107 protein-coding genes, 2 tRNA genes, 1 other RNA gene and 1 pseudogene are annotated in these 106928 nt (G+C 58.6%); 51 read left to right on the plus strand and 60 right to left on the minus strand.

Annotated features, from left to right (window positions below):
- Positions 1–369: 369 nt before the first annotated feature.
- Entirely contained in the window at positions 370–1104 is a 735-nt protein-coding gene (locus SKA53_RS03315; protein ID WP_007204633.1) for a 16S rRNA pseudouridine(516) synthase, read from the plus strand.
- A 228-nt stretch (positions 1105–1332) separates the two neighbouring features.
- Here SKA53_RS03315 and SKA53_RS03320 read toward each other — a convergent pair.
- Positions 1333–1409, minus strand: a tRNA-Ile gene (locus SKA53_RS03320).
- A gap of 178 nt (positions 1410–1587) precedes the next feature.
- Here SKA53_RS03320 and purM point away from each other — a divergent pair.
- The 4 genes from purM to SKA53_RS03340 are packed head-to-tail and all read left to right on the plus strand — an operon-like array spanning position 1588 to position 4879.
- Complete coding sequence (gene purM, locus SKA53_RS03325; protein WP_007204634.1) at positions 1588–2628, plus strand: phosphoribosylformylglycinamidine cyclo-ligase; 1041 nt, start codon at positions 1588–1590, stop codon at positions 2626–2628.
- Positions 2625–3221 (plus strand): phosphoribosylglycinamide formyltransferase, encoded by a 597-nt coding sequence (purN, locus tag SKA53_RS03330; protein WP_040482776.1) that lies wholly within the window; start codon positions 2625–2627, stop codon positions 3219–3221. Before purM ends, purN begins: the two co-directional genes overlap by 4 nt.
- A gap of 57 nt (positions 3222–3278) precedes the next feature.
- On the plus strand, positions 3279–4436 hold the full coding sequence (gene rnd / locus SKA53_RS03335; protein WP_007204636.1) for a ribonuclease D: 1158 nt from the start codon (positions 3279–3281) through the stop codon (positions 4434–4436).
- A gap of 32 nt (positions 4437–4468) precedes the next feature.
- Positions 4469–4879 (plus strand): SufE family protein, encoded by a 411-nt coding sequence (locus SKA53_RS03340; RefSeq protein ID WP_007204637.1) that lies wholly within the window; start codon positions 4469–4471, stop codon positions 4877–4879.
- Here SKA53_RS03340 and SKA53_RS03345 read toward each other — a convergent pair.
- The 5 genes from SKA53_RS03345 to SKA53_RS03365 form a co-directional block, all read right to left on the minus strand.
- Positions 4851–5498, minus strand: coding sequence for a DUF1638 domain-containing protein (locus SKA53_RS03345; protein ID WP_007204638.1), 648 nt, complete (start codon positions 5496–5498; stop codon positions 4851–4853). The two genes, SKA53_RS03340 and SKA53_RS03345, sit on opposite strands and share 29 nt — an antisense overlap.
- Complete coding sequence (locus tag SKA53_RS03350) at positions 5488–5667, minus strand: hypothetical protein (protein ID WP_007204639.1); 180 nt, start codon at positions 5665–5667, stop codon at positions 5488–5490. Before SKA53_RS03350 ends, SKA53_RS03345 begins: the two co-directional genes overlap by 11 nt.
- A gap of 52 nt (positions 5668–5719) precedes the next feature.
- Positions 5720–6427: a corrinoid protein gene (locus tag SKA53_RS03355; protein ID WP_007204640.1), complete on the minus strand. Its 708-nt coding sequence runs from the start codon at positions 6425–6427 to the stop codon at positions 5720–5722.
- 270 nt (positions 6428–6697) lie between these two features.
- Positions 6698–7717, minus strand: a complete 1020-nt coding sequence (gene bmt, locus SKA53_RS03360; RefSeq protein WP_007204641.1) for a betaine--homocysteine S-methyltransferase — start codon at positions 7715–7717, stop codon at positions 6698–6700.
- Between the two features lie 17 nt (positions 7718–7734).
- Positions 7735–8049: a DUF1476 domain-containing protein gene (locus SKA53_RS03365; RefSeq protein ID WP_007204642.1), complete on the minus strand. Its 315-nt coding sequence runs from the start codon at positions 8047–8049 to the stop codon at positions 7735–7737.
- A gap of 132 nt (positions 8050–8181) precedes the next feature.
- Between SKA53_RS03365 and purC the strand changes: the two genes are divergently transcribed.
- From purC to SKA53_RS03395, 6 genes are all read left to right on the plus strand, one after another.
- Positions 8182–8943, plus strand: a complete 762-nt coding sequence (purC, locus tag SKA53_RS03370) for a phosphoribosylaminoimidazolesuccinocarboxamide synthase (RefSeq protein WP_007204643.1) — start codon at positions 8182–8184, stop codon at positions 8941–8943.
- A 40-nt stretch (positions 8944–8983) separates the two neighbouring features.
- Complete coding sequence (gene purS, locus SKA53_RS03375; protein WP_007204644.1) at positions 8984–9214, plus strand: phosphoribosylformylglycinamidine synthase subunit PurS; 231 nt, start codon at positions 8984–8986, stop codon at positions 9212–9214.
- Complete coding sequence (purQ, locus tag SKA53_RS03380) at positions 9215–9883, plus strand: phosphoribosylformylglycinamidine synthase subunit PurQ (protein ID WP_007204645.1); 669 nt, start codon at positions 9215–9217, stop codon at positions 9881–9883.
- Between the two features lie 45 nt (positions 9884–9928).
- Positions 9929–11683, plus strand: a complete 1755-nt coding sequence (locus tag SKA53_RS03385) for a sensor histidine kinase (protein WP_007204646.1) — start codon at positions 9929–9931, stop codon at positions 11681–11683.
- A gap of 9 nt (positions 11684–11692) precedes the next feature.
- Complete coding sequence (locus tag SKA53_RS03390; RefSeq protein WP_007204647.1) at positions 11693–13024, plus strand: sigma-54-dependent transcriptional regulator; 1332 nt, start codon at positions 11693–11695, stop codon at positions 13022–13024.
- Between the two features lie 430 nt (positions 13025–13454).
- A complete protein-coding gene (locus tag SKA53_RS03395) occupies positions 13455–16043 on the plus strand; it encodes an Rne/Rng family ribonuclease (protein ID WP_040483098.1) in 2589 nt (862 codons plus the stop codon).
- A gap of 131 nt (positions 16044–16174) precedes the next feature.
- Here the strand turns inward: SKA53_RS03395 and SKA53_RS03400 are convergent, their stop codons facing one another.
- Entirely contained in the window at positions 16175–16402 is a 228-nt protein-coding gene (locus SKA53_RS03400) for a sulfurtransferase TusA family protein (RefSeq protein WP_007204649.1), read from the minus strand.
- A gap of 93 nt (positions 16403–16495) precedes the next feature.
- Between SKA53_RS03400 and SKA53_RS03405 the strand changes: the two genes are divergently transcribed.
- Genes SKA53_RS03405 through SKA53_RS15770 form a run of 4 tightly spaced genes read left to right on the plus strand, consistent with a single transcriptional unit; the run spans position 16496 to position 20081 of the window.
- Positions 16496–17251 (plus strand): cytochrome c biogenesis CcdA family protein, encoded by a 756-nt coding sequence (locus SKA53_RS03405; RefSeq protein ID WP_040483099.1) that lies wholly within the window; start codon positions 16496–16498, stop codon positions 17249–17251.
- 29 nt (positions 17252–17280) lie between these two features.
- Positions 17281–18549: a hypothetical protein gene (locus SKA53_RS03410; RefSeq protein WP_007204651.1), complete on the plus strand. Its 1269-nt coding sequence runs from the start codon at positions 17281–17283 to the stop codon at positions 18547–18549.
- Entirely contained in the window at positions 18546–19901 is a 1356-nt protein-coding gene (locus SKA53_RS03415) for a cytochrome P450 (protein ID WP_007204652.1), read from the plus strand. Before SKA53_RS03410 ends, SKA53_RS03415 begins: the two co-directional genes overlap by 4 nt.
- A 57-nt stretch (positions 19902–19958) precedes the next feature.
- On the plus strand, positions 19959–20081 hold the full coding sequence (locus SKA53_RS15770) for a hypothetical protein (RefSeq protein WP_007204653.1): 123 nt from the start codon (positions 19959–19961) through the stop codon (positions 20079–20081).
- Here the strand turns inward: SKA53_RS15770 and SKA53_RS03420 are convergent.
- From SKA53_RS03420 to SKA53_RS03470, 13 genes are all read right to left on the minus strand, one after another.
- Positions 20066–20299: a ribbon-helix-helix domain-containing protein gene (locus SKA53_RS03420; protein ID WP_007204654.1), complete on the minus strand. Its 234-nt coding sequence runs from the start codon at positions 20297–20299 to the stop codon at positions 20066–20068. The two genes, SKA53_RS15770 and SKA53_RS03420, sit on opposite strands and share 16 nt — an antisense overlap.
- Positions 20300–20476: a DUF4169 family protein gene (locus SKA53_RS15115; protein WP_007204655.1), complete on the minus strand. Its 177-nt coding sequence runs from the start codon at positions 20474–20476 to the stop codon at positions 20300–20302.
- The gene (gene fumC, locus SKA53_RS03425) at positions 20473–21864 is read right to left on the minus strand and encodes a class II fumarate hydratase (RefSeq protein WP_007204656.1); all 1392 of its coding nucleotides are present in this window, start codon (positions 21862–21864) and stop codon (positions 20473–20475) included. The genes SKA53_RS15115 and fumC overlap by 4 nt, the downstream gene beginning before the upstream one ends.
- A gap of 65 nt (positions 21865–21929) precedes the next feature.
- Positions 21930–22397: an SspB family protein gene (locus tag SKA53_RS03430; protein WP_110549002.1), complete on the minus strand. Its 468-nt coding sequence runs from the start codon at positions 22395–22397 to the stop codon at positions 21930–21932.
- A 60-nt stretch (positions 22398–22457) separates the two neighbouring features.
- Complete coding sequence (gene chrA, locus SKA53_RS03435; protein ID WP_007204658.1) at positions 22458–23708, minus strand: chromate efflux transporter; 1251 nt, start codon at positions 23706–23708, stop codon at positions 22458–22460.
- A gap of 11 nt (positions 23709–23719) precedes the next feature.
- Positions 23720–24367, minus strand: a complete 648-nt coding sequence (locus tag SKA53_RS03440) for a DUF1194 domain-containing protein (RefSeq protein WP_007204659.1) — start codon at positions 24365–24367, stop codon at positions 23720–23722.
- Positions 24368–24463: 96 nt separating this feature from the next.
- Positions 24464–24813: a transfer-messenger RNA gene (gene ssrA / locus SKA53_RS15120) on the minus strand.
- A complete protein-coding gene (locus SKA53_RS03445) occupies positions 24799–25155 on the minus strand; it encodes a DUF4345 family protein (RefSeq protein ID WP_007204660.1) in 357 nt (118 codons plus the stop codon). The genes ssrA and SKA53_RS03445 overlap by 15 nt, the downstream gene beginning before the upstream one ends.
- A 48-nt stretch (positions 25156–25203) precedes the next feature.
- Entirely contained in the window at positions 25204–26553 is a 1350-nt protein-coding gene (gene hemN / locus SKA53_RS03450; protein ID WP_007204661.1) for an oxygen-independent coproporphyrinogen III oxidase, read from the minus strand.
- Between the two features lie 60 nt (positions 26554–26613).
- Positions 26614–27219 (minus strand): SCO family protein, encoded by a 606-nt coding sequence (locus SKA53_RS03455; RefSeq protein WP_007204662.1) that lies wholly within the window; start codon positions 27217–27219, stop codon positions 26614–26616.
- A 60-nt stretch (positions 27220–27279) separates the two neighbouring features.
- Positions 27280–27732 carry a copper chaperone PCu(A)C gene (locus SKA53_RS03460; protein ID WP_007204663.1) on the minus strand — a complete coding sequence of 151 codons (453 nt, stop codon included), beginning with the start codon at positions 27730–27732 and terminating at the stop codon, positions 27280–27282.
- Between the two features lie 49 nt (positions 27733–27781).
- Positions 27782–28180 (minus strand): hypothetical protein, encoded by a 399-nt coding sequence (locus tag SKA53_RS03465; protein WP_007204664.1) that lies wholly within the window; start codon positions 28178–28180, stop codon positions 27782–27784.
- Positions 28181–28296: 116 nt separating this feature from the next.
- Positions 28297–29337, minus strand: a complete 1041-nt coding sequence (locus SKA53_RS03470) for an ABC transporter substrate-binding protein (protein ID WP_242601238.1) — start codon at positions 29335–29337, stop codon at positions 28297–28299.
- 149 nt (positions 29338–29486) lie between these two features.
- On the opposite strand from SKA53_RS03470, the gene SKA53_RS03475 reads away from it, so the two are divergent.
- From SKA53_RS03475 to SKA53_RS03525, 11 genes are all read left to right on the plus strand, one after another.
- The gene (locus SKA53_RS03475; protein ID WP_007204666.1) at positions 29487–30221 is read left to right on the plus strand and encodes a DUF2182 domain-containing protein; all 735 of its coding nucleotides are present in this window, start codon (positions 29487–29489) and stop codon (positions 30219–30221) included.
- 13 nt (positions 30222–30234) lie between these two features.
- Positions 30235–30876 carry a DUF1326 domain-containing protein gene (locus SKA53_RS03480; protein WP_007204667.1) on the plus strand — a complete coding sequence of 214 codons (642 nt, stop codon included), beginning with the start codon at positions 30235–30237 and terminating at the stop codon, positions 30874–30876.
- Positions 30877–30939: 63 nt separating this feature from the next.
- Positions 30940–31923 (plus strand): acryloyl-CoA reductase, encoded by a 984-nt coding sequence (gene acuI, locus SKA53_RS03485; protein ID WP_007204668.1) that lies wholly within the window; start codon positions 30940–30942, stop codon positions 31921–31923.
- Positions 31916–33130, plus strand: a complete 1215-nt coding sequence (locus tag SKA53_RS03490) for an aminotransferase class V-fold PLP-dependent enzyme (protein WP_007204669.1) — start codon at positions 31916–31918, stop codon at positions 33128–33130. The genes acuI and SKA53_RS03490 overlap by 8 nt, the downstream gene beginning before the upstream one ends.
- Positions 33127–34542, plus strand: a complete 1416-nt coding sequence (locus SKA53_RS03495; protein WP_007204670.1) for a cryptochrome/photolyase family protein — start codon at positions 33127–33129, stop codon at positions 34540–34542. Before SKA53_RS03490 ends, SKA53_RS03495 begins: the two co-directional genes overlap by 4 nt.
- 101 nt (positions 34543–34643) lie before the next feature.
- On the plus strand, positions 34644–35852 hold the full coding sequence (locus SKA53_RS03500) for an SAM-dependent methyltransferase (RefSeq protein ID WP_007204671.1): 1209 nt from the start codon (positions 34644–34646) through the stop codon (positions 35850–35852).
- Positions 35853–35932: 80 nt separating this feature from the next.
- Positions 35933–36373, plus strand: coding sequence for a TrgA family protein (locus tag SKA53_RS03505; RefSeq protein WP_007204672.1), 441 nt, complete (start codon positions 35933–35935; stop codon positions 36371–36373).
- A gap of 126 nt (positions 36374–36499) precedes the next feature.
- Complete coding sequence (locus tag SKA53_RS03510) at positions 36500–37531, plus strand: cysteine synthase A (RefSeq protein WP_040483101.1); 1032 nt, start codon at positions 36500–36502, stop codon at positions 37529–37531.
- Positions 37528–39840, plus strand: coding sequence for a DUF3772 domain-containing protein (locus SKA53_RS03515; RefSeq protein ID WP_007204674.1), 2313 nt, complete (start codon positions 37528–37530; stop codon positions 39838–39840). Before SKA53_RS03510 ends, SKA53_RS03515 begins: the two co-directional genes overlap by 4 nt.
- A complete protein-coding gene (locus SKA53_RS03520) occupies positions 39837–40553 on the plus strand; it encodes an alanyl-tRNA editing protein (RefSeq protein ID WP_007204675.1) in 717 nt (238 codons plus the stop codon). Before SKA53_RS03515 ends, SKA53_RS03520 begins: the two co-directional genes overlap by 4 nt.
- A gap of 3 nt (positions 40554–40556) precedes the next feature.
- The gene (locus SKA53_RS03525; protein ID WP_007204676.1) at positions 40557–41183 is read left to right on the plus strand and encodes a M35 family metallo-endopeptidase; all 627 of its coding nucleotides are present in this window, start codon (positions 40557–40559) and stop codon (positions 41181–41183) included.
- On the opposite strand, the gene SKA53_RS03530 is transcribed toward SKA53_RS03525, so the two are convergent.
- Positions 41180–42334, minus strand: a complete 1155-nt coding sequence (locus SKA53_RS03530) for an AI-2E family transporter (protein WP_007204677.1) — start codon at positions 42332–42334, stop codon at positions 41180–41182. The two genes, SKA53_RS03525 and SKA53_RS03530, sit on opposite strands and share 4 nt — an antisense overlap.
- A 126-nt stretch (positions 42335–42460) precedes the next feature.
- Here SKA53_RS03530 and SKA53_RS03535 point away from each other — a divergent pair.
- Positions 42461–42550: transfer RNA gene (locus SKA53_RS03535), tRNA-Ser, on the plus strand.
- Between the two features lie 562 nt (positions 42551–43112).
- Here the strand turns inward: SKA53_RS03535 and SKA53_RS03540 are convergent.
- From SKA53_RS03540 to SKA53_RS03565, 5 genes are all read right to left on the minus strand, one after another.
- Positions 43113–43583, minus strand: coding sequence for a UPF0149 family protein (locus SKA53_RS03540; RefSeq protein ID WP_278007859.1), 471 nt, complete (start codon positions 43581–43583; stop codon positions 43113–43115).
- Between the two features lie 218 nt (positions 43584–43801).
- Positions 43802–45553, minus strand: coding sequence for a SulP family inorganic anion transporter (locus tag SKA53_RS03545; RefSeq protein ID WP_007204679.1), 1752 nt, complete (start codon positions 45551–45553; stop codon positions 43802–43804).
- 1 nt (position 45554) lies between these two features.
- On the minus strand, positions 45555–47219 hold the full coding sequence (locus SKA53_RS03550; protein WP_007204680.1) for a sulfatase-like hydrolase/transferase: 1665 nt from the start codon (positions 47217–47219) through the stop codon (positions 45555–45557).
- Positions 47219–49405, minus strand: coding sequence for a cytochrome P450/oxidoreductase (locus SKA53_RS15125; protein ID WP_007204681.1), 2187 nt, complete (start codon positions 49403–49405; stop codon positions 47219–47221). The genes SKA53_RS03550 and SKA53_RS15125 overlap by 1 nt, the downstream gene beginning before the upstream one ends.
- Positions 49402–50214 carry a coniferyl-alcohol dehydrogenase gene (locus SKA53_RS03565; RefSeq protein ID WP_007204682.1) on the minus strand — a complete coding sequence of 271 codons (813 nt, stop codon included), beginning with the start codon at positions 50212–50214 and terminating at the stop codon, positions 49402–49404. The genes SKA53_RS15125 and SKA53_RS03565 overlap by 4 nt, the downstream gene beginning before the upstream one ends.
- Positions 50215–50307: 93 nt before the next feature.
- Here SKA53_RS03565 and SKA53_RS03570 point away from each other — a divergent pair, with 93 nt between their 5' ends.
- The 6 genes from SKA53_RS03570 (at position 50308) to SKA53_RS03595 (ending at position 56885) form a co-directional block, all read left to right on the plus strand.
- Positions 50308–51207: a LysR family transcriptional regulator gene (locus tag SKA53_RS03570; protein WP_165474481.1), complete on the plus strand. Its 900-nt coding sequence runs from the start codon at positions 50308–50310 to the stop codon at positions 51205–51207.
- 117 nt (positions 51208–51324) lie between these two features.
- Positions 51325–52359 (plus strand): TRAP transporter substrate-binding protein DctP, encoded by a 1035-nt coding sequence (dctP, locus tag SKA53_RS03575; RefSeq protein ID WP_007204684.1) that lies wholly within the window; start codon positions 51325–51327, stop codon positions 52357–52359.
- Positions 52360–52470: 111 nt separating this feature from the next.
- The gene (locus tag SKA53_RS03580) at positions 52471–52902 is read left to right on the plus strand and encodes a TRAP transporter small permease (RefSeq protein ID WP_007204685.1); all 432 of its coding nucleotides are present in this window, start codon (positions 52471–52473) and stop codon (positions 52900–52902) included.
- A gap of 11 nt (positions 52903–52913) precedes the next feature.
- Positions 52914–54209, plus strand: a complete 1296-nt coding sequence (locus SKA53_RS03585) for a TRAP transporter large permease (protein ID WP_007204686.1) — start codon at positions 52914–52916, stop codon at positions 54207–54209.
- A gap of 13 nt (positions 54210–54222) precedes the next feature.
- Entirely contained in the window at positions 54223–55698 is a 1476-nt protein-coding gene (locus tag SKA53_RS03590; protein WP_007204687.1) for an aldehyde dehydrogenase family protein, read from the plus strand.
- A 131-nt stretch (positions 55699–55829) separates the two neighbouring features.
- Positions 55830–56885: a 3-carboxy-cis,cis-muconate cycloisomerase gene (locus SKA53_RS03595; RefSeq protein ID WP_007204688.1), complete on the plus strand. Its 1056-nt coding sequence runs from the start codon at positions 55830–55832 to the stop codon at positions 56883–56885.
- A gap of 24 nt (positions 56886–56909) precedes the next feature.
- On the opposite strand, the gene SKA53_RS03600 is transcribed toward SKA53_RS03595, so the two are convergent.
- The 8 genes and pseudogenes from SKA53_RS03600 to pobA form a co-directional block, all read right to left on the minus strand.
- On the minus strand, positions 56910–57536 hold the full coding sequence (locus SKA53_RS03600) for a 3-oxoacid CoA-transferase subunit B (protein WP_007204689.1): 627 nt from the start codon (positions 57534–57536) through the stop codon (positions 56910–56912).
- Positions 57536–58230: pseudogene (locus SKA53_RS03605) on the minus strand (CoA transferase subunit A). The gene SKA53_RS03600 and the pseudogene SKA53_RS03605 overlap by 1 nt, the downstream one beginning before the upstream one ends.
- Complete coding sequence (locus tag SKA53_RS03610) at positions 58227–59063, minus strand: 3-keto-5-aminohexanoate cleavage protein (protein WP_007204692.1); 837 nt, start codon at positions 59061–59063, stop codon at positions 58227–58229. The pseudogene SKA53_RS03605 and the gene SKA53_RS03610 overlap by 4 nt, the downstream one beginning before the upstream one ends.
- A 7-nt stretch (positions 59064–59070) precedes the next feature.
- The gene (gene pcaG, locus SKA53_RS03615; RefSeq protein ID WP_007204693.1) at positions 59071–59688 is read right to left on the minus strand and encodes a protocatechuate 3,4-dioxygenase subunit alpha; all 618 of its coding nucleotides are present in this window, start codon (positions 59686–59688) and stop codon (positions 59071–59073) included.
- Between the two features lie 2 nt (positions 59689–59690).
- Positions 59691–60437 carry a protocatechuate 3,4-dioxygenase subunit beta gene (gene pcaH / locus SKA53_RS03620; protein WP_007204694.1) on the minus strand — a complete coding sequence of 249 codons (747 nt, stop codon included), beginning with the start codon at positions 60435–60437 and terminating at the stop codon, positions 59691–59693.
- Positions 60434–60814: a 4-carboxymuconolactone decarboxylase gene (pcaC, locus tag SKA53_RS03625; RefSeq protein ID WP_007204695.1), complete on the minus strand. Its 381-nt coding sequence runs from the start codon at positions 60812–60814 to the stop codon at positions 60434–60436. The genes pcaH and pcaC overlap by 4 nt, the downstream gene beginning before the upstream one ends.
- A complete protein-coding gene (gene pcaD / locus SKA53_RS03630; protein WP_007204696.1) occupies positions 60807–61595 on the minus strand; it encodes a 3-oxoadipate enol-lactonase in 789 nt (262 codons plus the stop codon). The genes pcaC and pcaD overlap by 8 nt, the downstream gene beginning before the upstream one ends.
- On the minus strand, positions 61595–62764 hold the full coding sequence (pobA, locus tag SKA53_RS03635; RefSeq protein WP_007204697.1) for a 4-hydroxybenzoate 3-monooxygenase: 1170 nt from the start codon (positions 62762–62764) through the stop codon (positions 61595–61597). The genes pcaD and pobA overlap by 1 nt, the downstream gene beginning before the upstream one ends.
- 94 nt (positions 62765–62858) lie before the next feature.
- On the opposite strand from pobA, the gene pcaQ reads away from it, so the two are divergent.
- From pcaQ to SKA53_RS15640, 12 genes are all read left to right on the plus strand, one after another.
- The gene (pcaQ, locus tag SKA53_RS03640; RefSeq protein WP_040483106.1) at positions 62859–63779 is read left to right on the plus strand and encodes a pca operon transcription factor PcaQ; all 921 of its coding nucleotides are present in this window, start codon (positions 62859–62861) and stop codon (positions 63777–63779) included.
- On the plus strand, positions 63772–65244 hold the full coding sequence (locus tag SKA53_RS03645) for an AfsR/SARP family transcriptional regulator (RefSeq protein WP_007204699.1): 1473 nt from the start codon (positions 63772–63774) through the stop codon (positions 65242–65244). Before pcaQ ends, SKA53_RS03645 begins: the two co-directional genes overlap by 8 nt.
- Before the next feature lie 86 nt (positions 65245–65330).
- Positions 65331–66569 carry a cytochrome P450 gene (locus SKA53_RS03650; RefSeq protein ID WP_007204700.1) on the plus strand — a complete coding sequence of 413 codons (1239 nt, stop codon included), beginning with the start codon at positions 65331–65333 and terminating at the stop codon, positions 66567–66569.
- Positions 66569–67630, plus strand: coding sequence for a PEP/pyruvate-binding domain-containing protein (locus tag SKA53_RS03655; RefSeq protein WP_007204701.1), 1062 nt, complete (start codon positions 66569–66571; stop codon positions 67628–67630). Before SKA53_RS03650 ends, SKA53_RS03655 begins: the two co-directional genes overlap by 1 nt.
- Positions 67631–67658: 28 nt before the next feature.
- Positions 67659–69470 (plus strand): PEP-utilizing enzyme, encoded by a 1812-nt coding sequence (locus SKA53_RS03660; protein WP_050752656.1) that lies wholly within the window; start codon positions 67659–67661, stop codon positions 69468–69470.
- Positions 69471–69524: 54 nt separating this feature from the next.
- Positions 69525–70130 (plus strand): HD domain-containing protein, encoded by a 606-nt coding sequence (locus SKA53_RS03665; protein WP_007204703.1) that lies wholly within the window; start codon positions 69525–69527, stop codon positions 70128–70130.
- A gap of 10 nt (positions 70131–70140) precedes the next feature.
- Positions 70141–71580 carry an aldehyde dehydrogenase family protein gene (locus tag SKA53_RS03670; protein ID WP_007204704.1) on the plus strand — a complete coding sequence of 480 codons (1440 nt, stop codon included), beginning with the start codon at positions 70141–70143 and terminating at the stop codon, positions 71578–71580.
- Positions 71577–72188 carry an HD domain-containing protein gene (locus tag SKA53_RS03675; RefSeq protein ID WP_007204705.1) on the plus strand — a complete coding sequence of 204 codons (612 nt, stop codon included), beginning with the start codon at positions 71577–71579 and terminating at the stop codon, positions 72186–72188. The genes SKA53_RS03670 and SKA53_RS03675 overlap by 4 nt, the downstream gene beginning before the upstream one ends.
- 1 nt (position 72189) lies before the next feature.
- The gene (locus tag SKA53_RS03680) at positions 72190–72951 is read left to right on the plus strand and encodes an SDR family NAD(P)-dependent oxidoreductase (RefSeq protein ID WP_007204706.1); all 762 of its coding nucleotides are present in this window, start codon (positions 72190–72192) and stop codon (positions 72949–72951) included.
- Between the two features lie 10 nt (positions 72952–72961).
- Positions 72962–73276 (plus strand): 2Fe-2S iron-sulfur cluster-binding protein, encoded by a 315-nt coding sequence (locus SKA53_RS03685; protein WP_007204707.1) that lies wholly within the window; start codon positions 72962–72964, stop codon positions 73274–73276.
- 3 nt (positions 73277–73279) lie between these two features.
- The gene (locus tag SKA53_RS03690) at positions 73280–74509 is read left to right on the plus strand and encodes an NAD(P)/FAD-dependent oxidoreductase (protein WP_007204708.1); all 1230 of its coding nucleotides are present in this window, start codon (positions 73280–73282) and stop codon (positions 74507–74509) included.
- Positions 74510–74672: 163 nt separating this feature from the next.
- Positions 74673–74810 carry a hypothetical protein gene (locus SKA53_RS15640; RefSeq protein ID WP_207327916.1) on the plus strand — a complete coding sequence of 46 codons (138 nt, stop codon included), beginning with the start codon at positions 74673–74675 and terminating at the stop codon, positions 74808–74810.
- A 177-nt stretch (positions 74811–74987) separates the two neighbouring features.
- On the opposite strand, the gene SKA53_RS15380 is transcribed toward SKA53_RS15640, so the two are convergent.
- The 7 genes from SKA53_RS15380 to SKA53_RS03725 all read right to left on the minus strand — a co-directional run bounded on the left by SKA53_RS15380 (position 74988) and on the right by SKA53_RS03725 (position 84156).
- Complete coding sequence (locus SKA53_RS15380) at positions 74988–75419, minus strand: hypothetical protein (protein ID WP_007204709.1); 432 nt, start codon at positions 75417–75419, stop codon at positions 74988–74990.
- A gap of 532 nt (positions 75420–75951) precedes the next feature.
- Positions 75952–78822 carry a hypothetical protein gene (locus tag SKA53_RS03705; RefSeq protein ID WP_007204711.1) on the minus strand — a complete coding sequence of 957 codons (2871 nt, stop codon included), beginning with the start codon at positions 78820–78822 and terminating at the stop codon, positions 75952–75954.
- A gap of 110 nt (positions 78823–78932) precedes the next feature.
- Complete coding sequence (locus SKA53_RS15815; protein ID WP_131494566.1) at positions 78933–79133, minus strand: helix-turn-helix domain-containing protein; 201 nt, start codon at positions 79131–79133, stop codon at positions 78933–78935.
- A gap of 72 nt (positions 79134–79205) precedes the next feature.
- On the minus strand, positions 79206–79580 hold the full coding sequence (locus SKA53_RS03710) for a hypothetical protein (RefSeq protein WP_007204712.1): 375 nt from the start codon (positions 79578–79580) through the stop codon (positions 79206–79208).
- The gene (locus SKA53_RS03715; protein WP_242601240.1) at positions 79577–80827 is read right to left on the minus strand and encodes a tyrosine-type recombinase/integrase; all 1251 of its coding nucleotides are present in this window, start codon (positions 80825–80827) and stop codon (positions 79577–79579) included. Before SKA53_RS03715 ends, SKA53_RS03710 begins: the two co-directional genes overlap by 4 nt.
- Before the next feature lie 623 nt (positions 80828–81450).
- Positions 81451–83694, minus strand: a complete 2244-nt coding sequence (locus SKA53_RS03720) for a xanthine dehydrogenase family protein molybdopterin-binding subunit (RefSeq protein ID WP_040482779.1) — start codon at positions 83692–83694, stop codon at positions 81451–81453.
- Between the two features lie 3 nt (positions 83695–83697).
- On the minus strand, positions 83698–84156 hold the full coding sequence (locus tag SKA53_RS03725) for a (2Fe-2S)-binding protein (RefSeq protein WP_007204715.1): 459 nt from the start codon (positions 84154–84156) through the stop codon (positions 83698–83700).
- A gap of 183 nt (positions 84157–84339) precedes the next feature.
- On the opposite strand from SKA53_RS03725, the gene SKA53_RS03730 reads away from it, so the two are divergent.
- A complete protein-coding gene (locus tag SKA53_RS03730) occupies positions 84340–85362 on the plus strand; it encodes an AraC family transcriptional regulator (RefSeq protein WP_040482780.1) in 1023 nt (340 codons plus the stop codon).
- Between the two features lie 28 nt (positions 85363–85390).
- On the opposite strand, the gene SKA53_RS14975 is transcribed toward SKA53_RS03730, so the two are convergent.
- The 4 genes from SKA53_RS14975 to SKA53_RS03750 form a co-directional block, all read right to left on the minus strand.
- Complete coding sequence (locus SKA53_RS14975; RefSeq protein WP_007204717.1) at positions 85391–85804, minus strand: MAPEG family protein; 414 nt, start codon at positions 85802–85804, stop codon at positions 85391–85393.
- Positions 85805–85925: 121 nt separating this feature from the next.
- A complete protein-coding gene (locus tag SKA53_RS03740) occupies positions 85926–86339 on the minus strand; it encodes a hypothetical protein (protein ID WP_007204718.1) in 414 nt (137 codons plus the stop codon).
- Positions 86340–86429: 90 nt separating this feature from the next.
- Positions 86430–86924, minus strand: coding sequence for a hypothetical protein (locus SKA53_RS03745; protein ID WP_007204719.1), 495 nt, complete (start codon positions 86922–86924; stop codon positions 86430–86432).
- Between the two features lie 43 nt (positions 86925–86967).
- Entirely contained in the window at positions 86968–87717 is a 750-nt protein-coding gene (locus tag SKA53_RS03750) for an SDR family oxidoreductase (protein WP_165474482.1), read from the minus strand.
- A 177-nt stretch (positions 87718–87894) separates the two neighbouring features.
- Between SKA53_RS03750 and SKA53_RS03755 the strand changes: the two genes are divergently transcribed.
- Positions 87895–88908, plus strand: coding sequence for an AraC family transcriptional regulator (locus SKA53_RS03755; protein WP_007204721.1), 1014 nt, complete (start codon positions 87895–87897; stop codon positions 88906–88908).
- Between the two features lie 133 nt (positions 88909–89041).
- On the opposite strand, the gene SKA53_RS03760 is transcribed toward SKA53_RS03755, so the two are convergent.
- Together SKA53_RS03760 and SKA53_RS03765 are read right to left on the minus strand one after the other, a co-directional pair.
- Complete coding sequence (locus tag SKA53_RS03760) at positions 89042–89431, minus strand: hypothetical protein (protein WP_007204722.1); 390 nt, start codon at positions 89429–89431, stop codon at positions 89042–89044.
- Complete coding sequence (locus tag SKA53_RS03765) at positions 89431–90468, minus strand: recombinase family protein (RefSeq protein ID WP_242601241.1); 1038 nt, start codon at positions 90466–90468, stop codon at positions 89431–89433. Before SKA53_RS03765 ends, SKA53_RS03760 begins: the two co-directional genes overlap by 1 nt.
- 275 nt (positions 90469–90743) lie before the next feature.
- On the opposite strand from SKA53_RS03765, the gene SKA53_RS03770 reads away from it, so the two are divergent.
- Positions 90744–91136: a DUF3775 domain-containing protein gene (locus tag SKA53_RS03770; protein WP_007204725.1), complete on the plus strand. Its 393-nt coding sequence runs from the start codon at positions 90744–90746 to the stop codon at positions 91134–91136.
- A 90-nt stretch (positions 91137–91226) separates the two neighbouring features.
- Positions 91227–92465 (plus strand): cation:proton antiporter, encoded by a 1239-nt coding sequence (locus SKA53_RS03775; RefSeq protein ID WP_007204726.1) that lies wholly within the window; start codon positions 91227–91229, stop codon positions 92463–92465.
- Between the two features lie 334 nt (positions 92466–92799).
- Here SKA53_RS03775 and SKA53_RS03780 read toward each other — a convergent pair whose 3' ends face one another.
- From SKA53_RS03780 to SKA53_RS03790, 3 genes are all read right to left on the minus strand, one after another.
- Positions 92800–93711, minus strand: coding sequence for an extracellular catalytic domain type 1 short-chain-length polyhydroxyalkanoate depolymerase (locus SKA53_RS03780; protein WP_007204727.1), 912 nt, complete (start codon positions 93709–93711; stop codon positions 92800–92802).
- 215 nt (positions 93712–93926) lie between these two features.
- The gene (locus SKA53_RS14980; protein ID WP_081440113.1) at positions 93927–94673 is read right to left on the minus strand and encodes a PRC-barrel domain-containing protein; all 747 of its coding nucleotides are present in this window, start codon (positions 94671–94673) and stop codon (positions 93927–93929) included.
- Positions 94674–95275: 602 nt separating this feature from the next.
- Positions 95276–95512 (minus strand): hypothetical protein, encoded by a 237-nt coding sequence (locus SKA53_RS03790; protein WP_007204729.1) that lies wholly within the window; start codon positions 95510–95512, stop codon positions 95276–95278.
- Between the two features lie 115 nt (positions 95513–95627).
- On the opposite strand from SKA53_RS03790, the gene SKA53_RS03795 reads away from it, so the two are divergent.
- A complete protein-coding gene (locus tag SKA53_RS03795; protein ID WP_007204730.1) occupies positions 95628–96389 on the plus strand; it encodes a Crp/Fnr family transcriptional regulator in 762 nt (253 codons plus the stop codon).
- Between the two features lie 437 nt (positions 96390–96826).
- On the opposite strand, the gene SKA53_RS03800 is transcribed toward SKA53_RS03795, so the two are convergent.
- Both SKA53_RS03800 and SKA53_RS15140 read right to left on the minus strand, forming a co-directional pair.
- Positions 96827–97474 carry a DUF5765 domain-containing protein gene (locus SKA53_RS03800; protein ID WP_278007856.1) on the minus strand — a complete coding sequence of 216 codons (648 nt, stop codon included), beginning with the start codon at positions 97472–97474 and terminating at the stop codon, positions 96827–96829.
- 309 nt (positions 97475–97783) lie between these two features.
- The gene (locus tag SKA53_RS15140) at positions 97784–97942 is read right to left on the minus strand and encodes a DUF3309 family protein (RefSeq protein WP_007204732.1); all 159 of its coding nucleotides are present in this window, start codon (positions 97940–97942) and stop codon (positions 97784–97786) included.
- A gap of 477 nt (positions 97943–98419) precedes the next feature.
- Here SKA53_RS15140 and SKA53_RS03805 point away from each other — a divergent pair, with 477 nt between their 5' ends.
- Complete coding sequence (locus SKA53_RS03805) at positions 98420–99199, plus strand: PRC-barrel domain-containing protein (protein WP_007204734.1); 780 nt, start codon at positions 98420–98422, stop codon at positions 99197–99199.
- A 210-nt stretch (positions 99200–99409) separates the two neighbouring features.
- On the opposite strand, the gene SKA53_RS03810 is transcribed toward SKA53_RS03805, so the two are convergent.
- From SKA53_RS03810 to SKA53_RS03845, 8 genes are all read right to left on the minus strand, one after another.
- The gene (locus tag SKA53_RS03810) at positions 99410–99811 is read right to left on the minus strand and encodes a Na+/H+ antiporter subunit G (protein ID WP_007204735.1); all 402 of its coding nucleotides are present in this window, start codon (positions 99809–99811) and stop codon (positions 99410–99412) included.
- An 8-nt stretch (positions 99812–99819) separates the two neighbouring features.
- Positions 99820–100089: a K+/H+ antiporter subunit F gene (locus SKA53_RS03815; RefSeq protein WP_040483113.1), complete on the minus strand. Its 270-nt coding sequence runs from the start codon at positions 100087–100089 to the stop codon at positions 99820–99822.
- A complete protein-coding gene (locus SKA53_RS03820; RefSeq protein ID WP_007204737.1) occupies positions 100089–100580 on the minus strand; it encodes a Na+/H+ antiporter subunit E in 492 nt (163 codons plus the stop codon). Before SKA53_RS03820 ends, SKA53_RS03815 begins: the two co-directional genes overlap by 1 nt.
- A complete protein-coding gene (locus tag SKA53_RS03825) occupies positions 100577–102133 on the minus strand; it encodes a monovalent cation/H+ antiporter subunit D (RefSeq protein ID WP_007204738.1) in 1557 nt (518 codons plus the stop codon). Before SKA53_RS03825 ends, SKA53_RS03820 begins: the two co-directional genes overlap by 4 nt.
- Positions 102130–102483 (minus strand): Na+/H+ antiporter subunit C, encoded by a 354-nt coding sequence (locus SKA53_RS03830; RefSeq protein WP_007204739.1) that lies wholly within the window; start codon positions 102481–102483, stop codon positions 102130–102132. The genes SKA53_RS03825 and SKA53_RS03830 overlap by 4 nt, the downstream gene beginning before the upstream one ends.
- Positions 102483–105341, minus strand: coding sequence for a monovalent cation/H+ antiporter subunit A (locus SKA53_RS03835; protein ID WP_007204740.1), 2859 nt, complete (start codon positions 105339–105341; stop codon positions 102483–102485). The genes SKA53_RS03830 and SKA53_RS03835 overlap by 1 nt, the downstream gene beginning before the upstream one ends.
- A 153-nt stretch (positions 105342–105494) precedes the next feature.
- Positions 105495–105881, minus strand: coding sequence for a hypothetical protein (locus SKA53_RS03840; RefSeq protein ID WP_007204741.1), 387 nt, complete (start codon positions 105879–105881; stop codon positions 105495–105497).
- A 132-nt stretch (positions 105882–106013) separates the two neighbouring features.
- Positions 106014–106571, minus strand: coding sequence for a YcbK family protein (locus SKA53_RS03845; protein WP_081440148.1), 558 nt, complete (start codon positions 106569–106571; stop codon positions 106014–106016).
- Positions 106572–106928: the final 357 nt, after the last annotated feature.

Here is a 106928-nt window from a genome sequence, read left to right on the forward strand (position 1 = left end):
TAGGGCAGGATCAGTTTTTTCTTGATGAAATCCCAGATGATCCGGGTCATTTCATCGCCGTCGAGTTCGACGACAGGGCTTTCTACCTTGATCTTGGTCATGTCTTTGCTCCGCTTTTTTCTGGGATTCTGGCGCTTTCATAGCGCAAAATGACCGTTGCAGAAAGGGCTGTATGCCTTTGTATACCGAAAATATGGCATCCGAGGCGGGGCTTTGCCGATGACGGTGAAATCCGCGCCAGATGCGCCGGCCGCGCGGCCTTGGCGGCTTGTGGCAGCGCGCTGCGGGCGTTAGGTGTCCTGCGCGCCGGTATCTGTGGTCGTGTTACGATCGTCTATGCTTGCGGCGGTTTTTAAGGGTCTGGACATAATGACAAAAACGGCCACGGCACGGATTGACCAATTGCTTGGATCATTGGGCTATGGGTCGCGTGGCGACATCGCGCGTATGGCGAAATCGGGCTGGATCACGCTGGACGATGCACGCATCTGGGATGCCACCACCCGTATCGCCGTTACCCCCGATCTGCCCGCGCGCATGGTTGTCAGCCGCGAACCGTTGGACCCTTTGGCGGGCATGGTCATCTTGTTGCACAAACCGCTGGGCATGACCTGTTCGCATAAAGAAGACGGGCCGCTGGTTTACGACATTCTGCCCGATCGCTGGAAACGCCGGCAACCGGTGATTTCCACCGTGGGACGGCTGGATAAACAGACATCGGGCCTGTTGTTGCTGACTGATGATGGCCCGCTCTTGCACCGGATCATCAGCCCCAAACAGCATATCAAGAAAACCTATCGCGCCACGCTGGCACGGCCGCTGGAGGGCAACGAGGCCGCGATTTTCGCCGCCGGTGATCTGGTGTTGCAGGGCGAGGACAAGCCATTGGCACCTGCCGAGCTGCGGGTGATTTCCCCGACAGAGGCGGTGTTGACCGTGACCGAAGGGCGCTATCATCAGGTGCGCCGGATGTTTGCCGCCACCGGCAATCACGTCACCGCCTTGCACCGCGACGCCTTGGGCGGGCTGGTTCTGCCCGACGACCTGATGCCCGGCCAATGGCGCATCATTGATGGCGCCCAGATTGCCACGATCTTTGCCTAGCACGTGCTGTCAGCGTGAAAAGCCCTGAAAAGCCGGATGCTGAAATCTGCACGGCGCGGCGAGGGGATCGAAAATGCCCCGGCGCCCGGACCCTATGGTGCCAAGTTGTGCAGAGCACGTGCATCGCTATGGGGGTGTAGGGATCACCGCAGCAACTGGCCCTGGCGGAACGGGGGCTGGGTCGGGTCATTTGGGGGTGGCTGCCACGGGGGTCACCCCAAAGCAGATTGGTAGGCCCGGCAGGACTTGAACCCGCAACCAAAGCGTTATGAGCGCTCTGCTCTGACCAATTGAGCTACAGGCCCCCGGTGATCGGGTTAATCGGCGCTGTGCCGATGGTCAAGCGTTTCGCATTCGGCGCGGTCGAAAAGAACTTTTATGCCTCCGGCGGGGATATTTATGCTCGGAAGATGCATGCGAGGGCGTTGCGCGGGGCGCAGGCTTGCGCTAACCGCAGGTCAACCAGACAAAGGGGTACCCCAGATGAGTAAAAACGGCCTGACTTATGCGGATGCGGGGGTCGATATCGACGCGGGCAATTCTTTGGTGGAACGGATCAAGCCGGCGGCCAAGCGCACGGCGCGGTCGGGCGTGATGTCCGGGCTGGGCGGGTTCGGTGCGCTGTTTGATCTGAAAGCGGCGGGGTTTGTCGATCCGGTGCTGGTGGCCGCAACCGATGGTGTCGGCACCAAGCTGCGCATTGCCATTGATACCGGCCATGTGGATACGATCGGGATTGATCTGGTTGCGATGTGCGTCAATGATCTGGTGTGTCAGGGTGCAGAACCTTTGTTCTTTTTGGACTATTTCGCCACCGGCAAGCTGGAACTGGATCAGGCGACGCGGATCATCAACGGGATCGCGGCGGGTTGCGAGGCCTCTGGCTGTGCCTTGATCGGCGGCGAGACGGCGGAAATGCCGGGCATGTATCACAAGGGCGATTTCGATCTGGCCGGTTTTGCCGTGGGCGCGATGGAACGCGGGGCCGATTTGCCGCGCGATGTGGTGGCAGGCGATGTGCTGCTGGGGTTGGCGTCAGATGGCGTGCATTCCAACGGCTATTCGCTGGTGCGCCGCATTGTTGATCTGTCGGGGCTGGGTTGGGCGGATGATGCGCCTTTTGCAGACGGGTCCTTGGGCGAGGTGCTTTTGACCCCCACCCGGCTTTATGTGCAATCCGCGTTGGCCGCCGTGCGGGCAGGGGGCGTGCATGCGCTGGCGCATATCACCGGCGGCGGGCTGACCGAGAACCTGCCGCGCGTTTTGCCCGATGATCTGGGGGCGGATATTGATCTGGGGTCGTGGGCTTTGCCGCCTGTCTTTGGCTGGCTGGTGCAGACCGGCGGGATGGCGCAGGCCGAATTGCTGAAAACCTTCAATGCCGGCATCGGCATGGTACTGGTTGTCGATGCTGGCCGCGCCGAGGCGTTGGCTGCGGTGTTGGCTGCGGCGGGCGAGACGGTGCATCGTATCGGCACTGTCACCGAGGGCGCGGGCATCCGGTACACAGGCGCGCTTGTGTGACCAAACGGGTTGCTATCCTGATTTCTGGCGGCGGGTCCAATATGGTCTCGCTCGTCAATTCCATGACCGCCGATCATGCTGCGCGTCCCGTGCTGGTGTTGGCCAATGATCCGGCGGCAGGCGGGCTTGCCAAGGCGGCAGGGCTTGGCGTGCCGCATGCTGTCGTGGATCACCGCGCCTATGCCAAGGACCGTGCCGCGTTCGAGGCGGCATTGCACGCGGTCTTGCTGGAGGTGCGCCCCGATATCATCTGCCTTGCCGGTTTCATGCGCATTCTGGGGGCGGAGTTTATCCGTCAATGGGAAGGGCGCATCCTGAATATCCATCCGTCACTTTTGCCGAAATATCGCGGCTTGCACACCCATGCCCGCGCGCTGGAAGCAGGCGACACCCATCACGGCTGTAGCGTGCATGAAGTCACCGCTGCACTGGATGACGGGCCGGTGCTGGGGCAGGCGCGGATGCCTGTGTTGCCCGGTGATACGCCCGAGACGCTGGCCGCGCGGCTTTTGCCGCTGGAACATGCGCTTTATCCTGCTGTTCTGCGCCGGTTTGCGGCAGGTGATCTCCGTCCGGTCATGCTGGGTGGCTGATCTTTTCATTGCCGATCCGATGCCCTATCAAGGGTGCAACAAACCGACGGACATTGCATGAAGATTATTTCCACGACCGCCGACCTTGCCGCATTTTGCACCCAAGCCGCCAAGCGCGCCTATGTCACCGTCGACACCGAATTTTTGCGCGAACGAACCTATTATTCCAAGCTTTGCCTTGTGCAGATGGCCTATCGCGATGCGGCAGGCGAAGATGCTGTGCTGGTTGATCCGCTGGCAGAGGGCATATCGCTTGACCCGCTTTATGACCTGTTCCGCGATCCCGGTGTCGTCAAGGTGTTCCATGCCGCCCGTCAGGATCTGGAGATTTTCCACGTCGATGCCGGTGTGATCCCCGCGCCCTTGTTCGACACGCAGGTTGCGGCGATGGTTTGCGGGTTCGGTGAACAGGCCGGGTATGAGACATTGGTGCGCAAGATCGCCAAGGCCGAGGTGGACAAATCGTCCCGCTTTACCGACTGGTCGCGCCGCCCGCTGACCGATGCGCAGGCCGAATATGCGCTGGCCGATGTCACGCATCTGCGCGATGTTTACGAATATCTTGCCAACCGGCTGGCCAAATCGGGCCGCACGAAATGGGTGGCCGAGGAAATGGCGGTGCTGAACGATCCCGCCACCTATCAATCCAACCCTGACGAGGCGTGGATGCGGGTCAAGACGCGCACCACTTCAGGCCGGTTTCTGGCCATCGTGCGCGAATTGGCGCGGTTTCGTGAAACCTATGCGCAGACCCGCGACATCCCGCGCAGCCGTGTGTATAAAGATGATGCTCTGGTTGAACTTGCCTCGACCAAGCCATTGAATGAAAACGATTTGAACCGGTCACGCCTGTTGTTGCGCGAGGCCCGCAAAGGCGAGATTGCCGATGGTATCCTGGCCAGTATCAAGGCCGGGCTGGCTGCCAAACCTGGCGATTTGCCCGAACCGGACCTGAGCCGTGCCAAGTTGCAGGTCAATCCGGCGCTGGCCGATATGCTGCGCGTGCTGCTGAAAGCGGTGACCGATGATGCGGGCGTTGCGCCCAAGCTGATCGCGTCGTCTGCCGATCTGGATGCCATGGCTGCGGGGATGCGTGATGTGTCGGCCCTGAACGGCTGGCGGCGCGAAGTGTTCGGCGACGTGGCCTTGCAGCTGTGCGAAGGCAAGGTCGGGCTGGCGGTCAAAGGCCAAAAGGTGGTCACCGTCCCGCTTTAGGCTAGATCAGGCGAGACTGAAGGAACCCAGATATGACCAATGCCGCCTTTGAAGAGCTTGTCGCGACATTTGAATTCCTTGACGATTGGGAAGACCGCTATCGCCATGTTATCGACATGGGCCGCGCGATGGACCCGTTGGAGGATGCCTTGCGCGTGCCTGCGACCAAGGTAGACGGCTGCGCCAGTCAGGTCTGGCTGGTCCCCCAGATCAAGGATGATGTGTTCACTTTCCGTGGTGAAAGCGATGCGATGATCGTGCGCGGGCTGATCGCGGTGTTGCGCACGCTTTATGACGACCAGCCTGTGTCCGAGGTGGTCAAGATCGACGCATCTGCTGCATTGGGCCGGTTGGGGTTGAACGATCATCTGTCGGCGCAACGGTCCAACGGTTTGCGCGCCATGGTGGACAGGATCAGGCAGACGGCGGCGGCGGCGCTGTAACGCTGGCCAATGTCGTGGCCAGATCGCCGTAGCCGGTAAAACGCCTCTCGAACGCCAGACCCAGCCGCGCGGCGCAATCCTGCGCCTTTTCGGTCAGGGCGGCATCATCGGTTTGCGCCTGATAGACCAGTTTTTCGTAATTTCCGAAATACATGTCGCGCAGGGCAGGGTGCTTGTGCAGGCCCAAAGGTTCCCAGACGAAGGCATCGAATTGCCGGACCAGAAAATCGGTCAGGTAAAAGGCGGTCATCTCGTCGCGGGCGGCAAAGGCATCGACACCTTCAAAGAACGCATAGCAATGCGGCCCCGCAACCATCCGCAGGCCCATGTCGTCGCAGGCGGCCTGCAACAGCCCGCCGGTGCCGCAATCGGCATAGACCACAAAGATATCGTGATAATCCGCGCCATGTTTCGCCACAGCCGCGCGCAGGGCGGGGATGATCCTGTCGGGGTGGTTGTGCAGGATCGCGGGCAGGCAATGCAGGTCCATATGCGCCCAGCTGTTGGCAGCTTTCAGCGCAAGGATTTCACGCGCCAGCGCACCGCAGGCGATCAGCAGGATCTGGCCCTGTCCGGCGGGCGGCAGCCCGTCATGGCTTAGCTCTGCGTCACTGATCACGGTGGCGGCGCAACAGCACGCTGGCCAGCAGCACGGCAATGCTGATGACGGCAAGGCCCAGCATCGGCGCAAGGCCAGCCGCCCCCGCAACCCAAGCCCCCAATGCGATGGTCACACCAGAGGCCGCGATCACGGCGGCAAGGATAATGGCAAGTTTTTCAAGCGGCATAATGGTTCTCCTATAGATCATAGGTAAGACCGGGTGCCGCCCGAATAAAGGGTCACGCGTGAACGGCACCCTGATTGTGCTTGCGCGCGACCAGCGTTTTGGCGGTTTCCACCGCCACGGCTGCATCGCGGCAATAGGCGTCGGCGCCGATGGCGCGGCCGAATTCCTCGTTCAGGGGGGCACCGCCGACCAGCACGATGTAATCGTCGCGCACACCCTTTTCGACCAGCGTGTCGATCACGACCTTCATATAGGGCATGGTCGTGGTCAGCAGGGCGGACATGCCCAGAATATCAGGCTGTTCGGATTCGAGCGCACCCATATAGGATTCGACCGAATTGTTGATGCCAAGGTCGATCACCTCGAAACCGGCCCCTTCCATCATCATCCCGACAAGGTTCTTGCCGATGTCATGGATGTCGCCCTTGACGGTGCCGATCACCATCTTGCCGACGCGCGGTGCGCCTGTCGCGATCAGCAGGGGCTTGAGGATGAACATGCCGCCTTTCATCGCATTGGCAGCCAGCAGCACCTCTGGCACAAACAAGATACCGTCGCGGAAATCATGGCCCACGATGGTCATGCCACCAACCAGCGCCTCTGTCAGCACGCGGTAAGGGGTCCAGCCACGGGCGATGAGGATGTTCACGCCTTCCTCGATCTCTTCTTTCATACCGTCGTACAGATCGTCGTACATCTGCGCGACAAGATCTTCGTCGCTCAGTTCGGACAGGATGATTTCGTCGTCTTGGTCGGACATGGGAACCCTCATGAAAGTCGTTGTCACTGTAGTGCGCCGAATTGCGCGCCGCCACCCGATGAATTGCGACATTCACCGTCGCGGGACCGACGCGGGCGTGTTGGTATTCTGCTTTTGTTAGCGCAAGCGCCATGACCAATGATCTGACGCCCTGTTCGCACGGCCCTGGGGCGGCGCGCTTTGCAATCCGGCGGTGATTGGATACCTTTTATGCCTTTGGCAATGGTCGCGGTGAATTGTGCAACAATTCACCGCGCCCGCAAGATGGGCCTAGTCGCGTTTGGCGCGGCGGCCACGGCGGGGGGCGGCCTCAGGCCCTGCGCCATCGGTGCCGTCAGAGGCAGAGGAGAAGCCGCCCAATGCCGCGGTGATTGCGTCCAATGTTGGCGCTGTGCCTTTTGGGCGGGTCTCCAAGGCGTGACGCATGGCGCGCAGATGATCTGGCGTCGTGCCGCAGCAGCCGCCGATGATCGTGGCCCCGCTGTCGCGCGCCAGCACCGCGTAATCGGCCATCAATTCGGGTGTACCGTCGTAATGGATATGGCCGTCGTGGTATTTGGGAATGCCCGCATTGCCCTTAGCGATCAGCGGCAGGGTCGGGCCAGCGGCGGCAAAGCCCAGCACCGTGCGCAAAAGATCCGACGCGCCAGTGCCGCAATTGGCACCAAAGGCCAGCGGTTGATGCGCAAGTTTGCCGACCTTTTTGACCATGTCGGCGGATGTCAGGCCCATCATCGTGCGACCTGCAGTGTCAAAGCTCATCGTGCCGCACCAGGGCATGCCTGCCAGCGCAAAGGCTTCGGCCGCGGCGGCGAATTCTTCGGCGGCAGAGATGGTTTCGACCCAGAGCACATCCGCGCCGCCTGCCTTCAACCCTTCGGCCTGTTCGTGGAACATTTCCACCGCGCGTTCGTGGGTCAAGGTGCCCATCGGGGACATGATTTCGCCGGTCGGGCCGACCGATCCTGCAACCACGATGGTGCGCCCCGACGCATCGGCAATGTCGCGGCCAAGGGCGGCTGCGACCTTGTTAAGCTCATGCACCTGACCTTCGGCGCCATGCAATTTCATCCGAGAGGCATTGCCACCGAAAGAATTGGTCAGGAAAATATCACTGCCCGCATCGGCTGCGCCTTTATAAAGCGCGCGGATTTTTGCGGGTTCGTCGATGTTCCACATCTCGGGCGCGTCGCCCGACATCAGGCCCATGTTGAACAGGTTGGTGCCGGTTGCGCCATCGGCCATCAGCCAGTCGCGGGTTTCAAGAAGCTTGGACAAGGCATTGGTCATGGCAGGGTCTTTTCGGGTCAAAGTTCGGTCATCAGCTGCGCCTTGGCCTCGGCCATCAGCGCGGCCATTTTGGCGCGGATCGTTGCGGCATCGGCAAGATCGCCCAGATCGCCCGACAATTTGCGAAACACGTCTTCTTCGCCGGTTTCTTCAAGATCGGATTTGACGACGTCGATGGCATAGGCAGCCGCATCCTCGCCGGTCTTGCCCAGCAACGCGGCGGCCCAAAGACCCAAGAGCTTGTTGCGCCGTGCCTCGGCCTTGAACTGCATTTGCGCGTCATGGGCGAATTTGGCCTCGAAGGCCTGCTGGCGATCGTCGAAGGTGGACATGGGGCAAACCTCGTTTTGCTGGAACGGTTGGATCAGATATGGCTGCACAGGTGCTTGCCCGCAAGGGGTGCTTGCACTAAGAGGCGATCATGTCAGCGCCTTGCACGGGCGCGAAAGGGGTAAGGGGTCAGCATGGCGCGCCGCAAGAAAATATACGAAGGCAAAGCAAAGATCCTTTATGAAGGCCCCGAACCGGGAACGTTGGTGCAATATTTCAAGGATGATGCCACCGCATTCAATGCTGAAAAGCGCGCGGTAATCGAAGGCAAGGGTGTGCTGAACAACCGCCTGAGCGAATTTTTCATGACAGGTCTTGGCCAGATCGGGATTCCCACGCATTTCATCCGCCGCCTGAACATGCGCGAACAGCTGATCCGGCAGGTCGAGATTATCCCGCTGGAAATCATCGTGCGCAATGTCGCTGCAGGGTCGATGGCCAAGCGCTTGGGAATCGAAGAAGGCACCCAGCTGCCGCGACCGATTGTCGAGTTTTCCTATAAGGATGACGCGCTGGGTGATCCTTTGGTTCCTGAGGAATATATCATCGCCTTTGGTTGGGCCAGCCAGCAGGACATGGATGATATCGTCAGCCTTGCGTTGCGGGTGAACGACTGGATGTCGGGTGTGATGTATGGCGTCGGGATCAAGCTGGTGGATTTCAAGATCGAGGTTGGCCGCGTCTGGGATAATGAATTTCCCCGTCTGTTGCTGGCTGACGAGATCAGCCCTGACAGCTGCCGGTTGTGGGATATCGAAACCGGCCAGAAGCTGGACAAGGATGTGTTCCGCCGCGATCTGGGCAATCTGACCGATGCCTATACCGAGGTTGCAAAGCGCCTTGGCGTGATGCCGTCCAATGTCACGCATCGGCCCAAGCCGACCCTGATCAACTGACGTTGATTTTTGAGTATTTGAAACAAAGCGAGGCAAGGCCATGAAGGCGCGTGTTTATGTGATGTTAAAGACCGGCGTTCTGGACCCGCAGGGCGAGGCGGTGCGCCATGCGCTCGGCAGTCTTGGCTTTGACGGGGTGCAGGGGGTGCGGCAGGGCAAGCTGATCGAGCTTGATCTGGCCGATGGCACGGATGAGGCTGTGATTGCGCAGATGTGTGACAAGCTGTTGGCCAATACCGTGATCGAAAGCTACCGGATCGAGGTGCTGTAAATGCGCGCCGCTGTTGTCGTTTTCCCCGGATCGAATTGTGACCGCGACATGGCTGTCGCCCTGCGTGCGGCTGGTGCTGATGTGACCATGGTCTGGCACAAGGATGCCAGCCTGCCTGATGGTGTTGATCTGGTCGCTATTCCGGGCGGGTTTTCCTTTGGTGATTACCTGCGCTGCGGGGCGATTGCCGCGCAATCGCCGATTTGTCGCGCCGTGGTGGCCCATGCGGGTCGTGGCGGCTATGTGCTTGGGGTGTGCAACGGGTTTCAAGTGTTGGCCGAAACCGGATTGTTGCCGGGGGCATTGATGCGCAATTCAGGCCTGAAGTTCATCTGCAAGACTGTTGATTTGATTGTACAAACCTCTGACACTGCATTCACCGCCGGCTATCAGGCGGGTCAGGCGATCCGGCTGCCGGTGGCGCATCACGATGGCAATTACACTGTTGATCCTGACATGCTGGCGCGGTTGCAGGGCGATGACAGGATCGCGTTTCGCTATGCGCAGCCGTTGAACGGATCGGTTGAGGGTATCGCGGGGCTGGTGTCTGACAACCGCCGTGTGCTGGGGATGATGCCGCATCCTGAACGTGCGGTGGATGTGGGGCATGGCGGCACAGACGGGCAGGCGCTTTTCCGCGAACTGGTTGCGCAGGTCGTCGCGGCCTGAGCTTTGAGAGTTGCCGCGCCGCAGCGCGCGGCGTAAACTCTGGCGATGAATGACACCGTGCCACAAGGGTCGAAACGGGCTGCGCGCCGCTGGTATCGGCGGATCGCATTGGGCCTGTTCACGCTGTTCGCGGCCAGCGTCATGTATGTCACCAATGAATTGACGACCCAGCGTTATACCGAGACGATCAGCAACCGGTCGGAATTGCGCCTTGCGCTTTACAGCGCAAATCTGATGAGCGAGCTGCAGCGCAATTCGGTCGTGCCGCAGCTTTTGGCGCGTGATCCCGAACTGATCAGCGCGCTGAACAGCCAGGATTATTCACGCTCGACCGCGCGGTTGATGTCCTTTGTTGATGAAATCGGGGCGGCGGCGCTGACCTTGCTGGACAGCGAGGGGCGCGCGGTGGCGGCAACGAACCGCAACGAGCTGGGCGTCAATCACAGCGACAGGCCGTATTTCGTCGATGCCTTGCGCAGTAACCGGACGGTCTATTCGACCTTTCGGATGGATACCGGCGCTTATGCGTTCATCTTTTCGCGCAAGATCGAATCCAACGGGCAGGTGTTGGGCACGATCATGGTCGAGGTTGATGTTGGCCGCATGGAACGTGGCTGGGCCGGTGTGACGGATGCGGTGTTCGTCACCGATGCCCAAGGCAAGATCATCATGTCCACCGAACCTTTGTGGCGCGGTTTGCAGGAACGCGATGCGCTGGCGCGCCAACCGGCATCATCGGCGATCGAGCGCGCGTTGCGTGCCACGCAAAGCTGGGCCATGGCCCCCGCCGAGGCCTATTTGCGCGGCGAGGCGGTGCTGCGCCGCGAAGCCCGTGTGCCGCATCAAGGTTGGCAGATTGTCAATTTCACCACCTACGATTCGGTGCGTGAAAAGGTGAATGGCATCCTTGCGCTGCAGGTGATGGGCTTTGCGATCATTCTGGCGGTCAGTTTCTGGGTCATGTCGCGCCAGACCGCATCGCGGCTGGTGCTGTTCCAGCGGGAATCGGCGGAACTGCGCGCATTGAACCGCCGTTTACAGCGGGAAATCGCCGAACGCGAAAGGGTAGAGAAAACGCTGCAAGTGGCCGAACAGACCATCGCGCAATCATCGAAACTGGCGGCTTTGGGCGAGATGTCGGCGGCGGTCAGCCATGAATTGAACCAGCCACTGGCGGCGATGAAAACCTATCTGGCGGGCGCGCGGCTGTTGCTGCAACGTCAAAGACCGGACGAAGCGCTGTCGTCGTTCCAGCGGATCGACGATCTGCTGGAACGGATGGGCGCGATTACGCGGCAGTTGAAATCCTATGCACGCAAGGGGTCTGACGCGTTCGAGCCGGTGGATACACGCGCTGCCGTTTCAACGGCGCTGGCGATGATGGAGCCGCAGTTGAAAACGCGCTCGGTCAATATCGTCCGCACCCTGCCCACCGAACCTGTGATGATCATGGGCGACAGGCTGCGGCTGGAACAGGTGATCATCAACCTGTTGCGCAATGCGCTGGATGCGACCAAGACATCCGACAACCCCACAATCGAGATCCTTTTGGCGGTCGGCGATACCGTCAGCCTGCAAATCCGCGACAACGGCGAAGGGATCGAAAACCTCGATGAATTGTTTGAACCGTTCTATACCACCAAACAGCCCGGCGACGGGGTGGGCTTGGGGCTTGCCATCTCTTCGGGGATCGTCAACGACCTTGGTGGCCGCTTGACCGCGCGCAATGCAGCGGATGGCGGGGCGATATTTGAAGTCCAGCTGCCGGCCTATATGCTGGGCCAGGCTGCGGCAGAATAGGAAGACAAGATGAGCAAAGCCATGAAGATCGCAATCGTCGACGACGAAAAGGACATGCGCCAGTCGATCAGCCAATGGCTGGCCCTATCGGGCTTTGACACCGAAACCTTTGCCAGCGCCGAAGACGCGCTCAAGGGCCTTGGCAGCGATTACCCCGGTATCGTGGTCAGCGACATCAAGATGCCCGGCATGGACGGGATGCAGTTTCTCAGAAAGCTCAAAGGCGTGGACAGCACCTTGCCGGTGATCATGATCACCGGTCACGGCGATGTGCCGATGGCGGTCGAGGCGATGCGGATCGGGGCCTTCGATTTTCTGGAAAAGCCGTTCAACCCCGACCGGATGACCGAACTGGCCAAAAAGGCCGCCAACGCCCGCCGCCTGACGCTGGACAACCGCGCGCTGCGGCGTGAATTGTCCGACGGCAGCTTGCTGATGAAAAAACTGATCGGCCAGTCGCCCAGCATGGAACGGCTGAAAGAGGATATTCTTGATCTGGGGCAGGCGGACGGCCATGTGCTGATCGAAGGTGAAACCGGCACTGGCAAGACGCTGATTGCCCATGCGCTGCATGCGGTCGGTGCGCGCGCCAACCGTAAATTCGTGCTGCTCAGCTGTTCGGCCTATGATGAGGACACGCTGACGCGGATCATCTTTGGGCCTGGGCATGACGACGAACCGATCCCCGCGATTGAAGAAGCGCGTGGCGGTACGCTGGTGCTGGAAGATATCGAAACTCTCAGCCATGCCTTGCAGTCGCGGCTTTTGACCGCGATCAATGATCAGGGCACGCCTGCAGAAACCCGCATCGTGGCGATCTGCAATCTGCAAGAACAGGACAAGACCTGCGAAAGCGTGCTGCGCCCTGATCTGTTCTATCGGCTGGCCGCGCTACGGATCACCGTGCCGCCGCTGCGCCAGCGTGGCGAGGATATTTTGACCCTGTTCACCCGTCTGGGGGAACAATTCGCCGATGAATATGGCTGTGACGCACCGCAAGTCAGCGCGCAGGAAGCCGCGCAATTGTTGCAGGCCCCATGGCCGGGCAATGTGCGCCAACTGATCAACGTGGCCGAACGTGCCGTGTTGCAAAACCGGCGCGGCAGCGGCTCTATCGCGTCGCTTTTGATGACCGAGACTGAAGATTCCCAATCCGCCATGACGACCGAAGGCAAACCGCTGAAAGAATTTGTCGAAGCCTTCGAACGGATGCTGATCGACAACACGATGCGCCGGCATCGCGGGTCTATCGTTGCGGTGATGGATGAATTGTGTCTGCCACGCCGGACCTTGAACGAAAAGATGGCCAAATACAGCCTGCAACGGTCGGACTATCTCTAGCCCCGCAAGCTGCCTCTCGCCCCGCTAACCGCCATTTGAGCCCCCGTGCAGCAAGCCACTTGTGCAGGGGGGCAAATCTCCATTATGTATTCATTACGGGTGCTCGTGCTTTGGTTGCGCGGTGATGCCCGATCGAGATTCTCTGCCCAAAGCTGGTTTCATCCTCTTTGTGGCGGCTGATTTGATCCCTTGGGGTCAGAAAAACGCCCTGCGCCGCGCGCCCAAAAGCGCCGACCGGGCCTTGAACGGGCCTCGGACCATTTCCGGGGTCGGAGAAGAACCGCGATGCAACGCGCGCAACATACAGGCAAGACCATGACGGCCCCGAGGGGCCCGGCATCTGCCCGCGCGACGCACGCCACAATCAGACACATCACGCGGACGGCCGCACCCCCTGGGGGGCCTGCCGCGCCATGTGCGAATGGACAAAATGCCAAAGAAAATGCTAATCGATGCCACCCATGCGGAGGAAACCCGCGTGGTGGTGGTGGACGGCAACAAGGTCGAAGAATTTGATTTTGAAAGCCAATTCAAACGCCAGCTGGCGGGTAACATCTACCTTGCAAAGGTAACACGCGTCGAACCATCGCTGCAGGCCGCTTTCGTCGATTACGGCGGAAACCGGCATGGCTTTCTTGCGTTCGCGGAAATCCATCCCGATTACTATCAGATCCCGGTCGCCGACCGCGAGGCGCTGATGGCCGAAGAACGCGCCTATGCCGAAAGCCTCAAGGCCGAGGAAGACGAAGAAGACGCGCCCAAACAACCCCGCCGTCGCACGCGCAGCAAATCGCGCGCGGCCCCGGTCGAGGGCAGCGATGCTGTTGTGACCTCTGGCGATGATCCGGTCGGTCTGGAAACGATTGACCTGGACGACGATCTTGAAGGCAGCTCGCCGATGGAACTGGTCGGCGAAACGCCGGTCGAAACCCCTGCTGCCGACGAAGATATCGACGATGCGACGGCTGATGATGCCATCGAAAGCGTCGCTGAAACCGACGATATTGACGACATGCGCCCGGTGCGCAAACCGCGCCCGCGCCGCTACAAGATCCAAGAGGTCATCAAGGTCCGTCAGATCCTGCTGATCCAGGTCGTCAAAGAAGAACGCGGCAACAAGGGTGCGGCGCTGACCACCTATCTGTCGCTGGCGGGTCGTTATTGCGTGCTGATGCCCAATACCGCACGCGGTGGCGGGATCAGCCGCAAGATCACCAATGCGGTGGACCGCAAGAAACTCAAGGAAATCGCCAGCGAAATGACCGTGCCTGATGGCGCGGGTCTGATTATCCGCACCGCCGGGTCACAGCGGACCAAGGCGGAAATCAAGCGCGATTACGAATATCTGCAACGGATGTGGGAACAGATCCGCGAACTGACGCTGAAATCCATCGCGCCTGCGCGAATCTACGAAGAAGGCGATCTGATCAAACGCTCGATCCGCGATCTGTATTCCAAAGATATCGACGAGGTCATCGTCGCGGGCGAGGCGGGCTATCGCTCGGCCAAGGATTTCATGCGGATGATCATGCCGTCGCATGCAAAAAACGTGAAATTCTACGCCGAACCAATGCCGATCTATGCGCGCTATCAGGTCGAAACCTATCTTGCGGGCATGTTCAATCCCACGGTGCAATTACCCTCTGGCGGCTATATCGTGATCGGGATCACCGAGGCGCTGGTCGCCATCGACGTGAACTCTGGCCGCGCGACCAAGGAAGGCTCGATCGAACAGACCGCGCTGAAAACCAACCTTGAAGCCGCCGACGAGGTGGCGCGCCAACTGCGCTTGCGTGACCTTGCCGGTCTGATCGTGATCGATTTCATCGACATGGACGAACGCAAGAACAATGCTGCCGTCGAAAAACGGTTCAAGGACAAGCTGAAAACAGACCGCGCGCGCATTCAGGTCGGCCGGATTTCCGGTTTTGGCCTGATGGAAATGTCGCGCCAGCGCCTGCGCCCCGGCATGCTCGAGGCGACGACGCAAATGTGCAGCCATTGCCATGGCACCGGCCTGTTGCGCTCTGATGACAACGTGGCCCTGTCGATCCTGCGCCAATTGGAAGAAGAGGGCGTGCGCGCGCGCAGCAAAGAAGTGCTGGTTCGTGCTCCCATCGCGATTGCCAATTTCCTGATGAACGGCAAACGCGAAAACATCGCCGAGATCGAGGCCTGTTACGGCATGTCTGTTAGGGTCGAATGTGACCCTGTGCTGATCTCGCCCGATTTCGTGGTGGAAAAGTTCAAGACCGCAACCCGCATTGTCCCCGAAGCAGCACCGATCGTGGCCAGCGCGCTGTTGATGGACGATGACGAAGACGACGATCTGATCATCGAAACCCCCGATGAAGACGAAGAAGACGCAGTCGCACCTACGCCCAAAGCCGCAGCCGCCGTGCTCGACGCCCCCGAGGCCGACGGCGAAGACCGGCCCAAGCGCAAGCGGCGGCGGCGGCGGCGGCGGCGGACCGGCGCGGGCGATGCCCCGCAGGCCGAGGGTGCAGAGCCGTCAGATGCCGAGGACGAGGCTTTGCCCCTGTCCGAACCCGCCACTGCTTCTGCCACCGAGGACAAGCCCAAGCGTCGCCGCACAAGGACCCGCAAATCCGCCGATGCCGCCCCGCAAGAGGTGGTAGAAACTGTTGCCGAAGCTGTCATGGACACGCCCGTCGCAGCCCAAGCGGCACAGGAGCCTGCACAAGACGCGACACCGGCAAAAAGGATCCGCAGTCGCCGTAAACCTGCTGTCGCGCAGGATGCGGCCCCAGAGCCTGTGGCCACGGCCGAAATCGCCGTGACCGAAGATGTGCCGGCCCCTGCCAAGCGCCGCAGCCGTGCAAAGCCGAAACCGACCGAGCCCGCGCCTGCCGCGGTGCCAGACCCTGTCGCCGAGGCCCCCACCGATAGCGCGCCCGCAGCAGAACCGGCCCCCACACCGCAGCCCCTGCCTGACTCTGCGCCGGAACCCGCTGCTGATAAACCGCGCCGCAAAGGCTGGTGGTCACTCGGAAAATAACAGGCCACAAGACAACAAACAAAACGCCGCCCTGTCACGGGGCGGCGTTTTTCTTTGCCGACTTCTTATTTCCAAAAATACTCATCTTGTCCCGGATGAAATCCGGGAGAGGGGCAGCGCCCCTTCAACTCTCAGCCCTTGCGGATCAGATAGACCTGCGCGCCGTCCGTATCCTGACAGTCCAGCATCTTATGCCCCGCCTCGGCGCAGAAATGCGGCACATCGACGATGGCGGCGGGGTCATCGGCGGTCATGCGCAATACCTGGCCAGAGGCCAGCGCGCCAAGGCGCTTGCGTGCCTTCAATACAGGCAGCGGGCACAGCAGCCCGCGCGCATCAAGTTCAGCGTCATATGTCATGGCCGCAATCTGGGGGGGATGTTTCACTTTGTCCACCAAGATGTGACGCAACAGGGCGTGACGCTGCGCGATTGCTGGTCTAGGAACGTCGTGATGTTGGACACCGGATTGATCTTTGACGCAGGTTTGCTGCCTGCCATGATCGTCGCCTTGGCGGCGGGGGTCTTGTCGTTTCTCAGCCCCTGTGTGTTGCCGGTCGTGCCGCCTTATCTGGCCTATATGGGCGGCGTGTCCGTGACTGAAATGGAAAAAGCCAGCACCGCGCGCAGGCGCGTATTCATCGCTGCGCTGTTTTTCGTGATGGGCCTGTCTACGGTGTTCCTGCTGCTCGGGATCGCCTTTTCCACGATGGGGCGGATGCTGATCGGGGTGCAGGAATATTTCGTGATCGGCGCGGGGCTGGTCGTGATGGTGCTGGGCGCGCATTTTGTAGGCGTGTTCCGCATCGGTTTTCTGGACCGCGAAATGCGGCTTGATGCGGGCGACAAGGGCGGGTCGGCTTTTGGGGCCTATCTTTTGGGGCTGGCCTTTGCCTTTGGCTGGACGCCCTGTCTGGGGCCGGTGCTGGGCGCGATCCTCAGCCTTGCCGCGTCAGAGGCGGATGTCGGGCGCGGCACGGTCCTGCTGGGGGCCTATGCGGTGGGTCTGGGTATTCCGTTTCTGCTGGTCGCGGCGTTTTTCCCGCGGCTCAAGGGCGTCATGGGCTGGATGAAACGCCATATGCGCCAGATCGAGGCGACATCGGGCCTTTTATTATGGACCGTGGGGTTGATGATGCTGACCGGCCAGTTCGCGGCGTTCAGCTTTTGGTTGCTGGAACGCTTTCCATTTTTGGCCAGCGTGGGCTAGACTGCTTCTGCAATAATCAGGGCAAGGCGATGACCAGTGACCTAAAACCCGTCAGCCTGCGCCGCGTGTTCCATATTCCGGGCTATGATCCGATCCACCCGCGCCGATACCGCGAACTCTACCGTAGCGAGAGTGCGACGCAGGCGCATATCAGCGGCTACGACATCACCGTGCAAGGCGGCAGTGCCGGTGATATATTCCATTGGTTCGTGCAGGCACGGATCGCTGGACAGGCGGTGCAGGCGCGAATCGACGTGCTGGTCTGGGCCGATATCGTGCGGGCCAGCATGGCGCAGTCGGTGGGCGCGACCTATCTGCAACTGGTGCAGACGGCGTTGATCTATCTTGGCACCGGCACGCTGCGGCGGCTGATGTGGCTGCGCAAGGGGCCGATCATCGCCGCGTTCTACCCCGTGGGCATGCTGCTGGGGCAATTGCTGCTGGCAGTGTTGGCGGGCTGGTGGTTGGGCGGGCTGGTGCAGGCGGGGCTGGGTGCAGCCCTTGGCGCGGCTGGTTGGGGCGGTGGGGCTGTTGCGACAGATGTGATCTGGCTGGTCCGGCTGGGGGTTCTGGCATGTGTCGCCCTGTTCCTGCTGCGCTGGTTCAAGGCGCGCGACAACCGGGTGTTCGCACATTACCTGATGCATGATTACGCCTTCAGCGCGCAGCATCTGGGGGCCACGCCGCCTGCCTTGGACGACCGGCTGGCGCAGTTCACCGGCCAGATCGCTCGCGCGCTCCAAGACCCTGTGGACGAGGTGCTGGTGGTTGGTCATTCCTCTGGTGCGCATCTGGCGATCAGCGTGGTGGCCGATCTGATCCGCGCGGGCCATGTGCCTGCGGGCGGGCCACGTCTCGCCTTGCTGACGCTGGGGCAGGTCGTGCCGATGGTGTCGTTCCTGCCGCAGGCCAGACAGCTGCGCGCCGATCTGGCCTATCTGGCGACGCAGGATGCGCTGACATGGGTTGATGTCACCGCGCCGGGTGACGGCTGTTGCTTCGCGCTTTGCGATCCGGTTGCGGTCAGCGGTGTCACGCCGCCCGGCAAACGCTGGCCTTTGGTGATTTCGGCCGCTTTCACCCAAAGCCTGTCACCGGCGCGCTGGAAAGCCCTGCGCTGGCGTTTTTTCCGGCTGCATTTTCAATATCTTTGCGCTTTTGACCGGCCCAAGGATTATGATTATTTCCAGATCACCGCAGGCCCGCTGACATTGGCGGACAGGTTTCGTGACCGCGCGCCATCGGCCTCGCGCATTGATGTGGCGGCGTCCAAATATACCTCGATGGCGCTGCCATGACCTTGCCGCCCAAACCTGTCGCGCGGCCTGACAAGGTATCCTTGTGGCGCTATATGCGCCTGTTCCGGCGGGACATTCTGTCGGCGCAACCCGCGCGGCTTTACCGTGCATGGATGGCAGAATTCCGCACGCCGTTCTTTCGGTCGTTTCTGATCAATGATCCCGCCTTGCTGCGCGAGGTGCTGAAAGACAATCCCGACAGCTATCCCAAATCCGACCGGATCGGCGCGGGTCTGCGCCCTTTGCTGGGCAAGAGCGTGTTTTTGACCAATGGCGCGCAATGGCGCGCACAGCGGCGCATCATCGACCCCGCGTTCGAAGGCGGGCGGCTGCGCGACACGTTCCCCGGCATCGTCGCCGCGGGGCAGGCGGGCTGCGGCCGGTTTGCCGCCATGGCCGATGACACGCCCCGCGCGATTGACGCGGCGGCCAGCCATATCGCTGCTGACGTGATCTTTCGCACGCTGTTTTCCCTGCCGATCGAGGATGAAACCGCAGGCGAGGTGTATCACCGGTTCCAAGCCTATCAACAGGCACAGCCGATCCTGAATCTGGCCGCTTTTCTGCCCCTTCTGCGCTGGATGCCCGCGTTTTTCCGCCCCGGTGTGCGGGGGCAGGCGCGCGCGATCCGCCGCCTGATCGCGGATCTGACGCAGGCACGGCTGGACCAGATCGCTGCGGGAACTGCGCCCGACGATCTGGCGACCAAGATCATGACGACCCCTGACCCGGAAACTGGCAAGACCTTTAGCAAGGCCGAAATGGTCGATCAGGTGGCGATCTTTTTTCTGGCGGGGCATGAAACCAGCGCCTCTGCACTGGCTTGGGCGCTGTATCTGCTGGCCACCCATCCCGACTGGCAAGACAAAGTCGCCGCAGAGGCTGCCACATTCGATGCAGTGTTCAGCGATCTGTCGCGGCTGTCCGCCACACGCGATGTGTTCCGCGAGGCGCTGCGGCTGTATCCGCCGGTGCCGATGATGGTGCGGCAGGCGTCCAAGGCCACGATATTCCGGTCGCGCCGCGTGCCTGCGGGCGCACAGATCGTGCTGTCGCCGTGGCATTTGCACCGGCATGAACGGATATGGGATGCGCCCGATGCCTTTGATCCCGCCCGCTGGCAGGATGGCGCGACCAAGACCGCGCAGCGCGATGGCTACTTGCCGTTTTCCGCCGGTCCGCGGATGTGCAGCGGCGCGGGTTTCGCGATGATCGAAGGTGTCGTGCTGCTGGCGCAACTGGTGGGCCGGTTCCGCTTTGCGCCGGTCGCGGGGCAGGTGCCGGTGCCTACGGCGCATCTGACGGTGCGCGCGCGCGATGGAATCATGCTGCGGATCACGCCAAGGGATTGATGCATTGTTTCCAATAATGATGATTTAGCGGCATACCGGATGGGTTCAGTGAATATAATGAAACAATCGCGCGATACCTTGCCCGAAAAGCGGATAACACCCGCGACGCTGAATGACAGCGAACACCAAGATATCGCGCGCCTGTCCAGCCTGCGTGGCGCGCTTTATGCCAAGGATTGACCCTGCGCCAAGCTGCGTTCCAGAACATAGATCCTGATCGCCGAGGCCAGCCCGATATCACCCCGTTCTGCGTCGATTTCGGCAGCTAAGCCGTTGATCGTCTTGGCATCACGCCGCGCGATGTCGCAAAAGGCGGTCCAGAAAATATCTTCCAGCGTCACGCTGGTGCGATGCCCCCGCAAGGTCAGCGAATGTTTCGCGGGGCGACGGTGGTTCACCTAGTCTTCCTCGAATTTCAGCTGCGACAGGTGGTCATGCGCCTTTTGCGCGCGGGCCGCATCCAGCAGACGTTCGGCCTTGGTGCGGCCAAAGCGGATGGCGTTTTCATCCGCCTTGGCCTTGGCCGCCGCACGGTCGCGTTCCTTGCGGGCTTGGTTGAGGTTGACCGGCTTCACTTGGGTCCGATCATGTCTTCGGGGCGCACGACGCGGTCGAATGTTGCTTCGTCCACAAAGCCCAGCTTGATCGCCTCTTCTTTCAGGGTAGTGCCATTTTTATGCGCGGTTTTCGCCACGGTGGTCGCGTTGTCATAGCCGATGGTCGGCGCCAATGCCGTGACCAGCATCAGCGATTCGCGCATCAGTTTTTCGATCCGCGTGCGGTCGGCCTGAATACCCACAACGCAATTGTCGGTAAAGGCACCGCAGGCATCCCCGATCAACTGCATGGATTGAAGGACGTTATAGGCCATCATCGGCTTCATCACGTTCAGTTCGAAATGACCCTGCGACCCCGCAAACCCGACAGCGGCGTCATTGCCCATGACATGGGCGCAGACCTGGGTGATCGCCTCGACCTGGGTGGGGTTGACCTTGCCGGGCATGATGGATGATCCGGGTTCATTCTCGGGCAGCATCAATTCGCCAAGGCCACAGCGCGGGCCGGACCCCAGCATGCGGATATCGCAGGCGATCTTGTACAGGCTGGCGGCCACTGTTTTCAGCGACCCCGACATTTCGACCAGCGCGTCATGGGCGGCCAGTGCCTCGAATTTATTGGGCGCGGTGACAAAGGGCAGGCCAGTGATTTGCGCCATATGCGCCGCCACCGTTTCGCCCCAACCCACAGGGCTGTTCAGGCCCGTGCCGACGGCGGTGCCGCCTTGGGCGAGTTCATAGATCGCGGGCAGGGCGCCCTTGATCCGGCGGATGCCCATGGCGACCTGATGGGTATAGCCCGAAAATTCCTGCCCCAAGGTCAGCGGCGTTGCATCCATCGTATGGGTGCGGCCGATCTTGATGATGTCGTTGAAATCTTCTTGCTTGGCGGCCAAGGCGGCATGCAGTTTTTCCAAGCCCGGCAGCAGCACATCGCGCGCGGTGGTCGCGATGGCGATATGCATGGCCGTTGGGAAGGTGTCATTGGACGATTGGCCCATGTTGACGTGGTCATTGGGGTGGACAGGGGTCTTGGACCCGATCACGCCGCCCAGCATTTCGATGGCGCGGTTGCTGATCACCTCGTTGGCGTTCATGTTCGATTGGGTGCCAGAGCCTGTCTGCCAGACGACGAGCGGGAAATGATCGTCCAGCTTGCCTGCGACCACCTCGGCCGCGGCGGCAATGATCGCATCGGCCAGTTTGCTATCCAGCGCGCCACGGTCTTTGTTGGCGATGGCACAGGCCTGTTTGATCACGCCAAGGCCGCGCACGATGGCGACAGGCTGCTTTTCCCAGCCAATGGGAAAGTTCAGGATCGAGCGTTGCGTCTGCGCGCCCCAATAGCGGTCTGCCTGCACCTCTAACGGGCCAAAGCTGTCGGTCTCAATGCGGGTCGCGGTCATGGGTTGATCCTTTGGTTCAATGGTCCAAAGGGTTTTAGCAGCGGACGCGCCCTGCGCAAGTCACCCTATTTGCGGAATTTGTCGAGGCTGACAACCTCGGCCTCTTTCCTTGCGGCGGGTTTGGTATCGTCGGGTTCGGCCATTTCATGCATCGGCGCTTCTGTGATTGCGGTGGGTTCGTCCTGTGTTTCGAACCGCAGGCCGAATTCGACGGATGGATCGACGAAAGTCTTGATCGCGTCATAAGGGATATAGAGCGTTTCGGGATTATCCCCGAAATTCAGCGTGATGGTAAAACCTTCGTCGGTGACATCAAGATTGGCAAACCAATGCTGGATCACGACGGTCATTTCGCCCGGATACCGGTCGGACAACCAATCCGCGATTTCGACATCAGGATGCATCGTGTCAAAGGTGACAAAGAAATGGTGATTGCCGGGCAGACCGGTCTTGGCGACGTTTTCCAGCACCTGCTGGATCAGGCCACGCATGGCGCGGTGCATCAGGTTTCCATAATCAATGGTATTTGGCACGGCGCTACTCCTGTCGTTCTTAACCAGCATACGGGATTCTGCGGCCAAGAAAAGAGGCAGTCAAACTCCGCCCAAGGCAAATGTCAGCCCCAGTGCCGTGATCGCCACCAGCGGCAGGACCAGCGCTAGCGGCCATTTCTGGCGCAACAGCAAGATCGCGGCCAATCCGGCCAGCCCAATCACCAGCGGTTGCAGGCTGGCCGGATCGGGAATGACCATGCTGATCACGCCGCTTTGCAGCCGCGTCACACTGCTGAACATCACATGCAGCGCGAACCACAAAGACAGGTTTGCAATCACCCCCACGACCGCCGCCGTGATCCCCGCAAGGGCTGCGCGCAAGCGCGGGCGCCCATCCAGCCAGTCGATCAGTGGCGCGCCTGCGAAAATCCAGATGAAGCAGGGCACGAATGTCACCCATAGCGTCAACGCCCCCGCCGCCAGCGCCAAGGCCGTCCCACCCTGCGCCAGCCCCGCCACCATAGCCACGAATTGCGTCACAAGGATCAGCGGCCCTGGTGTCGTTTCGGCCAGCCCCAGCGCATCCATCATCTGTGGCGTCGTCAACCAGCCATAGGAAAAGACGACCTCTTGGGTCATATAGGCCAGAACGGCATAGGCCCCGCCGAATGTGACCACCGCCATGAGTGAGAAAAATGACGCCACATCCAGCAGGAACGCGCTGCCCGACAGCGCCACGATCACGACAGGTGCGGCCCATAACGCAGCACCGATCAGCAGCACCCGTCCGGCGGATCGCAGATAGCCGCCCGGTGGCGGTGCTGTCGTGGTCCGGTCATGCGGCATTACCGCCCCCGCAATCCCTGCCATCAGCACGACAACCGGAAACGGCACCGCGAAGAAAAACAGCGCGACAAAAGCTGCACCCGCGATCAGCATATGCGCGCGCGACACCAGCGCGCGGCCCGCGATCTTGATCAGCGCCGCGATGACGATGACAATCACCGTCGCCTTGACGCCCAAAAACAGCGCCTGCACGACGGGCAGATTGCCGTAAGCCCCATAAAGCAGTGCCAGTGCTGCAATTACCATGGCCCCCGGCAGTACGAACAACCCGCCGCCGACCAGCCCGCCGATCACGCCACCGCGTTTCCAGCCGGCATAGGTGGCCAGCTGCATCGCCTCTGGCCCGGGCAGCAACATGCAGAACGACAACGCGCGCAGAAATTGCGCCTCGGTCAGCCAGCTGCGCTTGTCCACCAGTTCGCGATGCATCAGCGCGATCTGTGCGGCCGGTCCGCCGAAAGACAACAGGCCGATCCGGCCAAAGACCGTGAATAGTTCTTTCAACAGGGCATGTCCTAACCAACCACTTTGGAAATTTCGCGCAGGATCTTGGCCCTGATCGCTGCGGGATAATCCTGATGCATGCGGGCCGTCATGACAAACCCGTCCCGCGTGATGACCGCGCTTTGTAAAAAGTTTGTAATGGTGCGCCCCATGCTTTCGATCCCGATCCCGTTGATCGTGACTCCGGCACGTTCGGCGCGGCCCCGCACAAGGCGCACGTCGCCGCCCGCATTGGCGGTGCCGTCGGTGGAAATGTCGATCACCTTGCGTTTGCAATCGGCGACCGCATCGAATTGCGCCAGTGAAAACAGCAGCGCCTCGGCTGTGGCGGTGCCGGACAAAACGAAAGCACGCTCCATCGTGCGGGCGCGGCGCGACAGCTGGTCCAGCTGACCGGCATGGCTGATCCGTTCCCAAGGGATGGCCACGACCTGGTCTGCCACCCCCGACCATTGCACAACGGCGACAGCGACACGGTCGCGCAGCATGATATCCACGATGGCGGGATCACGCAAAGCATCGGCCAAGCCATCGGTTTGCAGGCGGTATTCGGCGGCATCGACGCTGTTGGACACATCGATCGTGAGCAAGAGTGCTGTTTCGCACGCGACCGCAGGCGTGACCGACAGGGCAAAGAAAAACGGGACAAGACAACGCATGGCCCAGCATCCTTGCCCCGCCAAGGCTTGGCAAGTCCTTGCTGGCTGCAGTGATCATCACGAAACCGTCTGTGATCAGCAAAAATGGGGGGGGAAGGTGCAGGTTTCTGTTGCCAGGTACCTGCGGACCCCGCCTATGGTCGCAAAACCATAGGGCTTAAGGTTTCAATAGTTCCGACTGCTTACGCAGCCATCGCCATTGGTGCTTTGTTGTCATTTGCAACTAGCTTTTTTGTACCGATAACGGTGGTAACTCACCGAGCCAAAGCAAACCCCTTTAGACGTTCGTCGATCCTGTTTCGTCCCCATGGCTGCCAAATGAGCAGTGTTTGGTGGAGACGCCGGGTACCGCCCCCGGGTCCGATCCGCGTATTACGAGCGCGTTTATGTCCATAGTCCCGAAGGACACTTCAGAGGTAGGCTTTCATCCGTCACAATGCAAGAGGCAGGTTCAGCGCCAGCGCGCCCAGACCAACGACAGCTTCGATCCCAAAGAACGTCCATTTCTTGCGTGATGTGCCGTCAAGCGCCAGCGACGTCGCGCGCCCCACAGCTGCCCCCAGCCAGCAAAAGCCCAGCATGGCATAGGCTTCTGGCCCGCCAATCATCAGCGCGCCCACACCCATGCCCACGAACAAAGCGCCCGCCGACGCGCGGATTTCGGATGGGCCCATACCAGATGGCCCAGCCTGCAAATCCAGCGTTTCCAGCGTATAGCGCGGGGCGAGCCAGCCAAAGAAACCCAGCCCGATACTGGCCAGCGCAAAGATGATATTGATGATGTCCATGAATTGTTCCCTTTTTCAGTCCTAAAACTGGCGCAACGGCCCGCCAGATCAAGAGGCTTGGGAATAGCGCGCCGCCATCGCACCCGACCCGTCATAGGCATTGGCGATGATCCGCGTCAGCGGCCGGCCTTGTGGCAGGATGCGGATTGTATCGCCGTCGCGTACCACCATGCCTGCGAATTGGTCGAGTACCGCATCATGCACGGGGGCCAGAATTGCAGCCTCTGGGTGTTGGTGCAGCACGGTCAGATCAATCTGAAAATCGCACATCAGCATGCTGATCGCCTGTGCGCGCAGCCGGTCCTGCGGCCCCATCGCATAGCCGCGATGGCCGGCCAGATCGCCCGCTGCGATCTGCGCGATATAGGCGGCGGTGGCGGCGGCGTTCTGGACATAGCCGCCCGCATAATGCGAAATCGACGACGCACCGATCCCGATCAGGCTGGGGCAGGTATCATCGGTATAGCCTTGGAAATTGCGCCGCAGGCGGCCCGCTTGCATCGCTTGCGTCAGGCTGTCGGCGGGTTTGCCGAAATGGTCGATCCCGATGGGCAGATAGCCTGCATCCGTAAACGCGCGCGCGGCCTGTTGGGCCAGCGCGTACCGGTCTTCTTCCTTGGGCAGGGCTGCGTCGGGGATGAGTTTCTGGCGTTTGGAAAAAGTCGGCACATGCGCATAACCGAACAGCGCGATCCGGTCAGGATCAAGGCTGCGCACCTGCGCGATCGTATCGGCCAGTTTCGGCTGGGTTTGATGCGGCAACCCGTAAACCAGATCGGCGTTTAGCGATGTGATCCCCGCCGCGCGCAGGCTGTCCACGCAGGTCTTGGTTGCGGCAAAGCTTTGTTCGCGGCCAATCGCGGCCTGCACATCTGGGGCGAAATCCTGAATCCCGATACTGGCGCGGGTCATGCCCATCTTGGCCAGCATGGCGATTTTGGCATCATCCACCAAGGTGGGGTCAATCTCGACCGAGAAACTGAAATGATCGCTGGGCGGGATCACCGCCTTCACCGCCTGTGCCAGATCGCGGATCATGGCGGGCGGCAGGATCGTGGGTGTGCCGCCGCCCCAATGCATCTGGCCCATGCGGATACCGGCAGGCAGCGCGCGCGCCAGCAACGCCAGTTCCAGTTGCACCACCCGCAGATAGTTTTCGACAGGTTTCAGCGTGCTGGTGCCTTGTGTGGCACAGGCGCAAAACCAGCACAGCCGTTCGCAAAAAGGGATGTGGATATAGACCGACACCGGCACGGCAGGGTCCAGCGCGGCAAGGCTTGCGCGTTGGAAATCAGCCCCCACCCCCGCGGTGAACGCCGTGGCGGGAGGATAGCTGGTGTAGCGGGGCACGCGCGCATCGAACAGACCCATGCGGCGCAGATTTGCAATATGATCCATCAGGCCATCTTGCAGATGATCCGGCGCGGTTTATTGCGCCAGATCAACATATTTGCAAAATCAGCCCAGCTGGCCTGCAAAACAGGCGGTGATTTCGGCCACCTGTTCGGCGGGCGTGTCGCGCCGAAAGAAAGTGGCGAAACCCGTGTCCGGGAACATCAGATAGGTCTGGGTCGAATGATCGACCAGATAATACTCTGGGTCGCCTTCGACCGCGCGGTAATAGGTCTTGTAGGCTTGGGATGCCGCGCGCACCTGGTCGGGGCTGCCGGTCAGCCCGATCATGTCAGCGTGGAAATTATCGGTGAAATCACCCACAACCTGCGGCGTGTCGCGTGCCGGATCGACGGAAATGAACACGGTGCCGATATCAACGCCCTGATCGGCCAGAATATCCGCCGCGATGGCATTGCGCATCGAATCCAGCGGGCAGACATCGGGGCAGAAGGTATAGCCGAAATAGACCAGCGTCGGCTTGGTGATCACATCCGTGTCGGTGACGGTGGCACCGGTTTCCGAGACCAGCTCGAACGGGCCGCCGATAGCCGCACCCGCAACGGTGGTATTGCCGCAAGGGTCAGGTACGGCATTGGTGGTCTGCCAAGTGTAAACCCCCAGCCCGACCGCAACAGCGAGAACGCCTGATCCGATAATAACAGATTTCATATGGTTTCCTTTCGGGATGTGGCACCCCCCGCACGGTGGCAGGGTGGTGCCATGCCAGGATCAGTGGGTTTTGCCGTGGCCTGCCATGTCGCGTTTCACGATGGCAAAGGTAACGGGGATTTCGCCGGCCTGTTCAAAGACCAGCGTGGCGTCAATTGTGGCCCCTGCCATCAGCGGATTGCCTTGCAGGCCCATAAACATCACATGCAGCCCGCCCGGTTCCAGTGTGACGGTTTCGCCCGCAGGCACGGGGATTGTATCGACATGGACCATGCGGGCGATGTCATTTTCAAATTCGGTGGTGTGGAGTTGAACGCGCGGGAAATCGGCCAGTACGGCGATCAGCGTATCATCGCTGGTGCCGGTATTGGTGATGGCAAAAAACCCGCCACCCGCCATTGCACTGGGGGCAGTTTCAAAAGCGCGGGCATCGCTGACGCTGATCGCGCTATCTGCCGTGGCCGTGGTGGCAATGGCAAGCAGGGCCAAGCTGGCCAAAAAGGTCGTTTTCATGAGGATATATCTTTCCGTTATGCGCAGGCAGGCTGCGCCGATGATCGTTTCAAAGAGAAGTTGAATGATCAGCAAACGGGGGCGCACGCGCCGGATAGGCATTGGCGATTTTCAGCTCGGGGCGTGCCGTGGCCTGCATTGTCCAGACCATAGGCTGCGCGGTCACCGTGGCGCGCGGTGTCAGCACGGGGGCAGGCAATGTCATGGCCTTGGCCAGAATACAGGCTGCGCAATGGTCGCCCGCGCGATGCGGCAAATCGTCTTGCGCACAAAGATCGGCCCAATCGCCACCAGCCAGAAGATAGGCAATGGCCTGCGGTTCGGCCTGCGCGGGGCGATGCCCGAAACCCACCAGAACAAGCGCCATCGACAGCACAGACGCCAGCACCATACGCCAGATCAGGCGCGGGTGGCGGGCGGTCGCGGTGGTGTGACGCTGCGGTTGCATGCGCAGTGGTTTACGACCTTTCGCGCGAAGGTCCAGTCACTTTTTTGCGCCAACGGGCCGGCAAAGAAAAAGGGCGGCACCATCGGCACCGCCCCCGTTCTTTGCAAAGGACCAGATCAGAACCCGGCTTTGATCAATTCAAACGTCTCTGCCATCCGTTCGCGGTCGTCATTGCTGGTCGGCAATTGCGCCAGGATCGGCACGTCGATGTCCTCAAGGCCCGAAGCGACCAGATCTTCTTCGGTGACCAGCGCGTTCAATGCTGCGGCATTGGCAGAGCCATAGCCCGCTTCCAGCAACGGCAGGACCGACGATTCCGCCAAAAACGCGTTCAGATAATCATAGGCCTTGTCCACGCTGCCCTGACCTTCGGCCAGTTTCACATAACCACACAGCCACAGCGACGACCCCTCGGTTGCTTGACGCTGGAACGCGATGGGACGGTCTTCTTCGACCATGGTGGGGTAGGTTTCGTTCCACGCCCAGCTGACCAGAATTTCGCCCGAGGACAAAAGTTGCGCCAGTTCGGCCGGATCGGTCCAATAGGTGCGCAGGTTCGGATGGACGGCGCGCAGCCAGTTGGCGGCTGCTTCGAACTGCTCATCCGTCACCTCTTGCCAGTTGGTGACTCCGGTCGCCAGATAGGCCAGCGCGAACGCGTCATCAACGTTGTCAGGCAGCGTCATGCGGCCGGCATAGGCAGGGTTGGTGAACACCTGCAGGCTGGCCACATCTGCGGCAGGGACCTCGTCAGGGTTATAGGCGATGGCGGTGGACCCGAAATCTGTCGGGATAAAATAGGTCTGGCCTGCGCCGATTTCTTCGCCGGTCAGGCTGGCGTTCAGATCGTCATAGGCGGTGATGCGCGCGGTATCCCATGGTTCCAGAATGCCGCTTTCGGTCCAGCGCGTGACCGACGGCGCGCAGACATGCGACACATCGGCCCGGAAACCTGAACGCAGTTTCTGGAACGCCTCGTCTTCGTCGCCAAAGAAGGTGAAGGTCGGGCTGGCCCCGTGCTTTTCGATGTAACCTTGATGGTATTCCGGCATCTCGAAGCCGGAATAATCGAACACCAGTAATTCGGCATCTTGTGCAAAGGCTGTGGTGGCCAGCGCCATGACACAGGTGGCACCCATGAATCTTGTTATCTTCATTTTGGTTCTCCCGGTTGAAGTTGACGTGAAATCTAGGTGCGTGCCTGCCGCACTGCAAGGGTATTTGCGCATTGCCGGGCCGGTGATTGTCTGACAGGCTTTGGTGATACGGGGGGATGCTTAATTTGCTGGCAGACAGGATCAGGGGAATGGGAACGGCGCATTGGCTGCTGGTCTTTGGGCTGATTCTGGTGGCTTGGTCGGCGCTGTTCGTGCTGGCGGTCCCGGCTGATCTGCGCAGCGCCGCGCGGTTTTACGGTGCCGATTTCTGGGACACGCTTTGCATGGTCACGCTCGACGGGGCGGGCTATGCCAATGCCGCGCTGATGTGGGCGCTGATGGCGGCGGCGATGATGCTGCCCAGCGCCTTGCCCGCCTTTGCCACCCATGACGATCTGGGCCGCCAGACCGGCGTGCCGTTTCTGCCACTGGTGCTGGGCTATGGTTGCGTCTGGATCGGGTTTGCATTGACCGCCGCGGCGCTCCAGCTGGGGCTGTACCGTTTCGGGCTGATCAGCGCGATTGGCGACAGCCTGTCGGTCTGGCTGACGGCAGGGCTGCTGCTGGGCGCGGGGCTGTACCAGTTTTCCCCGGTGAAAGAAGCCTGCCTTGCCAAATGCCGCCGCCCGCTGACATTTTTCATGCAGCATTGGGACGAAGGGCCATGGCGCAACGGTGTCAGGCTTGGCCTTGTTTGCCTTGGCTGCTGTTGGGCGCTGATGCTGCTTGCCTTCGTGGGCGGGGTGATGAACCTTGCCTTCATGGGGGTCGCCACGCTGATCATGGTGGGTGAAAAGATGGACATTGTCGGTCGCTATATCACGCGGCCTTTGGGGGTCATCCTGATTTTTGGGGCGTTTCTCGTCCTGCTGCGCACGGTTTAGAAAGGAAAATATTATGGCTTTGGATCAGAACGCACTTGTCGGCACAGTGCCTTGGGCGATCAAAGGGGAATTGATCCTCAACTGCAATTGCACGGTGTTCTGCCCCTGCGTGGTGTCACTGGGCAAACATGCCCCGACCGAGGGCTATTGTCAGGCCTGGGCGGGCATCCGCATCGACGATGGCCATTATGGTGACGAAGACCTTGGCGGGCTGAACGTCGGGCTGGTGCTGGAAATCCCCGGTCTGATGGCCCGCGGCAATTGGAAAGCTGCGGCCTATATCGACGACCGCGCCTCTGCGGCCGCTTATGACGGGTTGCTTAATATTTTTACCGGCAAGGCGCGTGGCACCACGGGCCTGTTCAAGGTGCTGGTCAGCGAATTTCTGGGCGCCGAACGCGCGCCTGTCGTGTTTGAAACCGAAGGCAAGGCCCGCCGCCTGATGGTCGGCAAAGCGATTCAGGGCGAAATTGTGCCTGTTGTGGGCAAAGACCCTGACACCGATATCGTTGTCACTAATACCGGCTATTGGATGGGGCCTGACATTACTGTCGCCACGGCCACCAAGGGCCGCGTGCGCGCTTTTGGCCGCGTGTGGGACTTTGACGGGCGCAGCGCCGAGATTTGCCAGATTGACTGGCATGGCCCGCAATGATCAACGCTTTTTCACACGCGCGTTACCCAATGATTTCTGCTTCGCTTTATAAAGGATAGACCCATGTTCAAGGCCCTGATTGTCGACAAAGATGATACCGGCAAAACCCACGCCGCCGTACAGGACATCACGCTTGACCGGCTGCCCGCGGGCGATGTGACGGTCGCGGTTGATTATTCGACCGTGAATTACAAGGACGGGCTGTGCATCGGGCCGGGTGGCGGGTTGGTGCGTCATTATCCGCATATCCCCGGCATTGATTTTGCCGGCACGGTCGAGGCGTCGGACGATCCGCGCTATGCGCCGGGCGATAAGGTCGTGCTGACTGGGTGGCGCGTGGGCGAGGCGCATTGGGGCGGCTATGCCCAAAAGGCCCGGGTCAAGGCCGATTGGCTGGTGCCTTTGCCCGATGGTTTGACGACACGGGCTGCGATGGCGGTCGGCACTGCCGGATTTACTGCGATGCTGGCGGTGATGGCGCTGGAAGATCACGGCATCAAATCTGGTCCCGTGCTGGTGACGGGTGCTGCCGGCGGCGTGGGCTCCGTCGCGACGGCGATCCTTGCGCATCTGGGGTATCAGGTCGCCGCTGTCACCGGACGGCCAGAGACAGCCGATTACCTGACATCTTTGGGTGCCACCCAGATTGTCGCACGCGAAGACTTGGCCGAAACGGTCAAACGCCCGCTGGAAGGCGAAACATGGGGCGGTTGCGTTGATGCTGTGGGTGGCGCGATGCTGGCGCGCGTATTGGGGCAGATGGAATATGGCGCCTCGGTCGCGGCCGTGGGGCTGGCCGGGGGCGCGAACTTGCCTGCGACGGTCATTCCGTTTTTGTTGCGCGGGGTAAACCTTTTGGGCATCGACAGCGTGATGCAGCCTTACGACAACCGTCTGCGCGCCTGGGCGCGGATCGCGCGCGATCTGCCGATGGACAAGCTTGACGCGATGATCCAGCCCGCGACGCTGGCGGAGCTGCCGCAACTGGGTGCGGATATTCTGGCAGGCCGCGTCAAGGGCCGTGTGGTGGTGGATGTGAATGCTTGATCTGGCATGGGTGCGGGCGCAATTCCCCGCGTTCTCGGAACCCGGCCTGCAAGGACAGGCGTTTTTCGGCAATGCGGGTGGGTCCTATGCCTGCCAGCAGGTCATCGACCGGCTGCACCGGTTTTACACCCAGCGCAAGGTCCAGCCCTATTCGGCTTACGAGGCCTCGCGCCTTGGCGGCGCGGAAATGGACGAGGCTCGCACGCGGCTGGCCGCGATGTTGGGGGTGGCACGGCACGAATTGTCCTTTGGCCCGTCCACCACGCAGAATACCTATGTGCTGGCGCAGGCCGTGCGCCGCTGGATCAAGCCGGGGCAAAAGATCATCGTCACCAGTCAGGACCACGAGGCCAATTCCGGCCCGTGGCGAAGGCTGGCCGAGGATGGCGTGCGCGTGGTCGAATGGCAGCTTGATCCCGCCACGGGGCTGCTGAACCCCGATGATCTGGCGCAGCTTTTGGGTGATGATACAGCTTTGGTCTGTTTTCCGCATTGTTCCAACGTGGTAGGGGCCATAAATGATGTGGCAGCCATCACGCAGGTCGCCAAATCGGCAGGCGCGCGGGTCTGTGTTGACGGGGTCAGCTATGCGCCACATGGCTTTGCCGATGTTGGCGCGCTGGGGTGCGATGTCTATCTGTTCAGCGCCTATAAAACCTATGGCCCGCATCAGGGGATCATGGTGATCCGCGAAGATTTCGGGTTTGAGCTGCCCAATCAGGGGCACCATTTCAACGGTGATGTGCTCTATAAACGCTTCACCCCCGCAGGCCCGGATCATGCGCAGATCGCGGCCAGTGCCGGTATGGCGGATTATTTCGATGCCATGTCTCAGCATCACGGCGGTGGCACCGGTGCCTCTGCCGCGCGGCTGTCACATGACCTGATGCGCGCGCAGGAAATCGCCTTGCTGACGCCGCTGCTGGATTATGTCAGCGCCAAAAACTCGGTTCGGCTGATCGGCCCTGCGGATGCCAAAACCCGCGCGCCGACCGTGGCGATGGCCTTGCAAGGCAATGCTGCCGATGTCGCCGCACGGCTGGTGCCGTTCGGGATCATGGCCGAGGGCGGTGATTTTTATGCCCAGCGTCCCTTGCAGGCGATGGGGGTCGATCTGGACAAAGGCGTGCTGCGGGTCAGTTTCACGCATTACACCAGCATGGCAGAGGTTGACCAGCTGATGGCGGCGCTAGATCAGGTGCTATGACACAAACACCGATCATCGTGTGGGTCCGCCGCGACCTGCGGCTTGCCGACCATCCCGCGCTCACCGCTGCCTGCGAAAGCGGGCAGCCTGTGATTGCTGTGTATATCCACGACGATCAGGTGGCCTCGCTGGGGGGCGCGCAGAAACTGCGGCTGGATCTGGCACTGGCGCAATTTGGCAAGACGTTGGCGGATCGGGGCAGCAGGCTGATCCTGCGCAAGGGTCCGGCGCTTGGCGTGCTGCGCGATCTGATCCGTGAAACGGGGGCAGGGGCTGTTTACTGGTCGCGGCTTTACCATGCGACGGCCAATGACCGCGATGCAGCTGTGAAATCTGCGCTGAAAGCAGACGGGATCGTGGCGCGCAGTTTCACCGGACATCTGCTGTTCGAACCTTGGACAGTCGCCACCAAGACGGGCGGCTTTTACAAGGTCTACACCCCGATGTGGAACGCTGTGCGGGGCAATGAAGTCGCCGAACCCCTGCCTTGCCCTGCGAAAATCACGGCCCCCGCCGTTTGGCCTGCCAGCGACGCGCTGGCCGATTGGCAGCTGCGCCGCGCGATGCAGCGCGGGGGCGATATTCTGGCCCGCCATTGCACCGTGGGCGAAGATGCAGCGCGTGACAGGCTGGGTGCGTTTATTGCCGACCGCGTCGCTAATTACGTCAAGGGCCGCGACTTGCCCGCGATCAAAGGCACGTCGAACCTGTCCGAAAATCTGACTTTCGGCGAAATCAGCCCGCGCATGTGCTGGCATGCGGGCCAGCGCGCCTTGCGCGACGGCAAGGCCGATGCCGAGGTGTTTCTCAAAGAACTGGTCTGGCGCGAATTCGCCTATCACCTGGCGCATCACACGCCGCGTATCCTGACGGATAATTGGAAAGAGGATTGGGATGCTTTCCCGTGGAATACCCAGATCACGCCAGAGGTGGCGGCATGGCAACAAGGGCGCACCGGCATCCCCTTTGTCGATGCCGCCATGCGCGAGATGTATGTCACCGGCACCATGCATAACCGGGGCCGGATGATTGTCGCATCCTACCTGACCAAGCATCTGCTGACGCATTGGAAAGTCGGGCTGGATTGGTTCGCCGATCATCTGATCGACTGGGACCCCGCCAGCAATGCGATGGGCTGGCAATGGTCGGCAGGGTCGGGGCCGGATGCGACGCCCTATTTCCGCGTGTTCAATCCGGTGACGCAGCTGGATAAATTCGACAAAGACCGCGCCTATGTCAAACGCTGGATCGCGGAACGGTACCGCAGCCCGCAAGACAGCGCGCTGACCTATTTCGAAATGATCCCGCAAAGCTGGCAGATGCGCCCTGACGCCGCCTATCCCGACCCCGTGGTCACCCCCGAACAGGGCCGGACCCGCGCGCTTGACGCCTACGGCAACCGCGGATTTTGAACCATGCAGTGACTTTTTGACAAGGATTGCCGTGACTTCGCCGGCGCAAAGGTTAATTAGCTGTCAACGCAGTCACCACAAATCTTACGAACGGAATACGCATGATTCTGACGACCACGCATGGGCAGACCGGACTGCCGCGGTATTTCAGCAATGTCTTTGACACGCTCAAGTCGATGAAACGCGGACGGCTCGATATCATCCTGCCCGATGGCCGCCATTTCCGTGCCGACGGGGCCGAACCCGGCTATGTCGCCGAAGTGCATGTCCACAATACCGATGTCTTTGCGCGCACCGTGCGCGAAGGCGATCTGGGCTTTTGCGAATCCTACATGGACGGCTGGTGGTCCACGCCCGACCTGATGGCTTTCATGGATCTGATGCATGACGACATGGAACATATCTATGACGGCTTTCCAGGCCAGTTTCTGGTGCGGTTTTATGAACGGGTGCGGTTTTGGTTGCAGAACAATTCGAAAAAGCAGGCGCGCAAGAACATCAGCTATCACTATGATCTGGGCAATGAATTCTATGGTCTGTGGCTGGATGACACGATGACCTATTCCTCGGCCAAGTTTGTCACCGGTCAGGAAAGCATGGAAGCAGGCCAGATCGAAAAATACAAAAGCATGGTTGACCAGATGGGCGTGCAACCGGGCGATCATGTGCTGGAAATCGGCTGTGGCTGGGGCGGGTTTGCCGAATATGCCGCCAAGGAACGCGGGCTGCGCGTGACCGGTCTGACAATCAGCCAGGCGCAGCATGATTATGCGGTGGAGCGGATGCAAAAGGCCGGTCTGTCCGACAAGGTCACAATCAAGATGCAGGATTACCGCGACGAAAAAGGCATCTATGACGGCATCGCCAGCATCGAGATGTTCGAGGCGGTGGGCGAAAAATACTGGCCGGTCTATTTTGAAACCCTGCACGACAGGCTCAAGCCCGGCAAGAATGCGACCTTGCAGATCATCACCGTCGAACACCGGCGCTGGCATGTCTACAAACGCGGCGTCGATTTCATCCAGAAATACATCTTTCCTGGTGGCATGTTGCCCAGCCCCGTTGTTCTGCGCCAAGAGATTGAAAAAGCAGGGCTGCAAGTCGCGCAATCGATCGAATTCGGCGAAAGCTATAGCCAGACCTTGCGCCGCTGGCACGACACGTTCAACGCGCGCTGGGATCAGGTGCAGGCGTTGGGGTTCGATGACAGGTTCCGGCGGATGTGGAACTTTTATCTGACCTCTTGCGCGGGGACATTTCATAGTGGAAACTGCGACGTCACGCAGATAACGGTGACCCGCGCGTCCTGATCGGGGCGTGTTGGTGTAAGGTTTCAAGTGTTTGGTAACGAGTATGAGGTTGCAAGATGTCGGTATCGTATCGGTCTTCTATGCCCACAGCCGCGCGTTTGGCTGGGGCGATTTTGTTCGGGCTTTGGGGTTTTTATCATGCAGCGCTGGCTGCGCCGTTTTTCCTTGAAGGCAGACCGCCCAGGTCTTTCCTGCCGGCCAGCGTGATCATCGGTCTTTACCTTGGCTGGCGCTATGTGGGGCGGCGCGCGGGCAACGGATATGGCGCCGCCATCGGGGCCGGTGTGACGGCGGGGTTTGCCTTTGGCTTTTTGTCACTGTTGGTGATCGCCTTTTCGCAGATGATCCGCCACTCGCTGCACAACCGCTATCAAGGTTTGTCAGATGCGATCCTCGATATCTTCGATCTGATGATCTCTGAAAGCAGCCGGTTTACCGATATAAACCTGTTCATAAGCCTCTTTGGTGGTGCCGTTTTATGTGCTTGGGTGACGGAATATGTTGGACAGAAATATCGCTAGGTAGCGGACCTTTTCGTTCACAGGGCCTTGGTGTCACAAGGGCTGATCCGGCCCTGCTGCGCGCGATGGGTTGATGTCGGGCGGGTGCGGTTCTACACATCAAGGGTGTAATGAAAGGCCCTGATGATGCAGATCCGCAATGATTTCGCCGAAGCAATCGGCAATACCCCCCTGATCAAGCTGCGCGCCGCATCGCAGGCGACAGGCTGCACCATTCTGGGCAAGGCCGAATTTCTGAATCCTGGCCAATCGGTCAAGGATCGCGCCGCGCTTTACATGATCAAGGATGCCATCGCGCGCGGCGATCTGCGCCCGGGTGGCACCATCGTCGAAGGCACGGCAGGCAATACAGGGATCGGACTGGCGCTGCTGGGCTCGTCGATGGGGTTCAAGACGGTGATCGTCATTCCTGAAACCCAAAGTCAGGAAAAGAAAGACATGCTGCGCCTTGCGGGCGCCAAGCTGGTCGAGGTGCCTGCCGCCCCCTATAGCAACCCCAACAATTACGTCCGCTATTCCGAACGGTTGGCCATTGCGCTGCGCGAAACCGAACCCAATGGCGTGATCTGGGCCAATCAGTTCGACAATACGGCCAACCGGCAGGCCCATGTGGAAACCACAGCCCCTGAAATCTGGGCGCAGACGGATGGCAAGGTGGATGGGTTCATTTGCGCGGTGGGGTCCGGCGGCACGCTGGCAGGCGTCGCGCTTGCGCTGCAGCCCAAGGGCGTCAAGATCGGGCTGGCCGACCCCGAAGGATCGGCGCTGTATAATTTCTATGAACATGGCGCTTTGAAATCCGAGGGCGGGTCGGTGTCCGAAGGCATCGGGCAGGGCCGGATCACGGCCAACCTTGAAGGTCTGACCCCCGATTACGCCTATCGGATTCCCGATGCCGAAGCCTTGCCGCTGATCTATGACCTGATGCAGCACGAAGGTCTGTGCATGGGCGGGTCCACCGCGATCAATATGGCGGGTGCGATCCGCATGGCGCGCGATATGGGGCCAGGCCATGTGATCGTGACGATCCTGTGTGATGTCGGCAGCCGGTACCAATCCAAGATCTACAACCCCGCCTTCATGCGCGAAAAGGGTCTGCCGGTGCCGGCATGGCTGGAAGAAAAGGCCGATGTGCCATCGGTGCGCGCAGCCGTATGACGGCACGGTCGCTGGTCTTTCGCCTGCTCGTCTGCCTGTTGTGGCCGATGGCCGCGCTGGCGCAGGACGCAGCGCCATTGCCGGGTGGACCCTATGACGATACCGCCGTGTGGTCCGCGCTGGCCGAACGGGCCGAAACGCTGGTGATGCGCGACACATCCTCGCAATTTGCGATCATGCGGCTGCGTGCAGAACTGGCGGGGTGGCGCGACCATTTCCTGTCGCAGAGCAATGTCAACGCGAACAGGCTTGCGACGGTGAATGCGCAGCTGTCCGCATTGGGCGCCATGCCAGACAGCGGCGCAGAACCAGCACAGGTCGCCGACAGGCGGGCCGCACTGCAGGCGCAGCGTGACGCCCTGCTGGCGCCCCGCGCGCTGGCGCAAGAGGCCTTTGCGCGCGCCAACGGGCTGATCAGCGAGCTGGACATGAAGGTCCTGCAACAACAGACTGCCCAGCTGTTCCAGCGGGGGCCGTCGCCGCTGAACCCCGCGCTCTGGCCGGCGGCGGCCAGTGCGACATGGCAGGTGTTCCGCACCGTCGGCGCGGAAACGCTGGCTGGTTTGCAGGTCCAGTCCGGTAACAGGCGGCTGTTGGCGAACCTGCCGCGCGCGGCCTTGTTCATCGGCCTTGCGGTGTTGCTGGTCGGCTATACGCGTTGGTGGCTGGTGCAATGGCGTGCGCGGTTGTCGCATCGTGACACGTTCCTGCTGCCGATCTGGCTGTTTCTTTTGTCGCTGATGCAGATCCTTGTCTCGCTGGTCGGGCTGGTGGCCTTGGCGCAGGGGCTGGATACGCTGGCGATCTTCGGGCTGCGCGGACAGGCGGTGATCGCCGCGATCCCTGCGGCGGGGATGACGGTGGTGCTGGGCTGGTGGCTGGGCCGGCAGGTGTTCAGCGACGGCACACTGCCTGCGCATCTTGGGTATGGCAAAGACACCCGCGCCAATGCGCGGCGGATCACGCTGGCGCTGGCATGGGTACTGGCCTTTGGTGCCGTGTTCGAGGCGGCGGCGGGGTCTGTCGATCTGGCAGCGGGGGTTGCGGCCACCATGGGCTTGCCGGTGATCGGCGTGGCTGGCGCATTGTTCTGGCAGCTGGGACGGTTGATCAAGACGCCCCCCATCGCATCCGACACCGCGCCTGTGTCGCAAGGCCGGATGCGGATACAGGTTGGCCGGTTCTGCACGATCGTGGCGGTGGCAAGCCCGGCGCTGGCCGCTGTGGGCTATTCGGCGGCGGGGCAGGGGATTTTGACATCCTCGATCCTGTCGCTGGCCTTGTTGGGGGCGATCCTTGTCTTGCAGCGGATCGTGCATGACATCACTCTGCGCCACGCATCCGCCGACGAAGCCAAAGGCCTGATGGCCCTGCTGCCTGTCCTTGCCAGTCTGGCGATCTATCTTGGCAGCCTGCCGGTCCTTGCCCTGATCTGGGGCGCGCGCACCGACGATATTCTGGAAATTTGGAACCGGTTCCGCGAAGGGTTTGCTATCGGCGAGACGCGGATTTCGCCCACCGATTTCCTGACCTTCGCCATCATCTTTTCGCTGGGCTATGCGCTGACGCGGTTCATTCAGGCCACGTTGCGGCGCACCGTATTGCCACGCACACGGCTGGACCTCGGCGGGCAGAACGCCATCGCCGTTGGGTTTGGCTATGTCGGTATCTTGCTGGCGGCGCTGATCGCGATCACATCGGCGGGGATTGACCTGTCTAGCCTGGCTATTGTGGCGGGGGCGCTGTCGGTGGGCATCGGGTTTGGCCTACAGAATATCGTGTCGAATTTCGTGTCTGGCATTATCTTGCTGATCGAACGCCCGATCAGCGAAGGCGACTGGATCGAGGTTGGCGGCCAGATGGGCTATGTGCGCGCGATCTCGGTGCGCTCCACGCGGATCGAAACCTTTGACCGGACCGATGTCATCGTGCCGAATGCCGATCTGGTCAGCGGGCAGGTCACCAACTGGACCCGCGGCAATCTGGTAGGTCGCGTGATCGTGCCGGTGGGCGTGGCCTATGGCACCGATACCGCAGTGGTCGAAAAAATACTGTCCGAGATCGCGCAGGCGCATCCGATGGTCATTGTCACGCCGCCCCCCGCGGTGTTGTTCATCGGTTTTGGCGCAAGTTCACTGGATTTCGAGATCCGCGCCATCCTGCGTGACGTGAATTTCGTCCTGCGCGTCAAATCCGAGATGAACCACGAAATCGCCCGCAGATTTGCCGCCGAAGGGATCGAGATTCCCTTTCCGCAGCAGGATCTGTGGCTGCGCAATCCCGAAACCCTGAAAGGCGATCCCGCATGACCACCCCGTTGTTTCGTGACGATGCCTATGCCCGTCAGGCCGAAGGCCGCGTGCTGGACATCACCTCTGAAGGGGGGATCGTACTGGATGCCTGCCTGTTCTATCCGACCGCAGGTGGCCAACCGGGCGACAGTGGCAGCCTGTCATGGCAGGGGACCACGCTGGATATCGCCACGGCGGTCAAGGGCGAGGGGGACAGTATCATCCTGTTGCCGGCCGAACCTGCCCCCTTGCCATCTGTCGGACAGAGCTTGTTGCAAAAGTTGAACTGGGACAGGCGATACCGCCATATGCGTGTGCATACTGCGTTGCATTTGTTATCGGTCGTGATCCCATTGCCGGTGTCGGGCGGGGCTATCGCCACCGATAAGGGGCGGCTCGATTTTGACATGCCAGATGCCCCGGAGGACAAAGAAGCTCTCGAAGACGCGCTGAACCGGTTGATTGCCTGCAACATGGCCGTGACCGAGGAATGGATCACCGAGGCTGATCTTGATGCGCAACCCGATCTGGTGAAAACGATGTCGGTGCAGCCACCGCGCGGGTCGGGCCGGATCAGGCTGGTGCGGATCGGGATCGGCGCGGAAACCGCCGATCTGCAACCCTGCGGCGGCACCCATGTCGCCAATACATCCGAAATCGGGCCGGTGCGGATTGGCAAGATTGAAAAGAAAGGCCGCCAGAACCGGCGTGTCTATCTGCATCTGGACTAGGCCATGCGGGTGATATTGGTTGTTTTATGTCTGCTGGGGGCGCAATCCGCGATAGCGCAGAATGTGGTGCATTGCAGCCCCGCGCAGGATGTGATTGTGCGCGCCGCATTGGACCACGCCAAATCCCTGGCAATCACGGCTGCCTCCGCGGTGGGCGATACACCGGATTATGCCCGCTGGTTTGGCACCTATTCCGACCGTAACGCCGAAACGGCGCGCGCCACGCTTAAATCGGTGGTGCGGGCAATCCGCGCGGGCGGTGTCAGCTTGCAATGCGACACCCTGCGCGACCAAGGGTGTGGCAACGACGAATATGCGTGGGTCTATGCGGATAAACCTTATCATATCTATCTGTGTCCATCTTTCTTTGACATGCCCGTGCTTGCATCCCTGCGGCCTGGCACCCGCGCCAGTGACAATGGCACCCGCGAAGGCACCTTGATCCATGAGTTGTCGCATTTCCGCAGCGCCGGTGGGACCGAGGATCATTGCTATACCCGCCGCGATTGCATGGGCATGGCTCTGCAAGAGCCTGACCTCGCGATTGAAAACGCCGACAGCTATCAATATTTCACCGAAGATGTGATCTATTACGCCAGCCAACCCGTCATAGGCAAAGCGAGCCCCTAAATGCCGCCTGAGGGTTTCGGCGGCTTTTGGAAAACGTCACGCTTGGCCGTTTCATTCAGCATCTGTTCGGTGTCGGGCAATCCTTCGCGTGACAACAAGATTGCAAAGGGGCGCAGGTGAGGCACATGGCTGCATACCACCAGCAACATGACCATGATCGGCACCGACAAGAACATGCCCGGAACGCCCCAGACAGCCCCCCAAAACGCAAGCGACAGGATGATCCCGAATGACGACAGCCGCAGCGCGCGGCCCATGAGCATCGGGTCGATGACATTGCCGTTCAGAAACTGGATACCGGTCGCGATGACGAATATCGCCAATGTCGTATTCGGGGCGCCGAACTGCACATGCGTCACCAGCGCGATCAGGCCGGTTGCAAGGATCGACCCGATATTGGGGATGAAATTCAAAACAAAGGTGATGACGCCCAGCGCGGTTGCCAGTTCCAGCTGGAAGGCAAGGGCCAGCGCATAGACCATCGCACCGGTGATGCCGCTGATCACGGTCTTGACCAGCAGGTAATAGTTCACGCGGTGGATGATCGACTGGATGATCTTGCGCACGCGCAGGGCCTGCGCCTTGTCGCCGATCAGGCTTTCAAGCTTGGTATCGAACCAGATCCGTTCGGCGAACAAAAACCCGACGAACAGGATGATCAAAACGGTGGCCTGTGTGATGCCGCTGGCCTGTCCTGCCGCGCTGCGCAGATAGCTGGTCGCATCGATCGACCGGACCGCGTTGAAAATGGCGGCCTGATTATCCTCGCTTAGCCAGCCAAACATCGACGCAATCGCCGATGGCGCCCGTTCGGTATAGGCCAGCGTCGTCACCAGCACGGTGTTGACCTGCGCCAGCAGCACCGATGTCAGGATCAGCAAGGCCGTCGCGATCAGCACCATGGCCGCGATGCTGGCAATGGCATTTGGAATCCGCAACGGGCCGATCCGCTGGCGGGCGATGAAATTGATCACATCGCTGGTCAGGCTGAACAGGATGATCGCGGTCGCCAATGAAATCAGGATGAACCGGGCCTGCACCAGCAGGAACAACACCACCGCAAAAGCGATTATCATCAGCGCGCCGGTCTGCAGCCGGGCCGTATCGATACGCTTTTCCGGGCTGGTCGGCTTGGGCGGGTCATGCAACATCGGGGGTCAATAGCTCCGCTTGGGTTAGGGCAATATAGCGGGGCTGCGGGGCAGGGGCAAACAGGCAGAACAAATCGTTCGGAAGGTCTTGCAAAGTCTGCCAAGTTGCGGCTAAACCCGCGCAACGGACAGGTGGCCGAGTGGTCGAAGGCGCACGCCTGGAAAGTGTGTAGGCGGGAGACCGTCTCCAGGGTTCGAATCCCTGTCTGTCCGCCAAATCACCCCCTTAAATCATTGTTTATATTATATTATATAGTTTATGATCGGTATCCAGATACATCTATGGATACACTTTATCGATCAACAATGGTCTGACCGTAAAATAAGTTCGTAAATCTTATAGCCAACTTGAAATGCCTTGCTGTGTATAAAACTTATCTTGCGAGACAAAGGGTGTTGTTGGTTTTGACACACTCCCAGTTTGGTGAGCATGTCAGTCGGCAATTGTATGTAGCGGTTTTGAAAATATGGGCCGCTAGCAAAGTTCTGGTAAATTTAGGCTCATAACCTGAAGGTCGTAGGTTCAAATCCTACTCCCGCAACAAAATATTCCAAATATATCAAATGCTTAAGTTGGTGGTATCATAATACCATCGGCCTTTTGCACGTTTACGTCAACACCACGTCAACAAATCACGAGCCCCCCAATCTGCAGGACCGTGTTCGAAGGACAAAAGGGTTTGGTGTGTCCGAATACCCTGCAGCCTCTTGCATGGCTTGGATCGGTGGCTGGGACATTCACAGATCGCAACGAAACAAGACCGGAATTCATTATTTTTCAATTCCGGCCACAGCACTGCTTGTACTTGCGGTCCGATCCGCATGAGCAGGGATCGTTCCGCCCGGGGCGGGGTTCCGCCTTGTGTGGCTTACCAGGGAGATTGGCTGCAACCGTCCCAGCCAGCTCAGGGCGCGATTGATGCAGGATCGTAGCCACGCAATTCGGGATAAGATCGGGCGCCTCGAGGTCGATTTCATCAATCTCTTCTTCGCTGAACTTACTTTTGCCGGTGTATATATCCTGCAAAGCCAGCAGGAAGATCATGGTGCTGCGGGTTTCTTCATCGGCCCGATCTAGCAGCTTCTCCCAGGCATCCGGTCTTAGGCCCAACGCGCGAGTGTAACCATCTACCCAAGGTTCCCACCGTATTTCGTCACTGTTCGTGTCAATCTCGTAAATCGGCTCGATCCAGAGCGACAGAGACATTGCCTGCGCAACGGCATTGTAATGTGTCATAACGGCACGGATCGTTTCCTCAGCCTATTGTAGAGAGACTGCATTTAATGGGGGTAGGTCAGGCGAATTACCGGTGTCACGCCACTAATGAATAGGGTGCGGATTGTATCGGGTTCGACTACGATTATGCGACCTGCCTCCTGCGGCCGCAGCTTGCCTGCGTGATGGCGCCTATTGTTCTTCCAAGACTAGACCACGGCTGGTGCAGGTTCAGCCTAAGGCGGCTCAGCTTATGTCTGGTGGTGCGGTTGTTCTGCGCATTCTGTGAAAACGCGCTTGATGCAGCCTGCACAAATGCTCTGGTCAAGGTGTCGGACAGTGGCGCCAATGGCATCTCCCTTGGAGATGTACAAGCAATCGGTGTCCAGTTCCTCCAGCACATGGAACCGGCGCAGGCATTCCAGCAGCGGCGGAAACAGCGCGACGATCCGAAATGTGCCGCCTTGGGCCCTGATCTCACGGATGGCATGAACAAGAAAATCGGCACCCGAAAGGTCGATCTTGCCCACGCCCTTGAGATAAAAGATCACATGTATCTGTTTGGGCCGCTTTGCCCGCAGTGCCTGCCACTGAGCCTCGATATGTTCGACTGACCCAAAGTAAAGGGGTCCGTCAAGGCGCACTGATACCAGTTGCAAACATTCTGGCACGCCGTGCAGGTCGGCGTTGCGAAACTTGCGACGACCCGATGCTGAAATCACTGGCGCACTGACGCGCAGTGATGGATGCGCGCTTTCATAAATGAATACCGAAAAGGATGCGATCACACCGACATAGATCGCGAAATCCAGCTCTAGCAAAAGGCCCGCACCCAACGTCAGCCCAAGGATCAGTGTTTCGGGCCGCGAAGTTTGAACGATGTGCAGAATTTCCTTTTTGTCGATCAGCCGCCAAGCGACATAAATAATCAGGCCCGCCATAGCTGGTTTCGGAATAACGGTGATGTAGCTGCCAAGGGCCAGCAGGATCGCCGCTAAAAAAAGGCTGGAAAAGATTGCGGCAAGCGGGGTTCGCGCGCCCGATTGCTCGTTCACGCCCGACCGCGTGAACGAGCCTGACCCAGCATAGCAGCTGAAAAAACTGCCCACCGCGTTGGACAGGCCCTGAGCGATCATTTCCTGATTGGGGGCAAAGGGTTCCTTGCGCCGAATGGCAAAAGTGCGCCCGATCGAGATCGCCTCGAGCAGGCCGACAAGGGCGACCGCCGCCGCGCCAGGTGCCAACAGGGCAATGTCAGACCACTGGATCTGTGGCGACGACAGGCTGGGCAGGGCGGCTGGGATGGCGCCCAGCATTTCAACCCCGCGATTTGCGGCATCAGTCGCAACGGCAACGCCTGCTCCAACCCCTAGCGCAATCAGAAAACCTGGCAGCCGCGGGGCAAAAGCCTGACAGATTGCTACCGTCACCAAAGTGACCAGCGCAATCATCACCGCGAAGAGGTTCACGTCACCCGCCATTGCCGCCACACGGTGGACCCGCTCGATCACATTGCCGCCCCCCGCTATGCTGACGCCAAGCATACCCGCAAGCTGGCTAACCGCGATCAGCAGCGCCGCTGCCGCCGTAAATGCGACGATAACAGAATGCGAAACAAAAGAGACAAGACCCCCCAACCGTGCGACACCAGCCAAGATCTGAAACAGCCCCACCAACAACGTCAGCAGCAGGGCAAGTTCGATGTAGCGCGCCGAACCAGCGGGCGCGATACCTTGCAGCGTCACGAAAACCAGTGCCGAAATCGCCGTGGTAGGCCCTGAAACCATGACCATGGACGATCCAAACAGCGCGGCCACGATGGCCGTTACCATGGCGGTGTATAGGCCAAATTCAGGCGGCAGTCCTGCAATCGTTGCAAAAGCAACCCCTTGCGGCAGGACGATCGCTGCGCCAGTCAGCCCCGCGAAAAGATCAGCCCTGATCGCAGATGACGAAACACCGCGCAGCCATCGGCCCGCAGGAAACAGCGACAGGCGCTTCATTTCAGGACGGCTGATCGGGGCGCGGCCTGCCGCGATAGAACTGCGTCATCTCTTGCGGCAGGTCAGCCTCGTCATAGACGCCAAGTGTGATCCCCCGCATCGGCGAACGTCCGCGTTCCGTGATAATTTGCGCATCCGTGCGTGTGGTGCGCTGCGACAGGCGGCGCGCCCAGATTGCCAGGCGGTCATTCATTTGCGCGATGATGTCCCGATGTGCCGCGCTTTCGCCCAAATCGACATATTCTAATGGGTCATTTTGCAGATCAAATAACTGGGGGCGCATGCCTTCGGCGTGCATGAACTTCCACCTCGCATCGGCAATCATGAACAGCCGCGCTGACGAAGGATCTTTTGCCAGTTTCGACACTGCGGGGTTCATGGAATAGTCATATTCGCTTACAACGTAGTCGCGCCAGTCTGGCGTCTGCCCATGCAGCCAAGGCATCAGTGACCGACCTTCCAGAATATGTGGCCGCTCCGCGCCGCCCGCTACCTCTAGGAACGTTGGCGCCAGATCAATCGCCTCGACCAAGGCATCGCAGGTCGAACCGCGAGTGACATCCGCTTGCGGACTGGGGTCGCGTATGATCAGCGGCACTTTTACCGACGGCTCGTGGAACAGGTCTTTTTCACCCATCCAGTGATCGCCCAGATAATCCCCGTGATCAGATGTCAGCACGATCAGCGTATCATCCCAGCGGCCAGTATCGCGCAGCCAAGCGAACAGCCGCCCCATCTGGTCGTCGCATTGCTTGATCAGGCCCATATAGGCAGGGATCACCGCCTCTCGGACTTCGTCGCGGCTGAATGCCTTGCCGATGCGCCCGTCCATGAAGGCTTTGAAGACTGGATGCGCTTCGGTCAGCTCGCGCTTGTGCCGCGCGACGGCAAGAACATGCTCTGGCCCATACATGTCGTTATAGGGCGCTGGTGCGATATAGGGCCAGTGCGGTTTGATATAGCTTAGATGCAGGCACCAAGGCGTATCGCCCGCCTGTTGCATGAATGCGATCGCGCGCGATGTCATATAGGGCGTTTCGCTGTCATCCTCGCGGATCGCCGCTGCCTTGCGCGCATTCTTGAGAAACCACCCCGACGCCATTTCTTGGGGGTCGTCGTCCTTGCGGCCACTATTTGCAAAGTCGTGCCAAGGGTTGGCGCTGTGATAACCATTCTCGCGCAGCCAATCATTGTAGACAGCAGCGCCATATTTTTCATCATACAGGCCGTCTGGCCCCTCGGGGCGCATACCGTCGTCGCGTTCCCAAACGTCGAAACCGCATTGTTCGACACGCGCACCGATGACGCTTTCGCGATCAATGCCCAGCCATGCCATACCCTCGTCGTCGGCCTTCATGTGGGTTTTTCCCACCAGCCAGCAATCCATTCCAGCATCGCGCAGATGGTCGCCGATCGTGCGTTCGCCAACCTTTAGCGGCACACGGTTCCATGTTGCGCCATGCGAATGTACATAGCGCCCTGTGTAAAAGCTCATCCGCGAGGCGCCGCAGACGGGCGACTGCACATATGCGCGGGTAAAACGCACTCCCTCGGCGGCCAGCGCATCGATATGCGGCGTTTGCAAATGTGGATGCCCAGCGCAGCTAAGGTAATCCCACCGAAGCTGGTCGAACATGATGAATAGAATGTTTTTAGGCTTGCCCATCAGACGTCAAGAACCAGTGTTTTTGTCTTTGATCGGGAGCAACAGACGGTAATCTGCGCATTGGATGCCTTTTCCAGATCTGTTTGCACCATATCCCTATGGTCTGGCATCCCCTCCAGCACGCGGGTCAGGCAGGTGCCGCAGACCCCCGACTGGCAAGAAACCTGCACGGCGATGCTGTTTTCCGCCAACTTATGCGCAATCGTTTCGCCAGGCTGAACCACGAAGGTCTTGCCAGATTTCTTGGCAACCACGGTAAAGGGTGCGCCGTCGGTATTCACCTCGGCGCCAAAATGCTCAAGGTGAATGGTGTCTTTGGTCCAGCCATGCGCATCAGCCGATCGCACGATGAAATCCATAAATCCATTTGGCCCGCAGACATACAGGTGATGATCGTGCGCCGCATTGGACAGCACCGCGTTGATGTCAAGCTGCTGATCCTTGGTGCCGTCGTCGGTATGCAGATGCACTTTGCCGCCAAAGCGCGCCAACTCGTTCCGAAAGGCCAGACGGTCCAGAGTGCGCCCGCAATAATGCATTTCCCACGAGGCGCCAGAGCGTTCCAGCGCATAGGCCATGCCGAGCATCGGCGTGATACCAATGCCGCCCGCGAACAAAATCGTATGGCCTGCATCCGCGATAAGCGGGAAACTGTTACGCGGCCGACCGATGCGAATTTTTGCGCCCTGTTGGAACTTGGCATGGATCGCCGCCGAACCGCCCCGCGAATTGGGGTCCAGCAGGATGCCCAGCCGGTATTTCATGCGATCAGCAGGATCACCCGTCAGGGAATACTGCCGGATCAAACCAGATTTCACATAGACATCCACATGCGCGCCCGCGTCATATGCGGGCAGGGGCGATCCATCGGGACTGTGCAATTCAAGGCTGATAATATCCGTGGCCGCGGCTGTGCGTGTGGCGATCGTGACGTCCAACCACGGGCTGGCGGCATCAATGCGGTCTGCGTCATGCAACACTTGGTCGCCCAAATGCACCCGAACTGGCATTGTGGCATAGCCCCTGATGGAATTGTTCAGAGCGATCTGGGGCGCTGCGGTCAATTCGAAACGTGCAACGCGGCGGCGCAGCGCCCGCACCAAGCTTTGCATCTCAAGTCGGGCCAGATGCATACCCATGCACATATGCACCCCCTGACCAAAGCCGACATGATCATGCACGTCGCGCGTGATGTCAAAACGCGCGGGGTCGGGGTATTTGTTCGGGTCACGGTTGGCCGACGCGAACATCACCAACACACGGCAGCCTTGGGGCAACAGATGACCCGCCAATTTGCTGTCTTCGGCGACATAGCGGGTCCATCCGCGCACGGGCGCTGCGATGCGCATGGATTCTTCGATGGCATTGGCAATTAATTCGGGGGTGTCGCGCAGTTTCTGCCATTGATCGGGGTTTTCAGCAAAAAGACGGATCAACTGCCCCGAAACCGAAATTGTCGTGTCCAAGGACGGGTTGATGTAATCGCGCATCAGCTGCGCGCAGGTTTCAAAGCTGATGCCGCGTTCGGGGCCGACCTCGAAAATGCGCTTGGCCCAGCCCCCATCCATCAGTTTTTCAGGGCGGCCATATTCAATCAGGAAATCGCGCAGATCCTTGAGGTCCTCAAACGCTTCTTTTGTCCGCGCGTTGTCGGCACCGAACAGGTTGAACGTTGCCGAGGCCCATTTGAGCATCTGCGCGCTATCCACCACTGGCGGCAGGCCGACTAATTCGGCAACGATTGTCACGGGCAGGAAACGCGCGAAATCGGCGATCGCGTCAAACTCGCGGCGCTGGCAAAGTGTATCGACCAACCCGTCAGCCGCGTTCTGGATACGGCCTTCGACCTCTTTTAAGGCACCGGGCAACAGCGGCTCAGAGGTGATGGCGCGCGTGCGGTCATGCGCTGGTGGATCAGAATTCAGCGTCGAGCCGATCAAGATATCGTTCACCTTTTGCAGTGGCGATACCCCGCGCGCATTCGAATAACGCAGCGGTTGGCGCAAAACTTCGCTGACTTCGCGATAGTTTGGCAATGCGTATAGATCATGCTTTTCAAGATAGACGACTGGACCCAAGGCACGCAGTTCTTCGTAAACGGGATAGGGGTCGCTGATTGACGCGTCAGAATAGAAATCTATCGCAGAAACAGGGATGGCCTTTGTGGCCTGATCTATCTTGTTCATTCGGCCATTTCCTTTTCGGGCAGGCGCAGACCGTGTAGGTCCATCAGGTCGGCCTGGTTGAATGCACCCATCCCCCCATCGATAGCGATATCGGTTCCCTTGATCCAGTTCGATGCAGGCGACAGCAGGAATGCGGCAATCTTGGCGATTTCGTCGGGGCGCCCTGGGCGACCGGCCCGCGCGACGTTGCGAGCCATTTTCGCGCCGAACGCTCTTTGGAAATCGCCAAGGATGCCAGTGGCAATGCCACCTGGGCTAAGCGAGTTGATCCGAAAGCCGCGGTTCACAATCGTCTCGGCTTCGGCAAGGGTCCACAGGATAACCGCCTCTTTGGTCAGATTGTAACAGCGCGTGGCGTCAAGTTTTTCGTCAACAATAAATTGCGCCAGCTGATCACGGCGTTTTAGCCGCCCCAAGCGTTTGACCTGTTCGACACCATCGCGCCAACCGTGGCCTGCGCGGCTGGCCATATTAATAATCGAGGCATCGGGGCGCAGCAACGGCAAAACAGCATATGTCAATGCGCGCGTTCCAAGGAAATTGACTTGTAGGATCGTTTCCTCCAGCCCGTCACGCGGCGGCAGGCCCGCGTTATTGCACAGCCCATCCAGCGGTTCGCTGATCGCTTGGGCCGCCTGTTGAATACTGTCGGCATCATTCAGGTCCAGCGGGATAAAACGGTCGATATTTTCGACGGTGTGCTGAATGTCAAAACCGATCACTCGGTGGCCTTGGGCGGTCAGAATGCGGGCAAGTTCCGCACCGATACCACTTGCAACGCCAGTCACTGCGTAGGTCAGCTGCTGCATGAATTACCCTCCCAAATTGTGGGCAATCTATTGGCGGCAGGCCTATCAAGAATAGACTTGAAAAAGCGCTACGTATTTGATCTGCTTATCACCATGAAGGTGCAGCACATCCAGATCCTTGTCGCGATTGCCGAACACGGCAGTCTGCGCGGCGCAGCCAAGGCGCTTGGGAAATCGCAGCCCGCGATGACGCAGGCATTGCGCCAAGCCGAAGATGATTTGGGCGTTTCGATTTTCGCGCGCACGTCGCGCGGCGTAGAGCTGACCGAGGTGGGCGAGCGTGTTCTGGTGCGTGCCCGAACCATTACCTCGGAAATTAATCGTCTTGACGAAGAAGTCACGCAACTGCGTGGTGAACAGGCTGGCGCAGTGCATGTGTGCGTATCACCCTTGGCGGCGGTGCGGATCATGCCGCGGGCGCTGACCTTGTTTCGCAAGACCCATCCAAAGATCGACGTGCGCCTGACCAGCGGCCTGTTTCCCGGCGCCCTGAAACCGCTGCGTGAAGGGCGCACTGATATTGTGATCGGTCCAGCCCCGCCCGCAGGCATGCTGCGCGAGATTGCGATTGAACATTTGGTCGATACACCTATTCAGGTGATCACAGCGGCAAATTCGCCCCTTCTATCTGCACGATCACTGGGCGATCTGGCCGAGGCGCAATGGATCATGATTGGCGCGCCAACTGGACCGGGCGATATTTTCCGGCAGCCGTTTCTGGACCATGGATTTGCGCCACCGCACGCGACAACCACATCCGAGTCATACTTTGGCGCGCTTGCCCTTGTCGAAAGCCTTGGGGCTGTCTGCACCTTTCCCCAATTGCTGTTGGATGATGTGCAAAAGACATGGCGCATTGCGCCAATCCCCATCCAAGAAACGATCACGCCGTTAAAAATATCGCTCATGACGCGGGCAGGGCACCCGCTGACACCTGCGGCCGATGCACTGGCGAATTGTATTCGCCGTCGGGCATCGTCGATATTGCGATAAGCTAGATAGATCGCGATCAGAGAATTGGCTTTGATCATTATCGCCGATCAGGGTTATCACACCCCAGCAGAAGGTGCGGGAGGTGCCTTCTAACTCACTAAGGGAGGAGGCCCCACAATGATCACACGCAAATCGCTTTTTGCTTCGCTTTTAGCTGCCAGCGCTTTGGCTGGACCTGCTGCATCACAAACCGAATTGACATTCAATATATTCTTTCCGCAAACGCATTTTGCATGGCCAGTGTTTCAGGCGTGGGCGCAGGATATCTCGGCAGCGACCAATGGGCAGGTCAGCATCGCATTTCCACCGCAATCCGTCGCGCCGCCGCCAGGCATCGTCGATGCGGTGCGCAACGGCGTGGCGGACGGTGGCTTCATCTTTAACGGGTTCATCGGCCAGCAGTATCCTGGCACGATGTTGACGCAAATGCCGTTCATTGATTTGGGCAACAGCGAGGCGATGTCGGTTGCTTTTTGGGAAACCTATCAGGAACATTTCCTAGGGGTCGAGGATGTGCGCGGCGTGAAAATGCTGTCGGGGTTCCATCTTGGGCCGACGTATCTGTGTTCCACGACCGATGCACCGATCACAACGATCGCAGACTTACAGGCGCGGCGCGTTTGGGCACTGCCTGGCACCATCGCCGACACGCTGGCAGCGATGGATCTGGCGATCACCGCGTCACCAGCGGTGCAACTACAGGAATTGACGTCGCGCAACACTGTTGATGCGCATCTGGGCGTGACCATGGAAACGATCGTCGCCTTCGGCGCGGCACCCTATACGAAATCTTGTGTTGAAATGGCCCCCGCACTGCAATCGGCCAGCTTTTCGATCTTTTTCAACCAGCGTAGCTGGGATCGGCTGTCAGACGAACACCGCGACGCAATCACGCAATTGTCGGGTTCGGCGCTGGCCGCACGCCTTGGCGCGGCGACCGACGTAGCAGACGATGAGGCGCGCACCCAGCTAGAAGCGATGGGCGTCAGCTTTGCACCGATCGACGCTAATCTGCTGGCGGAAATGCAGGCGGCATCATCCAGCGTTGCGCTATCTTGGTCCGAGGCGCTGAACGCGGCCTATGATCTGGATGGCATGGAGCTCATCGCGAAAACCCGCGACCGCGTCGCACAGGTGTCTGCCAACGAATGATGTTCTTGCGGTGCCGCCTTGCGGCACCGCAGCCAGCATCCGCATAAGGGGGGCATGATGCGCATAATCCGCAGATTTACAGTTTTGCTTGGCGCAGTTTGCCTTGTCGCAATGACTGTCTTGACATGCGCCGAGGTCGTGATGCGATACGCCTTTCACAGCCCGATCTTTGGATCGGCCGAGATGATCCAAATGCTGCTGGGGATCTTGGTGTTTTCGGGTATGTTCGCTGTCACCCGCGATCGCGGCCATGTCAACGTATCGCTGTTTGAACCCTTTTTGCTGCGGCATTTCCGGCGCTTGTATCGCAGCATCTTTGACGTCATGACCCTTGTCGGGGTCGTCGCCATCTTTGGCATACTGGGCTGGCGGACGTGGGATCTGACTCATTACCCCGAAACCAGCGTGGTGCTGCGCCTTGAGATGATCTGGATCATCGGGGCCATGGCCGCTCTGGCGGGATTGGCCATCGTCGCGGCCCTTGCCGCCATGGCAGATGAACGTCGGAACACACCGCCACATTCCCCCCAAGATTATGAATAGAAAGTCTTGCCATGGAACTTGCTCTTCTCGGCTTTGCGATCCTGCTGTTTTTGGCCTTCATTGGCGTCCCCCTTGCCTTTGCAACGCTGGCTGTGGGCTTTTTTGGCCTGATGTATCTGCGCGGCTTTGATGCGGCCCTGTCTGTCTCGTCGCAATGGATCGTCGATACCTCGATCAATTATCATCTTTCGATCATTCCGCTGTTCGTGCTGATGGGGGCGTTTATCCACCGTTCTGGCATCAGCAAGGACCTGTTCGACGCTTCTTATGCTTGGTTCGGGCGGTTTCGTGGCGGCCTTGCGCTGTCGGGGATCCTGTCCTGTGCGGGTTTTGCCGCTGTCTGCGGATCATCGCTAGCCACCGCGGCGACAATGACGCGGGTTGCGGTGCCGCCGATGCGTGCATTCAAATACAATGACGGCTTTTCCGCAGGCACAATCGCGGCAGGCGGCACTCTGGGCATCATGATCCCGCCATCTGTGCCACTGGCAATCTACGGCATCGTCGCTGGTCAAGACATCGGCCTGTTGTTCATCGCAGGCATCCTGCCGGGAATCTTGCTGATCTGCCTGTTCATGCTAGCCGCCTATATCGTGACGGCGATCCGCCCCGATTTTGGGCCCGCAGGCAAGGCTATGGGCCTGAGAGAGACACTGCGCGCATCCACCGCGACATGGCCGGTGATCATTCTTTTCGGCATCGTGCTTGGCGGTATCTACACGGGTATCTTTACCCCAACCGAGGCCGCGGGGGTGGGATGCGCGGGCGCGTTTTTGTTCGGTCTGGCGCGCGGCCATTTCATGGATCGTCAAAGCCTGTGGGCCGTATTTTCCGAGACGGTCACAACGACAGCGATGATCTTTGCCATCGTCTTTTCGGCCCTTGTGTTGGCGCAATTCGTCAATCTCACGGGGATGCCTTATGACTTGCAGGCGTTAATCTTGGGCTGGGAATTGGGCCCGATCGGGCTGGTCCTGATGATCTGCGGAATCTGCGTGCTGCTTGGCATGGTGTTTGAGTCAATTGGCATTCTATTGCTGATCATTCCCGTTTTTCTGCCGTCGCTGGATGCGCTTGGCGTAGACCTGATCTGGTTTGGTATCCTTGTCATCATCGTGATCGAACTTGGCCTGATTTCGCCCCCGATCGGGATGAATGTTTTCACTGTGAAATCGGTCGCCCCCGAGATTCCGCTTGGGTCAATCTTTCTGGGGGTGTCCCCCTATATCGTGGCGATGGTGATTGGCGGTGTGCTGATCATCTTGTTCCCGCAGATTGCCACGCTGCTACCCCAAGCGATGAGATAAGGCAGTTTTGACCATGACCGACATTGTTGAAACGCAGCTGTATATCAATGGCGCGCCCTGCGCGGCATCGGACAGGGGCTTTTACGATATCTTCAACCCTGCGCGCCCCGCAGAACTGGTCGGCCGCGCCGCCGCTGGCACGCCGCAGGATGTCGATCGCGCGGTAAAGGCAGCTCATGCTGCATTCCCAGCTTGGGCGGCGCTAAGCTACGCCGAGCGTGCCGACATACTGCGTAAGGTTGCCGCCGCAATCACCCAAGACATGGCCGAGGTCGAAACCCGTGCGCGCCTGTTTACCCGTGAACACGGCAAGATACTGCGCGAAACACATCTAGAAATCAGCCGCCTTGGCGAACGCTTTATCCAGTCGGCCAACTATGCCGCGCGTCTGGCCGAGGACGAGATCATCCGCGCCGCGCCGAACGATACGATCATCACCCGCCAGCCACGCGGCGTTGCCGCGCTGGTGGTGCCATGGAACTGGCCGCTGGCCATTCTGGGGGCAAAATTGCCGCAGGCGCTGATGGCAGGGAATACGGTGGTGGTAAAACCTTCGGCGAATTCGGCGCTGGCACCAACGATGACGCTGCACAAGATCGCCGCCTTGCTGCCCCCTGGGGTGGTGAACATCCTGACAGGCTCGGCCAGTCGGATTGGCGATGCGATCATCGGGCATCCGCTGGTGCGTTACGTGAATTTCACAGGCTCGGTCGATGTTGGCCGTCATGTGATGAAGGTCGCGGCCGAAAACATCACGCCCGTCACGCTAGAGCTTGGCGGAAATGACGCTGGCCTGATCCTGCATGATGCCGATTTGTCAGGCGATGCCTTTGATCGTCTTTATCGGGCGGCTTTTATGTCCACAGGGCAAATCTGCTACGCGCTTAAGCGGCTTTATGTGCACAGGTCCCGCTTTGAACAGGTCGTCGCGGGCCTGAGCGCGGTGCTAGACGCACAAATTGTGGGCGACGGCCTGTTGCCAGAAACGACGATGGGTCCGATGAATAATGCCAAGCAATTAAAGGTCGTCACCGATATGATCGCCGAGGCCCGCGCCAAAGGGCAGAGCGTGGTCGAGCTGGGCCAAATTGCCGATCCGGATCTTTATGCGCAAGGTCACTTTCAGCGCCCTACGCTGGTCATCGACGCTGACCCAAGGCTGTCGGTGGTGCGGCATGAACAGTTTGGGCCAGTGCTGCCAATCTTGCCCTTTGACGACGAACAGACGGCGATCAACATGGCCAATGACGACCAATTTGGCCTTGCATCGTCGGTGTGGTCGGCTGACGTTGATCGCGCAATCAAGCTCGCGCGGGGGATCGAGGCGGGCTATTCGTTTATAAATGCCCATGGTCCTTCGGCGCAGGATGGCAACGGGCCGTTCGGCGGATTCAAGCAATCGGGAATTGGCCGTAACTTTGGCTATGAAGGCGTGATCCAGTTTCAAGGGTACCATTCAATCGCTGGGGCACCTGGCACGTTGGTCTAGGCGGGTTCAAGCTATCTGGCATTGGGCAGGATTTCGGGTATGTAGGCGTGGTACAGTTTCAGGGCCACCATTCGATTGCCGCAGGCCTGGGAAAGCTTGTCTAGCAGCGCAAAGTGGAACGGGATGCAGCCATGACGAATGCCTTTACGACATCGGGTTTATTTGGCGGGCTGCTGTGCGATCCCGCGATTGCGCAGGAATTTGACGCTCCCGCCTTTACTGCGCGGATGCTGGCCTTCGAAGCGGCATGGACGCAGGCGCTTGGGACGTGCGGTGTCGTTCCAGCGGATGACGCAGAAACAGCATTGACGGCAATCAAGGCGTTTTCAAATCACACCCTAGGGCAGGGCAGCGACCGTGATGGTCTGCCTGTTCCGGATTTGGTGGCCGCACTGAAATCAGACCTAAGCAGTAGTGCTGCCCGCGCAGTTCATACGGGTGCGACCAGTCAGGATGTGATCGACACGGCGATGGTGCTGACGTGTCTTGCCGTGATGGACCGCTTGACAGACCGGTTGCACCGCGTGATTGCGGCGCTTGAATCCGTTCTGGCCCGCTTTGGCGATGCACCCCTGACCGCGCGCACAAGGATGCAGGCCGCTTTGCCTGCCACAATTGCACTGCGGGTTGCTGCGTGGCGGCGGCCTTTGGCAGACCATCTGGCGCGGGCGGTTGACGTGCGAGCGCAGCTTGCCTTTGTTCAGATCGGCGGGCCCATCGGCACCCGCGAAATGCCGCAGATCCATGTCGCGGAATGTGCGGGCAGGGTGGCGGCAACGCTGGGCCTGTCGCTTGGTCCTGTCTGGCATACAGATCGTAGCCGGATCATTGCCTTGGGTCACTGGCTGGCGCTGGTGGCTGGATCACTTGGCAAGATCGGGCAAGATGTGGCGTTGATGGCCCAGCAAGGCGTCGATGAAATATCGCTGTCCGGTGGTGGCGTGTCGTCTGCGATGGCACATAAACAGAACCCTATCGGCGCAGAGATGATGGTTGCGCTGGCGCGCTATGTTGCTGGGCAGCAGGGAATTCTGGGTCAGGCGATGATCCACGAACAAGAACGATCTGGTGCGGCTTGGGCGTTGGAATGGTTGACCCTGCCCGCCATGGCAGAGGCGACAGGTGCCACGCTGAACCACGCCGAAAGCCTGATTGCGTCGATCGAAAGGATTGGCATACCGGACTGATTCGGTACGCCAATGCCCTGAAAATCAAACAATATTTCCTTCCGTCGCGGCGCGCAGTTCTTCTTCGGTGACGCCTTCAGCGGTCTCGACGATGCGCAGCCCGCCTTCGACAACATCCAGCACACCAAGGTTGGTGATGATCCGGTCAACGACGCATTGTCCGGTTAGCGGCAGGGTGCAGGATTTCAACACCTTGCTTTCGCCATGCTTGTTGGTGTGGTCCATCACCACAACAACACGGCCGACACCGGCGACCAGATCCATTGCACCACCCATGCCTTTGACCAGCTTGCCGGGGATCATCCAGTTGGCCAGATCACCGTTCTCAGCCACTTCCATTGCACCCAGAATAGCCATCGCGATCTTGCCGCCACGGATCATGCCAAAGGATGTGGCACTATCGAAATAGGCGGTTTGGGGCAGTTCGGTGATCGTCTGCTTGCCTGCATTGATCAGATCGGCATCTTCGGTCCCGGCGATTGGGAAGGGGCCCATGCCCAACATCCCATTTTCCGATTGGAGGGTCACTTCGATGCCTTCGGGGATATAGTTCGACACTAACGTCGGTATCCCGATCCCAAGGTTCACATACCAGCCGTCCTGCAGTTCTTTTGCGGCGCGTGCCGCCATCTGATTGCGATCCCAAGGCATTATGCGACCCTCACTGTGCGTTGTTCGATGCGCTTTTCATGTTCGCCTTGCACGATGCGATGCACGTAGATGCCGGGCAAATGGATGCTGTCGGGATCAAGGCTGCCGGTGGGCACGATCTCTTCGACCTCGACCACACAGACCTTACCGCACATGGCGGCAGGCGGGTTGAAGTTGCGGGCCGTCTTGCGGAACACCAGATTGCCGGTCTCGTCGGCTTTCCACGCCTTCACGATCGACAGATCGGCGAAGATACCTTCCTCCAGAATATAGGTCTGGCCGTTGAAATCCTTGTGTTCTTTGCCCTCGGCGATGACGGTACCAACGCCTGTCTTTGTATAGAAACCAGGGATACCGCAGCCGCTGCGCGCATCCGTTCGGCCAAAGTGCCTTGGGGGTTGAATTCAAGCTCGAGTTCGCCGGACAGATACTGGCGCATGAATTCGGCGTTCTCGCCCACATAGGAACTGATCATCTTCTTGACCTGACGGGTCTGGAGCAAGATTCCGATGCCGAAATCATCCACGCCTGCGTTGTTGGACGCAAAGGTCAGATCCCTGGTGCCCGCGTCCCTGATCGCAGACAACAACAATTCGGGGATACCGCACAGGCCAAACCCGCCTGCCGCAATGAACATGCCGTCATGCAAAAGACCATCAAGGGCCGCAGCGGCATTGGGGTAAATCTTTTTCATGCGGCTACCTTTTTCAGACCAAGAATGTCGCGTGCCTGCTGCCATGTGGCGACGGGGCGTTCGTATTTTTCGCATAAATCAACCGCCCGCCGCACCAGCGCGGCATTGGACGGTGCAAGGGTATTGCGATCAAGGCGCACATTATCTTCCAGCCCCGTGCGGGTGTGCCCGCCCTTGGCGATCGCCCATTCGTTGATGGTCAGTTGCGCGGGCCCGATACCTGCCGCACACCATTGCGCATCTGGCGCCAGGCGCTTGAGCGTTTCGATATAGAAATCGAAAATCACCTCGTCCGCAGGCATGGAATTTTTCACCCCCATCACGAATTGGACGTAAAGCGGGGTTTTCAGGCGGCCATCGGCGGCCATGCGCGTGGCTTGGACGATATGGCCCAGATCAAAGGCTTCGATTTCGGGTTTCACATCATGTGCGATCATTTCGGACGCCAGCCAGTCCACCAGATCGGGGCTGTTTTCATAGACGCGGGTGGGAAAGTTGTTCGACCCGACCGACAGTGAGGCCATATCAGGCGAAAGGGGCAACATCCCGCCGCGTTCGCGCCCCGACCCAGAGCGCCCGCCGGTGGAAAGCTGCACGATCATGCCGGGGCAGTGTTTTTCAATGCCTTCTTTGAGCCGCGCAAAGCGTTCGGGGTCCGATGTGGGTTTGCCGTCATCGTCGCGGACATGGCAGTGGGCGATGGTCGCACCTGCTTCAAAGGCTTCTTGCGTGCTTTCGATCTGTTCGGAAATGGTGATCGGCACAGCGGGGTTGTTGGCTTTGGTGGGCAGTGATCCTGTGATCGCTACGCAGATGATGCAGGGGTTTGTCATCGCAACCTCAAATATCGAAAAAGATGGTTTCAGCCGGCCCTTGCAGGTGGATGTCGAAACGATAGAGGCCAGCGGCCTCTTTTTTTGCCAGCAGGGTGGGTACACGGTTTTGATGTTCGATCCGGCTTAGAACAGGATCAGCGGCATTCGCCACCTGTTCATCGTCAAAGTAAATCCGCGTGTGCAGGCCGATGTTGATCCCGCGTGCAACGATCCACGCTGTGATATGCGGTGCCTGCATACGGCCATCGGGATAGGGGACCGCGCCGGGCTTGACAGTGTCAAAGGTGAATTCGCCGGTTTCCATGTCGCCGGGCGACCGCCCCCAGCCGGTAAAGTTCGGGTCGGGTGTTCCGCGCGTCTCATTGGCAGAGGGAAACAGCCCCGCCGCATCCGGTTGCCAGATTTCGATCATGGCGTCACGCAAGGGTGCGCCCATACCGTCGAAAACGGTGCCTTTGATCGTGATCTCGGTGCCCTGAACGGGGCCGGTTTTCATGGATGTCCCCAGATCGCCACCATAGATGTCGATGCCGGTAAAGTTGGGCGTGCAGCCGATGTGAACATAGGGGCCAGCGGTTTGGCTGGGGCTTTCGCGCAGGTAGTCGTGCAGTTTCTGGACCATGCTTATAGCCCCTCCTTGCGGTTTTCAAAATAGGTCTGGCGCTGGCCGCGCAGGACCATGTCGAACTTATAGGCAAGACAATCCATCGGGACTGACTGGTGCATATCCAATGGCGCGGTCAGCGCATCCACCGCCTCTTGTGATTTGAGGACGCCGACGATGGGGCAGCGTTTGATCAGCGGATCCCCCTCGAAATACATCTGCGTGATCAGCCGCTGCGCAAAGCCGTGTCCGAACAGCGAGAAATGGATATGCGCAGGGCGCCAGTCGTTCATCCCATTGGGCCAAGGATATGGGCCAGGTTGGATCGTGCGGAATTCATAGGAACCGTCAGCGCCGGTGATTGTCCGCCCGCAGCCGCCGAAATTAGGGTCAAGAGCCGCCTGATAGCTTTCCTTTTTGTGGCGATAACGGCCACCTGCGTTGGCTTGCCAAAACTCGACCAAGGCACCGGCGACACCGCGGCCCAGTTCATCCAGAACGCGGCCGTGGACGATGATCCGTGGGCCAATCGCGCTTTGCCCAGGCTGGGCATAATTCAAGATCAGGTCGTTATCCAAAGGGCCGATCAGGTGATGGCCAAACACGGGCGAGGTTTCTTCGCTAAGGGTCGATGGAAACGATAGCAGCGGGGCTTGCGGACTGCGTCTGACGCTGGTTTTGTAGGTCGGGGTCAGGCCGTCTGGTTGCCATGTGCGGTCGCGGGGAATGAAGCCGCCCGGTTTTGGCGGCAGGTTCACAAGGCTCATAGCTCTACTCCCATCTCTTTGTAGGTTTGCTTGGCAAGTTTGATCGCGTGGTTCGCTTTTGGCACCCCTGCATAGATTGCCACGTGCATGAAGGCTTGCAACACGTCTTGTGGTGATGCGCCTGTATTGGCTGTGGCGCGAATATGCATTGGGATTTCCTCGAAGTTCCCTGTTGCAGCCAGCAGCGACAGTGTCAGCATAGAACGCTCTCGCTTGCTGATTGTGTCGTCTGACCACAGCGTGCCCCACGCCCCTTCGGTGATCATCGTTTGAAAGGGTGTATCAAAACTGCTTTTGGTGGCCTCGGCGTGATCGACATGAGCGTCACCCAGAACGTAGCGGCGGGTGGCCATCCCTTGTGCAAAACGGTCAGGCATCGGCGTGCTCCTTTAGGAATGGGTTCAGGATAGCGGCATAGGCTGCAGGGTTTTCGACGCATGGCAAGTGGCCAGCGCCGTCAATGATATGGTACTGGGCCCCATTGATCAGTGCTGCGGTCGCGGCGACCTGATCGGGTGGGCTGGCGCCATCGTGGCTGCCGCCGATGGCAAGTGTGGGTAAGCTTAACCTACGGGTGCGTTGCGTCAGGTCGGTTGCTGCGATTGCTGCGCAGCATCCAATATATCCTTCTTGTGGTGTGCGTGACAGCATTGCGCCCCAGAGCGCTGCCCGCGGGTTGGCGCGAAAGGCAGGACCAAACCAGCGGTCGAGAATGGCCGCCTCCATCGCGGCTATCCCATTTGCGTTGATCGCCGCGATGCGGTCGGCCCATGTTTCTGGCTCGCCCATCTTGGCGGCTGTGTTTGACAGCACCAATGCGCGCACCAGATCGGAGTGTGTTGCGGCAAGGTTCTGACCGATCATACCACCAATTGACAGGCCGACAAAGATGACCGGACCCAAATCCATGGCCACGATCAATGCTGCGGCATCGGTGGTTAAATTATCCATCGTGTAAGGACCCGCAGGGCAACCCGACAGACCGTGCCCGCGATTGTCATAGCGGATCAGACGCAGCCCTTGGGGTAACAGCGGGATCAGCGCATCCCAAAGACGCAGATCGGTGCCCAGCGAATTGGCAAAAAGAACTGGCGTGCCATCTGGATCACCATCTTCCCGCACATGCAGTGCCACGCCGTTTGCGTCAACAACCCGCATCAATAGGGCAGCCCGATATAGTTTTCGGCCATGGATTTTTGTGCGGCCTTGTTAGAGCGCAGAAACTCGATTTCGGCGACCTGCATTTTCAGATCGAATTCGGATTGGTCGGGGTAGGTATGCATCAGCGATGAGAACCACCAACTAAAGCGCTCGGCCTTCCAGACGCGGGCAAGCGCTTTTTGCGAATAGGTATCAATGCCCTCAGTGCTGTTGTTTTCGTAAAAATCGCGCAGACCGTTATAAAGGTAATGAACATCGGACGCGGCTGTGTTCAGACCCTTGGCCCCTGTCGGTGGTACGATATGCGCAGCGTCCCCGCACAAAAATAACCGCCCCCAGCGCATCGGTTCAGTAACAAAGGACCGCAGCGGTGCGATGGATTTTTCGATGCTTGGGCCGGTGACAAGATTTGCGGCCTGATCTGCGGGGATACGGCGTTTGAGTTCCTGCCAGAACGCCTCGTCCGTCCAGTCTTCGGGTTTGTCGCTCAGTGAACACTGGATGTAATAGCGGCTGAGGTTTTCATTTCGCATGGAACACAGCGCAAAGCCGCGCGGTGAATTGGCATAGATCAATTCGTGGTTTACGGGCGGCGTTTCCGACAGGATGCCCAGCCAGCCGAAGGGATATATTTTTTCATATTCCTTGCGCACATCTAGCGGGATCGTCTGGCGACTGACGCCATGAAACCCGTCGCATCCTGCCACGAAATCGCAATCAAGACGATGTGCCGTGCCATCAACCGTATAGTAAACATGGGGCGTGTCAGTGTCTGCGCCGTGGATGACCACATCCTCGACATTGAATTCAATCTTGCCACCGGTCTTTTCGCGGGCCTCATACAAATCGCGCGTCACCTCAGTCTGGCCATAGACCATAACGGGCGTGCCGGTGTGTTCGGTGAAGTCGATGCGGAACATCTCGTCGCCATAGGAAATCAATGTGCCATCGTGCGGGATGCCTTCGGCGTGCAAACGCGTGGCGCAACCGGCCTCTTGCATCAGCTTGATAAGGCCCTGTTCCAGAACACCGGCGCGGATGCGGCTAAGAACATAGTCCTTGGTTTTGCGCTCCAACACGACGCTATCAATCCCGCGTGTATGCAGAAGTTGCGCCAGCAAAAGCCCCGATGGACCACCGCCAATGATTGCGACCTGTGTTTTCATTTCATTCTCCCGAAAATGTCCCCTTTGATAGCATGTTTGTATCGACATTTAAAATGAGATATTACGCATTTTAGTTATCGAAAAAGGAATGAATATGGATCGACGCATCAAGTTCCGCCATCTGGATGCTTTTAGCGCTATCGCGCGTGCGCGCAGCTTCAAGATCGCAGCAGAGCTGTTGAACCTGACGCAACCGGCGATTTCAAAAACCCTCAAGGAACTTGAGGACATCCTTGGTGTCGTCGTGCTGGAACGCAGCCGGTCGGGTGTGGCGCTGACGCCGCAAGGCGAGGTGTTTTTGCAATTTGCAGAACAAAGCACCGCCGCCCTGCGCCATGGGCTGCGCAGTATTCAGGGCGATGACAGTGCCGGGGGGCAGTTGAAGCTGGGTGCTTTGCCCAGTGTGGCCTCATCCATATTGCCAGCGGCTGTGCTGGAATTTGCGGCAAAAAGCCCGACTACTCTGGTAGAAATCCACGAAGGACCCCACCTAGATCTGACCACGCGCCTGCGCAGCGGGGGGCTTGATCTGGTTGTCGGGCGGTTGGGCAAACCCGACACGATGGTGGGTCTGACGTTCCAGCAGCTTTATTCCGAAAAAGTCGTCGTTGTCGCCAGTCCGCAAAGCCGGGCGATCGACATTCGGAATCCGGCGGAACTGGCTGCTTTTCGCGTGCTGTATCCCCCGAAGGATTCCGCGATCCGGCCGCTTGTCGCGCGGTTGTTGATCGCGCAAGGTGTGCCCTTGTTCGGCAACCGGATTGAAACGGCATCACCCGCCTTTGCGCGTGCCGTCATCTTGGCAGACCCCGACACCGTCTGGATCATCAGCAAGGGCGTTGTTGCCGATGATATCGCGCAGGGACGGTTGAAGGCGCTTGAAATTGATCTGGCCTCTACCCAAGGTGCAGTAGGTATCATGAGCCGCGCCGAAGAAGTTCCTTCGGTCGCGACGCGCACATTCGCGAAACTTCTCAACCGCCTCTGCAAAGACGGGCCTTCAGGCAATGGATGACAGATCAGAACAGATTGATACGGCTGAAAACAACGCGGGCCAGTCATGCGCGTTGAATATCTCGGTGATCTATGATGACGCCGATGGCGGATTTCTGACAGACGCCCTTGCGCAGATCACCGCAGCGTCGGGGGCCTTGGTCGTGACAAATGCGGCCCAGTTCCTGACGGACCTGCAAGGTCAAGCGCGCATGGATTTTACGCAGGCGGGTCTGGATCACGTCCCGATCAAGCTTGCGGATGTCAGCAGTCGGTTACAGGACGCAGCAAAGCGGCAGGCGGCGCGCTGCATCATCGTCGATATGCGTTGGGGTGCCGGCACTGTGGCCGCCGCCGCCAATTTCGAACGCTGGGGCGGTCTATGCGATAAACTGGTCGCGGACACGCAGGTGTCCGTCATTTCCGTCTATGCGCGCAGCTTGATGATCGAAGACCAACTGATGGCCGCAGTGCGCGGGCATAGCCACTTTCTTGCGCCATCCGGCCTTTACGAAAATCCGTTCTGGCTGCCGCCCGCATATCAAAACGGGGCCACGATTTCGCAGCAGATCGGGTTCGTGCTGGGGCGTCTGGTGCCGGACTACGCAGGTATCGTCGATCAAGATGATGGCGAGGCATCGGGCGCAAATCCCCAGTGGATTACCGTGCCGCGCCGTCTGCGCCCGCGCGTGGGCAGGGATGACATCTGGAAGATCAGGTGCTTCGGGCGGTTGCGCATCTATCTGTCTGACGGGAGCCAGATCAAATGGGACATTCCCGGAAGTGCCCCCAAAAAGACCAAGACGTTATTTGCTTATCTTCTGCAACGCGGCGAAAAGGGTGCACCGACCGATCTTTTGGCGGAACTGTTGTGGTATGACGAGCCCGACGAGATCAAAAAGCGAAAGCGCCTGCATCATGCGATCACGATGTTGCGCAAGACCCTTGGCAGGTCTGACTATGTTCGGCGCAACGGTGATTACTACACGCTTGTTCCGCCTGATGGGACATGGATTGACCTTGCGACATTCGAGCAGCTTTGCAACCGGTCCAAGGTCCTTGCCAAAACCGGCAAACCGGATGAGGCGATCACCCTTTTGGATGCAGCCGACCGGCTTTATTCGGGTGAATTGTTCGAAGACCTGCCTTCGGCCTATTTCGAGAATGAAATCGAAAACTGGGTTCTGCCCAAACGGACATGGTTCAAGGACATGGCGCTGAAGGTTCTGCGCGATAAGGCCGCGATTCTGCGCCAGCAAGGTCAGTTCAGGGATGCCTTACAAAGCTGTCAGAAAGCATTGCGCATGGACCCTGTTTGCGCCATCGCCCATGCTGAGGCCATGCGGATTTTTCACGCACAAAAGCGGGCGGATGCGGTGCTGCGGCAATATCGCCAATTCCTGACCGCAATGGACGCGATGGAATTGGTCCCCGAGACGGATGATCTTGAAGTACTGAAATCCAAGCTGATGAATTCTCTTTCTTAACAGCCTTCTATGCTTCCCAAAGAAAAACCAAAGCGGGCGGGGTAATGTGATTCTTAACACGAATTGAGTGTCAGGGAGGACATGTGATGCGCGTTCAGGCACAATACCAAACCGAAGATTACAACATCTTCGATCTGGGCGCACCCCACCCTAAGTGGAAGCAGTTGCGCGAGCAAAAGCCCGTTTTTCACGACCCCGAAAGCGGGTATTGGATCATCACCCGCCACGCCGATATCAAGGCCGTGTTTGACGACTGGAAAACCTTTTCCTCCGAAAATGCCCAAGCCCCCATGCGCCCGATGTGTGACGCAGGCAAGCAGATCATGAAAGACGGTGGCTTCACGGTCTATTCAGGCCTTTCTGCGCGGGTCCCGCCGGATCATACGCGTATACGCAAGCTGGCCCAATCCGCCTTTGGTCCGCGCCGTTTCAAGGCGATCCAGCCACAGATCGAAGCGATCATCGACCGTCACCTGACCAAGATTGCCGCTGCAGGCGAATGCGATTTTTTCCGCGATGTCGCTTATGACGTGCCCGCGCTGGTGCTATTCGCGCTGATGGGTATCCCCGATGCGGATGTGCCAAAGGTCAAAGACTGGGCCGCCAGCCGAGCGTTGCTGACCTGGGGCAACCTGAGCGACGAAGATCAACTGCCGCTGGCACATAAAATGGTCGCATACTGGTCCTATTGCCGCGCTTTGGTCGCCGCCCGCAAAGAAACCCCCGGCGACGATTTTCCCACCGATATGGTGCGTACCCAGGCCGAAGGCGGGGATATCACAGACGAAGAAATTGCGGGTCTGATGTATTCTGTTCTGTTTGCAGGCCACGAAACCACAACGACCCTGATGTCGAACGCAGTGATCACCTTGATGTCGAACCGTGGTGCATGGAACGCCATCTGTGCCGACCCTGGTCTGATACCCGCCGCGACAGAAGAACTTCTGCGGTTCGAGCCATCCATAGTGTCATGGCGTCGCAAGGCCAAGATGGGCGCCAAAATCGGCGGAATCGCCATTCCCGAAGGGGCCGACATCCTTTTGGTGATGGGATCGGGCAACCGTGATGCTGCGGCTTTTGAAAATGCAGAAGCCTTTGATATTGAACGCCATAACTCGCGCAACCACCTTAGTTTCGGGTATGGCATCCATTTCTGCATCGGCTTTCAACTGGCTAAGATGGAATTGGGTATCATGTTGCGTGAACTGACTGCGCGCTTCCCAAATATGACCCTGAAGCCGGATCAACAGATCGACTATCTTCACAATATTTCATTCCGCGTCCCCAATCAGGTGATGGTGGACCTTGGGCTGGAGAAAACGTAATGACCGAATTTACGCTCCCTTTCGACAAGATTGGCATAAAAGATCACGCCAGGGTTGGCGGCAAATGCGCCAGCCTTGGTGAAATGACCCAAGCAGGTGTCGCGGTTCCCACAGGGTTTGCTGTTACAACGGATGCCTATCTTGCCATGCTTGACCACACCGGCCTGCGCCGCGAGATCGAGGCGCAGCTTGCTAGCACAAACCTGAATGATGTCCTGTCCCTTGACCGGTCGGCCCAAGCCATTCAGATCCGGTTCCGGTCGCATAAGCTGCCCGCTGCGGTCGAAGCGGCCATTCGCGCCGATTATAGTGCGATGGGCGACGACTTGCCAGTTGCGGTCCGGTCCTCAGCCACCGCCGAGGATTTGCCGGATGCCTCATTTGCTGGCCAGCAGGACACCTATCTGTGGGTTGTCGGTGCTGATGCCGTCATCGAACACGTCCGCGATTGCTGGGCATCCCTGTTTACCGCCCGCGCGATGAAATACCGCGCAGATCACGCACTTGGCCAGATCGACGTGCTGATGAGCGTGGCTGTTCAAAAAATGGTCAATGCGCAGACCGCAGGTGTGGCCATGACCATTGATCCGCTGACGGGCGACCGCACGCGCATCGTGATTGATGCGTCTTACGGGTTGGGTGAACTGGTCGTGTCGGGAATTGTGACACCGGACAACTTTACCGTTGAAAAGGTCTTGATGGAAATTATCGACCGCAAGATTTCGGACAAGCATGTCGAACTGGTCCCCGACGTTGCCGCCGCGACAACCGTGGAACGCGAGGTCGATGAAGGCCGGCGCAACAGGCAATGTCTGACGGATGCGCAGGTGATTGCGGTGGCCCAGCTTGCCAAAGCATTGGAGCGGCGGAACAAATGCCCGCAAGACGTGGAATGGGCTTTTGATGCTGATCTGCCTGAGGGCGAAAACCTTGTGGCCTTGCAAAGCCGACCTGAGACCGTCTGGTCCCAGAAGCCCGCAGCACCTGCTACGACGGGTTTTGCAATGGGCATGATGGGTATGGTCGGGGCTTTAAATAATCCCGTTGGATCAAAGAAATAACGCAGAAAGTCTCTGGGAGGAGAAAAAAATGGACGTGACTACACCCATGTTTCCAAGTGCCTATGACCTCAAGGCGCCTGTCGGTGCGGAAGGCTGGGAGGACCTTTATCCGTATTATCTGAAATTCCAGCCCGCCTTGCGGGAAAAGGAAGACCAGAAATTCTGGTTTTGCGACAGCCAGCATTGGCCGAACCCGTTCAAGCCGTTTGATACGATGACCGTTGAATTTGCGGTTAAATGTCTGGGCCAGTATAATACGCGTCATTATCTTGTGCCGCCTGCGAACGGTGTCGATTACCGGATTCACAACGGATACGTTTATATGTCGCCGATTGGCGTCCCAGCCGAAGACATCGAGGCACGGATTCCGCAATTCATGGAACGTGCAGGGCATTATTTCCAGAATTGGCCGACCTTGCTGGAAAACTGGCACAAGAAGGTTAAGGCTAATATCGACGAGATGGAGTCAATCTCGTTTGAAAAGCTGCCCGCTGTGGTCCCTCTGGAATGGATCAAGGATGGTGTCGGTCTGGATAACACCACAGCCTTGACCGAAAACTATGACCGTATGATCCAGTTGATCTACCGGACTTGGCAGTATCACTTTGAATTTCTCAACCTCGGCTATGCTGCATATCTCGACTTTTTCGGTTTCATGAAAGGTCAGTTTCCGACGATCCCCGATCAGGCGATTGCCAAGATGGTGCAGGGCCACAACAGCGACCTTTTCCGCCCCGATGACGAGATCAAGAAACTTGCCCGTCTTGCCGTCGAGCTGGGAATTGCGGATGCGCTGAAAACCGGCTCTGTTGACGCGGCGCTGGCGGCTGTCGGTGCGCAAGAAAACGGCTCCAAGTGGATTGCGGCTTGGGAAGCGGCCAAGGACCCGTGGTTCAACTACACGACCGGCAACGGATTCTATTCAACGGACAAATACTGGAACGAGCATCTCGAAATTCCGCTGGGCTATCTGCGAGATTATATCGTGCGGGTTCAGGCCGGAGAAACGATCGAGCGTCCTATGGACGCGCTGCATGCCGAGCGCGACCGGATCGCATCGGAATACGAAGAAATGATGTCACCCGAAGCGGCCGAGGCATTTCAGGGCAAATTGGGGTTGGCGCGTACCGTGTACCCATATGTCGAGGATCACAATTTCTACATCGAGCATTGGTCAATGGGGGTTTTCTGGAAAAAGATGCGGTCGTTGTCCAAGTTGCTGCACGAGGAAGGTTTCTGGCCAACAGAGGACGGCATGTTCTATCTTGATCGCAACGAAGTGCGTGATGTGATTTTTGATTACGGCAATGCATGGGCAACCGGCGGTGACTGGGCCGGGCCAACCTATTGGCCTGACGAAATTGAACGCCGCAAGCGGATCATCGACGCCCTTGCCACGCAAGCACCGCAGCCCGCACTGAACAACCCGCCAGAGCTGATAACCGAGCCATTCACCATCATGCTCTGGGGGATCACGTCGGAGTCGATCAAGAACTGGATTGGTGGCGATGAGGACAGCGACGACCTTGTGGGTATGGCCGCAAGCCCCGGAGCCGTCGAAGGGATCGCACGTGTCATTCGCAGCCCCGACCAGTTGGATGAAATCCAGCAGGGTGAAATCCTTGTCGCACCTGTGACGGCACCAAGCTGGGCGCCGGTCTTTGGCAAAATCCAAGCCACTGTCACAGACATCGGCGGCATGATGAGCCACGCCGCAATTGTCTGCCGTGAATACGGATTGCCTGCCGTGACGGGAACCGGATCAGCCAGTTCAAGGATCAAGACAGGAGACAAAATCCGCGTCGATGGCAACACCGGCAAGGTCACGATCCTGAGCTGAACCAACAAGCGGGGCACGCAGTTGTTGCGTGTCTCGTACCTTTCGGAGGCGATCATGCTTGATACGACCCAAGATTTTGCACGTTACGACCCGGTCTGGCGCAAGGCCGAACCTTATATGAGGGCACGCAAGAACGACATCCACATCCCGCTTTCTTTTGCGTGGGCAGTGCGCTTGTTGAACGACTACAGCGATGCCGACCGTGATGTCTGCCTGCTTGCGATCCTGCTGCATGACATCGGATGGTATGCCATCGACATGGATGACATCATCGAAAAAGGGTTCTCTGGTCCCAACATGCTGCAATCGGATGTACGTTATCTGCATGAGGCCGAAAGCGTGAAGATTGGCACGCAGGTGTTACAGGCTACCGGCTGGAACGCCGATATCATCTCGCAAGTCTGTGAAATTATCGACGGGCACGATACCCGATTTTATCCGCGTCATCTGAACGACCGGATCGTGCGTGATGCCGACAAGCTGTGGCGCTTTGACGTGACCGGCATTGCCGTGGCCTGCGACTGGTTCAAACTAACACCGCACGCCTATGCAGACCGTCTGGAAGACCAGAAGGACAAACTCGAAACCGAGGTGGGGCGCGAATATGCTGCCCAAACCCTTGCTGCATCACGCAAAACATTGATGTTGCATGTGATTTAAGGAGCACGAGATGGATATGTTCATCGATGGGGCCTGGCGTCCTGCGACGGCTGGTGCGCGTCAGGATGTCACCGCACCGGCCACAGGCGAGGTTTTTGACACTGTACCGACAGGCGATGCCACGGATGCTGATATTGCCATTCAGGCAGCGGCGCGGGCCTTTGAAAGCTGGAAAAAGGTGCCGATGGTCGAACGTGCGCGAATTCAGAAAGCCTGCGCACAAGCCATGCGCGACAACGCGGAAACGGTTGGGGCTATCCTTAACAAGGAATTGGGCCGTCCCTTGCACGCTTGCGTGGCTGAAATTTCACGCTCTGCCGATTTGCTGGATGTTTATGCCGAAGAAGGTTTGCGCCTGACGGCTACGATGTCACTGGCTTCTGGAGCTGGTGAAAAGACCATCGTGACCCGTGATCCGCTCGGTGTGGTCGTGGCGATCACGCCATTTAACTATCCGGTTACGCTGCTGATTTTCAAACTGGGCGCAGCAGTGATTGCGGGCTGCACAATGGTCGCAAAACCTGCCGAAGACACGCCATTGTCGACCCTGATGCTGGCTGAGATTTTCCACAAAGCGGGCCTGCCTGCGGGCGTGTTTAACGTCGTGACCGGACGGGGCAGGGGGATCGGATCGGCGATGATCGAACACCCAATCCCGCGCAAGATTGCCTTCACGGGCGGCACTGCTGCCGGCAAGGCAATTGCTGCAGCGGCCACCGGTACGATGAAGCGTGTGACCCTTGAATTGGGCGGGCAGAGTGCGGCGATTGTCTGTGCCGATGCCGATCTTGAAACGGCCACAACTGCCATTGTGCGGCACGGTTTCGCCAACTCGGGTCAGTTCTGCTACCGCGTAAACCGCGTTTATGTTGAACGCCCTGTCTATGAGGACTTTCTTGCGCGTCTGACCGAGAAGGCCGGAAAGCTGACGCTGGCTCCCGCAGGGGGCGACGGCGATCTGGGACCATTGGTTAACGAAAAAATCTATTCGAACAGTGAAGTTCAGGTGGCCGACGCCCTTGCGAAAGGCGCGCGGATCGTGCTGGGGGGGGACCGAAAAACCGGTCAAGGGTTTGATGCAGGTTTCTACTTTCCGCCTACGATCATAGCTGACGCCACCCATAATATGCTGGTGCTGACAGAGGAAACTTTCGGTCCGGTGATCGGCATTTGCGCGTTTGACAGCGTATCCGAAGCGCTGCGCCTTGCCAATGACAACCGCTACGGTCTGGCTGGTTTCGTCTTTGCGGGTGATCTCGCCAAAGGGCTGACCCTTTGTGAAGGGATGGAGGCGGGATCGGTCTGGCTGAACGATATCCACCGGTCGTCCCACTACGTGCCCTTCGGCGGCATGAAAGAAAGCGGCGTCGGGCGCGAAAAGGGGCGCTATGGCGTCGAAAGCTATCTGGAATACAAGACCATGTATCTCAGCTATGAGGTGCCCGCATGAGTGCTGATACGCTTCTTTCGCGGGATATCCTTCTGTGGCATGCGGCCAAGGCGTTTCTTGATGTGCGATCGAATGATGTGCATACGCTGATTTCATACCGGCTGGCGCGTGCGTTGCTGGCAGAACACCCGGGCGTTGATGAGGCCATCGTGCTGCCCGCGATCCTGTTGCATGATGTCGGTTGGAAAATGATTGATCCGGCCTTGCTGAGCGATGCAGTTGGCCCGAATGCGACCCGTCCCGAATTGGTGCGCGACCATGAAATTTACGGCGTTGAAATCGCAGGCGATATCCTGCGCCGCCATCAGCCCGAAGACGTCGATAGTGATGCTGTGCTAGCGATCATCGACCGCCACGACACCTTGAAAGAGGCTAGTTCGCCAGAAGATGCGGTGGTCAAGGATGCCGATAAAGCATGGCGGTTTTCGCCGCATGGCGTCGCTACGATTAGCGGTTGGTTTGACTATGAAGCGGATGAAACGCTGGCAATGCTCGAGGATTTTGTCCTGCCGACGATGCTGACCGATGCGGGCCGGGTCATGGCCCGCGCGATGCTGGCCGCAGGGCGTGCGCAGGCGCAGGCCGATTATTATTTTAAAGGAAACTAGGATGTCGCAACTTGGCTTGAAAGACAAACGCGTTCTTGTGACCGGGGCGGCAGGCGGGCTTGGACGCGCCTTTGCCGAAGGGTTTGCCGCAGCAGGCGCGCGCGTTATAGTCGCCGACCTGAATGAATTGGGGGCGCAAGAAACCGTGCGCGCGATCAAAGCGGCCGGTGGGCAGGCGCATGCCGCAAAGGTCGATGTGACTAATGCGCAAAGCTGTGCTGCACTGGCGGATTTTGCCCAAAAGACCTTGGGCGGACTGGATGTCCTGATCAATAATGCCGCAATCTATGCGGGACTGGAGCGCAAGACTTTCACCGATATTGACGAAGCAGTCTGGGATAAGGTGATGGCTGTCAACGTCAAAGGGGTCTGGCAGATGACCCGTGCGGTCACGCCGCTGATGAAGACCGCAGGCGCGGGAGCGATCGTGAATGTCGCCTCGGCCACGGTGTTTTCAGGCTCGCCCCAATGGATGCATTATGTGGCATCCAAAGGTGCAGTCATCGCGATGACGCGAGCGCTTGCGCGGGAATTGGGTGATGACAACATCCGCGCCAATGTGATTGCGCCGGGCTTTACGCTGACCGAGGCCAGCCTTGATCTGATCGCGGATGCCGAAAACTACGGCGTGACCCGTGGCGCGCTGAAACGGTCGGCGGACGCAAAGGATATGGTGGGAACGGCGCTTTATCTGGCGTCTGACCTTGCGGGCTTTGTGACGGGACAAACCCTGATCGTCGATGGTGGCCGCCAGTTTAATTGAGGAGAGACCAATGACCAGACTTGTCTTCATCGAACCTTCGGGCAATCGCTGCGAAATCGACGCGGCGGATGGTGAAAGCGTCATGCAGGCCGCGACCGCAAAGGGTATTGCGGGCATTGACGCGGAATGTGGCGGGTCGTGCATGTGTGCAACCTGCCATTGCCTTGTTGTTGATGCCGTGAACCCTTTACCGGACATGCAATCAGCCGAGGCCGACACTTTAGAATTCACAGCCCACCAGATGCACGACAACAGCCGCCTGACCTGCCAGTTGACCGTGACGCCCACTATGGATGGCACCGTTTTCCAAGTGATCGGGCGCTAGGTCATGTCAGGCATCGTTATTATCGGGGCAGGTCATGCAGGGGTGCAACTGGCGGCCAGTCTGCGGGAAAATGGCTATCGTGACACGATCCGCCTGCTCTCTGGCGATCCGGATTTCCCCTATCACAAGCCGCCGCTGTCCAAGTCGTTCATGGCAACGGAAGATGCGGCACTTCAACCGCTACGGGGCGAAGCCTTTTATGCGCAAAACGCCATTGATCTGAGACTGGGGGTCGATGTGGCCCGGATCGACCGAAACGGTAAATCTGTCATCTGCGCGGACGGCGCGACCATCGACTACGACAAACTTGTCCTTGCCACAGGCACCCGCGCACGAAACATCACCGTGCCCGGTGCCGATCTGCCGCAGGTCTTTGCGCTGCGTACGGCGACGGATGCGCGCAGGATGCGTGATGCCTTGCCAGCGATGCGGCATGTGGTTGTTATCGGCGGGGGGTTTATCGGGCTTGAGGCCGCCGCGATGCTGTCGGCACGCGGCGTGCAGGTGGATGTCATCGAACTGGCGCCGCGATTGCTGGGGCGCGCGACAAGCGGGGCCGTGGCCAGCGCTATTGCCGACCATCTGACAAGCACCGGCGTCAGGCTGCATCTGAACCAGTCGATCAGCGCTATTGTGGCACAGGATGGCGCGGTTTTGGGCGTGCAACTGGGTGATACAACGCTGCCTGCCGATCACGTTCTGGTTGGAGTCGGGGCCATCGCGATGGACAATCTGGCCCAAGAGGCGGGGCTTTCGACAGATAGTGGAATCGTTGTCGATGGGTTTCTGGCAACGGATGATCCTGATATCTTTGCCATCGGCGATAGCGTGTCGTTCCCGCAAATACATCTGGGGCGGCAGGCACGGCTGGAATCTGTCCAGAACGCAACGGATCAAGCGCGCGCCCTAGCACGGACACTGACCGGACAGCCTGATCGCTATACCGCTCTGCCTTGGTTCTGGTCTGACATCGGTACTCTGAAACTGCAGATCGCCGGTTTGTCCGAACAGCCGGACCAGTTTATACAGACGCATGACACCCACGGCATGCTGAAGTCGGTTTACCATCTCAAGCGGGGGGAACTGATTGCCTGTGAAACGCTCAACAGCGCCGGAGAGCATATGCTGTCACGCAGGATGATTGCAGAAGGGCTAACACCCGGTCTTGCTGAACTTGCCACAGGTGATCTCACACAAATCAAGCTCGCCTATCAAAGGCTTTCCGATGTCTGATGAAAGCTCGAAAAGGCAAAAAGGACTCAAGTTAAAACACTGAAGGGGGCTTTATTGATGGCGTGGATGCCCGAGAGATCTACATGGCCTTTTTGGTTTTTTGCCAGACGTAAGAGTTCCCTTTAAGTCAACATAGGTTTCAATGCGGCGTATAGTAGGACGCATGTTCCGCATCGACAAAGATGAAAACTCTATCAAGCCGCTGAAAGCACGCGGCTTTTCCGAATTGGGCTCAAAGAGCGCCAGCATCTGCAGGAGTGGATTGCAAAGTACCCATCCTGCTTGCGCGAAGATCTGCTGATCATTCAGACAGAGTTTGCGGGGTTTTCCGATACGCAGGAGCGCCTGGATCTCTTGGCCTTGAACAAAAAGGGACGCTCAGGGACAGCCGATCGAGCCATCACCTTCACGGTTGCCACGTGGTTGACGCGCATTTGCTGCACATCGGTCTCTATCAGCCATTTTGCAGTTGTTTGCTTTAGATCACCCCATTCAAGTGTGCCTGAATGGCTTCGCCCACATCGACCAAGATAAAGTCCGCCGCAGCGAGCGCATCCAATGCAGCGTCGCGGGTGACAAACATGCCGGAATAGTCGTCCAGTTCGCCCCAGCTTGGAATTCCGACGATCACGCACTCACATTTGCCAGCTTTGAATTGATCGAGTGCGGACGCCAACGCAGCGTCATCGATTACTTTGATCAATGCCTTATGCTGGGCAACTGGGATCTTGAACGCGCGGAGGCGGGATATGATGACTGCCTTCGCCAGTGCGACTGTGTCGTATCGCTTGGTGTTGCCAACGCGGGTTCCATTGCCAAAAGGCAGGCTGTGTCGGTGCATCTCATTTGCAAATCTAGCCACTGACTCAAAACCAGCAGTGCGCGCCAGATCCTTTGCCGTGACTATCATGCTTCACCTCAATTTTGGTATTTAGAACAATGATTTTATTATACATTAAAGCACTCTTTACCCTACGGTCATTAGCGCCTCAATGTTGGGATTTGCGCAAAAAATGTCCGACCCTGCGAACACGTCTTGCCTCTGCGTACCCGCGACGTGCATCAGATCCAAAGGACCCGCGATGCCTGTCGTGTGACTACAGAAATAATGCGGTTAAGTGCGGCAGCCTCAGCCAAAATTCCATATGGCCCGATCATAATCGCCTCCGCTTACCCGCCTGTGTGTTCTCCGACGGGACCCGCTAACTGGGCTTCTTGGTCTGCCAGTTGTTCGATTGCCTGCGTCTCTTGGCGTAGGTCCTCTGCTGTCAGACGTAACTTGGTGACATAGATCGAAGTCTGTGCTGCGGTGTCGCCTGTAGCCCATTTGTCGAGAATGCCCTCCACCGCGCGCTCTACTCCCCTGCGGTCTCGTGTGTCTGTGGTGTATTTCATGGCTGTCTCGTTCGAGGGAATGTGGCGCCTCGCTGCGGGTGTGTCGGTCATAACCAACTATCGGGATCGAAAATATCATCTAAAGGTGAAGCTAGCGGGTTTGACGGGTTTAACGGGTTTAACGGGTTAGTTTCCTCCTCTCGATATACAGAGGGGGTCTCTGCCTTTTCCGTGTGACTGGGAAGAAACCCGTTATACCCGTTAAACCCGTTTTGTTGCTCTGTGGAGGCTTCGCCAGCTTGGACACGATACACGCGCGAGCCTGAACTCGCATCGGCCCGCCCGGTCAGGCGTAGGCCATGCACAATTCGGCCCTCTCGGAATTTTAGAATTCTGCCAAGACTTCGAACCGACTTCAGCGCCCGATCGCCTGCCAGATCGAGCAAAGCCGTTTCTATCGGCGTGTCGATCATTATGCCTTTTGCAACCGACTGTACCTCTTTGGCTGTAAACTCTGCAGTGTCGAATTGATCACGCAGTGCATCGAGTAGTGCAAATAGTGCGTCGGCCTCAGGATCAGCGGCCTGCGCCTCGCGCACAAGGTCCATTGGGTCGCCAAATTCATGCGGGCGCAACACACTGTCAGCCCAGCAAACGGTTTGCCTCACAAGATCATCCCACGCCTCGAATGACGCCAAGCGCCCCGGTGCGCGTTTCTGCGCATGGGTAAAGCGGGCACGGATCAAGACGCATGCGGGGGCCACCATTTCCACGCGGTGATCGAGTACCCATTGCAGCGGGTCCATATCGAATTGTCGCGCAAATGGTTGATCGGTTTCTGGATCGATCCGGCAAATAATGACGCGGCGCGGCAAGTCACCGGCAAGTGACAGATTGTTGCCTGTCAGGATCAACAGCGCTCGGTTTGGAATTCGGATCGCCTCCGACTTGCCCAGCACTCGATCGATCATTGCATCAGCCGTGATAAAGGCCGCCATGCTCGCACTGTCAAAAATGCCAATCACGTTATCCCAGATAAGCGCCTTGCCACCTGTGCGCAGTGCCGTAAATAGACGCTTGCGTGTTTCCTCATCATCGCGCCCTTGCGTGTGCGGCCATACATCCGGCGCGCGCCCTTCTATCAACGCTCCTACGCAGTTTGCCAGCAGCGTTTTGCCGGATCCTTGAATGGGTGCATCAAACGCAATCGCGGGCGCGGTCGGTAGCACCGGGCGTGTGACCGCTGTGAGGATCGCCGCCAGTAACGCGCCTCTTGCCGATGCATCCACAAAGGGAAAGGTTGCAAAGGGATACAATAGCGTTTTCACCGCACGGCTTGCATCATCGAGTGTCGGATTAATCGGCACGTCAGGCACATCGTCACCAAGCGGGTCAAAGAGCAAACGCGTTTCCGCGTCATAGCCGGGGCTTGTCAGCGCCGATCCATCCCGCCGGATCGTCGGCGCCGTGATCACGCCCTCGATCGGCTTCAGCTTGCGCCTTTCGCCCTGTGCAATGACTTGTTTCAGCAGTCCTGGCGGCGGGTCGATGTCAACTGGCACAACAATATCCCCTTGCTGCACGTATTTCCAAAATTGGGTCGTGTTCCCAAGGTGGTGCGCTAGGCCCGCTTCGCAAAGCGCATGCAAGCGGCCATCTTCGGCAAGCGCAAGCTGCCCCCCAAAATCATAGGTCACCGGATCGCGGCGCATGAGTTCGATCGTGGCGGTCGCGGCCTCGGACGTGTGGCCCTTCACCAGTTCCACTCGCGCAGGTGCGCGTTGCAGTCGATATGTTTTCCCGCCATGCGCAAAGCTGTGCAACGACGGGCACGCCTGCATAAGATACAGGCGGCCAACCGTCCGCCCGCCATCATAATCAGGCTCGATCGGGTCGAGGGTTATGCATCCGTGGTATTTGTTGCGATTGTTCAGCAAATCGCCGACTGTGACACTTATCAACCTTCCATCACGTTCAACCTGCACCACAAAGTCGCCCGCAAGGTTGCTTGTTTCCAATGCCCGTCGCGCGTTTTTCTCAGCGCGTTCGATCGCCTCTTTGTCACTTTGATCTGTCAGCGCCGTGATCTCTTTGACGCGTTCGGCCACCCAAACTTCTTTGACTTCTTCGGCATCAGGCTTTGCCGCGCTCTTTGCCTCACTTTTGATCGCGTTAAGCTGGTCGCGTTCTTGCGCTGTCAGGTCATAGAATGCGTCGCGCGTGTCGGTGGGCAATGCTTCGGCATTAATCAAGAATGGATCGCCTCGGCGTTGGTCCAGACCAGCACCACAAGCCGCGCCGCCTGCAAAGTCTAGCCGTGATTGCTGCCACACGGATGCATCGACTAGGGTTCGCTCCAGCATCGCCCCGCTTCTACTGATTTCGATGTGACCATAACCAGCAAGCCAAAGCCGATCGACAAGCACCTGTCCTGCACGGGGGATGTCGGCGGCGTCCTGCACTAGCATGTAAAGTCGCTGCCCTTTAACGCCACGCAATTCCTTTTCGCCTTGCCAGATACAAGAGGATGCAGACGGCCACCACAAGAGACCAGCATCGACCAGACCGGGCGCGGCTTTTCCGATCGCATGCACAAGGCTATCACGATCGAGCGGGTCACCATTAGCAGCGGGGTCATAGTCCAACATCATCACGCCTGCACCCTGGGGCCATACAAAGGCGTCGTTGGTGCGTGTTGTTGTTCCCTGCGGCTTACCAGAATCGGCAAAGGCCTTCCGAGTCATGACTTTGGTCGCTGCGTTGTTTGGCACGCCATAGACAAGCGCCTGTGCGGGTGTCAGGCTTTGTAGGATCGCCCCTAAGTCTGCCAGTGTTGAAAGTTCGCGTGTCTCGACCATGCCTTGCGATAGGTTGCCGCCCGCTTGCTTTAGCAGATCGCCACCTGCGCTCAAAGAAAACCCCTTGGAAAGCCGAGTCGGTTTGATCGCGGTAATGATGGAAAGCGTAGCTGTATTCATTTGAAAATGCCTCGGATATTTACCCGAAGACGCGCAGATGCTATAATACCTCACGATCTGCCCGACCGTATCAATACCTTTGCCCGTCCGCGCTGCCTGCGGGCGGGTTATTATTGCGCTGTGCGGTTTTTGTCGGCTGTGTTCAGCCCTTCGACGTCCCAGCGGCTCATCCGTCCAGAAAATTGAACAGGTGCTGGGATCTGGCCACGTTTGACCATTCGGTAAACTGTGACGCGACCGCATCCATATCGTGCGGCGACTTGCTCGGCATTTAGCCAGCGCTGTGTGGGTTGTGTGTTAGTGTCATGCATGGAAACTCTCCGGTTGCGTATGACACTGCTTAGGCAGTTGGACGCGAGCGCGGCAAAGGACAAACGTGGCTCTTATTTTTCCAAGCCTCTTTCCTTTTTAATCTTAGTCACCGCCTTGGTCACGGCGCCCGGCTCAATGTTAAAAATAAGTGCGATGCACTCATGACTGTCTTTTTGCGTCATTCCTTGGTCGGCGTGTATCTGTGCCAGATCAAAGATTTGACGGTCTCGTACCAATTTATAATGCTTTGACGCTTTGCCAGTCTTGTCTTTCACTACCTGCGCGCGCAGCACACTTGCGATGGTGCTGCCCATCTCTGGCGCACCGGGCCACTCCATCCTCTCTGCCGCTTCTGCCAGCAGTTCGATGTCACCGTTTGTCTGTCTCCCGTCTATCGTGGACAGATAGGACGTCCATAGGTGGCGAAATAGTTCCTCATCAGTCATGCGTCCGCCCCCGTCACAAAGTCATACAACCGCGCTGCGAGATCCGCGCGTTCTGTGGAAGTGTCACCGCGGCGATAGGCGGCGTCCAGCCCGCGCAGGCTGTGGTCACAGAACGCGTCTGCGATATGATCTGGCACAGGCGGCACTGCGGACCTGCACCAGCCCTTGATTGCGTTGCGAAAGCCGTGCGCCGTCAGGTCAGCGTCAAAACGCTTCAACGTCTTTCGGATAGCGTTTGGCGATATTGGCCCTGTCGTTGTCGGGCTTTCAAACACATGTTGCTGATCTGGTCCTTTGCGCAAGCTCTGTAGACGCCCCAGCAGCGGCTCAGGCAGGCGTAGGGCGTATTTGCGACCTGACTTCATCCGCCCTTGTGTGGTGCGGTCTGTGCGCGCTGGCACGGTCCACACGCCGCTGGCATCATCAATGTGCGCCCATTCCGCGTTTACTATCACACCGATCCTGTGCCCCGTCGTCATGGCTGTCAGGATCGCCAGCTTGGCGGTGTCGCTCGCGTCGGTCGTGCCTAACCATTGCCACAGCTCAGGCAGACGGTCATGCGCCAAGGTGCCGTGATGCTTAACCTCGCGTCGCGCGACCGCATCCGCGAAAGCCGTCTTGCGTGGCGTCGGGTCAGCCTCGATCAGCTCTTTGTTAGTTGCGCGGTCAAACACCGCTTGGATATGGCCCAAAGCGTGGCCAGCGGTGATAGGCTTTTCTCGGAATAAAGGTTCCAGCAGGTTGAAGATTTCACGCCGTCTGATTTCGGTGATCGGCCTATCGCCTAACACCGACTTGATATGGTGCAGGTGGATCGCCTCAGGGCGTCGGCGGCTGGGGCCGTCTTGCAGCTTGTGTTTGCGTCCCTCGTGCCATTCGGTCCAAAGTTCGTGATATGTCGGCGCGCTGGTTGCACCAAGATCGGCAAAGCCAGCAAGCACCTCGCCTCTGACCACGGCCTCAAGCTCTGTCGCTGTGGTTGCGTTGGCGAACCCACGGCTCAGCGCTTCGACGCCAAAGCCTTCGCGTGCCAACCGCTTGGCCACCGTTGAAAGCTCGCGCGCCAGCGCAAGGGTCGTGTCAGGATAGTCACCCAGCTTGATCCACGTCTTTGCCCGAAAGTAGAAAGCCTTTGTCCCAGTTTTCCATCCGCGAACATAGAGGCCTGTCCGACCACCTGTGCCAATCGCCTCGCCATCTTTCGTCGGCTTCCACCGACGGATCGCCAGATCTGTTGCTAGTGTCATCATGCCCTCTGTGGATACACTGTAGATACACAAACAGCATGACATTTACAGAATCAGCAGGCAACACTTAGATACAAAAACGCACAATATGGACTGTTTTACAGTAGGGTAGGGGGCGTTTTAGTCATAATAATAACGTGGGTATCTCTCCCTGTCTGTCCGCCACTTACACTTGCCGAAACCGACGATGGGCCCTCATGGGGCCCTTTTTTCTTTTGGTTTCAAAGGGGTTTAGGTGCGGCAACCGCCCTTCGGAGACTGCTAAAACGGTCAAAATTGGTCTCTGAACCCCATTTGTCTCTAATCGACCGCCCTAGGACTGCAGGAGGACGCTTTAAAAATAGTGTTTGATTGCAGAGTCTTGGCGTTTTTCGTCGAGCGCCCTTTTCGAAAGTGCAACCGATAGCACGATGCGTTGCGTATCCGGAGGGCGGGCACAGGGCGGTCGATATGGGCGGAAAGCAGTCTTTCGAGGCCATCGACGCGGCCGAACTCTCAGGGAGCAAAGCGGCTTGTCGCTGATCACGTTGGTTATTTAGGCCCCGCGATGTGAATGGGAGGATCAAACGGCGGTCATAAAGTTCATCCGGCTGGGCTGATCAAAGACATGCGCACAAGAGCCCTTATGCGAACTCCACCGATCTGCTGAACGGCATTTCGCGCAAGCGCTGGCCCGTCGCGGCAAATATGGCATCAGCCAGTGCCGGGGCCGCCGGGGCCGTTGCGGGTTCACCCAATCCGCGGACCTGTTCGGAGCGCTCTAAAAGCCGTGTGTGGAACAGCGGCGTCTGGTGCAGGCGCATCCCTTCAAACGTATGGAAATTGGTCTGCTGTACGGCGTGGTTTTCGTAGGTCAGCTCACAATTCATCGCGTGGCCTAGGCCGAAGATGGCTGCGCCGGTAAGCTGGGCCTCGGCGTTGACCGGGTCAAAGACAGTGCCGCAATCGGCGGCGATCCAGACCTCGTCGATGCGGATGCCACGGTCTGTCATGGTCACGTCAATGACCTCGGCCACGGGCACGCCATGGGTATGGGCAAAGGCAATGCCCCGCCCGCGTCCCGGCCCTATATCGGCACCGTTCCAGTTCGACATTTCGCCCACAGCCTCCAGAACGCGGCGACTGTCCGCGTCGGCGATCAGACGCAGCCGTTCCTCCAGCGGGTCAGCGCCGGCGGCGTGGATGAGTTCGGACAAGAAGCTTTCGTGAAAGAAGCTGTTGGAGCAGGCCCCGGGCGAACGCCATGAGCCAATCGGCATCATCGGCGGCGCGGCATAGCCTGTCACGCGGTAGTTGGGGATGGCGTAGGGCTGGTCGAAGGCACCCCAGACCAGCAAAGTGTCAGGCCCCGGTGGCACGATGAAGATGCGTCCGAACCATGAGGAGACAAGTGAAGGGCTGATGCTGTCAAGGTCATAGGCCAACACGCGACCATTCCCAACGGCACCCCGGCCAACGGCCAAGTGCAGGGGACGAGGGAAGTCGTGGGTCATGTCCTCTTCCCGGCTCCATGTCGTCTTGATGGGTGTGCCGGGCATTGTGGCGGCGATCTGGATCGCATGCACTACGTAGTCATGGTCGAGCCTGCGCCCAAAACTTCCGCCAGCGGGCAGAGCGTGAACAGTGACCCGGGATGGATCGACACCAGTCAGCTCCACCGCCGCGTCACGCACCACAGCGGGGATCTGCGTCGCAGTCCAGATCTGCACCCGCTCCGCCTCGACCAGCACGGTGGCGCTAAGGGGTTCCAATGCAGCATGGGCCAGAAACGGCGAACGGTATTCGGCCTCGATCACCGTGGCGTCCGCAAGCGCTGCTTCAACATCACCATCGTCGCGCAAACGGCTGTTGCGGAACGCGTCCGTACGAGCATTAATCAGCGCTTGCCACATTTCGGCGGAACTGGCGGGATATTCAGGGGGCAACCAGTCGACCTCCAGCGCCTGTGCCGCCTGAAACGCGAACCAGGTGTTGTCGGCAATCACTGCGAGCCCCTCGTTCACCTCGACCACCGACCGCACGCCTTGCATCGTAAGAGCGGCATCGGCGTTGTAGCCTGCCATGCCACCGCCGCGCCCAGGGTTGGCGCGCACGGTCGCGTGCAGCATCCCGGGCAGCACTACATCGATGCCGAAGTCCTGTGTTCCAGTGGATTTCGCGACAATATCGAGCCGCTGATAGGGCTTGCCCAAGCGCGTCCACTCGGAGGCAGGGCGAAGTGTCACGTCAGTAACTGGCTTAATAGCTGCTGCCTGTGCCGCAAGATCGGTGTAGGGAATGCCCGTGCCGTCGGGCAGAATGACTTGTCCGTTTTCAGTCCTCAGGTCGGCACGCGGCACACCGGTGCGGAACGCAGCGGCGGCTTTTAGGGTCTCGCGGGCGGTAGCACCCGCCATGCGCAGTGTCTCGTGCAAATCCGCAACCGAGGACGAACCGCCGGTGAACTGCGAACTGGTCAGTCGTGCGACATTGCCCATCAACTCGCGCACCGTGCTGGCTACGAAACCGTTCTCCCATGCTGGGAAAGGCAGGCTCTCGGCGGCCACGGTCCCGTTGAAATAAGCCTGATGCGGCTGGCCAGGGTCGAGTGTGGCGGTGGCCGGGTCTATGTCCAACTCCTCGGCGATCAGCATGGCCTGGGTCGAGGCAATGCCTTGGCCCACATCTGCGCGAGGCACGATGAGTGTGATGCCCTGTGGCGTGATCTTGACGAAGGGTGTCAGTGCGGCCTCTCCCTCAGCCAACCCCTCAAGCAGAGGGTTTGGCGTTTGGCGCGTGACGAAATAGGCCCCAAAAGCCACCCCACCGAGAATAGAGGCGGACCCGATTAGGAAACTGCGGCGGGCAATGGTTCTAGCGCGTCCCATAGCTCACACCTCCCGCATTGCGCTGGCGGCAGCGTGGACGGCGGCGCGAATGCGGGGGTAGGTCCCGCAACGGCACAGATTGCCCGACATCGCGGCGTCGATGTCCTCATCTGTCGGCTGCGGGTTGCGGGCCAGAAGGTCAGAGGCCTGCAGGATCTGGCCAGACTGGCAATAGCCGCATTGCGCCACCTGATGCTCGATCCATGCCGCTTGGATGGTGTGTAGCGCATCAGGCGTGCCCAGCCCCTCGATCGTCGTGATTTCGCCCCAGACATCGGCCAGCGCCACTTGGCAGGATCGCACCGCCTCGCCGCCGATATGGACAGTGCAGGCGCCGCATTGGGCAATGCCACAGCCATATTTCACGCTGGTCATGTTTAGACCGTCCCGCAGCGCCCACAAGAGCGGCATGTCGTCGGGCAGGTCCACCGTATGATCGGTGCCGTTGATCGTCAGGTTCATTGCGTTCTCCGGTCGGCTGGTGGATGAGGCTTGCGTTGCGATGTCCCCAATCTAGGCCCGTCGGCGCCACTCAGCGATATGCATATGTGGTCAGGTGCATGCAAAATGGGTCAGGCGGTATTCACGGGCTGGCCCCGCCCAACCGTCCGTGGCATTGAGGCAGGGACTTGAGAGTTTGGGCGCATGAATCAATCACCAACCTATTCCCTGTTCATGGCGACGGAAGTGGCGTGCCGCATCCTCGGCGTTGATCCACAGGTGATGCTCGAGACCGCTGGCCTTGGCGAATTAACGCCCGGCAGGTCCGAGGCGCGGGTGACGGCGCAGCAGTATTTCGACTGCTGGAATACGATGGAGGTGCTGTCGCCGCGCCCCGATTATGTACCTTATCTGGGCGTTGCGATTTCACGCGGGCCTGTCATCCCTGTGTTCTTCACACTCTCCTGCGCCCCCGACATGGAAACCGGCCTCAGGCGTTTGGCGCAGTTCAAGTCCTTGCTAGGTCCGACCGTCATGCGGGTGTTCCGGGATGGCGATTTGCTGCGGCTGGAATACGAAAGCGTCGATGCCCGCGTTCCCATGCCGCCGAGCCTTGGCGCCCTGCAACTTGTGGTCGCGGTCGAGAATATTCGCGGAGCGACGGCCCATCTGGTCTGCCCGGTTGCAGCGGGCTTCGATGGATCCGATGAGGAACGGCACATGATCGCCGGGCATTTAGGCATCATGCCCGAGCGGTCACAGGCCGCCTATGTGGCCTTTGCGCCCGAGGATGCCAAGCGCCGGTTTATTTCCGAGAACGCCACCCTTTGGGCTGATGTCGAGGCTGATCTGAAGCTTCAGCTGGCCGCTCAGAACGATCGCCTTCCTATCGCCGATCGTGTGCGTGGGGCCTTGGTCGATCTAATGCCCGCAGGACGCACGGGGGCCGAGGATGTGGGACTAGCTCTGGGGATCAGCCGCAGCACCTTGCAGAGGAGATTGCGCGAGGAAGGCACATCCTATCAGGAGGTGTTGGACGCCATGCGGCGCGACCTAGCGATCCGGTATCTCACTAAGACCAGCCTGCGCGCCGACGAGATTGCGAATGCCCTAGCCTACCGCGATGCCAACAGCTTTTCGAGAAGCTTCCGCAAGTGGACGGGTCTCTCGCCGTTGGCGTTCCGGCAAGCGGACAACGAGTCATCCGTTTCGGGGGAATCCGGATAGACCGGTCTTCGTCTTCACTGGAGCCATGTCACGGCAGAGCTCCGGGCACCTCGACAAGAATTCCGATCGCAAGCGCCGGAATGGCGAAAAAGCTGGGCAACCAGACCAAAGTGCGCGCGACCGGAATGCCAAGGTAGAAGACCGGAACATAGACAAGACGCGAGATTATGGTCAAAAGCGCCGCGCCGCTTGTCCATTCGTTCGACACACCAAGGCTGACCGCAAGAAGGGCAAGCGGCATATACATGATCGCCCCTTCCTTAAGGTTTGCCAGCGTCATGTCGATCCGCCGCCCCACCGCCCCCATGCCCGGCTGTACGCCTTCGCGGTTAGAGAATCCGAAGGCCAGCCCAGCGGTGAGGCCGGCATATGTACCCTGCACCACGACGGCCCCAAAGATCAGGAGGCCGTAGATCAAGATGCTGAGAGTTTCTAATGTCATGGGGTCATACCTCGGTGATTATTTTCGATATATTTCAGGCAACCATTGAGAGCTGGTCATGAAGGGGCAGCGCATGAAGGGGCAGCGCAAAAGTAATGAGGAGCCAAAGGATGTTCATGCATCAGACCCGGCCCTTGAATTCGGCGATGACGTCCCGACGAAACAGGAGCGCGAGCGCCACCAGCTGGAAGCCCATGAAAAGACCGATCCCAACATAGACGGTCGCGGCGGAGGCCATTTCGACCGGCATGGGGCTGATCATCTGCGTGATGAGACCTTGGGAATAGTCGAAAGCCCCCACGGCGTTGTAGGCGACGAGCGCACCCCAGATAGCCACGCTGCGCCGTGTCCAGAACAGGTAGAGCATGACCGGCAGAGCAAACCCGATGATCGTATCGCTTAGCCATGGGCCAAACCAGCCATCCGGGGCGATGCCGCCGAACATCTGCAATTCTGGCAGAAAAAGGATCGTTTGCGCCCGGAATATCGTGGCACCCATCAGACGCGTGATCGCCCATTTGATCGTCGGTGTCATGTAGAGTGCCTTCCAGAATGTTTGATCACCGCCAGCCTTGCGAATACGGAAACGGTCAGGACGGTCGCGGCCTCGGCGGTTGTGAAGGTATCATCCCGTTACCAGCCGGTAGAGAACGAAGACCTCTCCGAGCACCATGGGAGCCGACAGCAGAACCTGAAACAGCCAGACGACGCCCATCTTCTTGTTCCAGAACTGTTCCTTGATGAAAAACCGTTGGATGACGGACATGTCGATCAGGCAGGTGATCACGAAAATCCATGCCAGCGTGCGCACTGTGGTCTCGGAAAACCCTTCGAGGATCGCGAAGGTCAACAGCACCTCCGTAAGCGAAACCAGCAGATCACCGACCGCGATCTGGACCTTGGCTTTGTGACTGATCCCCGCGTCCAGCTGCCCGGGCATGACAACGGTCGCACCTATGAACCGAAACATGTGCAAGACAGCGACCGGCAGGGCGGCCACCGCAAAGTCGGCCCGCACGATGTCGGGGAAAAGCCATCGACACAAGATGATCGTAGATACAAGACTGATCGATATCTGAACATTCATGACCAGTAGGTTGCGGCTTGGGGACAGGGACATTGGTGTCTCCTTGGATGGCTGGACTGGGCGAGCTGCCGCGAAATTAATGAAACTCGGTCTTTGCGAATTGCCGAAACAGAAACGCGGGCGCGATCCGGCTCATCAGCTTGATCTGACGCGATTGCCCAAGCAGCATCACCGTCTGGTTTCGGTGCAAACCGTTCAAGATATCGCGCACCAGGTCCGCAGGCTTCATCTTCTTGAAGTTGTTGGACTTGAGCACCTTTGCCATATCGGTATCGACAACGGGGGGCATGGCCTCGAAGACCGTGATGCCGTGGGGCTGCAGCTGGTGGCGCAAAGTTTGCGCACAGTGATGGATCAGCGCCTTGGTGCCGGAGTAGACCGGCGTTCCGGGTGAAGCGACAAAGGCGATGCCCGATCCGATGAACAGCACAGCGGGTTGCGCGCTTTTCTCCAGCAGCGGCAAGGCGCGCCGTATGAGGGTCAGCGGGGCCGTCGCGTTGATCGCGATCTCGTTCTCGATCTTTTGCAGGGTGTCGGGATCGTTCTTGAAATCATAGGCCAGGAAAATGCCCGCGTTGTTGATGAGCAGATCAAGCCGTCCATGCTGCGCCTGAATATCTGACAGGATCCGTTCCTGATCCTCTGCAACCGTCACATCTCCCGCGATCGCCTGCGCGCCGGTCAGGCGCGCGGCCTCGGAAAGCCTACCCGCGTCGCGCCCGCAGATAATGACGGTGTTGCCGCGAGCCACAAACTGCCGAGTCAGCTCAAGGCCAATGCCCGAACCGCCGCCGGTGATAAGGATGATCTTCGATGTCAGGTCCAAGTCAGGGTCTCCTTGTGACAATGTCATCATCTACTTAGGCGTGTTGGACAGTCCACTTCCACCGCTTGTGACTTGCAGATCGCGTCAATGACTTGCAAATTGTCTCAAGGCCATTGCGGGATATGTCGCCAGCTTTTCTACTGCGTCCAGCGGACCCCCCGTGCGAAAGGTCACCCGATGCAAAGCCACGAGCGATCCCCGATCTATACATCCGCCATCCTGTCGGGCCCGATCTGCGGGATGCTGGGTATCAGATGGGAAGAGGTTCTGACCCGTGCGGGCATCATTGCGACCGAACGCAACGACCGGGCCTTTCTTGTTTCTGCCGAAGAATACCTGCGCCTATGGGCCGCGATCATGGAACTGTCAGGGCAGCAAGACGTCTCGAAGCTGCTTGGGCTACGGATGGCGGGCGGTCCTGCTATCCCGGTCCTGTTCGCACTATCCACCGCGCCGGATTTCGAAACCGGCATCATGCGCATGGCGAAATTCAAAAGCTTGTTCGGGCCGATGCAATTCGTCCTGTCGCGCAGCGCGTCCGAGTTCACCGTGCGCGTCACCCCGGACGTGGCCACAGCCCCCTTGCCTGGAACATTCAGTAGCCCCCAGATCATCTATCTGCACGCGCAAGCCAATGCGCTGGCGCGTCATCCGATCCGACCGCTGAGCGTGTGCCTGCCGCTGCCGCAGGACGAGCGCGAGCGTCTGGCAGACGTCTTCGGCCAGGTCCCCCAGCATGGCGACGCCATGTTGACCTATGCCCGCGCCGATGCACGCATGATATTCATATCCGCAAACACCGAGCTTTGGGAGGCCACTGAGGCGGACCTTCAAGCCCAGGCGATGATTCAGTCTAAAGGCTTACCCCTGTCCGAAAGGGTTCGCGCAACGATGCTGGAGGCGTTCTCGATCACCGAACCCAACATCGCCCACGTTTGCGGTCGCCTGAAGTTGAGCCGGAGCACCCTCTTGCGGCGTCTGGCCGATGAGGGGGCGACTTTTCAGATGCTGCTGGACGAAACGCGAAAAGATCTTGCGATCCGATATTTGCTAAAAAGCGACATGAACAATCAGCAAATCGCGCACCTCGTGGGCTACCGTGATCCCAACGCGTTCCAGCGTGCCTTCCGGAAATGGACCGGAACGACTCCTCAAGCATTTCGCACAGTTATTACACAGTTAGACGCGTAAGCAGCGCAAGTTACTTTAGCGCTTCAGAAGTCCGCAGATGTATTCAATTCTCTGCGGCAGCGCATATCGGCTATTCAAAATGTCGCCGCAGGACGCAATTGCTGTGTCGACTGTCCGCTATGGGCCGATTGCGTTAATTCCGTGCTCCAAACACCACGCCGGCCTGATCCGGCCATGGCAATCCCGCGCACTCCGACAACTGCATTACGGTCACGGCGGAAACCTCCCGCCCAAACACCAACCGTTTCAGCACCTCCGGTGCCAGATAAGCCAACCTTAGCTGCCTGCTAACATGGCGCTCTGCGAGGTTTACGGCGATGGCCAAATCCCGAACGGTGCCGAACTCGCCGGCCTCCATGCGCCGCCGCCAAGCCCAAGCGCGGCCAATGGCACGCAAGATATGCGGATCTTGGGTGTGATCCTCGCTGGGCAAGTAGTCGTCAGGTGGCAAGATCTTGGGCCGCCCGTTTTTCTTGCGCACTTTGAGGGGCACAAAAATCTGGATGGTGCCGGGCGCCGCCATCACACTGCGGCCTCTAGCCGGCGCGGTGTCATAATGTCCCGCATGACGCCAGCAATAGCGTCGGTGCGTAAGTCAATAATGAGCCCTTCAGCTGTTACCGTGACGCGGCGCACCAGTAACTGAAGAATACGGGCCTGTTCGGCAGGGAATAGATGCGCCCAGAGTTCCGGAAACTGCCGCAAGGCCGCAATAGCTTCAGCCTCGGTAATGTCGTCCCTGTCCAATTTGGCGATCACTTGCGCTGTGGTTTCGGGTGTGCGCAGGATGCGTTGGATTTCATTGACGACCGCGCCTTCTACTGTATCGGCTGGCAATCGCTGTGGAATGCCATCCTTGGGCGCTTCACGGTTCTTCAGGAGATCCATGGAAACATAATAGCTATACCGGCGTGTGCCTTTCTTGGTGCTAGAGGGCGTCATAGCCGCGCCGGTCGCGGTGAACAGTATTCCCTTGAGCAGCGCCGGCGTTTGCGTACGGCTGTTGTTTGCCCGCATGCGGGGGCTTTCACCTAGGATGTCGTGGACTTGATCCCAAAGCCGCGCGTCTATTATGGCGTCATGCTCGCCTGGATAGGCTGTGCCTTTGTGCACGGCCTCGCCGCGGTACACGCGGTTGTTGAGCAGGCGGTAAAGATAGCCCTTGTCGATCAGCGTGCCCTTTTTGCTGAGGACCCGTTCTTTGCGTAGATCTCTCGCCAAAACGGTGGCCGACCCGACTTCAACAAAGCGGGTAAAGATGTGCACGACGGTGGTCGCCTCTTGGGTATTCACCACCAGCTTACGGTCGCGTACGTCATACCCCAGGGGTATGTTGCCGCCCATCCATATCCCCTTCATGCGCGACGCTTTCACCTTGTCACGGATACGCTCGGCGGTGACCTCACGCTCGAACTGGGCAAAGGACAGCAGAATGTTCAGCGTCAGCCGTCCCATTGATGTGGTCGTGTTGAACGACTGGGTGTCGGCGCTGAAATATGGCGAATGAAAGTTGGCCTTTGCCTGATCGTTTGCTGCATCATGAAACCCTTTACCTGTCACAGAGTGAAAATTTCGGACGCCGCAATCACCCCCGTTTTCGCTCAATTATGGGGTCAGCCGGTGTATTGATCTGGATCAGCGGGTTCGCATCCGATGGGTTGGTTTGGGAGTTTGCGCCTGCCAGGCCGCTACCTGGCTCAAACCATCTCATGTGGTTCCTGTCGGTGATCTTGGACAGCGCTGCTGGCGCGGATGCGGGCAGGGCATCATGATCGAGATCAGTGCCGTGCGGGACCCATGTGTTATCGTGGCGCCTTATTGAACAGGAGACACCCATGGCTGCGCTGCCCTTTAATGACAACCGGATCGAAGAACTCGTGCTGCGGTTCAACGCTCTGATGGCCAAGGAAGCGACGGATATTTCCAACCTTGGCAGCAATGCTTCGGATGACGCAGTGGCCGCGAGCCTGCAAGAAACCGGTGGCGATCTGCGCCGTGACGAGATCACCCAAGAAATCGAAAGCATGAACGACGAACAGCAGGACGCGCTTGTCGCCCTTTTCTGGATCGGCCGTGGCGATAGGGAGCCTGCAGAGTGGGGAGTGGTCAAAACCCTTGCGCGCCAACAGCACAAGGGGCTGGTCAGCCGCTATCTGCTTGGCCAGCCTGAAGTTGGGGAATTCCTGACAGCAGGTCTTGAAAAAATGCTGGAATATGGTGTCGACTAATCTGGGGACTGATCCCTTTATCCTTGTGACCACCTGCGTCGTCGGCCACGCGGACATCGTGCTGCGCAACAGCTGCCTGTGGTGAACGCGATGTCGCAATTCGAGCTTGTCGCAATGTTGCTGATACTGACCGCCACATTCAGTTGGGTGAATGTTAAGCTGGCGGTCATGCCGCACACCATCGGCCTGCTTGTGATGGGGCTTAGTGCCTCGCTTATTGTCATCGGTGCCGAGGCGGTGATGCCGGGGCTGTTCAATTATGAAGGTCTGAGTGTCCTTCTCCGCCAGGTTGATTTCCAGCAAACCGTTCTTGAAGGCATGCTCGCGTTCCTGCTGTTTGCGGGCGCGTTGCATGTCGACGTGGTCAGCCTGCGTAGCCGCGCCTTGACCATCGGCACGATGGCGAGTTTGGGTGTTGTGGCGTCCACTGCGATCATCGGATCCGTCGTTTGGGCGGCATCCGACCTGTTGGGTGTTACGATCTCATTGCCGTGGGCGCTTGTTTTCGGGGCGCTGATCAGCCCGACCGATCCTGTCGCGGTTCTTGCAACGTTGAAAGCCGTCAAGGTCCCCAAGGGCCTCAAGATAGTCATGACGGGGGAGACGCTATTCAACGACGGCGTGGGCGTTGTGTTGTTCGCCGTCCTGGTCCACGCCGCCACTGGTGACGAGTTCGGCGCTTTTCAGGTGGCCGAGATGTTCGTGGTCGAAGCTTTCGGTGGTGCAGCCCTCGGCGCCGTGACGGGCTATGTCGCCTATCGTGCCATGCGTGCCATCGACGACTATTCGATCGAGGTCCTAATATCGCTGGCGCTGGTCGTGGGCACATATGCGATTGCCTCCAGACTGATTGTGAGCGGTCCATTGGCGGTTGTCGTCGCTGGATTACTGGTCGGAAGCAGGGGGCCACGCGACGCGCTGAGCGAAGAAACCCAGCGATATCTTTTCGGTTTCTGGACGCTGGTCGACGAAATGCTGAACTCGGTCCTGTTCCTGCTGATCGGGCTGGAGGTTCTGGTGTTGCGGTTCGAGCCTGCATTCGGCTGGCTGATGGCGCTCGCGGTGCCGCTGGTGCTGGTCGCGCGGCTGATTGCCGTCAGCGGTCCGGTCCTATTGCTTGGGATGTTCCGCAAATTCGAATCCGGCACGATTCCGGTGCTGACGTGGGGTGGCTTGCGGGGTGGTATCTCGGTCGCCTTGGCGCTTTCCTTGCCTGAAGGCGCTGAGAAATCAGCGCTTTTGGCAGCAACCTATGGCGTGGTTCTGTTTAGCCTGATCGTTCAGGGGCTGAGCCTGCGTGTCGTGATCCAGCGGGTCTTGCTAAAATGACTGTGGATTAATGTTGGCGGTCCAAACCGCAGGAACAACTCGGAGACATCAGCCAGCCTGAATAAGGTGAATGTGGATGACGCGTTCATTGATCGAAATCCTCGCACACAGCGCGAAGATCATCATGGCGACCACGACGCGCCAGAAATAGCTTTCGCGCCCATAAACTACCGGATGAGGCCGCAAAGAGTGACCAGTGTTGTCGTGCCGTTCCGTTTTGGTTTACGCCTTTTGGGTGGCACCTTGGATCGCAATGCAGGACACAGAGAGGGGCGATTAGCCGTTGCCAGTTCTCGCTCGACCTAAGTTGGCGTTTTCGGTTCGGCTTTATTCGCTACGCCGACTGCGTCAGCCCCCAGAAATCCGCGATGAGGCGGGTCGAGGAAATGCCGACCTCAAGCATATATTTGCCTTCTTTCCCCAGACCTTTGTCGCCATCGGCACTGATCGGGGTGCCGTGGCCCATGTCCCCGATGATGTAGTACTCGATCACCACCCGCCCGTCTGCGTCGCACCAGACTTCGCGAGGATAGCCGTCAACCATCTCGACATGTGTGGGCGGACCTTCGACCTTGTGGATCTTCTGCCATTGCCGGACAATCGAGCTGGCGTTGGAATTGTCGACGGTTGTATCGCTGTCGCCATGCCAGACCGAGATCGTCGGCCATGGCCCCGTGAATGTCGTGGCATCACGCACAAGCGCGTCGAGCTGTCTGTCCGACGGACTGCCATAGCCATTCATGCGCACCAACGCCTCCATTATGTTGGTCGCGCTATGGTACGGCAACCCTGCGATGATCGCCCCTCCCGCAAACACTTCCGGATAAGTCGCAAGCATCACAGATGTCATTGCACCACCCGAGGACATCCCCGTAATAAAGATACGCGATGGGTCGATGGCATGACCGTCAACGACCTGTTTGATCATGTGCCGGATAGACAGCGGCTCGCCAACGCCACGTTGGCTGTCGCCGGTCTCGAACCAGTTGAAGCTGCCAATAAGATTGTTAGCCCGTCTTTGCCCCGGAAACAGGAGCGCTATTGCGCATTCATCGGCGAGCGTCGACCAGCCTGTTCCGATATCATAGCTTTCTGGTGACTGGGTGCTGCCATGAAGCACGACGACGAGCGGGCCGTTTTTCGGAAAGCTTTCCGGAATATAGGTGTCAGCACTCAGCAAGCCGGGGTCTGTTCCAAAATTTTCGAGAACACAAAGACGTTCGCTGGCAAAGGAAGATGTTGACATAAGAACCCCTTGAGTGCGCCAGTATTGGCTATTTGAGAAGTCGCCTCGGCCCAAATAATTTTTATGGCCGAGGCATTGTGACGTTCCACGGTTCAAGGCAGATAAGAAGTGAGCTTTGACGCTTGGACGTGTCGGGTCCCGTCATCAAAGGGTGTCTATCGGTCAAATCGAGGATGCCGTCGTTTCTGCCGACACCCGAAAATCATGACCAGAGATTATTCCATGCCTCGGGACTGAAGCTGCTCGTAATCAAAGTTCTCGATCGTATCGATTTCGGTTCCTGAATAGGGCACGTCGTAGCGCGAGTTGTTAGCCATCGGCGTTGTTCCGCGGTAAGAATATGGATAGGCGTAGTATCCCTGACGGCCATATGCCGCCGTATCCGCCACGATTGCTGAAATCACGCCATTCTCGACGATGATGTCGGAAACATAACCATAGCGCACACCGTCAGACAGGTAGGCGTAACGACCGATCAGATCGGTTGCCTTGAAAATGCCAGGGCCAGCAACGAGATCATCATCGACCACGCCCGTGGTCGCGGTATCGGCCTGGGTGATCACTTGTTCGCTGTCCCCGTAATCACCGAATACGTCGTAATTATCCACATTTTCTTCGGTGACCGGAACCTGTGCCTGCTGGATGGTTTCGCCGATATCCACCTCGTCCCAAGGCACATGGACATGCGTATCGCCGATGTCCCAGAAGCCGCCAACCTGCGCGATGATGCCAAGCACCTTGCCGTCATTGCTAAAGATCACATTTTCGACATCCCCGATATCTTCGCCGCTGGCGCCGATGATTTGGGTTGTGTCGAACATGTCTTCTACGCTCCAGCCGTCCGCATAGAGTGAATCGTAAGACCAATCGGTGATCACCTGAACGTTCTCCTGTGCCATTACGGGACCCGCAATGAGGAGGGCGAAGGTACTTGTGGTCAATGTAATTTGTTTCATGGTCATGAGGGGATTCCTTAAAAGTTAAGTCGTCGCATGAGCGTGCAGAAGCATTTACAGCGGTGTTCTATCGACACATTGTAGCCAGCCTGCAGGCGCTAACGCTGAAGCTGTCCAAACAGCGAGATGTGAAGCAGGCGGCAAACCGGCGAGATAAAGGCTCGACTACCGTTGCGTTGGTCGGGAAAAGAAATCAGAAAAATTTGCCCGTTCCTTGTGTCGTCAGGTCTGATTGACAGGCCTGCCGTCTGCTTCAACACCCAATATAACAAAGCGCCAGAACGACGTGATAACCTGGATCAGTCACCACTCAGAAATAAAGATGCCCTTGTGGGCAGCGATTGATTTGCCGTGGTTGCGAGTAATCTTGATACCCTCAACAAAAACATCGCGGCCGTGGCCGCTGACGGCTGGCGTGCTGATGAGAGAAGCTTAAAGGGATCGTCGTGTGACCCTTTGCAGCTTGGGATACGCAAGCAGGTCGTCTTGCGCCGTTAAACAGGATGCATCCCTAGAATTGATGTCGCCATTTTAAATTTTTTGGTACGGGTGATCCCACCGCTCACCCTGATCGCGAATTTTTCATAAAAATTTTGAGAACGTGCCGGTCACGGTCTTCGAACAGAATTTCCACCTGTGATGATCCGGTTGATCAGAGCGGCGACTGCGTTGTGCTCCATGATTTCTTTTTCGGAACCTTCCGCATTTGCATGTGCGGTGGCAGCATCTTTGAGAACACCCAAGATCTCGTTTTCCGGCAGGACCTTCGCATCATTCAGCGCAAGAAGCAGCGCTTCGCAGATTGATAAGGCGGCTACGCCAGAAGTTGTGCTATAGTCAGACATATTCTCTCTTTCCGGACTGTTGCGCCTGCGCAGTAGACCGGCACGGCGTGATTAACACACTCGCACGCAATAAGTTCCGTTTTGCTGATCTATATCAGTGGGATGCGTTTATTCTTTGGTACGCGTTGTTTATTTTGAGAAGGAGCCCATCATCGATACGAGACCACTCGCGCGCAAATTGGGTGCCTTTGTTACCCTGTCAACAGCGGAGCTGGACGTTCTTGAGCGCCTGTATAAGCGTAAGCGCACCTTTTTGGCCGGGCACGATTTGGTGCATCAAGGGCAAGAGGACCAAGCATGCTACATCCTTTTGTCCGGTTGGGCGTGTTCTTATAAACTTCTGCATGACGGCCAGCGACAAATCGTTGATTTTCAAATTCCAGGCGATTTTTTGGGATTGCGCAGCGTGGTTCTGCATGTGTCGGACCACAGCATTGAACCCGTTACAGATATCGAAGTGACCGAAGTATATGCGTTTGATCTGCTTGACGTCTTTGCGAAGACGCCACGCTTGGCCACAGCAGTCCTTTGGACGGCTTCGCGTGACGAAGCAATGGTGGTGGAACATCTGGTTGGGATCGGGCGGCGTGGTGCGGCGGAACGGATTGCGCACTTCCTGTTAGAGCTTTGTGCAAGGCTTACGCTCGTTGGGATGGGGAGCAAGGCGGGATATGCGTGTCCGTTGAACCAGTATTTGATTGCTGATGCGATCGGGTTGAGTGCTGTGCATGTTAATCGTGTGCTGCGACAGCTGCGCGAGCACGGGATGGTCACGTTTCGCAATGGGTATGTCACGTTCGATAATTATGATCGCACAGTCGCATTTGCAGATTTTGAAGTGAGCTATTTGGATCAATCCATGCCGCTGCTAAAGTAAGCGCGCGCATTCAGCTTGCCATATGTGCGAGATGCGCCAGCCCAGCACCTTGCGCATGTGCCAAGCCAGAAATGCCGCCCGATACAAAACCCATGTCGGATGGGCATGTTACCGTCGAGACTGATCTAGATTAGCTTTAGCTACAGTTAGGGAGTGTATCGTTAACCTAAGTGTAATCCCCTCGTGACACTTAATGATCACTCTGGCGTCTTCCGGTTCTTGTCTCCCTGAAACTTGCGATTTCGCCAGAGTGATTACCCTCTACCAATGGCTGGTACAAACGTAATGGTTTGTCGCAGCCTATGATAACGAGAGCTGGCGTTATTAATCCTTTTGGCAGTTCTGAAAAAGGGTCTCACGTCAGACAGCCTGCTGGACGGGTAGTTCAGCCCTTATCCTTCCAAGCACAGACGAACCGATCATCGGGTGCTTCGCTTTCAGACGATTTGTTTGGGCCACAAAAACCATGATTTTACGAACATGTACTGTCTTATCGGTGTTTTGACGACAAGCAGCAGGATGCCTATGGATAGCAGGCACCAAATTGCGGCGACTTCATTGGGATTGCTGGTCAGGAGCATGGCCAATCGTGGGCCAACCACGAAATGGTACAGCGTAAGCCGCCAAGACCCATAAAGTAGGGGCATCAAAAATGCGGCGACGAAATAGCTGGGATACGCGGTCAGGAAGGATGCCCAAGAATCGACAGTTATGAAGTTCAGCATCCCGTTTGTTGGTACTTCCCAGGCGATATGCCAGTCTCCGGACACTGAACACATGCGCTCTGCGCACATGACCTCACCCAGCGGACATGATCCTGCCCATTCGAACGGATAAAGCTGCAAAAGCATGATGATGGCCGAAACAAAACAGACTGCGTAAACCGGCCATTGAATTTTCTCGCGCACGAAATTCGGTATGAAGTACATCGACAGCATGTTGATAAAGAAGGGCTGGAACACGATGTGCAGATAGCCCAGCAGGGTGGCGATTTGATTGGACGGCAGGGCGCATTGATCAATGACCGCGTATGTGAAGGCCTGCAAAAGCTCCATCGAAGAGAAATAGCCTAGGGCTATCCACAACGGTGCCGGTTCTTTGTTGTAAGCTGCGTAAGCGTGGTGGTTATACCAACAATTGCCAGTACAGCCGATGCTTCACCACTCCAGCACATAAAGTCTCACTTTTGTTTAAGATGCCCTAGGTCCGCATCGACGCCGCTTCGCGGCAGCAATGGCCCGCCTCATATCGAAACCAAACTCCAGGTTTCGCAAGCTGGGCCGGCACATTAAGGATGAAATCCTCTAGGCGGGCGTGGCAAAATCTTGCGCAGGTCGACCTTGTAAGTGCCAAGCCCAAGCAATTTTCAAAGCCCGCATCTGGCTATGCGCAAATTAAATCAGCACACCGAGAAGCCACAGAACGATGAAGATAACGATCACCAGGCCAAGGACACCGCCAAGGCCGCGCGTGCCATATCGGTTGTATCCGTAATAACCACCGCCGCCGCCGAACAACAGCAAAAGGATAATGATAATCAGAATTGTACTCATGGGAGATATCTTTCTATTTGGCCGATGTTGGAAGGATCAAGCAGCTCAAAGCTTGATGGTCATCGGATGAGGTGACCCATTCGCAGGTCAATCAGTCTGGGTCGCTGTTCCGCGTTATGGCGCTCAGCGCAGGCCAAAAAAGCCCAGGATGACCAAGACGATGACGACGAGACCTACGATATATACGATCTGATTCATGAAAGTCCTATTTGCTAGGTCAGTCACCGGAGGCCAGCGACACATCCAAGCATAGGTGACTGCAGCATCATGCGAACTAACGTGGATCAGTGCGCTGCGAACGTCGGCACGCGATGCTGTGCTTGCGCTTTCGGTCTGGGTTGCAAAGCAAAGCCACCCGGCTGCCGAAGAAACTTTCGCTGTTTGTAGGTTCCGCACCCGCCTTGCGCAGCGAACGCGACGACGCAAAACGGGCGATGCACCCAGCATCGAACTTAGTCAGATTAAAGGAAACATCTTATGTTAATAGAGGCGTCAACCCTGAAGGGTTTCAAGATCTCCGCGACCGACGGCAGCGTCGGCACCGTGACTGATTTCCTGTTCGATGACCAAAGCTGGACGCTCCGCTGGGTCGTCGTTGAAACCGGCTCTTGGCTGTCCGGGCGCAAGGTGCTGCTCCCAGTTTCTGTTCTGGGTCATCCGGATACGTCCGCAAATAGCTTTCCAGTCCGCTTAACAACGAAATCGGTCAAAGATAGCCCAGATATCGACACGCATAACCCCGTGTCACGCCAGCACGAAGAACGCATGTATCGTCACTACAACATGAGCCCATATTGGGGAAACGGCTTTTACATGGGGGGCTATGGCGGCTGGACCGCGGGCATGTCAGAGACGCATTACGCTGATTCAATGCTGCGTCAGGACGCGCTTGACGCGAAGCGAAATCAGCAGCGGCATCAAAGCGATGAACCCCATCTACGCAGCATCAATGCCATGACTGGCTATAACCTGCATGCCACCGATGGCGCCATCGGTCATGTCGAGGGGTTTGTGATCGACGATACCGACTGGACGATCCATTTTCTGACGGTGAATACAAAGAACTGGTGGCCGGGCAAACATGTCGTGATATCGCCGCGCTCTGCAAAGAACGTGTCGTGGGCAGACAGTGTCGTCAATCTGGATGTCGATAGGCAGACTGTCATGAACAGCCCAACCTATGACCCTTCTGTTCCGATGGACGCGGCATTCGAGACGCGGATGGCGCGTCACTACATCCCTGACGCCACCAAATAAGCTGCAAGTTGAAGGCCGCTGTGGGATGGGATCATGATCCTGTCGGTCCGGTGGTTCAGTCCAGCCGTGCTGCCGTATCATGGTGGCGCTTGGTCGCTGGACATCCGCCTCTGGCGGCCACTTTTGGGCTGCTGACGTTGGATCACCCCTTCAGGTGGCCGGCGTCGCTTCCCCGACATCGACTAAGATCACGTCACGGCGCGTGCTGTGTTATTCGTCTATGTCGCTTTTTGCTTCAGCAATGCGGCGATCCTCGTCGCTCTCGAACCCCGCCCAAGGCCGATCGGATCCGGTCGGCGACACATCCTCGCGTTTGACAGATGTATGCAGGTTCGCCTTGGCGATAAAATGTGCCGTGATCGGGGCTGTCAGAAACAGGAACAGCGTGATCATCAGCTCATGAAAGCTGAATTTCGCGTCGGAGAAGAGGAAATAAATCATCGACGCGATCAGAACACCGCCCACACCGAGCGTTGTGGTTTTGGTCGGGGCATGTAGCCGCGTCATCGGGTCGGGGAGCTTTATCAACCCGTAAGAGCCGACAAATCCAAACACGCCAGCGATGACCAAAAAGGCCGCAACAATGATTTCCTGCCAGAGTTCCATGTCCATTGCTCCGGTCACTCGATGATATTGCCGCGCAGCATGAAGCGCGCGTAGGCAACGGTCGAGATGAAGCCGACCATTGCAATCAGGATCGATACCTCGAAAAATACCGCCGTGCCTTCGATGATGCCGTAAAGCACGAGGATTGCGATGAAGTTGATCACCATCGTATCCAGTGCAAGGATCCGCTCTGGTACGCCAGAAGACATGATCACGCACCACAGGTTCATCAGCAGGGCTACGCAAAAACAGCCCGTGGCAAAGATCAGGGCATAGGGCAGTATCATTCGAAAATCTCCCTCAATCGGCGTTCGTAGCGCTGCTTGATATCATCTCTGACAGCGTCGGGGTCCGTGGCGTCCAGACAATGCACAAGCAGGCTGCTGCCATCTGCGGCGACATCGGCGCTGACGGTGCCGGGTGTCATCGTGATCGTCCCGGCCAGCACGGTAATCGCCTCGGGGCTGCGCAGATCCAGCGGTATGGTGATCCATGTCGGGCGCATATCCTTGTTGCGTTTGAACAAGATGATCTTGGCCACGCTCACATTGGCGACGACGATGTCCCATAGAACAACAAGGATAAACTCGACGATCATCGCCGGGTTTTTCAGACGCGGCCGATCTGGCCAATAAGGAGCGGTAAGCAGCGGGATCAAGATGCCAAGGATCAGGCCGAACACCAATGTGCCCAATGACACATAATTGACCAGCATCTGCCAAACGGCGACCAGCAGCAGCGTTAACAGCGGGTGGGGTAGCAACCGGGCGATCATTTCTGCGACCCTTCCAAAGGCAGGTTTTCGACCTCAATCGCGCGTGCGGTTTCAAGCACTGCGGCGATATAGGACTGCTTGTCGAACACCTGCGCCGATGTGTCGGACAGGAATGTGGTGACAGGTCCGGCAAACACAGTGAGCATCACGATGGCAGCCAACAACCCGCCCGTCGCCACGAAGGTCAGGGCTGTCTGGATGTGTGGGGGGGCATTCTGGTCAACCTCGGGGGTAACGTTCCAGAACACCAGGCTGCCGGCACGGGCAAAGCCCACAACCGCCACCAGCGAGGTGATGAGGATCGTGGCCCAAATGAGCCAGACCAGCTCGTGATCGCGCACAGCATCCAGCACCAAAAGCTTGCCCAAGAAACCCGACAGCGGCGGCATACCGGCCATGGCGATGGCAGCAGCAAAGAAATACGCCGCGACCAAGCCGTTCTGCACGATGGCCGGACGTGGCGCGATTGCGTCATCCTCTGCCACACGGCGGGCGCGGACCATATCGACCACCAGAAACAATGCGGCCCCTGCCAAGGTTGAATGGATCATGTAATAAAGCGCCGCTGTGATCGCTTGTGGTGTGAACAGGGCAATGGCAATTAGCAATGTGCCCATCGAGCCGATCGCGGCAAAGGCTGCCAGCCGCCCAAGATGGCTGGCACCCAGAACACCGATCATCCCGACCACCAGCGTCACGATCGCCCCAGCCAGCAGCCAGGGGCCGATAATGTCGGCGGTTGCGGCAACATCGGTCCCGAACACCAGCGTGTAGATGCGGATGATCGCATAGGCGCCGATCTTGGTCATCACTGCAAACAATGCGGCCACCGGTGCAGGGGCTTCGGCATAGGTCGCAGGCAGCCAGAAATGCAGCGGGATCAGCGCGGCCTTGACCGCAAAGACCAACAGCAGCAACACGGCAGCAACCCGTATCATCGCGGTGTCGCTTGCGGGCAGGTCTGCCACGCGCACCGCCAGATCGGCCATGTTCAGTGTCCCGGTCACGGCGTAGATCGTGCCGAGTGCGAATAAAAACAGGGTTGATCCCAGCAGGTTATAGATCACATATTGCACACCGGCGCGCAGCCGCACGGCACCACCGCCATGGATCATCAGCCCGTAAGAGGCGATCAGCAGCACTTCGAAAAACACGAAAAGGTTAAAGGCGTCACCGGTCAGGAACGCCCCGAAAATACCCATCAGCTGGAACTGGAACAGCGCATGGAAATGATGGCCACGCTTGTCCCAACCCGACCCGATCGCATAGAGCACCACCGCCAGCGCCAGCACAGCGGTCAGCAGAACCATCATCGCCGACAATCTGTCCAGCACCAGAACGATCCCGAATGGCGCAGGCCAGTTGCCAAGCTCGTAGACATCAATCTGGCCGGACATGCTGTGCACCAGCAGGCCGATCCCGATCCCGATCAGTGCCACGGTCGAGGCGACAGAAAACACCCGCTGCGTTGTCACCTGATAGCGCAGAACCAGAATTATGATTGCCGCGACAAGGGCGGGCAGCAGGACGGGGGCAATGATCCAGTGATTCACTTGCTTGGCTCCTGCGCGTCGACCGGCCCATCGGACAGGTTCACATGATCATCGTTGGACGACAGATAAGCACCCAATGCGATCAGAACAACGACGGCGGTCATCCCGAACGAAATCACGATCGCCGTCAGCACCAGGGCCTGCGGCAGCGGATCGGTGTAGGTCGGCGTGTTGTTGAGCAAAACCGGCGGCAGGTTGATCGCAATCCGCCCGGATGCGAACAAAAACAGGTTCACCGCATAGGTCAGCATCGAGATGCCCAGAATGACCGGAAAGGTGCGCAGGCGCAGGGTCAGATAAATCCCGGCGGCGGTCAGCGCGCCGATGGCACTTGCAAGTAGATATTCCATTACGCGTCCTTCGCCATCTGCGCGCTATCGCGCGACGGATCTATATCCATCGGGTAGGGGCTTGGCCGTTCTCCGGCACGGTGGGCAAACCGTGACAGGCTTTCGAGCGCCAGCATCACAGCGCCCACGACACACAAAAACACCCCGACATCAAAGGCCATGGCCGTGGCCAGCTCGAATTTATTCATCGGGGGTATCTGGAAATAGCCGTAGTTGCTGGTCAGGAAGGGGCGACCTGCGAGCCACGATCCTATCCCGGTCAATGCAGCCGCAAAGATGCCCAGCGCAATGATTGTGTGGTAAGGAAAGCGTTGACGCGCAGACGCCCAGTCAAAGCCGCTGGCCATGTGCTGCATCAACAGCGCAATCGCCACGACCAGACCGGCGATAAACCCGCCGCCCGGCTCGTTATGGCCGCGCAGGAAGATGAACACACCCACCATCAGCGCAATCGGCATCATGACTCTTGTCGCAATCACCATCATCAACGGGTGGCGGTCGCCCGCCTGATCGGGGTTGATGGGGCGCTGTCTCAGCCTTGCGCCGACCGGGCTTGTCAGCACGGATTCTGTCATGGCGAAAATCACCAGCGCGGCAATGCCCAGAACGATGATCTCGCCGAAGGTGTCAAAGCCGCGGAAGTCGACAAGGATCACGTTGACCACATTCGTGCCACCACCGCCCGGCTTGGAATTGGCCAGATGGAAGGCCGAGATACTGTCTTGTGAGAAATCCGACAGCAGCACGGCAAGCGCCAGCCCGCCAACCGCCAGCCCACCGATGACGGCAATTGTGCCATCGCGCCATTGCCGCGCCTTGCTGCTTTCCGTCGGCGTGGTCTTGGGCAGGAAATTAAGCGCCAGTAGAAGCAGAATGACCGTCACGACCTCGACCGAGATTTGTGTCAGCGCAAGGTCGGGGGCGGACATATAGACAAAGGCGATCGACACGATCAAGCCGACAATGCCCATCAGGACCAGTGCCAACAGACGGTTATGATGGAAAGCCACCATGCAGGCGGTGGCACCGACCAACAAGAACCAGCCGATCAATGGTACCACCCCGATGTCTATCGCTGCGCGGGTCGGGCCGGGTGCTGTGCCGCCAAACCACGCCGCTGCGCCCAAGGCCGTCACAGAGACGATGAACACAGCCGTATAGCGTGTCATCGCGCCATTATGCAGCCCGTCCGTCAGGCCATGCGCCCCGCGTGTGATCGCACCAACGATCGCATCAAAGATCACTTTGGCTTCGGGACGGCGTGCTTTTGTCCATGCGGCATCCAGCGGACGGTGCAATGCCAGCAGGATCAGCCCGCCCACCACAGCCGTGATCGACAGGTAAAGCGGCAGGTTCACGCCGTGCCAGATCTTGAGCGAGTAATACGGCAGATCGCCGCCGATCACCGCGCCGGATGCCACCGCGACAAGCGGGCCAACCATCAATGCCGGCATGATCCCGATCAACACCACCAGAACCGCCAGCAACGCAGGCGAGGCCCACATGCCAAAACCTGGATCATGTGGCTTGGCGGGGTAATCGGTGCGCTTGGGGCCAAGGAACGTATGCACGATCAACCGGAAGGAATAAGCGACCGAAAACAGCGCCCCCAGCGTGGCAAGGGCGGGTAGGATCCACGGATTACCGTTCCAGACCGTGTTGGTTGCAGCATCCAGCATCATTTCTTTGGACAGGAACCCGTTGAAAAGCGGTATGCCGGCCATCGACAGAGCCGCCACGGTCACGATGATAAACGTGACCGGCATGAGGTGGCGCAAACCGCCCAGACGCTTGATGTCGCGGGTGTGGGTCTCGTGATCCACGATGCCCGCGCTCATGAACAAGGCCGCCTTGAAGGTGGCATGGTTGATTATGTGAAACACGGCGACCACAGCGGCAAAGGGCGTGCCGAAGCCCAAAAGCATGGTAATCAGACCCAGATGAGACACGGTTGAAAACGCCAGCAACGCCTTCAGATCATCCTTGAACAGCGCAATAACAGCCCCCAGCACCATCGTGATCAGGCCAGTGGTCGCGACGATATAAAACCACTCCGGGGTGCCGGCCAGCACCGGCCAAAGCCGCGCCATCAGGAACAGACCCGCCTTTACCATCGTGGCCGAATGCAGATAGGCCGATACCGGTGTCGGTGCGGCCATCGCATGCGGCAGCCAGAAATGAAACGGAAACTGCGCCGATTTGGTAAAGCAGCCCAGCAGGATCAGGATCAGCGCCGGCAGATAATGCGGGCTGGCCTGCACCAATTCCTTGTTTTCAAGGATCACGGTCAGATCATAACTGCCCACAATATTGCCAAGGATAAGCATGCCCCCGATCAGGGCCAAGCCGCCCATGCCGGTGACGGCCAGCGCCATGCGCGCACCTTGCCGACCTTCGGGCAGGTGCTTCCAATACCCGATCAGCAGAAAGGACGACAGCGAGGTAAGTTCCCAGAAAATCAGCAAAAGCAGGATGTTGTCGGACAAGACAATGCCCACCATCGCGCCCTGAAACAGCAGCAGATAGGTATAAAATTGCCCCATCGGGTCTTGTCGCGCCAGATAAAAGCGGGCGTAGATGATAATCAGCAAGCCGATCCCTAGGATCAGCCCTGCAAACAGAAGGCCCAGACCGTCGAGAAAGAAATTCGCGTTCAGCCCCAGCAAAGGCATCCATTCCAGTTGATACTGGATCACCTCGCCGCGCATCACGGCGGGGGCGTGGACCAAAAGGCCGACAAGCGCTGTCAGCGTGACTGAAGCCGTCGTCCAGGCGCAGGCGTCGCGCCCTGCACGGATCATCAGACCCGGCAGTAGCGCGCCCAGAAACGGAAGGGCGGCGATGATAATCAGCGACACTAACAAGGCTCCTTGATCAGAATGCGGCGCATTCCGGAATTTTTATTGCGCAGTTTTCCTACACAACTTTGGAGTAGATTTGTACCAATTTCTCATCGCTTGCAAGGGCAGCTCGCCGCCAAAGGCTGATTGCAGGTCGGGCTGGTTATGGGGCTACATGTGGTCGTGCGGCATCGCCTGGTTTTGGTCGGTTTCAACACGGCGATCGCTTTGCCAAAGGTCGGTGATGCGCGCATGCAATTGCCCGATCATGCCGTTGACAGGTGCTGATTTCGGGAGAGGGGGATGCGTGTTGCCGATGTCAAAGGCACAGTAAAAAACAGCCAAAAGACAGCGCAAATTGACACAACCTTGCGTTGTAATCATCCGTTGCCAGGCAAGCGCCAGCATGCGCAAAGCGACAGTGTTATGATGCTGGCCGTGGCCCGCATGACGTGGGCCGGAAGGGAAGCAATCTGCACAGAACACGACGTGGACTTTGCGCGGTGCGAACGGAACGGGACAAATCTTGATCGTCAGTGCGGCAATTAGCCCCATCATGTCTTGCGAAAGGTCATGAGCACAGCGCGCCGACGATCAGTCCGCAGAGCGAATATCCGCTGGCTGCGGAATCGATCACCAAAGGTCGATTATCAAAATATCGGGGGGCAGAGACGCAGCAAATCCAGCGTGTCAGCCGCGCCAAGTCCGGACTGGACCGCAATCCATATGGACAAAATTTGACCGACCGTACCGGCCGACGCCACCCGCGTTAAACGCTGTGGCCGCTTGTGCCATTTGAGTAATGCTTCTGCTGCGCAAACGCAGATCGGCGGCCTGACCGCGCATATGCAAGGAATCCCGCGCCACGCCAGACGACCGGCTGCGCAGCATCGCATTGGTGGCAGGCGACCGATAGCCCGACAACAACAGATAAGGTTCACTGGTTTCCATCAGTCGCAGCGCACCCGACATGATGTCGATCGTGCGCAGGTCCATCTGCACCGCTTCGCCAGTGCGCCAGTCGCGCATATGCAGGTTAATCTCGCGTACGGCTTCGGCGATATATTCACCTTCGATCCAGTAGATCGTATCGAGCGTTTCGCCGGTGCGCCCATTGTACATTGCTATTCTGCGGATATCGCCCGCGCCGCGCAGAAACCCCTGTGCCCGGCTGAATGTTGGTGCTGCCGTCACCGCTGTCGCTGCCAATGCAGTCAGCAGCCCGCGTCGAGTTAACCTCGAAGTCATGTTGTCATTCATTATACGCGCCTGTCCCGTCGCTTATATTAGATGCCCGCTTTGCCACGGACTGCCATCATGCCCCCAGGATGTGCCAAAGATATGGCACAAATTGATTCGTGGACCAAGTCTTGTTTAACACTGTCCCATGAACGAAAAGAAAATAGGCGAATTTTTGCGCAAGTGGCATTTTTGTTGTCATTTGTGGCTGCTTGCGCGGTAGGCAGCTTTTCGGTAACCGCCATCAAGGCAGGATCAGCGCTGCAGGAATGCGGCAGATGAGGTGGCGATGACACATAGCATTCGTGCGATTGCAGCAGCACTCGGGGCCGAGGCGCGGGGCGATCTGGATCTGATCGTGCTGCG

Source organism: Yoonia vestfoldensis SKA53 (assembly GCF_000152785.1).
Taxonomy (GTDB): domain Bacteria; phylum Pseudomonadota; class Alphaproteobacteria; order Rhodobacterales; family Rhodobacteraceae; genus Yoonia; species Yoonia vestfoldensis_A.

What these genes read in the sequence shown, in the direction of transcription:
- SKA53_RS03315 (WP_007204633.1), top strand. Translation starts at nt 370, where the DNA reads ATGACAAAAACGGCCACGGCACGGATTGACCAATTGCTTGGATCATTG.
- purM (WP_007204634.1), top strand. Translation starts at nt 1,588, where the DNA reads ATGAGTAAAAACGGCCTGACTTATGCGGATGCGGGGGTCGATATCGAC.
- rnd (WP_007204636.1), top strand. Translation starts at nt 3,279, where the DNA reads ATGAAGATTATTTCCACGACCGCCGACCTTGCCGCATTTTGCACCCAA.
- SKA53_RS03340 (WP_007204637.1), top strand. Translation starts at nt 4,469, where the DNA reads ATGACCAATGCCGCCTTTGAAGAGCTTGTCGCGACATTTGAATTCCTT.
- SKA53_RS03350 (WP_007204639.1), bottom strand. Translation starts at nt 5,667, where the DNA reads ATGCCGCTTGAAAAACTTGCCATTATCCTTGCCGCCGTGATCGCGGCC.
- SKA53_RS03355 (WP_007204640.1), bottom strand. Translation starts at nt 6,427, where the DNA reads ATGTCCGACCAAGACGACGAAATCATCCTGTCCGAACTGAGCGACGAA.
- bmt (WP_007204641.1), bottom strand. Translation starts at nt 7,717, where the DNA reads ATGACCAATGCCTTGTCCAAGCTTCTTGAAACCCGCGACTGGCTGATG.
- SKA53_RS03365 (WP_007204642.1), bottom strand. Translation starts at nt 8,049, where the DNA reads ATGTCCACCTTCGACGATCGCCAGCAGGCCTTCGAGGCCAAATTCGCC.
- purC (WP_007204643.1), top strand. Translation starts at nt 8,182, where the DNA reads ATGGCGCGCCGCAAGAAAATATACGAAGGCAAAGCAAAGATCCTTTAT.
- purS (WP_007204644.1), top strand. Translation starts at nt 8,984, where the DNA reads ATGAAGGCGCGTGTTTATGTGATGTTAAAGACCGGCGTTCTGGACCCG.
- purQ (WP_007204645.1), top strand. Translation starts at nt 9,215, where the DNA reads ATGCGCGCCGCTGTTGTCGTTTTCCCCGGATCGAATTGTGACCGCGAC.
- SKA53_RS03385 (WP_007204646.1), top strand. Translation starts at nt 9,929, where the DNA reads ATGAATGACACCGTGCCACAAGGGTCGAAACGGGCTGCGCGCCGCTGG.
- SKA53_RS03390 (WP_007204647.1), top strand. Translation starts at nt 11,693, where the DNA reads ATGAGCAAAGCCATGAAGATCGCAATCGTCGACGACGAAAAGGACATG.
- SKA53_RS03395 (WP_040483098.1), top strand. Translation starts at nt 13,455, where the DNA reads ATGCCAAAGAAAATGCTAATCGATGCCACCCATGCGGAGGAAACCCGC.
- SKA53_RS03400 (WP_007204649.1), bottom strand. Translation starts at nt 16,402, where the DNA reads ATGACATATGACGCTGAACTTGATGCGCGCGGGCTGCTGTGCCCGCTG.
- SKA53_RS03405 (WP_040483099.1), top strand. Translation starts at nt 16,496, where the DNA reads ATGTTGGACACCGGATTGATCTTTGACGCAGGTTTGCTGCCTGCCATG.
- SKA53_RS03410 (WP_007204651.1), top strand. Translation starts at nt 17,281, where the DNA reads ATGACCAGTGACCTAAAACCCGTCAGCCTGCGCCGCGTGTTCCATATT.
- SKA53_RS03415 (WP_007204652.1), top strand. Translation starts at nt 18,546, where the DNA reads ATGACCTTGCCGCCCAAACCTGTCGCGCGGCCTGACAAGGTATCCTTG.
- SKA53_RS15770 (WP_007204653.1), top strand. Translation starts at nt 19,959, where the DNA reads ATGAAACAATCGCGCGATACCTTGCCCGAAAAGCGGATAACACCCGCG.
- fumC (WP_007204656.1), bottom strand. Translation starts at nt 21,864, where the DNA reads ATGACCGCGACCCGCATTGAGACCGACAGCTTTGGCCCGTTAGAGGTG.
- SKA53_RS03440 (WP_007204659.1), bottom strand. Translation starts at nt 24,367, where the DNA reads ATGCGTTGTCTTGTCCCGTTTTTCTTTGCCCTGTCGGTCACGCCTGCG.
- SKA53_RS03445 (WP_007204660.1), bottom strand. Translation starts at nt 25,155, where the DNA reads ATGGACATCATCAATATCATCTTTGCGCTGGCCAGTATCGGGCTGGGT.
- hemN (WP_007204661.1), bottom strand. Translation starts at nt 26,553, where the DNA reads ATGGATCATATTGCAAATCTGCGCCGCATGGGTCTGTTCGATGCGCGC.
- SKA53_RS03455 (WP_007204662.1), bottom strand. Translation starts at nt 27,219, where the DNA reads ATGAAATCTGTTATTATCGGATCAGGCGTTCTCGCTGTTGCGGTCGGG.
- SKA53_RS03460 (WP_007204663.1), bottom strand. Translation starts at nt 27,732, where the DNA reads ATGAAAACGACCTTTTTGGCCAGCTTGGCCCTGCTTGCCATTGCCACC.
- SKA53_RS03465 (WP_007204664.1), bottom strand. Translation starts at nt 28,180, where the DNA reads ATGCAACCGCAGCGTCACACCACCGCGACCGCCCGCCACCCGCGCCTG.
- SKA53_RS03470 (WP_242601238.1), bottom strand. Translation starts at nt 29,337, where the DNA reads ATGAAGATAACAAGATTCATGGGTGCCACCTGTGTCATGGCGCTGGCC.
- SKA53_RS03475 (WP_007204666.1), top strand. Translation starts at nt 29,487, where the DNA reads ATGGGAACGGCGCATTGGCTGCTGGTCTTTGGGCTGATTCTGGTGGCT.
- SKA53_RS03480 (WP_007204667.1), top strand. Translation starts at nt 30,235, where the DNA reads ATGGCTTTGGATCAGAACGCACTTGTCGGCACAGTGCCTTGGGCGATC.
- acuI (WP_007204668.1), top strand. Translation starts at nt 30,940, where the DNA reads ATGTTCAAGGCCCTGATTGTCGACAAAGATGATACCGGCAAAACCCAC.
- SKA53_RS03490 (WP_007204669.1), top strand. Translation starts at nt 31,916, where the DNA reads ATGCTTGATCTGGCATGGGTGCGGGCGCAATTCCCCGCGTTCTCGGAA.
- SKA53_RS03495 (WP_007204670.1), top strand. Translation starts at nt 33,127, where the DNA reads ATGACACAAACACCGATCATCGTGTGGGTCCGCCGCGACCTGCGGCTT.
- SKA53_RS03500 (WP_007204671.1), top strand. Translation starts at nt 34,644, where the DNA reads ATGATTCTGACGACCACGCATGGGCAGACCGGACTGCCGCGGTATTTC.
- SKA53_RS03505 (WP_007204672.1), top strand. Translation starts at nt 35,933, where the DNA reads ATGCCCACAGCCGCGCGTTTGGCTGGGGCGATTTTGTTCGGGCTTTGG.
- SKA53_RS03510 (WP_040483101.1), top strand. Translation starts at nt 36,500, where the DNA reads ATGCAGATCCGCAATGATTTCGCCGAAGCAATCGGCAATACCCCCCTG.
- SKA53_RS03515 (WP_007204674.1), top strand. Translation starts at nt 37,528, where the DNA reads ATGACGGCACGGTCGCTGGTCTTTCGCCTGCTCGTCTGCCTGTTGTGG.
- SKA53_RS03520 (WP_007204675.1), top strand. Translation starts at nt 39,837, where the DNA reads ATGACCACCCCGTTGTTTCGTGACGATGCCTATGCCCGTCAGGCCGAA.
- SKA53_RS03525 (WP_007204676.1), top strand. Translation starts at nt 40,557, where the DNA reads ATGCGGGTGATATTGGTTGTTTTATGTCTGCTGGGGGCGCAATCCGCG.
- SKA53_RS03530 (WP_007204677.1), bottom strand. Translation starts at nt 42,334, where the DNA reads ATGTTGCATGACCCGCCCAAGCCGACCAGCCCGGAAAAGCGTATCGAT.
- SKA53_RS03545 (WP_007204679.1), bottom strand. Translation starts at nt 45,553, where the DNA reads ATGAAGCGCCTGTCGCTGTTTCCTGCGGGCCGATGGCTGCGCGGTGTT.
- SKA53_RS03550 (WP_007204680.1), bottom strand. Translation starts at nt 47,219, where the DNA reads ATGGGCAAGCCTAAAAACATTCTATTCATCATGTTCGACCAGCTTCGG.
- SKA53_RS15125 (WP_007204681.1), bottom strand. Translation starts at nt 49,405, where the DNA reads ATGAACAAGATAGATCAGGCCACAAAGGCCATCCCTGTTTCTGCGATA.
- SKA53_RS03565 (WP_007204682.1), bottom strand. Translation starts at nt 50,214, where the DNA reads ATGCAGCAGCTGACCTACGCAGTGACTGGCGTTGCAAGTGGTATCGGT.
- SKA53_RS03570 (WP_165474481.1), top strand. Translation starts at nt 50,308, where the DNA reads ATGAAGGTGCAGCACATCCAGATCCTTGTCGCGATTGCCGAACACGGC.
- dctP (WP_007204684.1), top strand. Translation starts at nt 51,325, where the DNA reads ATGATCACACGCAAATCGCTTTTTGCTTCGCTTTTAGCTGCCAGCGCT.
- SKA53_RS03580 (WP_007204685.1), top strand. Translation starts at nt 52,471, where the DNA reads ATGACTGTCTTGACATGCGCCGAGGTCGTGATGCGATACGCCTTTCAC.
- SKA53_RS03585 (WP_007204686.1), top strand. Translation starts at nt 52,914, where the DNA reads ATGGAACTTGCTCTTCTCGGCTTTGCGATCCTGCTGTTTTTGGCCTTC.
- SKA53_RS03590 (WP_007204687.1), top strand. Translation starts at nt 54,223, where the DNA reads ATGACCGACATTGTTGAAACGCAGCTGTATATCAATGGCGCGCCCTGC.
- SKA53_RS03595 (WP_007204688.1), top strand. Translation starts at nt 55,830, where the DNA reads ATGACGAATGCCTTTACGACATCGGGTTTATTTGGCGGGCTGCTGTGC.
- SKA53_RS03600 (WP_007204689.1), bottom strand. Translation starts at nt 57,536, where the DNA reads ATGCCTTGGGATCGCAATCAGATGGCGGCACGCGCCGCAAAAGAACTG.
- SKA53_RS03610 (WP_007204692.1), bottom strand. Translation starts at nt 59,063, where the DNA reads ATGACAAACCCCTGCATCATCTGCGTAGCGATCACAGGATCACTGCCC.
- pcaG (WP_007204693.1), bottom strand. Translation starts at nt 59,688, where the DNA reads ATGGTCCAGAAACTGCACGACTACCTGCGCGAAAGCCCCAGCCAAACC.
- pcaH (WP_007204694.1), bottom strand. Translation starts at nt 60,437, where the DNA reads ATGAGCCTTGTGAACCTGCCGCCAAAACCGGGCGGCTTCATTCCCCGC.
- pcaC (WP_007204695.1), bottom strand. Translation starts at nt 60,814, where the DNA reads ATGCCTGACCGTTTTGCACAAGGGATGGCCACCCGCCGCTACGTTCTG.
- pcaD (WP_007204696.1), bottom strand. Translation starts at nt 61,595, where the DNA reads ATGCGGGTTGTTGACGCAAACGGCGTGGCACTGCATGTGCGGGAAGAT.
- pobA (WP_007204697.1), bottom strand. Translation starts at nt 62,764, where the DNA reads ATGAAAACACAGGTCGCAATCATTGGCGGTGGTCCATCGGGGCTTTTG.
- pcaQ (WP_040483106.1), top strand. Translation starts at nt 62,859, where the DNA reads ATGGATCGACGCATCAAGTTCCGCCATCTGGATGCTTTTAGCGCTATC.
- SKA53_RS03645 (WP_007204699.1), top strand. Translation starts at nt 63,772, where the DNA reads ATGGATGACAGATCAGAACAGATTGATACGGCTGAAAACAACGCGGGC.
- SKA53_RS03650 (WP_007204700.1), top strand. Translation starts at nt 65,331, where the DNA reads ATGCGCGTTCAGGCACAATACCAAACCGAAGATTACAACATCTTCGAT.
- SKA53_RS03655 (WP_007204701.1), top strand. Translation starts at nt 66,569, where the DNA reads ATGACCGAATTTACGCTCCCTTTCGACAAGATTGGCATAAAAGATCAC.
- SKA53_RS03660 (WP_050752656.1), top strand. Translation starts at nt 67,659, where the DNA reads ATGGACGTGACTACACCCATGTTTCCAAGTGCCTATGACCTCAAGGCG.
- SKA53_RS03665 (WP_007204703.1), top strand. Translation starts at nt 69,525, where the DNA reads ATGCTTGATACGACCCAAGATTTTGCACGTTACGACCCGGTCTGGCGC.
- SKA53_RS03670 (WP_007204704.1), top strand. Translation starts at nt 70,141, where the DNA reads ATGGATATGTTCATCGATGGGGCCTGGCGTCCTGCGACGGCTGGTGCG.
- SKA53_RS03675 (WP_007204705.1), top strand. Translation starts at nt 71,577, where the DNA reads ATGAGTGCTGATACGCTTCTTTCGCGGGATATCCTTCTGTGGCATGCG.
- SKA53_RS03680 (WP_007204706.1), top strand. Translation starts at nt 72,190, where the DNA reads ATGTCGCAACTTGGCTTGAAAGACAAACGCGTTCTTGTGACCGGGGCG.
- SKA53_RS03685 (WP_007204707.1), top strand. Translation starts at nt 72,962, where the DNA reads ATGACCAGACTTGTCTTCATCGAACCTTCGGGCAATCGCTGCGAAATC.
- SKA53_RS03690 (WP_007204708.1), top strand. Translation starts at nt 73,280, where the DNA reads ATGTCAGGCATCGTTATTATCGGGGCAGGTCATGCAGGGGTGCAACTG.
- SKA53_RS15640 (WP_207327916.1), top strand. Translation starts at nt 74,673, where the DNA reads ATGTTCCGCATCGACAAAGATGAAAACTCTATCAAGCCGCTGAAAGCA.
- SKA53_RS15380 (WP_007204709.1), bottom strand. Translation starts at nt 75,419, where the DNA reads ATGATAGTCACGGCAAAGGATCTGGCGCGCACTGCTGGTTTTGAGTCA.
- SKA53_RS03705 (WP_007204711.1), bottom strand. Translation starts at nt 78,822, where the DNA reads ATGAATACAGCTACGCTTTCCATCATTACCGCGATCAAACCGACTCGG.
- SKA53_RS15815 (WP_131494566.1), bottom strand. Translation starts at nt 79,133, where the DNA reads ATGCATGACACTAACACACAACCCACACAGCGCTGGCTAAATGCCGAG.
- SKA53_RS03710 (WP_007204712.1), bottom strand. Translation starts at nt 79,580, where the DNA reads ATGACTGATGAGGAACTATTTCGCCACCTATGGACGTCCTATCTGTCC.
- SKA53_RS03715 (WP_242601240.1), bottom strand. Translation starts at nt 80,827, where the DNA reads ATGACACTAGCAACAGATCTGGCGATCCGTCGGTGGAAGCCGACGAAA.
- SKA53_RS03720 (WP_040482779.1), bottom strand. Translation starts at nt 83,694, where the DNA reads ATGGGACGCGCTAGAACCATTGCCCGCCGCAGTTTCCTAATCGGGTCC.
- SKA53_RS03725 (WP_007204715.1), bottom strand. Translation starts at nt 84,156, where the DNA reads ATGAACCTGACGATCAACGGCACCGATCATACGGTGGACCTGCCCGAC.
- SKA53_RS03730 (WP_040482780.1), top strand. Translation starts at nt 84,340, where the DNA reads ATGAATCAATCACCAACCTATTCCCTGTTCATGGCGACGGAAGTGGCG.
- SKA53_RS14975 (WP_007204717.1), bottom strand. Translation starts at nt 85,804, where the DNA reads ATGACATTAGAAACTCTCAGCATCTTGATCTACGGCCTCCTGATCTTT.
- SKA53_RS03740 (WP_007204718.1), bottom strand. Translation starts at nt 86,339, where the DNA reads ATGACACCGACGATCAAATGGGCGATCACGCGTCTGATGGGTGCCACG.
- SKA53_RS03745 (WP_007204719.1), bottom strand. Translation starts at nt 86,924, where the DNA reads ATGTCCCTGTCCCCAAGCCGCAACCTACTGGTCATGAATGTTCAGATA.
- SKA53_RS03755 (WP_007204721.1), top strand. Translation starts at nt 87,895, where the DNA reads ATGCAAAGCCACGAGCGATCCCCGATCTATACATCCGCCATCCTGTCG.
- SKA53_RS03760 (WP_007204722.1), bottom strand. Translation starts at nt 89,431, where the DNA reads ATGGCGGCGCCCGGCACCATCCAGATTTTTGTGCCCCTCAAAGTGCGC.
- SKA53_RS03770 (WP_007204725.1), top strand. Translation starts at nt 90,744, where the DNA reads ATGGCTGCGCTGCCCTTTAATGACAACCGGATCGAAGAACTCGTGCTG.
- SKA53_RS03775 (WP_007204726.1), top strand. Translation starts at nt 91,227, where the DNA reads ATGTCGCAATTCGAGCTTGTCGCAATGTTGCTGATACTGACCGCCACA.
- SKA53_RS03780 (WP_007204727.1), bottom strand. Translation starts at nt 93,711, where the DNA reads ATGTCAACATCTTCCTTTGCCAGCGAACGTCTTTGTGTTCTCGAAAAT.
- SKA53_RS14980 (WP_081440113.1), bottom strand. Translation starts at nt 94,673, where the DNA reads ATGACCATGAAACAAATTACATTGACCACAAGTACCTTCGCCCTCCTC.
- SKA53_RS03790 (WP_007204729.1), bottom strand. Translation starts at nt 95,512, where the DNA reads ATGTCTGACTATAGCACAACTTCTGGCGTAGCCGCCTTATCAATCTGC.
- SKA53_RS15140 (WP_007204732.1), bottom strand. Translation starts at nt 97,942, where the DNA reads ATGAGTACAATTCTGATTATCATTATCCTTTTGCTGTTGTTCGGCGGC.
- SKA53_RS03805 (WP_007204734.1), top strand. Translation starts at nt 98,420, where the DNA reads ATGTTAATAGAGGCGTCAACCCTGAAGGGTTTCAAGATCTCCGCGACC.
- SKA53_RS03810 (WP_007204735.1), bottom strand. Translation starts at nt 99,811, where the DNA reads ATGGACATGGAACTCTGGCAGGAAATCATTGTTGCGGCCTTTTTGGTC.
- SKA53_RS03820 (WP_007204737.1), bottom strand. Translation starts at nt 100,580, where the DNA reads ATGATCGCCCGGTTGCTACCCCACCCGCTGTTAACGCTGCTGCTGGTC.
- SKA53_RS03830 (WP_007204739.1), bottom strand. Translation starts at nt 102,483, where the DNA reads ATGGAATATCTACTTGCAAGTGCCATCGGCGCGCTGACCGCCGCCGGG.
- SKA53_RS03840 (WP_007204741.1), bottom strand. Translation starts at nt 105,881, where the DNA reads ATGATGGGGCTAATTGCCGCACTGACGATCAAGATTTGTCCCGTTCCG.
- SKA53_RS03845 (WP_081440148.1), bottom strand. Translation starts at nt 106,571, where the DNA reads ATGACTTCGAGGTTAACTCGACGCGGGCTGCTGACTGCATTGGCAGCG.